This is a genomic window from Qipengyuania benthica (assembly GCF_030717865.1).
GTDB classification, from domain to species: domain Bacteria; phylum Pseudomonadota; class Alphaproteobacteria; order Sphingomonadales; family Sphingomonadaceae; genus Qipengyuania; species Qipengyuania benthica.
Genome location: NZ_JAVAIL010000001.1, coordinates 715072 through 825814 on the forward strand (window position 1 = coordinate 715072; position 110743 = coordinate 825814).

At 65.7% G+C, this 110743-nt stretch carries 110 protein-coding genes, 1 tRNA gene and 1 pseudogene (2 of these 112 running past the window's edge); 60 read left to right on the forward strand and 52 right to left on the reverse strand.

Annotated elements, in window-relative coordinates:
• Both Q9K01_RS03615 and Q9K01_RS03620 read left to right on the forward strand, forming a co-directional pair.
• Nucleotides 1-319 carry the 3' end of a hypothetical protein gene (locus tag Q9K01_RS03615; RefSeq protein WP_305928830.1) on the forward strand. It extends 620 nt beyond the left edge of the window, so 319 of the gene's 939 nt are visible here — the last part of the coding sequence; its start codon lies beyond the left edge, outside the window; its stop codon occupies nucleotides 317-319.
• Nucleotides 320-509: 190 nt separating this feature from the next.
• Nucleotides 510-677 carry a hypothetical protein gene (locus Q9K01_RS03620; RefSeq protein WP_305928831.1) on the forward strand — a complete coding sequence of 56 codons (168 nt, stop codon included), beginning with the start codon at nucleotides 510-512 and terminating at the stop codon, nucleotides 675-677.
• A 42-nt stretch (nucleotides 678-719) separates the two neighbouring features.
• Here the strand turns inward: Q9K01_RS03620 and Q9K01_RS03625 are convergent, their stop codons facing one another.
• Nucleotides 720-854, reverse strand: coding sequence for a hypothetical protein (locus Q9K01_RS03625; protein ID WP_305928832.1), 135 nt, complete (start codon nucleotides 852-854; stop codon nucleotides 720-722).
• A gap of 145 nt (nucleotides 855-999) precedes the next feature.
• Between Q9K01_RS03625 and Q9K01_RS03630 the strand changes: the two genes are divergently transcribed.
• The 4 genes from Q9K01_RS03630 to Q9K01_RS03645 all read left to right on the forward strand — a co-directional run bounded on the left by Q9K01_RS03630 (nucleotide 1000) and on the right by Q9K01_RS03645 (nucleotide 3372).
• A complete protein-coding gene (locus tag Q9K01_RS03630; RefSeq protein ID WP_305928833.1) occupies nucleotides 1000-1566 on the forward strand; it encodes a hypothetical protein in 567 nt (188 codons plus the stop codon).
• Nucleotides 1567-1736: 170 nt separating this feature from the next.
• Complete coding sequence (locus Q9K01_RS03635) at nucleotides 1737-2327, forward strand: fasciclin domain-containing protein (RefSeq protein ID WP_305928834.1); 591 nt, start codon at nucleotides 1737-1739, stop codon at nucleotides 2325-2327.
• A gap of 125 nt (nucleotides 2328-2452) precedes the next feature.
• Nucleotides 2453-2908: a COG3650 family protein gene (locus Q9K01_RS03640; RefSeq protein WP_305928835.1), complete on the forward strand. Its 456-nt coding sequence runs from the start codon at nucleotides 2453-2455 to the stop codon at nucleotides 2906-2908.
• Nucleotides 2909-2928: 20 nt separating this feature from the next.
• Nucleotides 2929-3372, forward strand: a complete 444-nt coding sequence (locus Q9K01_RS03645) for a DUF3429 domain-containing protein (protein ID WP_422785282.1) — start codon at nucleotides 2929-2931, stop codon at nucleotides 3370-3372.
• Here the strand turns inward: Q9K01_RS03645 and Q9K01_RS03650 are convergent.
• Nucleotides 3369-3707, reverse strand: a complete 339-nt coding sequence (locus Q9K01_RS03650; protein WP_305928837.1) for an Mpo1-like protein — start codon at nucleotides 3705-3707, stop codon at nucleotides 3369-3371. The two genes, Q9K01_RS03645 and Q9K01_RS03650, sit on opposite strands and share 4 nt — an antisense overlap.
• Before the next feature lie 149 nt (nucleotides 3708-3856).
• Between Q9K01_RS03650 and Q9K01_RS03655 the strand changes: the two genes are divergently transcribed.
• Together Q9K01_RS03655 and Q9K01_RS03660 are read left to right on the forward strand one after the other, a co-directional pair.
• Complete coding sequence (locus Q9K01_RS03655) at nucleotides 3857-4936, forward strand: PAS domain-containing protein (protein ID WP_305928838.1); 1080 nt, start codon at nucleotides 3857-3859, stop codon at nucleotides 4934-4936.
• A gap of 9 nt (nucleotides 4937-4945) precedes the next feature.
• The gene (locus Q9K01_RS03660) at nucleotides 4946-5344 is read left to right on the forward strand and encodes a response regulator (RefSeq protein WP_305928839.1); all 399 of its coding nucleotides are present in this window, start codon (nucleotides 4946-4948) and stop codon (nucleotides 5342-5344) included.
• Nucleotides 5345-5353: 9 nt separating this feature from the next.
• On the opposite strand, the gene Q9K01_RS03665 is transcribed toward Q9K01_RS03660, so the two are convergent.
• The gene (locus Q9K01_RS03665; protein ID WP_305928840.1) at nucleotides 5354-6781 is read right to left on the reverse strand and encodes a S41 family peptidase; all 1428 of its coding nucleotides are present in this window, start codon (nucleotides 6779-6781) and stop codon (nucleotides 5354-5356) included.
• A gap of 242 nt (nucleotides 6782-7023) precedes the next feature.
• On the opposite strand from Q9K01_RS03665, the gene Q9K01_RS03670 reads away from it, so the two are divergent.
• Nucleotides 7024-7605, forward strand: a complete 582-nt coding sequence (locus Q9K01_RS03670; RefSeq protein WP_305928841.1) for a YbhB/YbcL family Raf kinase inhibitor-like protein — start codon at nucleotides 7024-7026, stop codon at nucleotides 7603-7605.
• Nucleotides 7606-7688: 83 nt separating this feature from the next.
• Nucleotides 7689-7940, forward strand: coding sequence for an SWIB/MDM2 domain-containing protein (locus Q9K01_RS03675; RefSeq protein WP_305928842.1), 252 nt, complete (start codon nucleotides 7689-7691; stop codon nucleotides 7938-7940).
• A 5-nt stretch (nucleotides 7941-7945) separates the two neighbouring features.
• Here the strand turns inward: Q9K01_RS03675 and Q9K01_RS03680 are convergent, their stop codons facing one another.
• The 5 genes and pseudogenes from Q9K01_RS03680 to dapD all read right to left on the reverse strand — a co-directional run bounded on the left by Q9K01_RS03680 (nucleotide 7946) and on the right by dapD (nucleotide 10242).
• A complete protein-coding gene (locus Q9K01_RS03680) occupies nucleotides 7946-8347 on the reverse strand; it encodes a DoxX family protein (RefSeq protein WP_305928843.1) in 402 nt (133 codons plus the stop codon).
• Between the two features lie 190 nt (nucleotides 8348-8537).
• Nucleotides 8538-8650: pseudogene (locus Q9K01_RS15460) on the reverse strand (DUF3008 family protein); the annotation flags it as partial.
• A complete protein-coding gene (locus tag Q9K01_RS03690; RefSeq protein ID WP_305928844.1) occupies nucleotides 8650-8880 on the reverse strand; it encodes a hypervirulence associated TUDOR domain-containing protein in 231 nt (76 codons plus the stop codon). The gene Q9K01_RS03690 and the pseudogene Q9K01_RS15460, both read right to left, overlap by 1 nt.
• A 129-nt stretch (nucleotides 8881-9009) precedes the next feature.
• Nucleotides 9010-9381 (reverse strand): hypothetical protein, encoded by a 372-nt coding sequence (locus tag Q9K01_RS03695; RefSeq protein ID WP_305928845.1) that lies wholly within the window; start codon nucleotides 9379-9381, stop codon nucleotides 9010-9012.
• Nucleotides 9382-9405: 24 nt separating this feature from the next.
• Complete coding sequence (gene dapD, locus Q9K01_RS03700; protein WP_305928846.1) at nucleotides 9406-10242, reverse strand: 2,3,4,5-tetrahydropyridine-2,6-dicarboxylate N-succinyltransferase; 837 nt, start codon at nucleotides 10240-10242, stop codon at nucleotides 9406-9408.
• 286 nt (nucleotides 10243-10528) lie between these two features.
• On the opposite strand from dapD, the gene Q9K01_RS03705 reads away from it, so the two are divergent.
• A complete protein-coding gene (locus Q9K01_RS03705; RefSeq protein ID WP_305928847.1) occupies nucleotides 10529-12805 on the forward strand; it encodes a S8 family peptidase in 2277 nt (758 codons plus the stop codon).
• On the opposite strand, the gene Q9K01_RS03710 is transcribed toward Q9K01_RS03705, so the two are convergent.
• The 5 genes from Q9K01_RS03710 to Q9K01_RS03730 form a co-directional block, all read right to left on the reverse strand.
• The gene (locus tag Q9K01_RS03710; protein ID WP_305928848.1) at nucleotides 12802-13872 is read right to left on the reverse strand and encodes a phosphotransferase family protein; all 1071 of its coding nucleotides are present in this window, start codon (nucleotides 13870-13872) and stop codon (nucleotides 12802-12804) included. The genes Q9K01_RS03705 and Q9K01_RS03710 overlap by 4 nt on opposite strands.
• On the reverse strand, nucleotides 13872-14960 hold the full coding sequence (locus tag Q9K01_RS03715; protein ID WP_305928849.1) for a Zn-dependent alcohol dehydrogenase: 1089 nt from the start codon (nucleotides 14958-14960) through the stop codon (nucleotides 13872-13874). The genes Q9K01_RS03710 and Q9K01_RS03715 overlap by 1 nt, the downstream gene beginning before the upstream one ends.
• Nucleotides 14960-16294: an acyl-CoA dehydrogenase family protein gene (locus tag Q9K01_RS03720; protein WP_305928850.1), complete on the reverse strand. Its 1335-nt coding sequence runs from the start codon at nucleotides 16292-16294 to the stop codon at nucleotides 14960-14962. The genes Q9K01_RS03715 and Q9K01_RS03720 overlap by 1 nt, the downstream gene beginning before the upstream one ends.
• Nucleotides 16295-16379: 85 nt before the next feature.
• The gene (locus tag Q9K01_RS03725; protein ID WP_305928851.1) at nucleotides 16380-17855 is read right to left on the reverse strand and encodes an MFS transporter; all 1476 of its coding nucleotides are present in this window, start codon (nucleotides 17853-17855) and stop codon (nucleotides 16380-16382) included.
• Nucleotides 17852-18733 (reverse strand): SDR family NAD(P)-dependent oxidoreductase, encoded by an 882-nt coding sequence (locus Q9K01_RS03730; RefSeq protein WP_305928852.1) that lies wholly within the window; start codon nucleotides 18731-18733, stop codon nucleotides 17852-17854. Before Q9K01_RS03730 ends, Q9K01_RS03725 begins: the two co-directional genes overlap by 4 nt.
• Before the next feature lie 168 nt (nucleotides 18734-18901).
• On the opposite strand from Q9K01_RS03730, the gene Q9K01_RS03735 reads away from it, so the two are divergent.
• The 3 genes from Q9K01_RS03735 to Q9K01_RS03745 all read left to right on the forward strand — a co-directional run bounded on the left by Q9K01_RS03735 (nucleotide 18902) and on the right by Q9K01_RS03745 (nucleotide 22274).
• Complete coding sequence (locus tag Q9K01_RS03735; protein ID WP_305928853.1) at nucleotides 18902-20080, forward strand: acyl-CoA dehydrogenase family protein; 1179 nt, start codon at nucleotides 18902-18904, stop codon at nucleotides 20078-20080.
• 102 nt (nucleotides 20081-20182) lie between these two features.
• Nucleotides 20183-21322 carry an acyl-CoA dehydrogenase family protein gene (locus Q9K01_RS03740; protein ID WP_305928854.1) on the forward strand — a complete coding sequence of 380 codons (1140 nt, stop codon included), beginning with the start codon at nucleotides 20183-20185 and terminating at the stop codon, nucleotides 21320-21322.
• A 145-nt stretch (nucleotides 21323-21467) separates the two neighbouring features.
• Complete coding sequence (locus tag Q9K01_RS03745; protein WP_305928855.1) at nucleotides 21468-22274, forward strand: SDR family oxidoreductase; 807 nt, start codon at nucleotides 21468-21470, stop codon at nucleotides 22272-22274.
• 1 nt (nucleotide 22275) lies between these two features.
• Here Q9K01_RS03745 and Q9K01_RS03750 read toward each other — a convergent pair whose 3' ends face one another.
• The 4 genes from Q9K01_RS03750 to Q9K01_RS03765 all read right to left on the reverse strand — a co-directional run bounded on the left by Q9K01_RS03750 (nucleotide 22276) and on the right by Q9K01_RS03765 (nucleotide 24872).
• Nucleotides 22276-23055: an EAL domain-containing protein gene (locus tag Q9K01_RS03750; protein ID WP_479692271.1), complete on the reverse strand. Its 780-nt coding sequence runs from the start codon at nucleotides 23053-23055 to the stop codon at nucleotides 22276-22278.
• Nucleotides 23056-23154: 99 nt separating this feature from the next.
• Nucleotides 23155-23838, reverse strand: a complete 684-nt coding sequence (gene gmk / locus Q9K01_RS03755) for a guanylate kinase (protein WP_422785283.1) — start codon at nucleotides 23836-23838, stop codon at nucleotides 23155-23157.
• Nucleotides 23839-23912: 74 nt separating this feature from the next.
• Nucleotides 23913-24329, reverse strand: coding sequence for a hypothetical protein (locus Q9K01_RS03760; RefSeq protein ID WP_305928858.1), 417 nt, complete (start codon nucleotides 24327-24329; stop codon nucleotides 23913-23915).
• 39 nt (nucleotides 24330-24368) lie between these two features.
• The gene (locus tag Q9K01_RS03765; RefSeq protein WP_305928859.1) at nucleotides 24369-24872 is read right to left on the reverse strand and encodes an SspB family protein; all 504 of its coding nucleotides are present in this window, start codon (nucleotides 24870-24872) and stop codon (nucleotides 24369-24371) included.
• Between the two features lie 125 nt (nucleotides 24873-24997).
• Here Q9K01_RS03765 and hisB point away from each other — a divergent pair, with 125 nt between their 5' ends.
• From hisB to pal, 13 genes are all read left to right on the forward strand, one after another.
• On the forward strand, nucleotides 24998-25591 hold the full coding sequence (gene hisB / locus Q9K01_RS03770) for an imidazoleglycerol-phosphate dehydratase HisB (protein ID WP_305928860.1): 594 nt from the start codon (nucleotides 24998-25000) through the stop codon (nucleotides 25589-25591).
• Nucleotides 25584-26210, forward strand: coding sequence for an imidazole glycerol phosphate synthase subunit HisH (hisH, locus tag Q9K01_RS03775; protein WP_305928861.1), 627 nt, complete (start codon nucleotides 25584-25586; stop codon nucleotides 26208-26210). The genes hisB and hisH overlap by 8 nt, the downstream gene beginning before the upstream one ends.
• A gap of 1 nt (nucleotide 26211) precedes the next feature.
• A complete protein-coding gene (gene hisA / locus Q9K01_RS03780) occupies nucleotides 26212-26940 on the forward strand; it encodes a 1-(5-phosphoribosyl)-5-[(5-phosphoribosylamino)methylideneamino]imidazole-4-carboxamide isomerase (protein ID WP_305928862.1) in 729 nt (242 codons plus the stop codon).
• A gap of 124 nt (nucleotides 26941-27064) precedes the next feature.
• Entirely contained in the window at nucleotides 27065-27826 is a 762-nt protein-coding gene (gene hisF, locus Q9K01_RS03785) for an imidazole glycerol phosphate synthase subunit HisF (protein WP_305928863.1), read from the forward strand.
• Between the two features lie 94 nt (nucleotides 27827-27920).
• A complete protein-coding gene (locus Q9K01_RS03790) occupies nucleotides 27921-28088 on the forward strand; it encodes a hypothetical protein (protein WP_305928864.1) in 168 nt (55 codons plus the stop codon).
• 58 nt (nucleotides 28089-28146) lie between these two features.
• Entirely contained in the window at nucleotides 28147-28461 is a 315-nt protein-coding gene (locus Q9K01_RS03795) for a phosphoribosyl-ATP diphosphatase (RefSeq protein ID WP_305929171.1), read from the forward strand.
• Nucleotides 28461-28838 (forward strand): histidine triad nucleotide-binding protein, encoded by a 378-nt coding sequence (locus Q9K01_RS03800; RefSeq protein ID WP_305928865.1) that lies wholly within the window; start codon nucleotides 28461-28463, stop codon nucleotides 28836-28838. Before Q9K01_RS03795 ends, Q9K01_RS03800 begins: the two co-directional genes overlap by 1 nt.
• 121 nt (nucleotides 28839-28959) lie before the next feature.
• On the forward strand, nucleotides 28960-29427 hold the full coding sequence (locus Q9K01_RS03805; RefSeq protein ID WP_305928866.1) for a YbgC/FadM family acyl-CoA thioesterase: 468 nt from the start codon (nucleotides 28960-28962) through the stop codon (nucleotides 29425-29427).
• A complete protein-coding gene (gene tolQ / locus Q9K01_RS03810) occupies nucleotides 29424-30119 on the forward strand; it encodes a protein TolQ (protein ID WP_305928867.1) in 696 nt (231 codons plus the stop codon). The genes Q9K01_RS03805 and tolQ overlap by 4 nt, the downstream gene beginning before the upstream one ends.
• A 1-nt stretch (nucleotide 30120) precedes the next feature.
• A complete protein-coding gene (locus Q9K01_RS03815; RefSeq protein ID WP_305928868.1) occupies nucleotides 30121-30564 on the forward strand; it encodes an ExbD/TolR family protein in 444 nt (147 codons plus the stop codon).
• A gap of 7 nt (nucleotides 30565-30571) precedes the next feature.
• Complete coding sequence (locus Q9K01_RS03820) at nucleotides 30572-31459, forward strand: energy transducer TonB (protein WP_305928869.1); 888 nt, start codon at nucleotides 30572-30574, stop codon at nucleotides 31457-31459.
• A complete protein-coding gene (gene tolB, locus Q9K01_RS03825; RefSeq protein ID WP_305928870.1) occupies nucleotides 31456-32844 on the forward strand; it encodes a Tol-Pal system beta propeller repeat protein TolB in 1389 nt (462 codons plus the stop codon). Before Q9K01_RS03820 ends, tolB begins: the two co-directional genes overlap by 4 nt.
• 61 nt (nucleotides 32845-32905) lie before the next feature.
• Nucleotides 32906-33427, forward strand: coding sequence for a peptidoglycan-associated lipoprotein Pal (pal, locus tag Q9K01_RS03830; protein ID WP_305928871.1), 522 nt, complete (start codon nucleotides 32906-32908; stop codon nucleotides 33425-33427).
• A 73-nt stretch (nucleotides 33428-33500) separates the two neighbouring features.
• On the opposite strand, the gene Q9K01_RS03835 is transcribed toward pal, so the two are convergent.
• Nucleotides 33501-33644, reverse strand: a complete 144-nt coding sequence (locus tag Q9K01_RS03835; RefSeq protein ID WP_305928872.1) for a hypothetical protein — start codon at nucleotides 33642-33644, stop codon at nucleotides 33501-33503.
• Between the two features lie 162 nt (nucleotides 33645-33806).
• On the opposite strand from Q9K01_RS03835, the gene Q9K01_RS03840 reads away from it, so the two are divergent.
• Nucleotides 33807-34340, forward strand: a complete 534-nt coding sequence (locus Q9K01_RS03840; protein WP_305928873.1) for a J domain-containing protein — start codon at nucleotides 33807-33809, stop codon at nucleotides 34338-34340.
• Here the strand turns inward: Q9K01_RS03840 and Q9K01_RS03845 are convergent.
• The 3 genes from Q9K01_RS03845 to hemF form a co-directional block, all read right to left on the reverse strand.
• The gene (locus Q9K01_RS03845; protein WP_305928874.1) at nucleotides 34337-35248 is read right to left on the reverse strand and encodes an ATP-grasp domain-containing protein; all 912 of its coding nucleotides are present in this window, start codon (nucleotides 35246-35248) and stop codon (nucleotides 34337-34339) included. The two genes, Q9K01_RS03840 and Q9K01_RS03845, sit on opposite strands and share 4 nt — an antisense overlap.
• Nucleotides 35248-37332: a RelA/SpoT family protein gene (locus tag Q9K01_RS03850; protein ID WP_305928875.1), complete on the reverse strand. Its 2085-nt coding sequence runs from the start codon at nucleotides 37330-37332 to the stop codon at nucleotides 35248-35250. The genes Q9K01_RS03845 and Q9K01_RS03850 overlap by 1 nt, the downstream gene beginning before the upstream one ends.
• A 63-nt stretch (nucleotides 37333-37395) precedes the next feature.
• The gene (gene hemF / locus Q9K01_RS03855; protein WP_305928876.1) at nucleotides 37396-38253 is read right to left on the reverse strand and encodes an oxygen-dependent coproporphyrinogen oxidase; all 858 of its coding nucleotides are present in this window, start codon (nucleotides 38251-38253) and stop codon (nucleotides 37396-37398) included.
• Between the two features lie 45 nt (nucleotides 38254-38298).
• On the opposite strand from hemF, the gene pdeM reads away from it, so the two are divergent.
• From pdeM to Q9K01_RS03885, 6 genes are all read left to right on the forward strand, one after another.
• Entirely contained in the window at nucleotides 38299-39003 is a 705-nt protein-coding gene (gene pdeM, locus Q9K01_RS03860) for a ligase-associated DNA damage response endonuclease PdeM (RefSeq protein ID WP_305928877.1), read from the forward strand.
• Nucleotides 39004-39139: 136 nt separating this feature from the next.
• The gene (gene infC / locus Q9K01_RS03865; protein WP_305928878.1) at nucleotides 39140-39658 is read left to right on the forward strand and encodes a translation initiation factor IF-3; all 519 of its coding nucleotides are present in this window, start codon (nucleotides 39140-39142) and stop codon (nucleotides 39656-39658) included.
• Nucleotides 39659-39859: 201 nt separating this feature from the next.
• The gene (locus Q9K01_RS03870; RefSeq protein ID WP_305928879.1) at nucleotides 39860-41005 is read left to right on the forward strand and encodes a DUF547 domain-containing protein; all 1146 of its coding nucleotides are present in this window, start codon (nucleotides 39860-39862) and stop codon (nucleotides 41003-41005) included.
• A 172-nt stretch (nucleotides 41006-41177) separates the two neighbouring features.
• Entirely contained in the window at nucleotides 41178-42488 is a 1311-nt protein-coding gene (locus Q9K01_RS03875; protein ID WP_305928880.1) for a cystathionine gamma-synthase family protein, read from the forward strand.
• Between the two features lie 4 nt (nucleotides 42489-42492).
• Entirely contained in the window at nucleotides 42493-42957 is a 465-nt protein-coding gene (locus Q9K01_RS03880; protein ID WP_305928881.1) for a hypothetical protein, read from the forward strand.
• 174 nt (nucleotides 42958-43131) lie between these two features.
• Nucleotides 43132-43299, forward strand: a complete 168-nt coding sequence (locus Q9K01_RS03885) for a hypothetical protein (protein ID WP_305928882.1) — start codon at nucleotides 43132-43134, stop codon at nucleotides 43297-43299.
• 13 nt (nucleotides 43300-43312) lie between these two features.
• On the opposite strand, the gene Q9K01_RS03890 is transcribed toward Q9K01_RS03885, so the two are convergent.
• Nucleotides 43313-44371, reverse strand: coding sequence for a peptidylprolyl isomerase (locus tag Q9K01_RS03890; RefSeq protein ID WP_305928883.1), 1059 nt, complete (start codon nucleotides 44369-44371; stop codon nucleotides 43313-43315).
• A 158-nt stretch (nucleotides 44372-44529) separates the two neighbouring features.
• Between Q9K01_RS03890 and Q9K01_RS03895 the strand changes: the two genes are divergently transcribed.
• A tRNA-Ser gene (locus Q9K01_RS03895) sits at nucleotides 44530-44620 on the forward strand.
• Between the two features lie 351 nt (nucleotides 44621-44971).
• Here Q9K01_RS03895 and Q9K01_RS03900 read toward each other — a convergent pair.
• The 11 genes from Q9K01_RS03900 to Q9K01_RS03950 all read right to left on the reverse strand — a co-directional run bounded on the left by Q9K01_RS03900 (nucleotide 44972) and on the right by Q9K01_RS03950 (nucleotide 56367).
• Nucleotides 44972-46150 carry a carbohydrate porin gene (locus Q9K01_RS03900; RefSeq protein WP_305928884.1) on the reverse strand — a complete coding sequence of 393 codons (1179 nt, stop codon included), beginning with the start codon at nucleotides 46148-46150 and terminating at the stop codon, nucleotides 44972-44974.
• A gap of 316 nt (nucleotides 46151-46466) precedes the next feature.
• The gene (gene hemN, locus Q9K01_RS03905) at nucleotides 46467-47777 is read right to left on the reverse strand and encodes an oxygen-independent coproporphyrinogen III oxidase (protein WP_305928885.1); all 1311 of its coding nucleotides are present in this window, start codon (nucleotides 47775-47777) and stop codon (nucleotides 46467-46469) included.
• 54 nt (nucleotides 47778-47831) lie between these two features.
• Nucleotides 47832-47984 carry a cbb3-type cytochrome oxidase assembly protein CcoS gene (gene ccoS / locus Q9K01_RS03910; RefSeq protein ID WP_305928886.1) on the reverse strand — a complete coding sequence of 51 codons (153 nt, stop codon included), beginning with the start codon at nucleotides 47982-47984 and terminating at the stop codon, nucleotides 47832-47834.
• The gene (locus tag Q9K01_RS03915) at nucleotides 47981-50116 is read right to left on the reverse strand and encodes a heavy metal translocating P-type ATPase (RefSeq protein WP_305928887.1); all 2136 of its coding nucleotides are present in this window, start codon (nucleotides 50114-50116) and stop codon (nucleotides 47981-47983) included. Before Q9K01_RS03915 ends, ccoS begins: the two co-directional genes overlap by 4 nt.
• Nucleotides 50113-50559: a FixH family protein gene (locus tag Q9K01_RS03920; RefSeq protein WP_305928888.1), complete on the reverse strand. Its 447-nt coding sequence runs from the start codon at nucleotides 50557-50559 to the stop codon at nucleotides 50113-50115. The genes Q9K01_RS03915 and Q9K01_RS03920 overlap by 4 nt, the downstream gene beginning before the upstream one ends.
• Nucleotides 50556-52118, reverse strand: coding sequence for a cytochrome c oxidase accessory protein CcoG (gene ccoG, locus Q9K01_RS03925; protein ID WP_305928889.1), 1563 nt, complete (start codon nucleotides 52116-52118; stop codon nucleotides 50556-50558). The genes Q9K01_RS03920 and ccoG overlap by 4 nt, the downstream gene beginning before the upstream one ends.
• Complete coding sequence (gene ccoP, locus Q9K01_RS03930; RefSeq protein WP_305928890.1) at nucleotides 52105-53016, reverse strand: cytochrome-c oxidase, cbb3-type subunit III; 912 nt, start codon at nucleotides 53014-53016, stop codon at nucleotides 52105-52107. Before ccoP ends, ccoG begins: the two co-directional genes overlap by 14 nt.
• Nucleotides 53006-53170, reverse strand: a complete 165-nt coding sequence (locus Q9K01_RS03935; RefSeq protein ID WP_305928891.1) for a cbb3-type cytochrome c oxidase subunit 3 — start codon at nucleotides 53168-53170, stop codon at nucleotides 53006-53008. The genes ccoP and Q9K01_RS03935 overlap by 11 nt, the downstream gene beginning before the upstream one ends.
• A complete protein-coding gene (gene ccoO, locus Q9K01_RS03940; protein ID WP_305928892.1) occupies nucleotides 53167-53973 on the reverse strand; it encodes a cytochrome-c oxidase, cbb3-type subunit II in 807 nt (268 codons plus the stop codon). Before ccoO ends, Q9K01_RS03935 begins: the two co-directional genes overlap by 4 nt.
• An 11-nt stretch (nucleotides 53974-53984) precedes the next feature.
• Nucleotides 53985-55643 (reverse strand): cytochrome-c oxidase, cbb3-type subunit I, encoded by a 1659-nt coding sequence (gene ccoN / locus Q9K01_RS03945; RefSeq protein WP_422785284.1) that lies wholly within the window; start codon nucleotides 55641-55643, stop codon nucleotides 53985-53987.
• 79 nt (nucleotides 55644-55722) lie between these two features.
• On the reverse strand, nucleotides 55723-56367 hold the full coding sequence (locus tag Q9K01_RS03950) for a Crp/Fnr family transcriptional regulator (RefSeq protein ID WP_305928893.1): 645 nt from the start codon (nucleotides 56365-56367) through the stop codon (nucleotides 55723-55725).
• Nucleotides 56368-56586: 219 nt separating this feature from the next.
• Here Q9K01_RS03950 and Q9K01_RS03955 point away from each other — a divergent pair, with 219 nt between their 5' ends.
• Entirely contained in the window at nucleotides 56587-57261 is a 675-nt protein-coding gene (locus tag Q9K01_RS03955) for an OmpW/AlkL family protein (RefSeq protein ID WP_305928894.1), read from the forward strand.
• Between the two features lie 24 nt (nucleotides 57262-57285).
• Here the strand turns inward: Q9K01_RS03955 and Q9K01_RS03960 are convergent, their stop codons facing one another.
• Complete coding sequence (locus Q9K01_RS03960) at nucleotides 57286-57984, reverse strand: Crp/Fnr family transcriptional regulator (protein ID WP_305928895.1); 699 nt, start codon at nucleotides 57982-57984, stop codon at nucleotides 57286-57288.
• A gap of 322 nt (nucleotides 57985-58306) precedes the next feature.
• Between Q9K01_RS03960 and Q9K01_RS03965 the strand changes: the two genes are divergently transcribed.
• From Q9K01_RS03965 to Q9K01_RS03980, 4 genes are all read left to right on the forward strand, one after another.
• Nucleotides 58307-60439, forward strand: coding sequence for a TonB-dependent receptor (locus Q9K01_RS03965; protein ID WP_305928896.1), 2133 nt, complete (start codon nucleotides 58307-58309; stop codon nucleotides 60437-60439).
• A 17-nt stretch (nucleotides 60440-60456) separates the two neighbouring features.
• Nucleotides 60457-61551 (forward strand): PepSY-associated TM helix domain-containing protein, encoded by a 1095-nt coding sequence (locus Q9K01_RS03970; RefSeq protein WP_305928897.1) that lies wholly within the window; start codon nucleotides 60457-60459, stop codon nucleotides 61549-61551.
• Between the two features lie 141 nt (nucleotides 61552-61692).
• On the forward strand, nucleotides 61693-63216 hold the full coding sequence (locus tag Q9K01_RS03975; protein ID WP_305928898.1) for a class I adenylate-forming enzyme family protein: 1524 nt from the start codon (nucleotides 61693-61695) through the stop codon (nucleotides 63214-63216).
• A complete protein-coding gene (locus Q9K01_RS03980) occupies nucleotides 63206-63976 on the forward strand; it encodes a crotonase/enoyl-CoA hydratase family protein (protein ID WP_305928899.1) in 771 nt (256 codons plus the stop codon). Before Q9K01_RS03975 ends, Q9K01_RS03980 begins: the two co-directional genes overlap by 11 nt.
• 53 nt (nucleotides 63977-64029) lie before the next feature.
• Here the strand turns inward: Q9K01_RS03980 and Q9K01_RS03985 are convergent, their stop codons facing one another.
• The 3 genes from Q9K01_RS03985 to trhO form a co-directional block, all read right to left on the reverse strand.
• Nucleotides 64030-64353, reverse strand: coding sequence for a DUF6481 family protein (locus tag Q9K01_RS03985; RefSeq protein WP_305928900.1), 324 nt, complete (start codon nucleotides 64351-64353; stop codon nucleotides 64030-64032).
• 163 nt (nucleotides 64354-64516) lie between these two features.
• Complete coding sequence (locus tag Q9K01_RS03990; protein WP_305929173.1) at nucleotides 64517-65149, reverse strand: glutathione S-transferase; 633 nt, start codon at nucleotides 65147-65149, stop codon at nucleotides 64517-64519.
• Nucleotides 65150-65154: 5 nt separating this feature from the next.
• Nucleotides 65155-66117 carry an oxygen-dependent tRNA uridine(34) hydroxylase TrhO gene (gene trhO / locus Q9K01_RS03995; protein WP_305928901.1) on the reverse strand — a complete coding sequence of 321 codons (963 nt, stop codon included), beginning with the start codon at nucleotides 66115-66117 and terminating at the stop codon, nucleotides 65155-65157.
• A 115-nt stretch (nucleotides 66118-66232) separates the two neighbouring features.
• On the opposite strand from trhO, the gene Q9K01_RS04000 reads away from it, so the two are divergent.
• The 7 genes from Q9K01_RS04000 to Q9K01_RS04030 all read left to right on the forward strand — a co-directional run bounded on the left by Q9K01_RS04000 (nucleotide 66233) and on the right by Q9K01_RS04030 (nucleotide 76340).
• The gene (locus Q9K01_RS04000; RefSeq protein ID WP_305928902.1) at nucleotides 66233-68116 is read left to right on the forward strand and encodes an ABC-F family ATP-binding cassette domain-containing protein; all 1884 of its coding nucleotides are present in this window, start codon (nucleotides 66233-66235) and stop codon (nucleotides 68114-68116) included.
• 281 nt (nucleotides 68117-68397) lie between these two features.
• Nucleotides 68398-69384, forward strand: coding sequence for a calcium/sodium antiporter (locus Q9K01_RS04005; protein ID WP_305928903.1), 987 nt, complete (start codon nucleotides 68398-68400; stop codon nucleotides 69382-69384).
• 48 nt (nucleotides 69385-69432) lie between these two features.
• Entirely contained in the window at nucleotides 69433-70164 is a 732-nt protein-coding gene (locus tag Q9K01_RS04010) for a carbonic anhydrase (protein ID WP_305928904.1), read from the forward strand.
• Nucleotides 70165-70463: 299 nt separating this feature from the next.
• The gene (locus Q9K01_RS04015) at nucleotides 70464-71549 is read left to right on the forward strand and encodes an efflux RND transporter periplasmic adaptor subunit (protein WP_305928905.1); all 1086 of its coding nucleotides are present in this window, start codon (nucleotides 70464-70466) and stop codon (nucleotides 71547-71549) included.
• Nucleotides 71539-74640 carry an efflux RND transporter permease subunit gene (locus tag Q9K01_RS04020; protein WP_305928906.1) on the forward strand — a complete coding sequence of 1034 codons (3102 nt, stop codon included), beginning with the start codon at nucleotides 71539-71541 and terminating at the stop codon, nucleotides 74638-74640. Before Q9K01_RS04015 ends, Q9K01_RS04020 begins: the two co-directional genes overlap by 11 nt.
• Nucleotides 74640-76019 carry an efflux transporter outer membrane subunit gene (locus Q9K01_RS04025; RefSeq protein ID WP_305928907.1) on the forward strand — a complete coding sequence of 460 codons (1380 nt, stop codon included), beginning with the start codon at nucleotides 74640-74642 and terminating at the stop codon, nucleotides 76017-76019. The genes Q9K01_RS04020 and Q9K01_RS04025 overlap by 1 nt, the downstream gene beginning before the upstream one ends.
• 111 nt (nucleotides 76020-76130) lie before the next feature.
• Nucleotides 76131-76340: a hypothetical protein gene (locus Q9K01_RS04030; protein WP_305928908.1), complete on the forward strand. Its 210-nt coding sequence runs from the start codon at nucleotides 76131-76133 to the stop codon at nucleotides 76338-76340.
• 14 nt (nucleotides 76341-76354) lie between these two features.
• On the opposite strand, the gene Q9K01_RS04035 is transcribed toward Q9K01_RS04030, so the two are convergent.
• The 8 genes from Q9K01_RS04035 to crtY all read right to left on the reverse strand — a co-directional run bounded on the left by Q9K01_RS04035 (nucleotide 76355) and on the right by crtY (nucleotide 85912).
• A complete protein-coding gene (locus Q9K01_RS04035; protein ID WP_305929174.1) occupies nucleotides 76355-76801 on the reverse strand; it encodes a YaiI/YqxD family protein in 447 nt (148 codons plus the stop codon).
• A 2-nt stretch (nucleotides 76802-76803) separates the two neighbouring features.
• Nucleotides 76804-78657, reverse strand: coding sequence for a DEAD/DEAH box helicase (locus tag Q9K01_RS04040; protein ID WP_305929175.1), 1854 nt, complete (start codon nucleotides 78655-78657; stop codon nucleotides 76804-76806).
• A 281-nt stretch (nucleotides 78658-78938) separates the two neighbouring features.
• Entirely contained in the window at nucleotides 78939-79574 is a 636-nt protein-coding gene (locus Q9K01_RS04045; protein ID WP_305928909.1) for a glutathione S-transferase family protein, read from the reverse strand.
• A gap of 87 nt (nucleotides 79575-79661) precedes the next feature.
• Nucleotides 79662-81527 (reverse strand): ATP-binding protein, encoded by a 1866-nt coding sequence (locus Q9K01_RS04050; protein ID WP_305928910.1) that lies wholly within the window; start codon nucleotides 81525-81527, stop codon nucleotides 79662-79664.
• Between the two features lie 36 nt (nucleotides 81528-81563).
• Nucleotides 81564-82550, reverse strand: coding sequence for a phytoene/squalene synthase family protein (locus Q9K01_RS04055; protein WP_305928911.1), 987 nt, complete (start codon nucleotides 82548-82550; stop codon nucleotides 81564-81566).
• Between the two features lie 49 nt (nucleotides 82551-82599).
• A complete protein-coding gene (locus Q9K01_RS04060) occupies nucleotides 82600-83181 on the reverse strand; it encodes an LOG family protein (protein ID WP_305928912.1) in 582 nt (193 codons plus the stop codon).
• Nucleotides 83178-84728 (reverse strand): phytoene desaturase, encoded by a 1551-nt coding sequence (locus Q9K01_RS04065; RefSeq protein WP_305928913.1) that lies wholly within the window; start codon nucleotides 84726-84728, stop codon nucleotides 83178-83180. The genes Q9K01_RS04060 and Q9K01_RS04065 overlap by 4 nt, the downstream gene beginning before the upstream one ends.
• Nucleotides 84725-85912 (reverse strand): lycopene beta-cyclase CrtY, encoded by a 1188-nt coding sequence (gene crtY, locus Q9K01_RS04070; protein WP_305928914.1) that lies wholly within the window; start codon nucleotides 85910-85912, stop codon nucleotides 84725-84727. Before crtY ends, Q9K01_RS04065 begins: the two co-directional genes overlap by 4 nt.
• A gap of 124 nt (nucleotides 85913-86036) precedes the next feature.
• On the opposite strand from crtY, the gene Q9K01_RS04075 reads away from it, so the two are divergent.
• Nucleotides 86037-86927: a MipA/OmpV family protein gene (locus tag Q9K01_RS04075; protein ID WP_305928915.1), complete on the forward strand. Its 891-nt coding sequence runs from the start codon at nucleotides 86037-86039 to the stop codon at nucleotides 86925-86927.
• Between the two features lie 59 nt (nucleotides 86928-86986).
• On the opposite strand, the gene Q9K01_RS04080 is transcribed toward Q9K01_RS04075, so the two are convergent.
• The gene (locus Q9K01_RS04080; protein ID WP_305928916.1) at nucleotides 86987-89044 is read right to left on the reverse strand and encodes a S9 family peptidase; all 2058 of its coding nucleotides are present in this window, start codon (nucleotides 89042-89044) and stop codon (nucleotides 86987-86989) included.
• A gap of 131 nt (nucleotides 89045-89175) precedes the next feature.
• On the opposite strand from Q9K01_RS04080, the gene Q9K01_RS04085 reads away from it, so the two are divergent.
• Both Q9K01_RS04085 and Q9K01_RS04090 read left to right on the forward strand, forming a co-directional pair.
• The gene (locus Q9K01_RS04085) at nucleotides 89176-90456 is read left to right on the forward strand and encodes a metal-dependent hydrolase family protein (RefSeq protein WP_305928917.1); all 1281 of its coding nucleotides are present in this window, start codon (nucleotides 89176-89178) and stop codon (nucleotides 90454-90456) included.
• A 163-nt stretch (nucleotides 90457-90619) separates the two neighbouring features.
• Nucleotides 90620-92443 (forward strand): DUF885 domain-containing protein, encoded by a 1824-nt coding sequence (locus Q9K01_RS04090; RefSeq protein WP_305928918.1) that lies wholly within the window; start codon nucleotides 90620-90622, stop codon nucleotides 92441-92443.
• A gap of 46 nt (nucleotides 92444-92489) precedes the next feature.
• Here the strand turns inward: Q9K01_RS04090 and Q9K01_RS04095 are convergent, their stop codons facing one another.
• Both Q9K01_RS04095 and Q9K01_RS04100 read right to left on the reverse strand, forming a co-directional pair.
• Nucleotides 92490-93800, reverse strand: coding sequence for a UDP-glucose dehydrogenase family protein (locus Q9K01_RS04095; RefSeq protein WP_305928919.1), 1311 nt, complete (start codon nucleotides 93798-93800; stop codon nucleotides 92490-92492).
• The gene (locus tag Q9K01_RS04100; RefSeq protein WP_305928920.1) at nucleotides 93797-94603 is read right to left on the reverse strand and encodes a metallophosphoesterase family protein; all 807 of its coding nucleotides are present in this window, start codon (nucleotides 94601-94603) and stop codon (nucleotides 93797-93799) included. The genes Q9K01_RS04095 and Q9K01_RS04100 overlap by 4 nt, the downstream gene beginning before the upstream one ends.
• A gap of 266 nt (nucleotides 94604-94869) precedes the next feature.
• Between Q9K01_RS04100 and Q9K01_RS04105 the strand changes: the two genes are divergently transcribed.
• The 6 genes from Q9K01_RS04105 to Q9K01_RS04130 all read left to right on the forward strand — a co-directional run bounded on the left by Q9K01_RS04105 (nucleotide 94870) and on the right by Q9K01_RS04130 (nucleotide 102335).
• Nucleotides 94870-95637: a TorF family putative porin gene (locus Q9K01_RS04105; RefSeq protein WP_305928921.1), complete on the forward strand. Its 768-nt coding sequence runs from the start codon at nucleotides 94870-94872 to the stop codon at nucleotides 95635-95637.
• 245 nt (nucleotides 95638-95882) lie between these two features.
• On the forward strand, nucleotides 95883-97289 hold the full coding sequence (locus Q9K01_RS04110; RefSeq protein WP_305928922.1) for a glycosyl transferase family protein: 1407 nt from the start codon (nucleotides 95883-95885) through the stop codon (nucleotides 97287-97289).
• A gap of 467 nt (nucleotides 97290-97756) precedes the next feature.
• On the forward strand, nucleotides 97757-98416 hold the full coding sequence (locus tag Q9K01_RS04115) for a hypothetical protein (protein ID WP_305928923.1): 660 nt from the start codon (nucleotides 97757-97759) through the stop codon (nucleotides 98414-98416).
• Between the two features lie 46 nt (nucleotides 98417-98462).
• Nucleotides 98463-99371, forward strand: a complete 909-nt coding sequence (locus tag Q9K01_RS04120) for a sulfite exporter TauE/SafE family protein (RefSeq protein ID WP_305928924.1) — start codon at nucleotides 98463-98465, stop codon at nucleotides 99369-99371.
• Nucleotides 99368-100120 carry a TIGR02186 family protein gene (locus tag Q9K01_RS04125; protein WP_422785285.1) on the forward strand — a complete coding sequence of 251 codons (753 nt, stop codon included), beginning with the start codon at nucleotides 99368-99370 and terminating at the stop codon, nucleotides 100118-100120. Before Q9K01_RS04120 ends, Q9K01_RS04125 begins: the two co-directional genes overlap by 4 nt.
• 610 nt (nucleotides 100121-100730) lie before the next feature.
• Nucleotides 100731-102335, forward strand: a complete 1605-nt coding sequence (locus Q9K01_RS04130) for an ATP-binding protein (protein WP_305929177.1) — start codon at nucleotides 100731-100733, stop codon at nucleotides 102333-102335.
• Between the two features lie 8 nt (nucleotides 102336-102343).
• Here the strand turns inward: Q9K01_RS04130 and Q9K01_RS04135 are convergent, their stop codons facing one another.
• Both Q9K01_RS04135 and Q9K01_RS04140 read right to left on the reverse strand, forming a co-directional pair.
• Entirely contained in the window at nucleotides 102344-103090 is a 747-nt protein-coding gene (locus Q9K01_RS04135) for a 7-carboxy-7-deazaguanine synthase QueE (RefSeq protein ID WP_305928925.1), read from the reverse strand.
• Nucleotides 103091-103313: 223 nt separating this feature from the next.
• Nucleotides 103314-106196: a valine--tRNA ligase gene (locus Q9K01_RS04140; protein ID WP_305928926.1), complete on the reverse strand. Its 2883-nt coding sequence runs from the start codon at nucleotides 106194-106196 to the stop codon at nucleotides 103314-103316.
• Nucleotides 106197-106294: 98 nt separating this feature from the next.
• Between Q9K01_RS04140 and Q9K01_RS04145 the strand changes: the two genes are divergently transcribed.
• Genes Q9K01_RS04145 through Q9K01_RS04160 form a run of 4 tightly spaced genes read left to right on the forward strand, consistent with a single transcriptional unit; the run spans nucleotide 106295 to nucleotide 109865 of the window.
• Nucleotides 106295-107407: an ABC transporter permease gene (locus Q9K01_RS04145; protein WP_305928927.1), complete on the forward strand. Its 1113-nt coding sequence runs from the start codon at nucleotides 106295-106297 to the stop codon at nucleotides 107405-107407.
• Nucleotides 107407-108303, forward strand: coding sequence for an ABC transporter ATP-binding protein (locus Q9K01_RS04150; protein WP_305928928.1), 897 nt, complete (start codon nucleotides 107407-107409; stop codon nucleotides 108301-108303). Before Q9K01_RS04145 ends, Q9K01_RS04150 begins: the two co-directional genes overlap by 1 nt.
• 9 nt (nucleotides 108304-108312) lie before the next feature.
• Nucleotides 108313-109260 (forward strand): MlaD family protein, encoded by a 948-nt coding sequence (locus tag Q9K01_RS04155; protein ID WP_305928929.1) that lies wholly within the window; start codon nucleotides 108313-108315, stop codon nucleotides 109258-109260.
• 8 nt (nucleotides 109261-109268) lie between these two features.
• Nucleotides 109269-109865, forward strand: coding sequence for an ABC-type transport auxiliary lipoprotein family protein (locus tag Q9K01_RS04160; protein WP_305928930.1), 597 nt, complete (start codon nucleotides 109269-109271; stop codon nucleotides 109863-109865).
• Between the two features lies 1 nt (nucleotide 109866).
• Here the strand turns inward: Q9K01_RS04160 and Q9K01_RS04165 are convergent, their stop codons facing one another.
• Nucleotides 109867-110571 (reverse strand): ATP12 family chaperone protein, encoded by a 705-nt coding sequence (locus Q9K01_RS04165; protein WP_305928931.1) that lies wholly within the window; start codon nucleotides 110569-110571, stop codon nucleotides 109867-109869.
• On the reverse strand, nucleotides 110568-110743 hold the 3' portion of the coding sequence (locus Q9K01_RS04170) for a hypothetical protein (protein WP_305928932.1). It continues 133 nt past the right edge of the window; the window shows 176 of its 309 coding nt (coding positions 134-309); its start codon lies off the right edge, out of view; it ends in the stop codon at nucleotides 110568-110570. The genes Q9K01_RS04165 and Q9K01_RS04170 overlap by 4 nt, the downstream gene beginning before the upstream one ends.

Below are 110743 nucleotides of genomic sequence, written 5' to 3' on the forward strand. Positions count from 1 at the left end.
CGGCGCCGCCCCCGATGGCTCGCCGCTCTACGCCGCGCGCTGGTATCGCGAGCCCAGCCAGCAGGAACTGGCGGGTTATCTGTCGGGCGCGCGTGGTCCGGGATGGGGGCTGATCGCCTGCCGCACCGCGCCCGACTGGCGGGTGGAGGATTGCGCGATCCTGGGCGAAAGCCCCGCGCAGTCGAACATCGCCACCGCCGCCAAGGCCGCCGCGTGGCAGTTCCTCGTCCGCCCCCCGCGCGTCGGCGGCGAGTATCAGGTCGGCGCCTGGGTGCGGATCAGGATCACCTATGCGATGGCACCGGGGGCGGGTGGATAGAACGGGCGCGCGCAACCGTGGCGGCAGAAACGATTTTCCTACAGGCGTGATTCTGTGGCTCATGCTGCCGGATGATCTGCTCCCGCCGACCGCGCCGCCCGCTCCCGCCGACCCCTCCCGTCGCCCGAACCCGCCGACCTGCGCGAAACAGCCCCTATCGCGCGGCGGCGCGACCGCCTAGGGAGCGGGCATGGCCGATCTCTATCTCAAGGCGCTGGAATCCGAGCGCAAGGCATTGTGGGCGACGTGCCGGCTCAAGGGCCTGCCGCGCGACTCGATGGAGCGCCGGCGCATCGCGCAGATCGACGAGGATATCGCCGCTCACAAGGCGAAGCAGGCGAAGAAGCAGCCGGGCTGAACGGGCGGGGCGGAAGCAGCGTCGGATGGCAGCCCGCGCGGCTCAGCCGTTCCTCATGTTCTCCAGCCCCTTGATCCCGCCCGGCTTGGTGCTGGGATTGGAGGCGTTCTGCTTGGGCCCCTTGTCGGCCTTGGGCTTGCGCGTCTCGCGGGTCTTCTTCTGTTGGCCCTTGGCCATGGCTCGTTCCAATCGGGCGGGATGCCCAAGCGGGCTCTACGCCGCTTTGAGCGCCCGGTCGCAGAAAATCGCCACAGGAAAGCGTCACGTGCATCACGCCCAATCGCCTGCGGGAACCGGCTGCGGCTTGGATCGCTGAGCTTCGATGAAGCTCGTCGCGCTCCCGCTCGCCCTCGTTCTCGCTACCGCAGCCTGCTCGCCCGATGCGCAGGAGACGACGGTGGTCGAAACCGTGGAGGGCGATGCCGCCGGCTCTGCGGGCCCGGCAGCGACCGTCGAAGCCGGTGCAGGGACGCTCACCCCTGCCGGGCTTGGCGATCTCCGCATCGGCCGGCAGGTTCCCGCAGGCAGCAGCTTCGCCGAGCGCGGCGCGCAGATCCCCGGCACCGATTGTCGCACGGTTTCGTCCCCCGACTATCCCGGGGTTCACGCCATGACCGTGGACGGCGAGGTGCGCCGGATCACGGTGTCGGAGGAGTCGCCGGTGAAGCTGGCCGAAGGGATCGGCGCGGGATCGAGCGAGGCCGAGTTGCGCGCCGCCTTTCCCGGCTTCGTGGAGAGCCCGCACAAATATCTCGCCGCGCCGGGCAAATATCTCACCCAGCCGGGCAGCGACCCGCGGCTCCATTTCGAGATCGACACCGACCGGAAGGTGAGCCTGATCCACGTCGGCGCGCTGCCCGAACTGACCTGGGTCGAAGGCTGTGCATAGGAAATGTGGGCGCTTTTCCGTAGCTTGATATAGGTTGGAATTGGCTCGTCGCCATATTTTCGCCTTTTTCGGAACCGGCCCTGTCTTGAGCCGTAGATGGGCCGAGGGCGCGGGCTATACGCCGCATATCCGGCAGGCCGCGCTACCCTCCGAAAGAAGGAAAAATTTCCATGAACAAGTTCACCATAGCCCTTGCTTCCGCCGCCTCGCTGGCCATCGTCGCCTGCGCGGAAGAGCCCGCCGACACGACCGCGATGGACGAAGCCGCATTGGCCGACCAGACGGTCAATGACGATGCGATGATGGGCGAGACCCGCAACATCGTCGAAGTCGCGCAGAGCAATCCCGATTTCTCGACCCTGGTTTCGGCCGTGACCACCGCCAACCTCGGCGACACGCTTTCGGGCGAAGGTCCCTACACCGTGTTCGCGCCGACCAACGCCGCCTTCGAGAAGATCCCGCAGGCGACCCGCGACGAACTGATGAGCGAAGCCGGTCGGGAAGACCTGACCAATATCCTCACCTATCATGTCGTCGAAGGCGAGACCTCCGCCGCCGCGCTCACCGCGGCGATCGAAGCCGCCGGTGCGGATGGTTACGAACTCACCACCGTCAACGGTGCCACTCTCACTGCGACGATGGATGGCGGCAATGTCATCCTGACCGATGCAGCGGGCAACACCGCCACCGTGACCGCGACCGATGTCGACGCGTCGAACGGCGTCGTCCATGCGATCGACACGGTTCTGATGCCGGCGTAATGGCCGCCTGACAAAGTGATAAACCGCTAGGGGGCGGGTCCTGCCAAGACAGGGCCCGCCTCTTGCGTTTCAGGCGCCACCGGGACATTCGCGAGGGGTATTAAAGCCAGATGCAAGGAACCGTCATGCCGACAGATAGCCGTTCTTTCGCCCCGAAACTCCGGCGCGGGCTCCTTCTCGCGACGCTGCCGCTGCTGCTCGGGGCCTGCCAGAGCGGCGCGGATGCCGAGGGGCAGGTGCAGAGCTACGACGGGATCGCGGCCGACGAGACCATCCACTTCACCGGTACCGAACCTTTCTGGGGCGGCGAAAGCGCGGGCGGGACGCTGACCTACAGCACCCCCGAGAACATCGACGGCCGCACCATTTCGGTCGAGCGTTTCGCCGGCAACAACGGACTGGCGCTGGCGGGCGAACTCGAGGGGGCGGAGTTCGACATGACCGTGACCCCGGGCGAATGCTCGGACGGGATGAGCGACCGGACCTATCCCTTCGTCGCGACGCTGAAGATCGGCGAAGAGACGCGCTTCGGCTGCGCCTGGACCGATCGCCAGCCCTTCGCCGGTAGCGAAGCGCCCTGAGTGCGCGCGGGATGAGAGCGGTGCCCGATCTCCCTCGCTGGCTGGGACTTGCCGGCCTGCTGCCGCAGATCGCTCTGGTCGCCGCGCTCTATGTCGGACCTCCGGAATGGTACGAAGCTGCCGTGCTGCTCGCCTATCTCTACGCGGGGCTGATCTTCGCCTTTCTGGGTGGGACCTGGTGGGGCATCGCCGCCTGCGCACCCGCCGCACAGCGTCGCCGCACGCATGGCTGGGTGTGGATCGCAGCCGTCCTGCCCAGCCTGATCGTGTTCGCCGGGCTGGTCCCGCCGCTGCTGGGTTCGCTGCCGATCGAACCATCGCTGGTCGCGCTGGGCGGGGGCCTGCTGATCAGTCCGGCGGTCGATGCGCGGCTCGGGGCGCTCGCGCCGCGCTGGTGGATGGGCCTGCGGCTGCCGCTGTCGGTCGGGCTGGGCGCGCTGACGATCGGTGCCGCGCTGGCCTAGTCTTGGCGTGCCACCCCCGCACGATCGAGTTCGGGCCGCAACCGCCCGGTCAGCCACAACCACCACATCTTGAAATCCGCCGCCAGGCTCCACAGCGGATAGGTGAAGGTGGCGGGGCGGTTCTTCTCGACCGTGAAATGCGCGATCCAGGCGAAGAAATAGCCCGCCAGCGGAAGCGCCAAGAGCAGCAGCCACCGCCCGCTCAGCAGCGCCGCGATGGCGAGCGCCACCACGAGCGTCGTCCCGATGTAGTGCAGCATTCGCGTCCGCGGCCGGGAATGTTCGCGCAGGTAATAGGGCCAGAATTCGGCGAAGCTAGTATAGAGGCGGGCCATCGCCGGACAATGAGGGGAACCTCGGCGCCGGTCAATCGTCGAACGCGGGACCCATCAACCGAGGGAACAATTCGGTTTCCCGACCGTGATAAACAAATGTTATCTGCAAGCTTCCAACCGATTATCGAGCGCCGGACAGGATTCATCCCGTGAAAGACCACACCGACCCCAGGGCATCGCGCCCGGCGCAGTCCTACACCGCCTTCGACGAGCCCGGCGATCGCATCGGGGTCGAGCACGCCGCGGATGCCTTTCCGGGTTCGCCCGGCATGCTGTTCAAGCAGGCCATGGCGCAGACCCGGATGTCGATCTGCCTCACCGATCCGCATCTCGAGGACAATCCGATCGTGTTCGCCAATCGCGCCTTTCGGGAGCTGACCGGATATGAGGACGACGAGCTGGTCGGTCGCAACTGCCGCTTCCTGCAAGGGCCCAAGACCGATCCGGCGCCGATCGCCGCCATGCGCGAGGCGATCGCCAACGAGGACGTGGTGATCGTCGAACTGCTCAACTACCGCAAGGATGGCTCCACCTTCTGGAACGCGCTCCACCTGGGCCCGATCTACGACGAGACCGGCAAGCTCGCCTATTTCTTCGGCAGCCAGTGGGATGTCACCGATCTGCGGGTGGCGCGGGCGGAGGAGCAGCACGCCCGGATGATGGCGCGCGAGTTGTCGCACCGGATGAAGAACATGTTCGCGGTCATATCGGGCATCGTAAACGTGACGGGGCGGATGCGCGGCGTCCAGCGCGAAGCGGCGGAAATCAACGATCGGATCCAGGCGCTCGGCCGCGCCTATGAAACCACGCTGGACGATGCGGCGAGCGGCACGATCGAGATCGGCAACGCGATCCATGCGATCCTCGACCCCTACGGTCGCAAGGGTGCCCCGCTCGAACTGACGGGCAATGGCGCCCGCGTGCCCTTTTCGGTGGTTTCCATCGTCGGCCTCGTGCTGCACGAACTTGCCGCCAATGCGACCAAATACGGGGCCTGGGTGACCGATGCCGGCTCGGTCCGCGTGGACTGGAATTCGCCCGGTCCCGACGAGACGCTGATTATCGAGTGGTCCGAAAGCGGCGGGCCGCCGATCGATCCCGGTTCCATCGAGTTGGGCACCGGCAGCGCCATCGTCGACCGGATCCTGCGCGCCGCATCGGGCAATATCGAGCGCCGCTGGAACTCCCTCGGCTTCGAGGCGATTGTTACCATACCGCTAGGGGGATAGGACCGGGATTTGAGCGACACACTTACGATCTTGCTCGTCGACGACGAACCGCTGATCCTGATGGATCTCGAGATGGCGGCCGAGGACCGCGGCTTCGAATATGTCAGCGCGCCTTCGGTGGAGCGGGCGCTGGCGCTGATCGAGGGGGGCAACCCCGCGATCGATCTGGCGATCCTGGATTTCACCTTGCTGCACGGCACCGACTGCCTGCCGATCGCGCGCCGGCTCGAGCAACGCGGCATCCCCTACATCGTCCACTCGGGCGATCTCGATCGCAGCGAGGAAGGCCTCGGCGAATTGCGCGCCGTGCTCGTGCCCAAACCCGCGCCCTCCGACAAGGTCATCGGCGCGGCACTGGTCGAGATGCGCAGCGGCGGCGACCACGGTGCGCCGCTCGCCGCTCATTAGGGCATCCGGTCAGAACAGGCCCGGAACCTCGCGCTGCGCCGCGTTGGGACGCTCGGGCTGGAGCAGCACCCGGCGGTCGCCGACACGCTGGAGGCCGCGGTCCTGCCCGCCGGCAATCGCCGTGCAACTGCGACCTGCGAGGTAGTCGAGCGCAACGCTGATCGAGGCTTCGGCCGGATCGCCGAGTTGGTTGAAGATGCCGTCGTTGGCAGCGCAGGTGTTGGGCATCACCGGAGCCAGGCCGCTGAAATACTCGCCCTGATCGGCGGCATTGGTGGTCTTGAAGGCCACCGCCCGCAGACGGTCGTCGCACGCCGAGCGATCGAACGCGAACTGCCCGACCGGCTTGCCGTATGTGTTGGTCCCCACCAGCGCCAGATCGGTTCCGAGATAGGGGATGAAGGAATTGGTCACCAGCTCGCTTGCCGAGGCGGTGCCACCGCGGCCGATCACCGCGACCCTGGTCGCCGCGATTGCCTCCGGCTGCGCCTGGAACAGTTCGGTTTCGTTCTCCGCCGCTTTGGACGGGCGCAGGATGGTCTTGCTGAAGACCTGCCCCTCGCGCCCGCGGGCCATCAGATCGCCGAGCAGTTCGGCGACCGAAACCAGCCCGCCGCCATTGTAGCGCAGATCGAGGATGACCTTGTCGATCCCGGCGCTGCGGAATTGCGCAAAGGCGGTGCGTAGCTGCGGACCGGCGTCTTCGACGATAAAGGTGCGCAGATTGATATAGCCGACCTGTCCGGTCCCATCGGCGAGGATTCGCACACCGTAACGGTCGGAGATCGGATCGAGCGAGAACTCGGTCTTGGCGATGGTCGCGCTGCGCTGCACGCCGCCGACGTCGCGGAAGCCGAGCGTCCGGCTCACCCCGGGATTCGAAGGACCGAGGGCATCGATGACCGCGCCGGGTCCACCTGCGGCCATCAGGCTGGCCACCGTCGCTCCATCGATCGAGAGCAATTCGGTGCCGCGATCGATCCCGACGGGCAGGGCTGGCGCGTTCTCGAAGGATTCCAGGACGAAGACGCGATTGGCGCCGGTATCGTAGCCCAGTCGCACGCCGAAGCCGGCGTTCGACCCGCTGTTGATCAGCTCGTTCTCCTCCTCGATCGAGGTGATGTAGGTGAAGAAGCGATCCTTGTTCTGCGCGCGAGCCGGCGCGACCAGAGCATCGATATAGCTTTGCAGGTCCGTATAAGCGGCCGGATTGACGTTGGAGGCCAGCAGATCGGGAAAGAGATACCATTCGTCGAGCACGTCGCGGACGAATTGCTGGCGATTGGCGAGCGAACACGGATCGCTGGCCGTCCCGCCGCCGCCGGAGCTTCCCGTGCCTCCGCCCGCCGTCGGTGCGGTCGGCGAACTGCCGTCGCCACCGCAGGCGGCGAGCGCGACGGCAAGCGTGGCGGACAGAAGCGTGCGAGCAATCGTCATGGATGCGACTCCGGGAATAGGGCGGCAAGATGCCGTAACGAGGCCAAGGCATCCCGAGGCTGCCGAAACAACTCCCCGAGAGCGAGCGTTAGTGCCAAACAGCGGAGGATCAGGCAAGTTCGCGCTGCCCCAACGGCCGAATTGCAGGATTCCGGGGTAAAAACCGTGCATATTCCCCCACAGGGCATGGTTTCGTGGCAAGAGGACGCCCACACGGAACGGATGAATCGAAGGAATTTCGCATGAGTGGCGCTGCGTGGCTGGATAGCGCAGTCGGTGGTCCCAAGCCCGCCGGCGATCTGGTGATGGCCCGGGTGGGCTCCGAGAAGACGCTCGGTCGCTCCGGGTTTGCGCTCAAGAGCCCGGCATTCGAGCATGGCGGCGAACTGGATCCCAGCTTCACCGCCTGCGAGGAGGCCTCGGTCGCCCCCCCGCTCGAATGGACTGCGCCTCCCCCGGGTTCGCAGGAACTCGTCCTGATCGTCGAGGATGTCGACGGGCCCGAGGGCAAGCCCAATCTACACTGGCTGGTCTGGGGGCTGGCACCACAACGCGGCAAGCTGCTCGAGGGCGAGGCGCCGCCGCGCGTCGGAAAGAACGCGCTGGGCAATTCCGAATGGCTGTTGCCCAATCCGCCGATCGGCGACGAGCACCGCTATGTCTTTCAGCTGTTCGCGCTCGATCTGCCGCTGACCACCATGCCCGGCGCGACGCTCGATCAAATGATCAAGCAGATCGACGGCCATGTCACGGCCTGCGCGCTGCTGACCGGGCGGTTCGAGGGGCATGAGATCGAGGAATGGGATGTCGCTGACGATCTTTGAGCAGGCGATCTTCGAGAAGAATACCCGGAGACCGGCGAGCCGGCCCGGGAATACAAGCAAGACTGACCGAGAAAGGAACTACAATGGCTGGTAAGAACAACGCCCTGCAGAAACCCGTGACGCTGTCGCCGGAGCTGGAGAACGTGGTCGGCAAGGGTCCGATGACCCGCGCTCAGGTGACCTCGAAGGTGTGGGAGCACATCAAGGCGAACGATCTGCAGGATTCCAAGGATCGCCGCATGATCAACCCCGACGACAAGCTCGGCGCCGTGATCGGCAAGGAGCAGATTTCCATGTTCAAGATGACGGGCGCCGTCTCGAAGCACATGAGCTGAACGCACTACCGGCGGCGGAAGGGCCAGTCCAGGACGCCGCCGGTCCACAGCGCCAGCCACACCAATAGCGGCTGCGCGAACATCCGCGGGATGTGATAGGCAAGGCCGAGCCCGCCGTCGCCGCGCGTCATGTCGAGCGCGAAATGATTGATGTTGGCGGGGAAGACCATGACGGCGTAGAGCGCAAGGCCCATCGCGCCCAATCGACGCAGCTTCGCCGACCAAGGCTGCACCAAAGCCGCTGCGCCGAATAGCTCAGCAATTCCGGTCCAGAACACGACCGCATCGGGCAGCCACACCCAGGCCGGCATGATCGTCAGGAACGGCTGCGGCGCGGCAAGGTGCAAGATGCCGGCCGCTGCGTAGCCGACCGCCAGAAACACGCGAAGCGCCCGTCGAGCGTTCATCCTCGGCTATGGAGTAGGCAGCCTTCGCCTGCTGGCAAAATCACCAGAGCGATGCTTGCGAGGTCGGGCGAGGAAATCGGGCCGAAGAGCGCGCTACCGACACTTGCGCAATTCAATCGTCGTCGTCGGCATGTTCCGGGAGTCCGTCGAGATCGGTCGAGGCATAATCCTCCAGCTCGTCCTCCGACATGGAATCATACATCTGCTTGGATGCCCTTGCAGGTCCGAGACCTTGGTGTCGCCGCGCTTGGCGGAGAGGGCGGCGCCGGCGGCGCGTTGCTGTGCTTTGGATTTGGCTGGCATTAGCTGTTCTCCGCTTGAAGTTCGCTGCCAAGCTTGAGGACCTCGTCCCCATCGTCCTGTTTGATCAGATACGCCGGGTTGTCGCTGTCGCCATTCCTGGTGATCTCGCTACCCTTGAGGGTACGGGTAACGTCGCGCTCGAAACGTTCCGCGATCTGCCCGGTCGCGGTTCCGCTGCCCCAGTTCCACCGGACATGCTGCCCGGTCTGAAAGCTGTTGGAATTGCTCATCTCGGATCTCCGCTTGGTGCAGAAGATCAATCGCTTCGGCGCGTCCAAGGTTCCGAAAAGTCCCGAGCCCGTTGTTCGGGGCAAGCGGGCATCGGGTTACGCGGGCGGGGGGTTACGCGGGCGGTGCGATCAGTTTTCGATCGTATCGAGCGGCGTCTCGGGCTCTTCGCCGGGCGATTCCATCTCGGTCACGTCTTCGCCGATGATGGAATCGGTCTGGTTGCCCTCGTCTTCATCCGTGGCGGCTTCGATCGTCCCACTGACTGTGGCTTCTTCCTCGACATCGCCTTGCGTCGCGGCGCCGAAGATCCAGATGGCCGACAGCAGCACGACCGCCGCGAGAGTGCTGACCACCAGCACCCAACGAACCACGCCTTCCTTCGACCCGCCGCTGGCTTCGGTCTCGGAGACATGAACTTCGTTTCCATCATTGTGCATCGGGATACGCTCCTGCTTTCGTCGTTTGCGCGCGTCGGTTTCGTCCAACGCGGGCTGGATCACTCATGTTACCTTTGGCCGCTGGCGTCAATCGCGCAGCAGATCGTTGATCGCGGTCTTCTCGCGCGTCTGGGCGTCGACCGTCTTGACGATCACCGCGCAGGCCAGCGAAGGGCCGCCCTCATGCTCTTTGGGGGCAGCGGGGAGGGTGCCGGGCACCACGACCGAGTACGGCGGCACCGCACCGCGGGTGATCGCGCCGCTCGCACGATCGACGATCTTGGTCGACTGGGTGATGAACACCCCCATGGCGATCACCGAACCCTCGCCGACGATCACGCCCTCGACGATCTCCGAACGCGCTCCGATGAAGCAATTGTCCCCGATGATCGTGGGGTTGGCCTGCATCGGCTCGAGCACGCCGCCGATCCCCGCTCCGGCCGAGATATGGCAGTTCTCGCCGATCTGCGCGCAGGAGCCGATCGAGGCCCAGGTATCGACCATGGTCCCCTTGCCGACATAGGCGCCGATATTGACGAAACTGGGCATCAGCACGCATCCCGGCGCGATATAGGCGCCCTGCCGGGCGATCGCGCCGGGAACCACGCGGAAGCCGGCGGCGGCAAAGCGCGCATCGTCCCAACCGGCGAATTTGCTCGGCACCTTGTCATAGGCCGGATGGCCTGCCGAGCCGCCTGCCATAACCCGGTTCTCGTTGAGGCGGAAGGACAGCAGCACGGCCTTCTTGAGCCATTGATTGACCTGCCAGCCGCCCTGTCCGTCGGGCTGGGCCACGCGCGCTTCGCCGCTGTCGATCAGCGCCAGCGCAGCATCGACCTGTTCGCGCACGGCGCTGCTCTGCGGAGTGATCGCGGCGCGGTCTTCCCAGGCCTGTTCGATGGCGGCGGCGAGTTGCTGGGTCATGGTGGGCCTGTCCTTGATGGATGGAATGTCGGGCGTGCTGTTAGGGGGCAGCGGAGCAAGGGGCAAGCCGCGCTCCGCCATCCTTGCCTTGCGCGCCGGGGCAAGGCCTTATGCCGTCGTTAACCCACCGGCCATGCCTTCGCGCCTAGGTACGATGTGAAAGGGTATGCAGATGTCGAGCGGTCACAAATCTTGCGTTGTTCTTCGCACCGGGGCAGCACTCGCACCGCTCGCCTTGCTGGTCGCATGCGGCGGCGGCGGATCGGGAGGCATATCCAGCACCCCTGTGCCGCAACCGACACCGACCCCTACGCCGACACCAACACCGACACCCACACCCACTCCAACGCCCACCACGAACTACAACACCGAGGAGTTCCGGCTGTCGGACGGCCCGGACCAGCACGGTGCGGTCACCGCCTGGACGCAGGGAACCACCGGGAAGGGCTCGCTCATTGCGATCATCGACACCGGGATCGACCGCGACAGCCCGGAGTTCCTCGGCCGCATCCATCCCGACTCGCGTGACGTAGCCGCCGATCGCGGGTTCGAGGCGGAGGACGATCACGGCACCAACGTCGCGCTGGTCGCGGCGGCGGCGCGCAACGACAGCGGCGTTCTCGGTATTGCCTTCGATGCGGACCTGCTCGTGCTGCGCGCGGATCGGGTTGGGAGCTGTGCGACCGACACGCCCGACGACACCGCATTGGGCTGCAATTTCCTCGACGACGACATCGCCACCGGGATCGACCAAGCGGTGAAGTCGGGCGCTTCGGTGGTCAATCTCAGCCTCGGTGGCGGCAATCCCGGCTCGCGGGTTCTCGCCGCCGTCGCGCGCGCATCCGCAGCGGGCGTGGTGGTGGTGGTCGCGGCGGGCAATTCCGGGGACGGGAGCACCAGCGGAGTCGACCCCGGCCAGCCGACCGACTTCGCGCGCGGTATCCGCGATGCTGGCGGCGACAACGTCATCATCGTCGGTTCGATAGGCGAGGGTTTCCAGCTATCGAGCTTCAGCCAGCGCGCTGGCAGCGAAGCGGACTGGTATCTGACCGCCCGCGGCGAGCGCATCTGCTGCGTCTATGAGAACGGAGAGGTCTTCGTCGGCCAGGATGCGGACGGCAGCTTTCGCCTGCTGTTTTCGGGCACCAGTTTCGCCACCCCGCAGGTGGCGGGGGCGGTGGCGCTGCTCAGACAGGCCTTCCCCAATCTGACGGGCCGCCAAATAGTGGAAATCCTTCTCCAATCGGCGCAGGATCTGGGAACGACCGGGGTCGATGCGACCTATGGCCGCGGCAGTCTCGATATCGCCGCCGCTTTCGCGCCCAGCGGCACGACCACGCTCGCGGGTGGCACCACTATCGTGCGGATCGGGGAGACCGCCGCCGTCGGCTCCGCTGCGATGGGCGACGCCTTCGCGGCGCCGCAGAATCTGCAAGCCGTGCTGCTCGACCAATATCGCCGCGCCTATGGGTTCAACTATGGCACGGGCCTGCGCGGCGCGGTGCCCGACTTCAAGCTGCACGGCGCGCTCCAGCAAGGGCACCAGCATCTGGCGCTGGGGACCGAGCGCCTATCGCTTGCCTTCACCGTCGACGAGCGGCCGTTCGATGCGCAGACCAGCATGGCGCGGCAGCTCAATCTCACCGCCAGCGAGGCCGAAGGCGCGCGGGTGCTGGCGGCCCGCGTGCTGGCGCGGATCGCGCCGGATGTGGAGGTCGGCTTCGCGCTGCGCGAAGGGGCGCAGGGTCTGACCGCGCAATTGCAGGGCTCGTCGCAACCCGCCTTCCTGATCGCGCACGACGCGACCGGCGATACCGGGTTCGCGCGCAGCAGCGACGCCGGCTTTGCGCTGCGGCAGCAGTTCGGGAGCTGGGGCCTCACCGGCAGCGCAGAGACCGGCGAGGCCTGGCTCGGCAATTACCGCGACGGACGCGATATGCTTGGCACCCCGCGCGAACGGCATGCCACCCGCAGCTTCGGCCTGTCCGCCGATCGCAGCTTCGGTCCGCTCGACACCGTGTTCGGCCTCACCTGGCTGCAGGAGGATGCGACCATGCTGGGCAGCTTGCTCGCCGACAGCTTCGGCGCGAACGGCGCGGACACGCTCTTTCTCGACACCTCCACCGCGATCGATCTTCCATCGGGCTGGCAGTTGGGAGCGAGCTATCGTCACGGCTTCACCCGCCCGCGCGAGAGCGGGCTGATCGCAGCGAGCTCGGGATTCCAGAGCAACGCCTGGTCGCTCGACCTGTCGCGCGGCGATCTGTTCGCCAGCGGCGACAGCTTCGGCCTGCGTCTCGCGCAGCCGCTGCGGGTGACCGGTGGCGGGATCGATGTGACGCTACCGGTGAGCTACGATTACGCTGCCCAGACCGCCGGTTTCGGCACCCGCCGCCTGTCGCTCAGCCCCACCGGGCGCGAGACCGTCGGCGAGGTCGGCTGGCGCGGCCCCTTCGCCCATGGCCGGGCCAGCGCCAGCGTCTATTATCGCACCGATCCCGGCCATTACGCCGCCGCCCCCGACGATGCGGGCGTGGCGGTCACCTGGCGCAAGGGGTTCTAGGCGGGCATCCCGGCGCGCAGAGCGAACTCATGCGCGCGCTGGACCAGCGGAACCACGCGTTCGCTCATCTCCTTGGCATGAGCGGATGACGCCGTTCCGTCGATCACGCGCTTCTTGATGCCCTGGATGATGCCCGCGAGCCGGAACAGATTGTAGGCGAAATACCAGTCCATCGGCGGAACCGGGAATCCGGTGCGCGCGACATATCGCTCGACCGCTTCATCCTGCGACGGAATGCCGAGTTCGGCGAGGTCGAGCCCGAGCAGCCCGGCGCGGCCATCGCCCGGATTGTGCCAGTTGAGCATGAGATAGCTGAAATCGGCGATCGGATCGCCCAGCGTCGACAATTCCCAGTCGAGCACCGCGAGCACCCGCGAGGCGTCCTTCTCGAAGATCATGTTGTCGAGCCGGTAGTCGCCATGGACCACGGATGACTGATGCTGCGGCGGGATCGTCTGCGGCAGCCATTCGATCAGCCGGTCCATCTCGGGGATCGTCTCGGTTTCCGACAGTCTGTACTGCTTCGACCAGCGGCCGATCTGGCGCGCGCAATAATCCTCCGACTTCCCGAAGTCGCCCAGGCCGATGGCGTCGGGATCCTTCATGTGAAGGTCCGCCATGGTATCGATCATCGCGTGGTAGATCGCCCGGCGTTCTTCGGGTGTGCTGTCGGGCAGGGCGCCGTTCCAAAGATTTCGCCCATCGGCCAGCCCCATCACGAAGAACATCGAGCCGATGACCTCGGGATCCTCGCACAGCCCGTAGGTCCTCGGCACCGGGAAGCCGGTGGGCCCCAGTGCCGCCATCGCCTTGTACTCGCGATCGACCGCATGGGCGCTGGGTAGCAGCTTGCCGAACGGCTGGCGGCGCAGCACGTAGGAAATGCCCGGCGTGTCGATCCGGTAGGTCGGATTGGACTGGCCGCCCTTGAACTTCGAATATTCGATGGGGCCTTTAAACCCCTCGACATTCGCGGCAAACCATTGGCCAAGCCGGTCCAGATCGAGCCGGTCGTTGTCGGTCACCGCGACGGTGCCGACCATCTCCTTGTCGAAATCGATCGCCATCAGTCGAACACGATCACGCTGCGCGCCGAATGGCCGTTGCGCATGGTGTCGAACCCCTTGTTGATATCCTCGAGCGCAATGCGTTCCGAGATGATCGTGTCGAGATCGAGCAGACCGCGCATGTAGAAATCGACCAGCCGCGGCAGATCGACCGGGAAGTGGTTCATTCCCATGATCGCCCCCTGGAGCTTCTTGCCGCTGAGCAGATCCATCGCCCCCAGCCCGACCTTGCAGTCGAGCGGCATCATCCCGAGGATCGTGGCCATGCCGCCGCGGCGCAGGATTTTCACCGACAGATCGGCGCTCGCCTGGCGGCCGACCGCTTCGATCGCGTGATGGACGCCGCCGCGCGAGATCTTCATGACCTGCTCGACCGCATCGTCCGCCATCGCGTCGATGGTGTGGGTCGCGCCCAGCACCTTGGCCAGCTCGCGCTTCTCGGGGATCGGATCGATCGCGATGACCTGGCCCGCCCCGGCGATCCGCGCCGCGTTGATCGCGGCGAGACCGACCCCGCCGCAGCCGATCACAGCGACCGATTCGCCGGGCACCACCGAGCAGGCGTTGAAGACCGCGCCCGCGCCGGTCGTCACCGCGCAGCCGATCACCGCCGCCCGGTCGAGCGGCATGTCCTTGTCGATGGCGACGCAGGCATGTTCATGGATCAGCATCTGTTCGGCGAAGGCCGACAGATTCAGCATCTGCGCGACCGTCTCGTCGCCGCCGGCACGGGTGATGCGCGGTCCCTGGGTCTGGTCGCGGCGGGTGTCGGCACCCATGCACAGCGCCATCCGGCCGGTGACGCAGAACTCGCAATGGCCGCAGAAGGCCGAGAGGCAGGTGACCACATGGTCGCCCGGCTTGACCGTCTTGACCTCGGAACCGACCGCGCGGACCACGCCCGCCGCCTCGTGGCCCGGGATCGCGGGCATGGGGTGCGGATAGGCGCCGTCGATGAAGTGCAGGTCCGAATGGCACAGCCCGCAGGCCTTCGTGTCGATCAGCACCTCATGCGGCAGCGGATCGGCGAGTTCGACCTCGCCGATCGTGAGCTTGCCGACAGACTCGAGAATTGCAGCCTTGGCCATCAGCGAGTTGCTCCCATGTCGCCAGAGCTCATCCGGTCGTCGTTCCGAGCCGGTCCCTTACCGTCGCGCAGGGCATTAGCGCTGGGACCTTCCTGCGGCGCGTGCTTGGCGAATTCCATCCGCGCGATCGAGCGGGCGTGGACCTCGTCGGGCCCGTCCGCCAGCCGCAGCGTGCGCTGATGGGCGTAGGCGTTGGCGAGCCCGTAGTCGTTCGACACGCCGCCGCCGCCATGCGCCTGGATGGCATCGTCGATGATCTTGAGCGCCATGTTGGGCGCCTGGACCTTGATCATGGCGATTTCCTGCTTGGCGCTCTTGTTGCCGACCTTGTCCATCATGTCGGCGGCCTTGAGGCACAGCAGGCGGGTCATGTCGATGTCGATCCGGGCGCGTGCGACGCGTTCCTCCCAGACCGAATGCTTGTAGATCGGCTTGCCGAAGGCTTCGCGTTCCTGCAGCCGCCGGCACATCTTCTCGAGCGCTTCCTCGGCCACGCCGATGGTGCGCATGCAGTGATGGATGCGGCCCGGCCCGAGGCGGCCCTGCGCGATCTCGAAGCCGCGGCCTTCGCCCAGCAGCATGGCCGAGACGGGGACGCGGACGTCCTTGAGCTCGACCTCCATATGGCCGTGCGGCGCATCGTCATAGCCGAACACCGGCAAATGGCGCAGGATGTTCACGCCCTTGGCGTCGTTGGGCATCAGGATCATCGACTGCTGCGCATGGCGCCCGGCATTGGGATCGGTCTTGCCCATCACGATCGACACCTTGCAGCGCGGATCGCCGAGGCCGGAAGACCACCATTTGCGCCCGTTGATGACGTATTCGTCGCCATCGCGCTCGATCCGGGTTTCGATGTTGGTGGCGTCGGAGGACGCGGTGAAGGGCTCGGTCATCAGGAAGGCGGAGCGGATCTCGCCGTTCATCAGCGGAGTGAGCCAATCTTCCTTCTGCTCGCGCGTGCCGTAGCGGTGGAACACCTCCATATTGCCGGTATCGGGGGCGGAGCAGTTGAAGACCTCGGAGGCAAAGCCGATCCGGCCCATTTCCTCGGCGCACAGCGCATATTCGAGATTGGTCAGGCCGGGGCCTTCGAACTCGTAGCTGTCGTCGACATGATGGTGGCTGTCGTTGCGCGGCGGCATGAACAGGTTCCAGATGCCCTGGTCCTTCGCCTTGGCTTTCAGCTCCTGAACCACGGGGATCACCTTCCAGCGATCGCCCTCGGCATCCTGTTCGCGATAGGTCGGCACCGCCGGGCGGACATGGTTGGCGATGAAATCCCTGACCCTGTCGCGCCAATAGACCTGCCGTTCGGTGGGTTCGAAATCCATATCCGCTATCCTCTCTCGTGAAATTCGTTGCTCGATGAAACTGGCAGAGCGGGCCCGCCGCGCCAAGCGAAAACCGGGTCCGGCGCTAGGGCGGAGTGGCCCCGGCATCGATATCGGCGCGCGCGGCGCTGTCGAGTGCCGCAAGCCTCGCCTCGTGATCTTCGCGGCCGATCGGGAAGCGCGCCAGCCAGAACGCGGCGAACAGCGCCAGCGCAACCGACATCCCCAGATAAAGCAGGATCATGCTGGCAAGAACAGGCTGTTCGACCGTGCCCGGCGCGGAGTTGGTCGGCAATTGCGACAGGCCGATGATCTGGCCGGTCACGAAGATGCCGGCGCCGGTCGCGCATTTCTGAATGAACCAATTGCCCGCATAAAATGAACCCTCGGCCCGCCTGCCGCTGCGCTCCTGGAACGCCTCCACGATCTCGGCAATCATTGAGGAGGCCGAGATCATCATGACGATGCCGAACATATTGGCGAACAGCAGGAAGCCGAAATAGAGCAGCGTGGAGGTCTGCACCGCTGCGAGTGCGCCGGTCGCGCCCGGTTCCGGTGGCGCGCCGACTTCGGGCCAGAGGCCGGCAAGGAACAGCAGAAACGGGGTCGCGATCAAGATCACGCTGACGATCGCTCCGATCGCCGCGGTCCTGGCCTTGCCCCAGCGGCGGTGCATCGGCCCGACAACGAAGAACATCATCACCACCGACAGGAACAGCACCACCGGATATCCGACCAGTTCGACGCTCGACATCTGCCAGACGAAAATGTTGAGATAATTGGTGATCGAGAAGGTCATTCCCTGGCTGACATAGGCCGCCAGACCGCCCAGCGCGAAGATCAGGAAGGCTTTTTCGCGAAAGGCGTCGACGATTTCCGAAAAGGCAGTGCGGATGGTGAAGGGCGGCGGCTTGTGCGCGGGCAGATGCGCCACGAGCTTGTGCTGCCCGATCGCCGAGCCGACCACCGACACGAAGATCAGCAGCGCACCGAAGATGCCGAAGTAGCTGTAACCGCCCGCCTGCAACAGCCCCTCGGAGCCGGGCATGAAGACGGTGTATGCCAGCAGCATCATCACCAGCCCGCCCATCCAGCCGAATAGGTAGCGATAGCGGAACAGCGTCGTGCGCTCGTCGTAATCCTGCGTGATTTCGGGCAGCAGGCTGACCGAAGGCACCTCGCAGGCCGACAGCAGCACGCGCACGGTCACCGCGATCCCGAGCAGTTCCCAGAAACCGGGTGTGCCGTCGATGGTGGGGTTCCACAGCACCGCCCAGGCCAGCGCCAGCGGCAGCGCGGCGGCGTAGAGCCACGGCAGACGGCGCCCCCAGCGGGTGTAGGTCCGGTCCGACAGATTGCCCAGGATCGGATCGACGAAGGCATCCACGACCAGCGCTGCGGCCAGCGCCAGGCTGACCGTCCCGGCATCCATGCCGAGCACCTGATTGTAGAAGATCAGCAGGAAGAAGCTGAAGCCGCTGTCCTTCACCCCGAAGGCGACCGCGCCGAAGCCGTGGATGATCTTGAGCCGCTGCGGGAGCGGGCCGGTGACGAAGCTCATGCCTTGGATTCGCTCACCTGCTTCTCCGCCGCCTCCGCCATCGCGAGCAGCGCGTCGAACATCTTGGGCGCATCCTCGTCCCAGCTCTCGCGCGGGCCGATCGTGATCCCGCCATCGACCAGCAGCGAGGTGCCGTTGACGAAGCCAGCCGCCTCGCTCGCCAGAAAAGCGACCGCCTCGGCGATGTCGGCGGGCTGACCGCCGCGCTTCACCGGCTGGGCATTGCTCGACATCTGCGCCAGAACGCCCTTGGCAATCGCCTTGGCCTCGCCCGAGATTTCGAGCGAAGAGGTGAAGATATCGGTGTTGATGAAGCCCGGCTGCACCGCGTTCACCCGGATCGAATGGCGCGCAAGATCGGCGGCGGCCAGCTTGGTGACATGCAGCACCCCCGCCTTGGCGACGGCATAGGCGGTCGGCGAATAGCCGGGCCCGACCGCGGCGACGCTGGAGACGTTGACGATGCTGGAGCCGCCGGTCCGCGTCGAGGGCCGTCCGATCATGTGCGGCACGGCGTAACGGATCCCCATCGCGACCGAGCGCAGCAGCAGATCCATGGTCGCATCCCAGTCGGCGGGCTCGATCTCGTCGATCGGCGCGCGCGCTCCGCCGGCCCCGGCGTTGTTGAGCAGCGTGTCGATCCCGCCGGTCTCGCTCGCGGCGAAATCCATCAGCGAACGGATCGCCTCGACATCGCAGACGTCGCATTGGCGGAAGCGGATATCGCCCTCGCTTTCGCGCGCCAGTCTTTCGCCGCCTTCGGTGTCGATATCGGCGGCAATGACCACGGCACCCTCGCGGGCAAACAACCGGGCGCTCTCAGCCCCGATGCCCGCTGCGGCGCCCGTCACGACCACGGTTTTTCCCGAGAATCGCACTCTTTTCTCCCACTCTCTCTGGCCGCGCAGCTTAGGGCTGAGGGCGCGCGGGTCAACGCAAACCGGCTGACGCTACGGCATGGCGCTTCATCGTCATTGCCCTTGCGGCGCGGGTGCGAATCGACCTAACGTTAACGTCAAGAGACGAGGCACCGAGAGGAGAGACTGATGTCCGATCTGGAAGGATTCCGCAGCAAGGTCCGCGACTGGCTGGAAGCGAACTGCCCGGCCGAAATGCGCCAACCGGTCCGCGACGAAGGCGACGTCTATTGGGGCGGCCGCAACGCCAGCTTCAAGAGCGATGCGCAGAAGCAGTGGTTCGAGGCCTGCCGCGACAAGGGCTACACCGTCCCCGAATGGCCCAAGGAATACGGCGGCGCCGGTCTTTCGCCGGCGGAGGGCAAGATCCTGCGTCAGGAAATGGCGCGGATCGACGCGCGCCCGCCGCTCTCGAGCTTCGGCATCTGGATGCTCGGGCCGGCGCTGCTCCACTTCGGCACCGAGGGCCAGAAGCAGCGCTTCCTCCGCGAAATCGCGAATGGCGAGATCCGCTGGTGCCAGGGCTATTCGGAACCGGGGTCGGGCTCCGATCTGGTCTCGATGCAGACCTTCGGCGAAGACAAGGGCGATCACTGGGTGGTCAACGGCCAGAAGATCTGGACCTCCTACGCCGACGAAGCCGACTGGATCTTCTGCCTCGTCCGCACCGACAAGGAGAACAAATACCAGGGCATCACCTTCATGCTTTTCGACATGGCGGGCGAAGGGGTGAGCACCAAGCCGATCAAGCTGATCAGCGGCAACAGCCCGTTCTGCGAAACCTTCATGGACGATGTGAAGGTGCCCAAGAGCTATGGCGAGGGCATCCCCGGCTATGTCGGCGAGATCAACCGCGGCTGGGACGTGGCGAAATATCTGCTGGGTCACGAACGCGAAATGATCTCCGCCACCGGCGGCGGCGACCGCGCGTCGTCCCTGGGCGCGGTGAGCAGCCGTCAGGGCGAGTTGGACCCGGTGCTGCGCGCCGAAATGGCGATGTTCGACGTCGATGCGCTGTCCTTCACCGCGATGAGCGAGAAGTTCATGGACGAGTTGAAGGTGGGCAAGGGGCATCCCGCCCAGCCCAACATGCTCAAATACGCCGGGACGGAGCTGAACAAGCGCCGCCACGAGCTGATCATGGCTGCGGGCGGCAGCACCGCACTGGAGTGGGAGAGCGAGGAGACCGCCGGTGGCAAGCCAGCGCGCAGCTGGCTGCGGACCAAGGCCAATTCCATCGAGGGCGGGACCAGCGAAGTGATGCTGAACGTCATTTCCAAACGGATTCTCGACCTTCCGGGAGCTTAACTGCCGTCACCCCAGCGAAAGCTGGGGTCGCGGTCGATACGATCCGAACCCTGCCGAACCAGATCCCGGCTTTGCGCGGGATGACGAGAGAGGAAGAGGCGAATGCCACTTTATCACGACGACGATCAGACCATGCTGGCGGAGAGCGCCAGCCAGTTCATGTCCGAACAGGGCAACACCCAGAAGCAGCTGCGCCACTGGCGCGACCGCGATTGCAAAGACGGTTTCGGCCATGAGCTGTGGAAGCAGTTCGCCGAGATGGGCTTTACCGGCATCCTGGTCGGCGAAGACCACGGCGGGCTCGGGATGGGCCATGTCGAAGCGGGCATCGTGCTCGAGGAAATCGGTCGCAACCTGACCCCGTCGCCCTTCCTCACCAGCTCGGTGCTGGCGGCGACCGCGCTGGCGCATGCGAGCGACGATGCCAAGGGCCGCTGGCTTCCCGGCATGGTCGAAGGCGAGAAGGTCTATGCCATCGCCATCGACGAGGGCGCCAAGCATCGCCCGGAAACGATCCGCACCAAGGCCGAGAAATCGGGCAACGGCTTTAAGATTTCCGGTCAGAAGGACTTCGTGATCCACGGCGCCAGCGCCGACATGATGATCGTCGCCGCGCGCACCTCGGGCGGCGACAGCGACGAGGATGGAATCACGCTGTTCGCGGTCCCGAAGGACGCGAGCGGGATGAGCCACGACGCGGTCCGGCTGGTCGACAGTTCGGTCGCGACCCACACGAAATTCGACGGGGTCGAACTCGACGGCGACGCGGTGATCGGCGAGGTCGATGGTGGACGCGCTGTGCTCGACGCGATGCTCGTAGCCGGACGTGTCGGTGCCGCCGCGGAAGGCGTGGGCGTAGCTCGGGGCGCGATGGACATGACCGTCGACTATCTCAAGCAGCGCAAGCAGTTCGGCAGGCTGATCGGCGAATTCCAGGCGCTCCAGCACCGCGCCAGCCATCTCTATTCCGAGGTCGAAATCGCCCGCGCGGTGGTGATCAAGGCGGCGCAGCTGCTCGACGGCGGCAGCGAGAAGGCCGATTTGATGGCTTCGGTCGCCAAGGCCAAGGTCGCCAAGGTCGCGGGTCTCGCTGTGCGCGAAGGCGTGCAGATGCACGGCGGCATCGGGATGACCGACGAATACGACATCGGCCTCTACATGAAGCGCGACCGGGCGCTGCAGGAGTTTCTGGGCGACCAGTACTACCACGCGGGCCGCGTCGCCGAGATGAGCGGCTACTGATCCTAAGCACCTCCCCTTCAGGGGAGGGGTTGGGGTGGGGGCTGTGCTGCTGCTGCCCCACCCCGTTGCGACTAGGCGCCGCTGCGCGACGCCAAGTCTCACTGCCCCTCCCCTGAAGGAGAGGGGGTTTAGAAGGAGAACACAGATGAACCTCAACGACCTTTTCAGTCTCGAAGGGCGTACCGCGCTCGTCACCGGCGGCAGCCGCGGCATCGGTCGGATGATCGTCGAAGGCTTCCTCGCCGCCGGGATCGACCGGGTCTACATCACCGCGCGCAAGGGCGGAGAGCTGAACGAAACCGCCGAAGAACTGGGCGACAAGGTCGTCCCGATCCAGGGCGACATCTCGACCATGGAAGGGATCGACGAGCTGGTGGCGGAGATTTCCGGTCGCGAAAAGAAGCTCGACATCCTGGTCAACAATGCCGGCGCCGCCTGGGGGAACGACTACCTCGATTTCCCCGAGCAGGGCTGGGACAAGGTGATGAACCTCAACGTCAAGACGCCCTTTTTCCTGACCCAGAAGCTCCACACCCTGCTGACCGCCGCGGCCAGCCATCAACGGCCCGCCAAGGTGATCAACATCGCCAGCGTCGACGGGTTGCGGATCAATCCGTGGGAAACCTATTCCTACCAAGCAAGCAAGGCGGCGCTGATTCATCTCACCCGGCGCATGGCCGCGCGGCTGGTCCAGGATCATGTCTATGTGACGGCGATCGCCCCGGGAGCTTTCCCCTCGGACATGAACAAGGTCGCGCGCGATATGGGCGACGAAAGCGCCAAGGGTATCCCCAACAAGCGCGTCGGCGATGCTCTGGATATGGGCGGCAGCGCCGTTTATCTTGCCAGTCGCGCGGGCGATTACACAGTGGGCGAAACGCTCGCGGTGGATGGCGGGATCGTCAACGCCCACCTGCCGACCCATTTCGCCGATCCAGCCGGCGGGCGCTGAACTAGGCGGCTGCGCTTACCATCCGTTCGTCCGGCATGAGGATCGGGGGTAGGCCCTCGAACCGGGGCCGGGCGAGCAGATAGCCCTGAATGTAGCGCACACCCAGCGTGCGCAACGTCTCGAACTCCTCTGCGGTCTCGATGCCTTCGGCGATCACGCCGATGCCGAGCGAACGCGCCATCCGTACCACCCCGTCGACCACCTTGCGTTGCGGAAGGCATCCATCGAGCCCTCTGATGAGCGCCATGTCGAGCTTGATGTAGTCGGTCTGGAATTTGACCAGTAGGCCGAGCCCGGCATGGCCCGCGCCGAAATCGTCGATCGCCGTGCCGAAGCCGAGTTGCTGGTACGTCTCGATAATGCCGCGGACATGCTCGGTGTCGATCATCTCCTCGTTCTCGGTGAATTCGAAGATCAGCCTTTCGGTCGGGAAGCCGGTGGCCAGCGCAGTCTTGAGCGTCAGCTGGATGCAGGCGAGCGGCGAATAGACCGCATTGGGGAGGAAGTTGATCGACAGGCGTGCACCGGTGTCGCGGATACCCGCAGCCACCGCGCCTTCGATCGCCGCGACCCGGCATTTCTGATCGAAGGCGTAGCGGCTTTCCTCCGAAATGCTCGCCAGTACCTCGGCGGCCGGTTCGCCGTTGATGCCCCGAACGAGCGCTTCATAGACGAAGGGCTTGCCGGTCTCGACATCGACAATGGGCTGGAAGGCCATCGAAATGGCGAATTCGTGCAGTTGCGACCTGCACCCTTGGCATCCACTTTTCACGCGCAGCACTCCTAACGTACCGGCATTATAGCGGAATTATCTAACCTGGGATTAATACTTTGAATTATTTAACAATTATCAGTCATTGCGTGCCTCAGGCGGCGACGGTCACAGCATCAGTTCTCGCACGAAGGGGATCAGACCGGTCTGCCGCTGGCGCTTCATCCGCTCGGCGGCGAGAATTTGGCGCACCTTGGCGAAGCAGGCTTCGACATCGTCGTTGATGACCACATAGTCATAGCCGTCCCAATGGCTGATCTCGGCGCGGGCGCGCTCCATCCGGCTGGCGATCACCTCGGCCGAGTCGGTTCCGCGGCCCGTCAGCCGGCGCTGCAATTCTTCCAGGCTGGGGGGGAGAATGAAGACCCGGACCACATCCTGCTGGTCCTTCTGATAGAGCTGCTGGGTGCCCTGCCAGTCGATGTCGAAGAGGAAGTCCTGCCCGTCCTTGAGCGCCGACCGGATATGGCCCTTGGGCGTGCCATAGCGGTATCCGAAGACGGGTGCCCATTCGTAGAAATCGTCTTCCTCGATCATGACGTCGAATTCGCCATCCGAGACGAAGTGGTAGTGGACGCCTTCGATCTCCCCGGGGCGCGGAGGCCGCGTGGTGACGGAAACCGACAGTTTAATCTCTTCGTCGGCGCCCAGCAGCATCCGCGAAATGGTCGTTTTTCCCGCACCTGAAGGAGAGGACAAGATATACATCAAGCCGCGCCGATGCAGGGCGTCGGACTCTGGGTCCGTATCGATGTGCGGGTGCGAGCCGCTTGCTAGGGGGGGGTGAGCCATGGGGGCTGTTGCCCCATCGCGCCGTGGCAAATCAAGCCCTGTGATGGGAGGTCGACCAGTGCGGCCAGGCAGTCCTAGTCGTAATCGGCCTGCTTCCGGAGCATCCTTTCGCCCGTTCGCCGCGATTTGCGGCGCGACTGGCTGCGATCGAACAGGACCTTGAGTACCAAGCCGGTGCTCACGATCGCAGCGCCGGGAAGCGAACGTGTCGCCACCTTGGTCACGCCATAGGCGGCCATCGTGTGCAGCAGCGATCGGTTTTCCACCGCATCCTTTGCGAACTGGCTGCCGTATTTGCGGCCCAGAACCGCCTTCTCCACCGTAATCCGCGACAAGCGGCCGACGCTGCGGAGCAGGATGTCGTTGATGATGAGATTGGTGGAAGGATTGGTGCTCGGCCCAGGAACGGTATCGCGCTCACCCGAAACCGATTCGACAGCGTCGTCGATCCGGTCGGAGGCCATATCGGTTAGGTGAGTCGGCTTTGCCATGAGAGTCTGCCCCAATGCGGCGCAGACGCGGCTGCGCGATTATTTCTTGCGGCCGAAATCGACCGTGACGACGTTCGAACCGTCGTCGCTTTCCTTAACGATTCCCTCGGCGTCGCGTTCCAGCTCGTCATTGCCGGGGTCGTCCGTCGGGGTGGGCGCCATGTCGGCGACGGTCGCCTGGAACTGCAGCCCGAAGTCCACCGCCGGATCGACGAATTGCGTGATCGCGGCGTAGGGGACCACGAGTTCGGCGGGAATCTGGTTGAAGGACAGGCCGACGCTGAACAGCTCTTCCTCGACCCGCAGATCCCAGAACTTGTTCTGCAGGACTATGGTCATCTCGTCCGGAAACCGTTCGCGCAGCGAGGCCGGGACGGAGACGCCGGGGGCGTGGGTTTTGAAGGTGATGTAGAAGTGATGCGCGCCGGGCAGTTCGCTGCCCGCGTCGACGATTTCGCCCAGCACGCGGCCGACCACGGCGCGCAGCGCCTCCTGGACGATGGCGTCATAGGGGATCAGGCTGTCGGGTGTATCGTCGCTCATGGGGTGCTAGGTGGAACGGCTCCGCCCGCGGGTCAAGCGCCTTGCGCGACTGATCGACGTCGCCGAAGCGTCGGGCCGCGCTCCCCGCTTGCGCCGCACCGCCAAGGCTTCTAGCGCTCGCGGCCATGCGCACAGCCACCATCGAACGCAAGACGACGGAAACCGCCATTCATGTGACGGTCGATCTCGACGGCACCGGAGCTTATGCGGTTGAAACCGGCATCGGCTTTCTCGATCACATGGTCGAACAGTTTTCGCGCCATTCGCTGATCGACGTGACGATGAAGGTCGCGGGCGATCTGCATGTCGATCAGCACCACACCACCGAGGACAGCGCGATCGCGCTGGGTCAGGCGCTGGCGCAGGCGCTGGGCGACAAGGGCGGGATCGCGCGCTACGGCACCGCCTATTCGCCGATGGACGAGACGCTGGCGCGGGTGGCGCTGGATATTTCCGGGCGGCCCTATCTGGTGTGGAAGGCGGGTTTCACCCAGGAAAAACTCGGCGAATGGGACACCGAGCTGATCGAGCACTGGTTCCATTCTGTGGCGCAAGCTGCTGGAATCACGCTACATTGCGAACTGCTCTACGGGCAGAACAACCATCATATCTGCGAGGCGCTGTACAAGGGTTTCGCGCGCGCCATGCGCCAGGCGGTCGAGATCGATCCGCGCAAGGGCGGGGCGGTGCCGAGCACCAAGGGGCAGCTGGGTGGCTGAGATCGTGGCGCTGGTCGATTACGGCGCGGGCAACCTCCATTCGGTCGAGAACGCGCTCAAAGCGGTGGGCGCGCAGGTTCAGGTTACCGCCGATCCCGACGTGCTCCGCGCCGCGGACCGGATCGTCCTGCCGGGTGTGGGATCGTTCAAATCCTGCGCCGAAGGACTGCGGGCGATCGAGGGTGCGGTGGAGGCGATGACCGAGCGGGTGCAAATCGGCGCAGCACCGTTTCTGGGGATCTGCGTCGGCATGCAACTGCTTGCCACCCGTGGGCTGGAACACGGCGCAACCGACGGATTGAATTGGATTTCAGGCGAAGTGCGCCCGATCGAAGCGAGCGACGAGACCGTCAAAATACCGCATATGGGCTGGAACGATGTTGCCATGACCCCGCATGCCCGCAACCAGGATTTGGTCGCGCCGGGCGAGGCCTATTTCCTCCATTCCTACCATTTTCATGCCGACAGCGGCGCCGATGTGGTCGCGATGACCGATCATGGCGGCGGACTGGTCGCCGCGGTTGGGCGCGGCAATATTCTCGGCGTCCAGTTCCACCCCGAAAAGAGCCAGGGCTATGGCCTGGCGCTGCTCGAACGCTTTCTCGACTGGAGACCGTGACGTGATCGTCTTTCCTGCAATCGATCTCAAGGGCGGCGAAGTCGTGCGGCTGGCCGAGGGCGATATGGCCCGTGCAACGGTCTATGGCGACGATCCCGCCGCGCAGGCGCTGCTGTTCGCCAACGCCGGGGCGGAATATCTGCACGTGGTCGATCTCGACGGCAGCTTTGCGGGGCGCGCCGAAAACCGCGAAGCGGTGGAAGCCATCGTCGCGGCGTTTCCGGGCTATGTGCAGCTTGGCGGCGGCATCCGCGACGCGGCGGCGGTCGAGGGCTGGTTCGGGCTCGGCGTGGCGCGGGTGGTGATGGGCTCGGCCGCACTCAAGGACCCCGAATTCGTCAAGGCGATGGCGAAGGAGTGGGAGAACGGCATCGTCGTCGCGGTCGATGCCAAGGACGGCATGGTCGCGACCGAGGGCTGGGCCGAGGTTTCCGACGTGCCGGTGCGCGATCTCGCCCGGCGGTTCGAGGATGCGGGCGTCGCCAGCCTGCTGTTCACCGACATCGGCCGCGACGGGATGCTCAAGGGCTGCAACGTGTCTGCGACGGTCGAACTGGCGCGGAGCGTCGATATTCCGGTGATCGCCAGCGGCGGGGTCAAGGGGCTCGACGACATCCGCATGCTCGCGCTGCACGCCGGCGACGGGATCGAGGGGGTGATCACCGGGCGGGCGCTTTACGAGGGGCGGCTCGACCTAGCGGCGGCTATCCAGATGGCGGAGCGCGGGTGATGCGTCTCCGGTTTCGTCATTGCGAGGAGCCGCAGGCGACGCGGCAATCCAAAGGCGGATCGCTCGACGTACTGGATTGCTTCGCTGCGCTCGCAATGACGAGCCTTGCGCTAAGTTCTCCACGATGACCGTCCGCATCCGCGTCATCCCCTGTCTCGACGTCGCCGAGGGCCGTGTGGTCAAGGGCGTCAATTTCGTCGATCTTAGGGATGCGGGCGATCCGGTCGAGCAGGCGCAGGCCTACGACGCGGCGGGGGCCGACGAGCTGTGTTTTCTCGACATTTCCGCCACCCACGAAGGGCGCGGGACACTGATTGACATCGTCCGTCGCACTGCGGCGGTGTGCTTCATGCCGCTGACCGTGGGCGGCGGAGTGCGCAGCGTCGAGGATGCGCGCGCGTTGCTGCTGGCGGGGGCGGACAAGGTGGCGGTCAATTCCGCCGCGGTCGCACGGCCCGAGCTGGTGGGCGAGATCGCGGCGCGCTTTGGCAGCCAATGCGTCGTCGGCTCGGTCGATGCGCGGCGGACCGAGCCGGGCCGCTGGGAAATCTTCACCCATGGCGGGCGCAAGCCAACCGGGATCGATGCAGTCGAACACGCCGTGCGGCTGGCCGAGCTGGGGGCGGGCGAATTGCTGGTCACGTCGATGGACGGCGACGGCACCAAGCGCGGCTACGATCTCGAGCTGACCCGAACCATCGCCGATGCGGTCGGCGTTCCGGTGATCGCCAGCGGCGGGGTCGGATCGCTCGACCATCTGGTCGAGGGCGTGCGCGAGGGCCATGCCAGCGCGGTGCTGGCAGCCTCGATCTTCCATTTCGGCGAGCATACGATCGCAGAAGCGCACGACGCCTTGCGCGCTGCCGGATTGCCGGCCCGGGGATGATGCAACGCGGCTGAATAGCCACAAGCCGGTATCAAAGCGGGACGCTTTGCAAGATTGATCCCCCGGTGCCGCGCCCCGCGACTATGGCTGCGCCATGTCGAGCCAGGCCATCGCGATCGTATCCCAACTGTCGACCCTTCCCGGGGTGCGCGAAACGGCTGCCGCGCTGAGCGAACCGAGCGCTCTGCTGTTGATCGGGATCTCGCTCGGCGGGATCGCGCTGGGCCGGCTGCTCACCCTGGGCCAACCCGCGCAGGATTGACCCGCCCCATTTGCCCGGCGCATTGACCCGGGACGCGCAGCCTTCCATGACCCGCGCCATGGACACGCTGACCCGCCTCGAAACCACCATCGCGCAGCGCCGCGGTGCCGATCCTTCCTCCAGCTATGTGGCGCAATTGCAGGCCCGCGGAATGCCGGTGATCGCGCGCAAGCTGGGCGAGGAAGCGGTCGAGACGGTGGTCGCCGCCCTGTCCGGCGACGACGAGGAACTGGTCGGCGAAGCGGCGGATCTTCTGTTCCACCTGCTGGTGCTGCTGGGCGAAAAGGATATCGCTCTGGCGCAGGTCCTGGCCGAGCTCGACCGCCGGGAAGGCTTGTCGGGACTGGACGAAAAAGCGAGCAGGAGCGAGTGATGCCGATCGACGCCACCCAACCTTACGACGACGCCAACATCTTCGCAAAAATCCTGGCGGGCGATATCCCCTCGACGAAAGTCTACGAGGACGAGTGGGCCTATGCCTTCGAAGACATCAACCCGCAGGCCGAGATCCACACGCTGGTAATCCCCAAGGGCAAATATGTCAGCTGGGACGACTTTTCCGAGCATGCCGCGCCCGATGAAATCGCCGGCTTCGTCCGCGCGGTGGGCAAGGTGGCGCGCGACAAGGGGCTGGTCGAGCCGGGATACCGGCTGCTGGCCAATGTCGGCGCGCATGGCGGGCAGGAAGTCGCGCATTTCCACGTCCATATCTTCGGCGGCCAGCCCTTGGGCCCCATGATCGCACGTTGATCGCGCGTTGATCGCACGTTGGGTCGCGACCGGGACGCCGATGGCTTTCATCGTCTGCGCTGCCCGCTTCGTCGTTTGCGATTGCTAGGCGAATCCCCCCTGCGCTAGAGCGCGCGGGACTATGAACCCGCCCAGACTTTCTCCCAATCCGCCGGATGGCACGCTCGATGGCGACCGGCACCTCTATGCCGTGCGCGTCTATTACGAGGACACCGACCTGTCGGGGATCACCTACCACGCCAATTATCTGCGCTGGTTCGAGCGTGCGCGTTCCGATCTGCTGCGTCGGCTCGAGATCGATCAGCGCGCGGCGATCGAGGAGGGCGAGGGCGCCTATGCCGTCTCCGAGGTCGGCCTGAAATATCTGCGTCCCGCCAAGCTCGACGACGATGTGCTGATCGAAACCCGCTGCACGCAGATGCGAGCGGCGAGTTGCCGGATGCAGCAGCGCGCCTGGCGCGGCGACGAGCTGCTCGCCGAGGCCGAACTGCGCATCGGCTTCGTCGCCCCCGACGGACGTCCGACCCGCCAGCCTCTCGCCTGGCGCGAAGCCTTTACCCGTTTCATGGAATCACAGGAAACCGCATGAGCTCGCTATCGATCCTTACCGCCGCGCCGACAGGGCTCGATCCGGTCGAACTGTTTCTCCAGGCCGATATCGTCGTCAAGGCGGTGATGGCCGGGCTGCTGCTCGCCAGCGTCTGGACCTGGATGATCATCGTCTCCTTCGCGATGCGGATGGGAAAACTGAACCGCCAGACCCGCGTCTATGACGAGGAATTCTGGCAGGCCGACAGCTTCGACCGCTTCATGTCCGAGCGCGGGCGCAAGGATTTGCCGCCTGCGCGGGTGGCGAATGCGGGCGTGGGCGAATGGCGCCGCTCGACCAAGGACGGGGTCAAGGATCGCGACGGGCTGCGCCAGCGGCTGGCGGGCGCGATGGACAGCCAGGTCGCGGGCGAGGCCGATCTGCTGGCTGAGCGGCTCAACTTTCTCGCCACCGTCGGCTCGGTGGCGCCCTTCGTCGGACTGTTCGGCACCGTCTGGGGGATCATGAACAGCTTCTTCCAGATCGGTGCGGCGGGTTCTTCCTCGTTGGCGGTGGTCGCACCGGGCATTTCCGAGGCGCTGTTCGCCACCGCGATCGGCCTGTTTGCCGCCATCCCTGCGGTGATCGCCTACAACCGCTACAGCCATGCGGTGAACCGCTACGAGACCAGGCTGCAGCGTTTCGCCGACCGGCTGCACGCCAGCTTCAGCCGCCAGCTGGAAAGCCGCTAGCATGGCGATGTCGCTGGGCTCGGGGCAAGGCGGTCGCAGGCGCGGTTCGCGCCGGACGCCGATGGCGGAGATCAACGTCACGCCCTTCGTCGACGTGATGCTGGTGCTGCTGATCATCTTCATGGTCACCGCGCCGCTGCTGACCGCAGGCGTCCCGGTCGATCTGCCCGACAGCCGCGCCAATGCGCTCGACAGCGAACCGCAGGGGGTGACGATCAGCATCGACGAGACGGGCAACGTCTTCATCGACGATGCACCGGTCGCGATCGGCGGCTTCGCCCGGGCGCTGGAAAGCCTGCCGCGCAGCGATGGCGGGCCGGACATCACTCTGCGCGCCGATCGGGGGCTCGATTACGGAAGGGTGATGGCGGTGATGGGCGAACTCAACCGTGCCGGCCTCAATCGCATCTCGCTGGTCACCAACAGTTCATCGGTCGAGCCATAGCGCAGCGATGATGCAAGCGAGTACCTTCCGGCGCGAGGAGCGGATCGGCCTGCTGGTGGCCTTCGCGCTGCATGTGCTGCTGGTGATCGTGTTGCTGGTGCAGCCCAACACGACGCCACAGTTCGAACCGGCCGAGCGGATGACGGTCAATCTGGCGACCGAGATCGGTATGGAAGCGACCGCGCCCGAACCGGTCGCCGAAAGCCGGGCCGCGACGGCGCCGACCCTGTCCGACACGCCGGCCCCCGCCGAGCTCGATACGCCGCCGCTGCCGTCCGAACCCGTTGCGCGACCGGTGGAGCGCATTCAGACTCCTGCGCCTGCGCCAGCCGCGCGTCCGGTCGCTCGGCCGCGCCCTGCGCCGGCTCCTGCTCCCGCTCGCAGCCAACCGCGCGAGCGTCCGCGCGCGCAGCCCTCGGCTGCTCCCGAGCGGCCTCCGGCGCGCGAGACCGCCCGCCCGGCACCGGCCAGACCCGCGAAGGCTTCGGGCGGCTCGCGGCTCGGCGAGAATTTCCTCGAAGGCGCGGGTAGCTCCACCAGCACCAGCGAGACCCGCGTTCCCGCCTCGCAGATCGGCGCGAGCGCCAAAGCCTCGATCATCCAGGCGATCATCAGGCAGATCCGCCCGCACTGGAGCGCGCCGCAGGGTGTGGATGCCGAATTGCTGGTGACGCAGCTGTCGTTCCGGCTCAACCCCGACGGCAGTCTCAATGGTCGTCCCCGCGTGGTTTCGCAGAGCGGGGTGACCGATTCGAACCGACCGCAGCAGGATCTTCATGCCGAACGCGCGATCCGAGCGGTCCAGCTCGCCGCCCCGTTCGACCTTCCGGCTGAATATTACAACGCGTGGCAAACCATTGACGGCGCGCGTTTCGACAGGAATCTGGCACGATGAAACATCTTGGTATCGCTCTCGCTTTCCTCGTCGCGGCTCCGGCTGCGGCGCAACAGACCGATCTCGGCGAACCGCTGCCCGAGGGCGGCGAGGTCGAGATCATCGAGCAGAGCGACGGCGGGCTCAGCTTCACCGTCACCGACGAGAGCGCGTGGGAGAACCTCGGCATCGCGATCCCGGCCTTCGCCACCGATCGCAATGTGCCCACGCCTGCCAACCAGTCGGGCACCGCCGCGCTCGGGCTCGAGCTGGCGCGCGTGGTCACCGCCGATCTGCGCAACAATGGGCTGTTCGAACCGACCGGACCCGATGCTCTGCCGCGTCCGCAATTCGCCAACATCACCTCGCCCGAATGGAACGTCTGGGCCAATCGCGGTGCGGAGATGCTGGTCCAAGGCTATGTCCGCGGACGCAGCGACGGGCGGCTGACGGTGGGCTGCTATCTCTACGACATGGCGCTGCGCGACGAGCTGGTGCGCGAGGGCTGGGTGGTGCAGCCTGCCGACTGGCGCCGCGCCGCGCACAAATGCGCCGACCTGATCTATTCGCGGCTAACCGGCGAGAGCCCGTTCTTCGACAGCCGGATCGCCTATATCGCCGAGACCGGCCCCAAGGACAATCGCACCAAGCGGCTGGCGATCATGGACTCCGACGGCGCCAACCACCGCTTCATCACCACCGGGCGCTCGACCGCGCTGACCCCGCGCTACTCGCCCGATTACCGCCAGCTGGTCTATCTCAGCTATGTCGACGGCAATCCGCGGATCTATGTCTACGACATCGGTACCGGGCAGCAGACGCTGGTGACGCAGAGCGAGAACCCGACTTTCGCGCCGCGCTGGAGCCCCGACGGCCGCTCGATCCTCTATTCCATGGCGGTCAATGGCAACACGGACATCTATCGCGTCGGTGCGCAGGGCGGTCGCAGCGAGCGGCTGACCGACGCGCCGGGGATCGATATCGGCGGCTCCTATTCGCCCGACGGCAGCAAGATCGTGTTCGAGAGCGATCGCTCGGGTAGTCAGCAGATCTACGTGATGGATGCCGACGGCTCGAACCAGCAGCGGCTGTCGTTCTTCGGCGGACGCGCCGCGACACCCGAATGGAGCCCGCGCGGCGACCAGATCGCCTTCACCCACATCACCGGCGATTTCAGGGTTGCGGTAATGAACACCAATGGCCGCAACATGCGCTACCTGACCAACAGCTGGCAGGACGAAGCGCCGACCTGGGCCCCCAATGGCCGCATCGTCCAATTCTTCCGGACCGAGCGCAACACGGGCAGCACGAGCCTGTGGCAGGTCGATCTCACCGGCGAGAACGAGCGCCGCCTGCCGACCCCGGTGGATGCCTCGGACCCCGCGTGGGGACCGATCCTGCCGTGAGATCATTGGTTTATCGGGTCCGGAAAACGAAATTGCACAACAGCTGAAAGGATCGGCTATTATGAATACTCGTCTCGCTGCCTCCATCCTCGCGGTCAGCACGCTCGCCGTGGCTGCCTGCCAGAAAAAACCCCCCGAAGAACTGCCGCCGCCGCCGCAGCAGCAGACCACGGCGCCGACGCCCGCACCCGCGCAGGGCCCCGCCGCCGGGGCGCTGGGCACGCAGGCGCATTTCGCCGATGCGGTGGGCGCGGAGAACACGGTCGTCTATTTCGACACCGATCGCTACAATCTCGACCCCGAGGATTCGACGCGGTTGCAGAACCAGGCGCGCTATTTCAGCCAATATCCCAACCTGACCTTCACGATCGAAGGCCATACCGACGAACGCGGAACGCGCGATTACAACCTCGCGCTGGGCGAACGGCGCGCCAATGCGGCGAAGAACTATCTGGTATCGCTGGGCATTCCCGCCAGCCGCATCCGCACCGTCAGCTACGGCAAGGAACGCCCGGTCGCGCTTGGCTCGAACCCCACGGCCTGGGCGCAGAACCGCCGCGCCGCGAGCGTCGTGATCAACTGATCACGGCCGCTGTGAAGTAAAAGCAGGGCGCTCTCTCTTGCCGGAGGGGGCGCCTGTCGCTTGCTGCCCGAACCTAGCGAGCGATCCCGACCAGCGAAACCAGCGGCGCCGAGCCGCGCTGATCGATCCCACGCGGCGGCGCCTTGTCGCCGACGATTGCGAACAACGCCATCGTCAGGGCGCACAGCGTGGCGGAGAAGGTCAGTTGCTTGCTCATCGGGTCCTCTTCGCGAGCCGTATAGCGGGGCGTGGATGAACGCTTCGTTGCAGTGCAACATTTCGCTTCGCCGGTCGTTGCAGCCCTATGCATCAACCGCCACCGCGCCTAGACTGACGCCAATGATTGCCCGACCAATGACTTATCAAGCACCCCCTCGTCATGGCTAAAGCCCGCCGGTCCAACGATTGGGGGTTCCCGCGCTGGCGCGGCTACGAGGCCGGGCGCGAGGCCGCCACGATTCGGCTGTGCGATCGCCACGGCTGCGAGGAGGCGGGCGATTGCCCCGCGCCCAAGGCCCCCAACAGCCCCGAGCGGTGGTATTTCTGTCAGACCCACGCGGCCGAATACAACCGCAAATGGGACTATTTCGAAGGGCTCGACAAGGCCGAGAAGGCCGCCCGGACCAAGGCCGAGCAGAACGAGAACGCGGGCTATGCCGAGGCGCAGCACTACGGCTGGGCGACCAGCGGCGACGGATCGCGCAGCCCCGACGAATTGCGCGCGCTCGAAGTGCTCGAACTGGAACCCGACGCCGATTTCGCCACCGTGAAGAAGGGCTGGCGCGACAAGGCCAAACAGGTCCATCCGGACGTCAAGCCGGGCGACGCCGAGGCCGCGGCCGAGTTCCAGAAACTGCAGGTCGCCTATGAAGTGCTCAAGGCTGCCGAGGAAAGACGCGAGTGGCGCGGCTAGGCCGCTGAAACCCTGAGACGCCGGGCGATCGCCGCCGCCATCCGCTTCCCCAACTCGCGTCCCTGCTCAGGATAGAGATAGGGTTCGATCAACTCGGCCTCCATCACCGCCAGCCGCCCCTCGGGCAGCCGCACCATGTCGATCCGTGCGTAGAGCAGATCGGTGACGGGCAAGGCCTCCACCACAGCCCGTGCGGTGGCGAGATCAAGGGGGGACGGCGCAAACGCCGCCTCGCTCCCTCCGAACAGCGACTGGATGCGATAGTCGTCCATCGAGGGGGTCTTCCGGACGCCATGGCTGAACGCACCGTCGATGAAGACGAAGGTGAATTCGCCCTCGTCGCGGATCGCCGGTAGGTAGGGCTGGATCATGCAGGGCCGCCCCATGCGCCAGTCGGGGCCGGGCAGGGTATCGCGGCTGAAGCTGTGCTGCCCCAATCCGCCCGCACCGATCCGGCGTTTGATCACTACCCTATCGCTGGCGAAGTGATCCATGGCAGCCGCCAGATCGGCGGTGCCGGCGTCGTCGCGCCACAGCGTCGGGATGATCGCAGCGCCGCGCGCTTCCAGCTCTTGCAGATAGCGCTTGTCGGCGTTCCAGCGCACCGCTGCGGGCGGATTGCAGACCGCGATGCCCTTGGCCGCTAGCGCGTCGAGCCTCGCAATGAATTCTTCCGGATGGTCCTGATAATCCCACGCGGTACCCAGCAGGATCAGCTCGAACCCGTCGAAGCGATCCAGAGGCGCCCGCCAGTCGATCTCCACCAGTTGCAGCCCGGCAGCGGCGAAGGCCGGACGCAATGCCGCGACCTCGAGATCGTGTTCGAAAGCGTCGCCGCGGCGCTCCGCCGCTCCGCCACAAGCAGCGGGCAGTGTCGCGCCGCAGCCGAGAAAGGCGACGCGGGCCATTAGACCCGCTCCGCCTGCGCCACCGCGTCGCTGGCGCGCAGCGCGCTGACGATGCGGTTGAGATGGGCCAGATCCTGGACCTCGAGGTCGATATCGTAACCGGTGAAGGGAGGATCGTTCTGTACCTGATCGAGCGCGCGGACATTGGCGTGGTTCTGCGCGAAGATGCCCGCCGCCTCGGCCAGCGTGCCCGGTCGATCGTAAAGCGTCACCCGCAGGCGCCCCACCGCCCCCGACGCGCGCTTGCCCCATGAAAGGTCGAGCCAGTCGCTATCGATCCCGCTGGCCAGTTCGTGGCATTCGATGGTGTGGACCTCGACCTTCTCGCCGCTCCGCCTTGTGCCCACGATCCGGTCGCCGGGAATCGGATGGCAGCATTCCGCGAAAGTGTAGGCGACCCCGGGGGTCAGCCCGCGGATCGAGATGTGCCTTTTGCCCCATTCGGGGGTCTCGGGAAGCTCTTCGGTGCAGCCCGGGACCAACGCCTCCATGACGTCGCGATCCTCGATCTCTGCGGCCCCGATGGCGTAATAGAGATCGTCCTCCTCCTCCATCTTCAGCCGCTCGAGCGCCTTTTTGAGCGCCTTCTTGCCGACTCGCGCCGGCACCCGGCCGGCGATCTCGTCGAACAGCATCTGGCCGATCTCGGCCACCTCGGCGCGCTCCTTGAGCCGTACCGCGCGGCGGATCGCGGCGCGCGCCTTGCCGGTGACGACGTAGCCGAGCCACGACAATTGCGGTTCGGCGCTGGTGCCCTTGACGATCTCCACCACATCGCCGTTCGCCAGCGGCGTGCGCAGCGGCATGTGCCGTCCGTTGATCTTTGCACCAACCGTCTGCGCGCCCAGATCGGTGTGGACCGCGAAAGCGAAATCGACCGGGGTCGCGCCCTTGGGCAGCTGGAACAGCCCGCCCTTGGGGGTGAAAGCGAAGATGCGATCCTGATAGATCGCCATCCTGGTGTGCTCGAGCAGTTCCTCGGCATCGTGGCTGGCATCGACGATCTCGATCAGATCGCGCAGCCAGCCGACCTGGCCGTCGGGGCGGTTGCCCTGCTTGTATGCCCAGTGCGCGGCAAAGCCGAATTCGTTGAGCCGGTGCATTTCGCGGGTGCGGATCTGCACCTCCACCCGCATCGAATTCTCGTACATCAGCGAGGTGTGCAGCGAACGGTAGCCATTGGTCTTGGGGGTGGAGATATAATCCTTGAACTTGCCCGGCAGGAATTGCCAGGTGCGGTGCAGCACCCCCAGCGCGCGATAGCAGTCGGTCTCGTCATCGGTGAGGACGCGGAACGCCATGATGTCGGTCACCTGTTCGAAGCTGACATGGCGTTCGGCCATCTTGCGCCAGATCGAATAGGGATGTTTCTCGCGCCCGCTTACCTCGACCTGCAGACCGGCTTCGGCCAGCGCCTGCTTCATCGCCAGTGCGATCGCATCGACCTGGCCGCCGTCCTGCTGGCGCAATTGCGTCAGGCGCTTGGCGATGGTGTGGTAGGCTTCCGGCTCGAGCTGCTCGAAGGCGAGCAGCTGCATCTCGCGCATGTATTCGTACATGCCGACCCGCTCGGCCAGCGGCGCATAGATATCCATGGTCTCGCGCGCGATCCGCTGACGCTTGTCGAGCTTCTTGATGAAATGCAGCGTGCGCATGTTGTGCAGCCGGTCGCCCAGCTTGACCAGCAGCACGCGGATATCCTCGCTCATCGCCAGCAGGAACTTGCGCAAATTCTCCGCCGCGCGCTCGTTCTCGGGCATCTGCTCGATCTTGGAAAGCTTGGTCACACCGTCGACCAGCCGCGCGACCTCGGGCCCGAAATTGTCCTCGATATCCTGGATCGTGGCGAGCGTGTCCTCGACCGTGTCGTGGAGCAGCGCGGTGGCGATCGTCTCCTGATCGAGCTTGAGATCGGTCATCAGCCCCGCGACCTCGACGGGATGGCTGAAATAGGGATCGCCCGAGGCGCGTATCTGGGTTCCGTGCTTCTGCACGGTGTAGACATAGGCGCGGTTGAGCATCGCCTCGTCGGCGTCGGGGTCGTATTCCTTGACCCGTTCTACAAGTTCGTACTGGCGCAGCATGCCCATTCAACCTGTGGGCGAACGGGGCGATTTGCAATCAAATATGCGGGGTCAACAGCAGGATCAGGTCCACACCGCCTCGGGTGGCAGGCTCATCAGGATGGCATCGATATTGCCGCCGGTCTTGAGCCCGAACAACGTCCCGCGGTCGTACACCAGGTTGAATTCGGCATAGCGGCCTCGCCATTCGAGCTGGGTGCGCTTGTCGGCATCTGTGTATTCGCTTCCCATCCGTCGGCGGACCAGCCTGGGGAAGACGTCGAGAAAGGCCTCGCCGACGTCCTTGGTGAAGGCGAAATTGCGAGCGAAGGCCGCCTCGTCCGGGCACTCGAGATGATCGTAGAAGATCCCGCCCACCCCGCGATGGACGCCGCGGTGCGGGATGTAGAAATAATCCTCCGCCCACTTCGAAAACCGCTCGTAATAGGTCGGATTGTGCGCGGCGCAGGTCGCGCGCAGCCGCGCGTGGAAATCATCGGTATCCTGCGCATAAGGAATCGGCGGGTTTAGATCGGCCCCGCCCCCGAACCAGGCCTTGCCGGTGACCAGGAAGCGGGTGTTCATATGCACCGCAGGGACGTGCGGGTTGGCCATATGCGCGACCAGGCTGATCCCGGTGGCGCAGAAGCCGGGGTCCTCGGCGGTCGCGCCGTTGATCGTGGCGGCGAATTCCGGTGCGAAATTGCCGCGCACCGTCGAGACGTTGACCCCGACCTTCTCGAACACCTTGCCCTTCATCAGCCCGCGGGTGCCGCCGCCGGGATCGTCATTGCCCTCTTCCTCGCGCAGCCACGGCGCGTAATCGAAAGCGGCGTCCGAACCCGCCTCGCGCTCGATCGCCTCGAACTCCGCGCAGATCGAATCGCGCAATTGCTCGAACCACTGGCGGGCCTGCTCGGTCTGGTCGCTGATGTCGGTCATGCGCAGGGTCTTGCCATCCTCCCGGCGGTGCGGCAATAGCCTGCCATGGTTCCCCTTTCGTTCGCCGGCCAGGAATGGCTCCTGACCAAGGGCCGCGCGCTCTACTGGCCGCGCGAACGCGCGCTGCTGGTCGCCGATCTGCATCTGGAGAAGGGCAGCTTCTTCGCGCGCCACGGCCAGATGGTCCCGCCTTACGACAGCCGCGAGACGCTCGAGCGGGTGGCATTGGCGATCCGCGAAACCGGCGCGCGGCGGGTGATCACGCTGGGCGACAATTTCCACGATTCGGACGGCTCGACCCGGCTCGAACCCTACGCCTGCGGAATGCTCGATGCGCTGACCAGCGCAGTCGATTGGGTGTGGATCACCGGCAATCACGATCCCGACATGGACGCGCGCTGCGGCGGGACGCTGGCCGAGGAGCTCGAGATCGGCGGGATCGTTCTGCGCCACCGCGCGCAGCCGGGCGAGACCCGTCCCGAACTCTCGGGTCATTACCACCCGCGGCTGCATCTCACCGTCCACCGCCGCCACATCCGCCGGCCCTGCGCGGTGGTAAGCAGCAACGACGCGTCCGACGGAACGCCATCGGGGCGGATGATCCTGCCCGCCTTCGGCGCCTATACCGGGGGGATGAATGCCGGCGACCCCGCCATTCTCGAGGCGCTGCAGCCCGCCGAGCGGATCGACGCGGTGGTCCACGCCAGGGACCGCGCAGCGAGCTTCCCGCTATGGCGCAGGGCTGCGTAACCGCCACAGAGCCCGACGAATCTGACCGACACGAACGGAATCCCCTTCCATCGCGGGCGAACAATGCGTATTTGCGCGGCTTGACTACATTCACCATCAAGGAGACAGCCCCATAGCCCGTCCACCACGTCGTTCCATGCAGCCGCCGGTCAAGAGCGGCCCGCGATACGACAATTTCATTCAAGTCCCCAAGGTTCGCGTGATCGATCACGAAGGCGAAAACCTTGGCGTGATGTACACCCGCGAAGCGATGGAGCAGGCCAATGAAATCGGCCTCAATCTCGTCGAAGTGAGTCCCAATGCGGACCCGCCGGTGTGCAAGTTTCTCGATGTCGGCAAGCATCGCTACGAGGCGCAGAAGAAGGCCAACCTCGCACGCAAGACGCAGAAGACCCAGGACATCAAGGAAGTGAAGATGCGTCCCAACATCGACACCCATGATTACGAGGTGAAGATGCGCAACGTCACCAAGTTCATCGAGAACGGCGACAAGGTGAAGATCACCCTGCGATTCCGCGGTCGCGAGATGGCGCATCAGCAATTGGGCATGGATCTGCTCAACCGGGTGCGCGACGATGTCGAGGAAATCGGCAAGGTCGAAGCCTTCCCTCGCCTCGAAGGCCGTCAGATGCTGATGGTGCTCTCGCCGCGCTAACCCTTCCGGCCGGACGCGACGCGCTCCGGCCGACGGGGACCAACGACCGCCGATCCTCGACCAACCCCGCTGTTTCATCGGCGGGCAACATTGCAGTGCCTAAAGGACAGACGTAGCATTGCAAGCAAGGGCGCGGGGAGCGCCGCGACCCGCAAGATCACAGCCCGAGGGGCGATGCGCGGTCCAATGAAAGGGTGCACGATGCGTATCACGATCAAGGCCACCGGCTTCGCAGCGATTCTGGCTGCTGCTGCTCCGACCCTCGCATATTCGCAGGACACCGCCCCCGTCCGCGCGGCACCCGTCGATCAGCGGTTCGACCAGTTCGTCCCGCGCGAGACGACAAGCACGACCAAGCTCGACTACGGCTTCTGGGACGATGCGCTGTCCTTCTTTGTCTTGCGGATGGGGCGCTCGACGCGCGAGGGCGCCAGCCGTCCCGATCCCACGATCGGAACCCGGCGGGTCTACGGCCATGATTCGCGCTACCGGCTGGAAGGCAACCGGGTTCTCTTCGATCTCGTCGATGACGAGGCCTTCACCCCGCTTACCGAATACCGGGCGGATCTCGAGCGGATCGCGACTGAGATAGATATCGCGCAACTGCCGCGCAACGAGCAGCTCGCTTTCTGGCTCAACCTGCACAATGTCGCCATGGTCGAGCAGATCGCCGCCAATTACCCGGTTTCCTCGCCCGGCGAAATCGTGATCGGCGATGCCAGGACACCGCTCGATACCACGCCCTTCATAACCATCCGCGGCGTACCGATGAGCCTGCGCGATATCCGCACCAGGATCGTCTATCCCAACTGGTCGGACCCCAGGGTGTTCTACGGCTTCTTCCGCGGCGATATCGGCGGCCCGTCGATTCGCCGCGAGGCTTTCACCGGACAGAATGTCGCGCAGGAACTCAACGATTCCGCCGATGAATTCGTAAATTCTCTGCGCGGTGTGGAAGCCTACGGCGGTTCGCTGCGCGTATCGGCGCTCTACGAAGAGCTCGCTCCCTTCTACTTCCCGAACTGGAATCGCGATCTGCATGCGCATCTCGCGGTTTATGCCGACGATGAAGTGGCGGAATTGCTTGCTAAATACGACACGATCGAACTCAACCAGTACAATTCGGATGTCGCCGATCTTGCCAAGGGCGAGCGCGAGCCCAGCTACGATTACGTCGAGCAGACCGGCAATCCGACCGGCCTCGCGCTGTCGAGCTCGATCCGCCGCCTGCTGCAGGAACGCGAGCAGAAGATGGAAGAACTCCGCAAGGAGGGCCGCAATTTCCAGATCATCCTGCTGCCCACCGGCGAAACACCCTCAGAAGCGGCGAGCAGCGAAGTCGAATAGCGCATCGGCACTGCACGCCTCCCCGGTTGAATTCTGCCCCGCAAAGGCATAGTTCCCGCGCCAGATTCGGCGTCGGCGGAGAGGCGTTCCTGCGGAGGTTAGGAACGGGTGCCCCCGGCCGCCTCCTGGCTCCCGCCTCCCTGGGAGCAACTCGACAGGAAGGACTGCCGCAATGAGCGACAGCATCATCGATCCCACCACGCCGCGCAAGGCACCCAAACCCGAGGTCACCAAGATCCAGGGCCGACCCTTGAAGCCCTCCACCCTGATGATGGGCCATGGCTACGACCCGGTTCTGTCCGAGGGTAGCCTGAAGCCGCCGATCTTCCTCACCAGCACCTTCGCCTTCGAAAGTGCGGCGGCGGGCAAGCGCCATTTCGAGGGCATCACCGGAAAGCGTCCCGGCGGCGCCGACGGGCTGGTCTATTCGCGCTTCAACGGCCCCAACCAGGAAATCCTCGAGGACCGGCTGGGCATCTGGGACGGCGCAGAGGATGCCTTGAGTTTCTCCAGCGGCATGACCGCGATTACCGTGCTGATGCTCGCCTATGCCAGCCAGAACGACGTCATCGTCCATTCGGGCCCGCTCTACGCAGCGAGCGAAGGCTTCGTCGCCAAGGTGCTGGCCAAGTTCGGGGTGAAATACGTCGATTTCCCCGCGGGCGCGACCCGCGAGCAGATCGACGCAGTGCTCGACAAGGCCAAGGGGATGGCCGCCGAGAGCGGCGGCAAGGTGTGCATGGTCTATCTCGAAAGCCCGGGCAATCCGACCAATGCGCTGGTCGATATCGAGGCGGTGCGCGATGCCCGCGATGCCGCGCTGGGCCCCGACTGCCCGATCGCGATCGACAACACCTTCCTCGGCCCGCTGTGGCAGCGCCCGCTCGATCATGGCGCGGATATCGTGGTCTATTCGCTGACCAAATATGTCGGCGGCCATTCGGACCTCGTCGCGGGCTCGATCGCCGGCGCGCGCAAATGGATGGATCCGGTGCGATCGCTGCGCAACACCATGGGCGGCATCTGCGATCCCAACACCGCCTGGATGCTGTTGCGCTCGCTCGAGACGGTGGAACTGCGGATGCAGCGCGCGGGCGAGAACGCCGCCAAGGTCTGCGAATTTCTCGCCAAGCACCCCAAGGTCGATGGTCTCGGCTATCTCGGGATGATCGAGGATGCCCGCCAGCAGGACATTTACGATCGCCACTGCCTGGGCGCGGGCTCGACCTTCTCGGTGTTCATCAAGGGCGGCGAGGCAGAGTGCTTCCGCTTCCTCGACAATCTCACCATCGCCAAGCTCGCGGTGAGCTTGGGCGGAACCGAGACCCTGGCCAGCCACCCGGCCTCCATGACGCATCTCTCGGTGGCCGAGGGACGTAGGGCCGAACTCGGGATTTCGGACAATCTGGTGCGGATCTCGGTGGGGATCGAGGACGCCGACGATCTGATCGCCGATTTCGAACAGGCGCTCGAGCACGTTTGAAACGATGTTCAGTACCGCCGGGGTGCTTGAACGAAGCTTCACTCCCGTCGAGGAGGGGTACCTCTACTACCCCTCCCGATGGAGCCACGGATATCTGGTGAGACCGGACGAGTACAAGGCACTGATCTACGATTGGCAGCGCGTCGCCGGTTGGAAAGGAATTTTGAGCCTCGTCGGATTTCTGTCCGTAGCGCTGCTTGTGGGCATGGCGATGATTTATTGGCTCGGGCTGGACGAGTGGGCAAACACGGCCCTCAGTCTCGGACTGGCAACCGCCCTGGTTTGCTATCCGATCTGGAAAAGCACTGCTACCAATCGCCTGATCCGCAGCAGAGAGCCGGCTGTTCCGCCGCGATCTTCTAGGGCTGCTGACGATGCGATGGGCAGAGCGCTGGGACGCCCCATGGCGCTGTGGCTGGCATACTTTCGCTTGTCGCATTGGGATGGGCGATTGCCTTTGCAGCGGTGACCCCCCTTTGGGGTATTCCCGCAGCAATCTTTTTTGCGATCCTTGCCTTTTTCAACCTACGCATCGCCGTCCGTGCATTCCGTTCGTAGCCCAAGACGATCGGTTTTCAGGGTTGCGCCGCGACGCTGCCCGCCGGCACTGGTGGCTCGGCGTAGCGGTGTGGGGATGCGCGAGGTGGCCAAGCACGCCCGTCTCGCACCGGAGGGCTGCTGGTTTCAGAGCGGGTTCATGCACCTGCATGTCGGCATCGATCCGGCCGTTACGATCCGCGAGACCCGATACGCGCGGCTGTCTATCGGCGGCCCCGTCGGCAACCGGATCGAGTTGATGCAACGGCTGTAGGCGAGACTGGACCCTATTCTCCGTCCGCCCCCACCCGCCGTACCGGAACGGGGATGTTGCAGATATCCGCGCCGCCCGCGGGCACGATGAAGAAGGGATCGCGCCGGTTGGCGCGCGCCTCGGTATAGCGCGCGAAGCTCTCGCTCTCGGTGGAGAGGTATTCGAAGCGCGGCTGCTCGGCGGCGGGCAGGTCGCTCGCGACGCGGATCGACTGGATCGGGATGCGCTGAGCAGGGTCCTCGTAGAACCCCAGTGCACCCGTGCCGCGCGGCAGGCTGGAGAGATGCTCGATCCCTTCGATGACCCGCCCGACCAGCGCGATGTTGCGGTCGAGATGGCGCGGCGCATGGCCGATCACCGTGTAGAGTTCCGCGCCCGAACCAGTATCGGGCGACATGCCCCGCCCGACGCCGACCATGCCGTAGCAATGGGCGGGCCAGAATGCGTCCGGGTTTGTCGCGAAGGGCCAGCCATCCGAGAAGCCGGTTCTTTGCGCATAGCTGTCCGATTGGTAGCGACCGACGATTGCATATTGATTGTGCACCGGGTCGTATCTTGTGGAGCCGGAATGGGCGGCAATTGCCTTGGAATACCGCTCGCTGAACCCGCGCATCGCTCTGCTCAGACTGGCTCCACCGGGACTTTCGCGCACAACGGTGTATTCGGTTTCATCCATCTCCCGCAGCCCCTCAGGCAACGGCTTCGCCGGACCATCGGCCTCGGGATTGTCGTGATTCGGATCGCCCCACTGGACGACGTAATTGTCCTGCACTCGGTTGACGCTGATCCCGTCGTACCAGCCGGCGCGGGCGAGGGTGCGGATGTTCTCGACCCAGCCCTGCGAGAAGGGTGGCGGCATCAGCTGGAACACGACTTCGCGCGCGCTGCCATCGGCGTCCGGCGCCAGCGTCATCACCAGCAGATCGTCGGGCGCGATCCGCATCCAGTCCTGTGGCGCGGCGGCCGCGACTATCTCGCCCGGCGAGGCCGCAGCTTGGGGCGGCGCCTCCTGTGCGGCGAGCGGCGAGGTAAGCGTGAGGGCGGCGAGCGCGGATACGGCGGTTCGGATCATGGCGCGAAGCTGGCATGGAACGCACCTGCGCACAATCGCCAATGCCGGGACGGGGAGACCGACGGGACCGTTCTTCGTCCACGCCTCCAACCGCCGCGCGCACGCCTTGCGCAAGCCAGCCAAGCCGTCTAGAGGCGCGCCTTCCCAGCCGGGTATGCGGAGCGGTGGCCGAGTGGTCGAAGGCGCACGCCTGGAAAGTGTGTATAGGTCAAAAGCCTATCGTGGGTTCGAATCCCACCCGCTCCGCCAAGACCCTGTTCTCCATTCTTCATCGATGACTAAGCTAAGCCAATGGTTGGATGGCTTTATGAGGTGCTTCGGAAGAATGGCCAACAGCTGCTGCAATTCTTTGGCGAGGACGATGATGATCCGCTCTCGTCGTCGGTCTTGAGCTTCGGCGCCGGTCTGCCGCGATCGATCCGGCTTGGGCGGGATAAGGAATATCCGAGAAGAGGCCCGATAGTTTCCCGACCCGCTTCACCAGTCGCTGCAACCGAAACCTGTTCAGGCTTTCGCCTCTGCAGATCGAGACATCGGCCCCTGCTGCAGTGTCTCAGCAGACCATGGGGCCTTGCGCGAAGCGACCTCGCGACGCCATCTTCAGGGAAGCGTCAATCGGACCCTCAAGGAGAGAGCCAGCGCGTCCTTGGTCCTCGGATCGCCTCCCGGTCGGCGGATGTACTGAATGTCGGGCTGAAGGGTCATGAAGGGGGCGACGAGGTCGGAATACGTCAACTCGAAGCCCACTTCGTCCTCTCCACCGGTTGCGCTGCCCTCGGAGACGAGCAGATGATAATCGCTGGTCAGAAGACCGCGGTTGATGCCGAATGCAAACTGCCCGTCCGGCCTGCCAGCAATAGGAGCCGGCCATAGACCTCCGATCTGCCAGCCTCCGCGGAAAGGGGTGGTCTCTCCATCGGAAAATCCGACGCGGGCAAACAGGTGCAACGGTTCTGCGCGCCCTATCGAGATCGGCTGCTCGACAAGAATGTATCCACCCTGGGCGATCTCACCGTGCCGGTCGTGCTCGCCTTCTGACAGAAGGAAGCGAGGCTGCCGCTTCGTGTACCGCCAGAACCCGGCAGCCAGCTTGCCCGTCCTCGTCCATCCTGCTTCGCCGATCAGGAGCAGGCCGTCCTTCATCCGGACGTCGATGCCGTCGGGATCGCCGAGAACGCCCGCCTTGGCATTGACCGTCGCGGCCTGAACATAGCCGTCCTTGCCGACTGCGACACGCAGGCGAGCAGTCAAAGCCGTCGAAGGAAAGATCGATGGTCCATTAGGGCCGGTCGCGGCCAGCTCCGAACCGATGCCGAACGCAGGCCCAATCAGGAGCGATGCAGCTTCGTTCTGATAAAATTCCGCATTCAAGTCGGCGAGGCCAAGAAGCAGTCGGACCCTTTCCTCCGCGAAGCTCTGCTCAATCCATAATTGGTAGAGCTTGGAGCGATCCTCATCGACTTCGATGTTGTTGATACCCTGGATCGTCCCGGCGAGCTCGTTTGGGCGGCCGCTTCGATTGCTTAGCAGGTGAATGCGAGCGCGTGCTCCCTTCCATCCAGCGAGTTCACTCAGATCGGCGTCGACGGCCACCTCCAGATTGTCCGTTGCGCGGACGCCTTCCTCAAGTCCCCCATCGACGATACCCACCAAGTCGGCAGTGTAGAGGGCGCTGAGATCCAGCCCGGGCACGGCGGGTGCTTCACGCGAGGCGGCTGGGGAGGCGGGAAGCAGCGCTGCAGCGAGCAGCAGGGCACAACACCTGATCTTGTTCTTCACGGAAGTGCTCGGCCTTTGGAGAGGTGATACAGCCAGCTTCCGCAGCGGACCTGACCAAGCCATTATAGAACAACCGAACGCTCCTGCTGTGCGACGCATGGATATCGTCCGCACCAAGGCTTCGGGTGACTGGACGGAGATCTAGAGGAGAGTTTGCACACGGCTAGCGAGCGTAGATACGGACGTGCGCGGCTCTAGCGAGCCGCGGTTTCTCTGCGGCGGCGCGGTGCCGAGCGAACGCACCTGCTGGCAAGAGAGGTCGAACCTACAGCGCTCCGGACGTGTGCGCTGTTTGTTGCAACGGGAGATCCGCAATTCAGACGGCAGAGCTGAAGCGCCGGTTCGACTCGCGCCGATAGGGATCGAAAAGCGCTGCGATGGTTCTCGCATAGGGCAGGCCCTCGGGAGCGATCGCGAGGCGTACGCCATTGAGCGAAGCGAGTTTGCGTTCGAGGAACGGCGCCAGACTGTCGCAGACTTCCGACAGCAGAGCGCGCGAAACATCCGCGCCGCCCGAGCAGAGCAGGCTCTCGATGATCCTTCCGCGCCTCTGGTCCTCGCCGGACCGGGCGATCCCCCGGGCGGCGGCGAGCTGTCCCTGCGTCGCCATCATCCGGTAACGGCCGCTGTTTTTTTCGTTTTGTGCCAGCAATTGCGGGAATGCGCTGATCGCCGAGGCGCCCAGTCCGATCACATTGGGTGCGTCGTCGTCGGTGAATCCCTGGAAGTTGCGATGGAGCGTTCCAGCAAGAGCGGCAGCGGCCAGCGGATCGCCGGCCCGCGCGAAATGGTCGAAACCCACGGGTTCGTAGCCATGCGTGCACAGATGGGTGAAGCCTAGCTGCGCCATTTCGAACCGCTCCGCCTGGTCGGGCATATCGCTGATATCGATAACCCGCTGACGCGGCACGAGATGAGGCACATGCGCATAACCGAACAGGGCAATCCGGTCGGCACCCAGCGCCTGCGTGCGCCGCAGGCTGTCGAGCAGATCCTCGCGCGTCTGGCGGGGTAGCCCGTACATCAGATCGAAGTTCAGCGAGGTGACGCCCGCGGCTCTCAACCATTCGGTGCCTTGCCGGATCAGCTCTTCGGACTGAATCCGTCCGATGGTGGCCTGGCAATGCGGTGCGAAGGTCTGCACTCCGAGGCTGGCACGCTCGATACCAACCTCTTGGATCGTATCGGCCCATCGGCGAGTCATGCTGCGCGGATCGAGTTCGATGGACATGACCGGATCGGCAAGCCCGAAGCGCAGCGCGAGGGTGTCGACCAGCCGCGCGAAATCCGCCGGCGCGATCGCATTGGGGCTCCCCCCGCCAAAGGCCACACGGGCGATCCGGGTGCCCTCAGGCAAAAGCGCCGAGACCGTCTCGATCTCGGTTTGCAAGGCGGATAGGTAGGATTCGACACGGCTCCTTCGCCCTACCGCGCCGGTGTTGCACCCGCAGTAGAAACAGATTGCCTCGCAGAACGGAATGTGGACGTAGAGCGACACGTTTCCCTCTACGCTCTCTAACGCCGTTCGATAGGCGTCGGATTCGATCGCCGCGAATTCGGCCGCGGTCGGAAAGCTGGTATAGCGGGGGACGGGGGTTGCGAGCAGGTCTGGATGGTAGGGCCACATGCCGCCTTTGAAGCGCAAGCACGCAGCCGCGTCATTGCGCTGGATCAATCGGACTCAATCCGGCTCGTCTTCCTCGTCGATCAGCACCCGATTGGCGGCGCCATCGAGATCCTCGAACTGGCCGTCGCGCATCGCCCAGAAGAAGAACGCCAGCCCGGCGGCCCCCATGCCCAGCGCGATCGGGATCAGGAAGGCGAGAATGCTCATGCCTGCGGCACCTTTGCCGCACCGGCCAGCCGCAGCGAATTGCCGACCACGACCAGCGAACTGAGCGACATGGCGACGGCGGCGATCAGCGGCGTGACCAGGCCGGAAATCGCCAGCGGCACGGCCAGAATATTGTAGCCGATCGCAAAGCCGAAATTCTGTCGCACGACCGCCATCGTCCGGCGGGCAACCCTGATCGCCAGCGCTATCGGCATGAGGTTTTCGCCGATGAAGACCGCATCAGCGGCCTGTCGGCTGGCGTCGCTCGCGGTGCCGGGGGCGATCGAGGCATGGGCGGCGGCCAGCGCGGGTCCGTCGTTGAGCCCGTCGCCGACCATCAGCGGGCGGTGACCGGCACGCTTGAGGTCATCGAGCACCGCGAGCTTTTCCGCCGGTTTCATCGCTCCCGAACCCTCGATACCCAATTCGGCGGCGACCCCGGCGACTGCAGCCGGGTCGTCTCCGGATATGATCGCCGAGCGCAGGCCGAGCGACTCGAGAGCCGAGAGGGTGGTCTTGGCATCGGAGCGCGATTGATCCTCGAAGCCGACGATCCGGATGGCTTCGCCGATGCGCAGAGCCACACTCGTCCTCGAAGTCGGGACGGCGGGCCGTTCGAGCGCGACATCGATCTCGCGCCAGCGCCCGGTTACGCCTTCGCCGCCGACCTCGCGCACATCGGACAGCTCCGCCGGCGCGACCCGCATCGCCGTGAGCGATCTGGCGAGACCGAGGCTGAGCGGATGGCGGCTCTGCTGCGCCAGCGCCAGAGCGATGCTCTTCGCCTCTTGGTCGAGGCCGGCGACATCCGCGCGCAGTTCTCCCAGGGTCAGCGTTCCCGTCTTGTCGAACAGCGCAGTATCGACTTCTGCTAGCCGTTCCAGAGCGCTGCCGTCCTTCACCAGCAAACCCTTGCGGATCAAAGCGCCCGAAGCCACCACCTGAGCAGCTGGCACCGCCAGCCCCATCGCGCACGGGCAGGTGATGATCAGCACCGCGATCGCGATCACCAGCGACTGGTGCCATCCGGCCCCTGCGATCATCCAGCCTACGAACGCAATTGCGGCGAGCGAATGCACCGCCGGGGCATAGAGACGCGAGGCACGGTCGGCGATGCGGACGTAGCGGCTGCGCGACTGTCCCGCTTCATCCATCAGTCGGGCGATACCGGCGAGGGCGGTATCGTCGGCCACGGCGGTCACCCGCACCCGGATCGGCTCGAGCAGATTGATTGCCCCGGCAAGGATCGGATCGCCTTCGCAAGCCTGTTCGGGAACGCTTTCCCCGGTGAGCATCGAATTGTCGATCGTGGCGCTCCCGTGTTCGATGATACCGTCGGCGGCCAGAGCTTCGCCCGCAGCCACCAGCATGACCATTCCGGGCTCGAGCCGGTCCGCTGCTATCCGGACGATCGTTCCATCCGGCTGGATCACCCCGGCGCTGCGTCCCATTCGGCCGAGCAGCGCGCCGATGCCCGCCCGGGTCCGATTGCGCATGGTCGCATCGAGCGCCCGACCGGCGAGCAGGAAGAACAGCAGCATCACGGCGCTGTCGAAATATGCGTGCGGTCCCCCTTGGATCGTCTCGTAGATACTCAGCGCGGTGGCCAGCAGCACCCCGATCGAAATCGGCACGTCCATGTTGGTTCGCCGGTAGCGCAGCGCCATCGCCGCCGAGGCGAAGAAGGGCCGGCCGGAATAGGCTACGACGGGCAGGGCGATCAGCGCGGACAGCCAGTGGAACAACTCGCGCGTCACGCCGCTCAGCCCGGACCAGATGCTGACCGACAGCAGCATGATATTCATCATGCCGAAGCCCGCCACCGCCAGAGCGCGGAGCAGCATCTTGGTCTCGCGGTCGTCCTGCGCCAGCGGATTGTCCACCGCCGCTTGCGCTTCGAAGCCGAGCTGGCGCAGGGCGCCGATCAGTGATTTCTCGTCGAGCGAGGGGGAATGGCGGACTGCAACCCGCTTGGCCGAGAAATTCACGCGCGCGGCCTCGATACCCGCTATGTCACCCAGTCCTCGCTCTATCTTGGCGATACATCCGGCGCAGCGCATGCCCGGGACGGTGAAGCGCGTGTCGACAAGCACCGCCCGGTCGAACGAGGCGAGGCTCGCATGTGCATTCATTGGATCCGGCTCTCGCCGACCCAACGCCGGTCCGCGTCTTCGATGATGAGCCGGACGATCCAGCGCCCTTCGGCCACCGGATCTGTCGATACGAAAACTCCCGGTGCCGATGCTCCGAAGGCCAGTCCGGTCTGCTGCGGATCACCCAATGGCCGGCGAAGTAGTGCCGAAACCCTCGCTTCGCTGGGAACGCCCTGCGTAGTGACGAGCACATGACCATCGTCGCCTCGATCGACTGCGGCCGACCATCCGAGAGCTTCCTGCTCGCGCGCCGCATCCAGCCAACCGTTGAACTTCTGGCTCGCAACATAGGAATTCTTCACGACGACGCCGCCGAAACCCTGTGTGGCCAGGCTGGCCATGAACAGGTTGACCGTGACCACCACGCCGAACCACCCCAGCAGGATCGCGGTGAAGTGCCGACCGGTGAACTCTCGTTTCATGACTCGTCTCCCGGGGCCGAGAAGTGCGTCTCGGCAGTGTCGCTCTCGCGCTGCTCGTCGAGCGAAGTGACACGGAAGGCGAACTCCTGCCCTACCGTTCCTTCGGGCACCATGACATAGGCGCGCACGGTCCGGATCTGATCGGCGGGAACGGTGACGGTCTGCCTTGCGGCGGCATCGTCGCGTCGGATGGTATCCGACCACATCACCGCGCCGGACAGCCCCTCGATTCCTATTTCCATGTCTCGCGGGCGGCTTTCCATATTGCGCAGCCGGAGCGTGTAGGAATTGCGGATCGAGCCGTCGCTCATCAACATGAAGGGCGGATTGCGATCGGGCGAAACGGTCAGCTCGGTATGGCTGCGCACCCCGAGCGCAAACAGCAGCGCCAGTCCGATCGAGCCCCAGATGAGGAAATAGGCGATCGTGCGCGGCCGCAGCAGCGCCTTCCAGACCGGTCGCGGCTCCTCGCCTCTGGCCTCGCGTTCGCTGTCCTCCAGCGTGGCGTAGTCGATCAGCCCGCGCGGGCGGCCCACTTCGGCCATCACCTTGTCGCAGGCGTCGATGCACAGCGCGCAGGTGATGCAACCCACCTGCGGCCCTTCGCGGATGTCGATCCCGGTGGGGCAGACCGCCACGCATTGCAGGCAATCGATGCAGTCGCCGAAATGCTCGGGATCCTTGTTCGCCTTCTTGACGCTGCCGCGCGGTTCCCCGCGCCAGTCCTTGTAGGTCACCATCAGCGATTTCTCGTCGAGCATCGCGGTCTGGATGCGCGGCCATGGGCACATGTAGATGCACACCTGCTCGCGCATGAAGCCGCCCAGAGCGAAGGTGGTGAAGGTGAGGATCGCCACGGTGATATAGGCGACCGGCGCGGCCTCCCCGCTGAAGAAATTGCCGAACAGGGTGGGCGCATCGGCGAAATAGAGAATCCACGCACCCCCGGTCAGCAAGCTGATCAGCAGATAGATCGACCATTTGAACCCGCGCCGGGCGATCTTGCCGAGGCTCCACGGCGCGGCGTCGAGCCGGATGCGGGCGTTGCGATCGCCATCGACGAAACGGTCGATATGCTGGAAAAGATCGGTCCAGACGGTTTGCGGGCAGGCGTAGCCGCACCAAGCGCGCCCGACTGCGCTCGTCACCAGGAAGAGGCCGAGCCCGGCCATGATCAGCAGCCCCGCGACGAAATAGAATTCGTGCGGCCAGATTTCGATGCCGAACATGTAGAAGCGGCGGTTGGCGAGATCGATCAGGACGGCCTGATCGGGGGCGTAGGGGCCGCGGTCCCAGCGTATCCACGGAGTGATGTAGTAGATCGCCAGAGTGACGATCATCATGGCCCATTTGAAACGGCGGAAGGGTCCATCGATCCGTTTGTTGTGGACCTGCTTGCTCTTTTCGAACAGCTTGGTCGGCAGGTGCTCGCGCGCCGGCTCGTGCGGCTCGTGGCGCTTGCCCGTTGCGTCGGGGCCGGCGACCGCGCTGGAGACGGGATCGTCTGTTTTGGCGATCCCGTCCTCGACTACGATGTCCTTGTCGTCACGGGGTTTCATCGACTTGCACCACCGGGTTCTCGGCGACCTCCACGAAGTCCTCGCCTCCCCCCAGCGAATGAACATAGGCCGCCAGCATCTTGATGGTGACCGGATCCAGCCTGCCGCCCCAGGCGGGCATCATGCCCATGCGCGGCTGCAGGATCTGTCTGGCGATAGCCTCGCGACTGCTGCCGCGCAGCCATATGGCATCGTTCAGCGCCGGTGCTCCCACCGCGCGCACGCCTTCGCCCTGCATTCCGTGGCATGCCGCGCAATTGTCGGCAAAGAGCTGGGCCCCCACCCGGTTGCCCTGGGCCTTGCCGCTCAGCGACAGCACATGGTCGACGACCGCATCCAGCTGCGCGGGTTCGAACGCCCCCTCGAAAGGCGGCATCACGCTAGTACGGGTCTCCTCGTCATGCGCTTCGCGGATGCCGTGGACCAAGGTGTATTCGATGGCGCGCAGGTCGCCGCCCCACAGCCAGGCATCGTCGTTGAGATTGGGATAGCCGAGTTCCTGGCTGCCCGCGGCGCCCGCGCCATGGCACTGGACGCAATTGACCTTGAAAGCCGCCGCGCCGCCCGCGACCGCCTGCGCCATCAGGGCACTGTCGTCGGGCAGACGCTCGATCGGAATGCGCGAGAGCCGTTCGCGGACCCCGGCCTGCGCCAGTTCGGCGGCGCTCAGCTCCTCGGCGAGTTGGCCGCGGCTGCTCCAACCGAGCACTCCGTCGGTTGCCTTCTCCAGCATCGGCCAGGCCGGGTAGAGGACGACGTAGACCAGGCTCCAGGCGATCGTGGCATAGAAGATCCACAGCCACCAGCGCGGCATCGGAGTGTCGAGCTCCTCGATCCCGTCCCACTCGTGCCCGACGGTTTCGGTGCCGGTCGCTTCGTCGATCCGCTTATTCACCATCGTGATCGTCCTCGAAGATGGAATGGCGCGCCGCATCTACATGACGCCGCGAACCGGGCCGGAACGGCCAGGCGCACAGGGCAATGAACACCGCGAACATGATGATCAGGAAGTGGCTGTCGGCGAAGTGGCGCAATTGCTCGTAGAAGCTCATCGTCCCGTCTCCTCGGCCAGCTCTTCCTGCGCTGCGGCGCTGCTGAAATCGACCAGCGTGCCGAGCATCTGGAGATAGGCGACCAGCGCATCCATCTCGGTCAGCCGATCGGGGTTGCCGTCGAAATCGCGGATATTCGTCTTGGGATAGCGCTCGGCGAGATCCCCAGGATCGACATCGGGGTTGGCCTGCGCGACGATGTCGTTGAGCGCGAGTTCGATGTCCCGGTCGGAATAGGGCACCCCGACGCGGCGCAGCGCCACCAGGGTCGCCGCCGGGTCGTCGATCGCGAGTTCGGTGTCGAGCAGGAAGCCGTATTGCGGCATGACGCTCTCTGGCACCACGCTCTGCGGGTTCTCGAGGTGCTGGACGTGCCACTCGTCCGAATAGCGTCCGCCGACCCGCGCCAGATCGGGCCCGGTACGCTTGGAGCCCCATTGGAACGGATGATCGTACATGCTCTCGGCTGCCAGGCTGTAATGGCCATAGCGTTCGACCTCGTCGCGGAACGGGCGGACCATCTGGCTGTGGCAGGAGTAGCAGCCCTCGCGGATGTAGATGTCGCGCCCCGCCTGCTCGAGTGGAGTATAGGGCCGCATTCCCTCGACTTCCTCGATGGTGTTGTCGACCCAGAACAGCGGCGCGATCTCGACGATACCGCCGATGGCGACAGCGATGAAGGTCCCGACCGCAAGCAGGGTGATGTTGCGCTCGAGCTTCTTGTGCGCCTTGACTGTCGCCGAGACGTCCGGCGGCTCGTTCGCCAGGTCCTTGTCGTCCGGCAGGTTGGATTGGGTGCTCATTGGTTCGGCCTTCAATTCGCGGTGGCGACGAACGGGCGGTCTTGTTCCGCGTCGTAGGCAGCGTCGCTCATCGGCTGCTCCTCACGCAGTTTCCCGGCGAGTGTCATCCAGATGTTGTAGGTCATGACGAGGGCGCCGGTGAGATAGAGCAGCCCGCCGAAAGCGCGCAGAACATACATCTCGAACAGCGCTGCGACCGTGTCCGCGAAGCTGTTCACCAGATAGCCGTCCGGCCCGTACTCGCGCCACATCAGCCCCTGGGTGATCCCGGCCACCCACATGCTTGCGGCGTAGAAGACGATCCCCACCGTTGCGAGCCAGAAGTGCCAGTTGATCATCCGCAGCGAATACATCCGCTCGCGCTTCCACAACCGCGGGACGAGGTAGTAGAGCGCGGCAAAGGTGATCATCCCGTTCCAGCCCAGCGCTCCGGCGTGGACGTGGCCGATCGTCCAGTCGGTGTAGTGGGACAGTGAGTTGACCGCCTTGATGCTTAGCATCGGGCCTTCGAAGGTCGCCATGCCATAGAACGCCAGCGCCATCACCATCATGCGGATGATCGGGTCGGTCCTCACCTTGTCCCACGCGCCGTTGAGCGTCATCAATCCGTTGATCATGCCGCCCCAGCTGGGCATCCACAGCATCACCGAGAACACCATGCCCAGCGTCTGCGCCCAGTCGGGCAGCGCGGTGTAGTGGAGGTGATGCGGGCCGGCCCAGATGTAGAGGAAGATCAGCGACCAGAAATGGATGATCGACAGGCGGTAGGAATAGATCGGTCGCTCGGCCTGCTTGGGCACGAAGTAATACATCATCGCGAGAAAGCCGGCGGTCAGGAAGAAGCCGACCGCGTTGTGGCCGTACCACCATTGGGTGAGGGCATCCTGGACCCCGGCAAAGGCGCTGTAGCTGCGCGATCCGACCAGGCTCACCGGCATCGCCAGATTGTTGACGATATGCAGCATTGCGATCGTGATGATGAAAGCGAGATAGAACCAATTGGCGACGTAGATATGCGGTTCTTTGCGCTTCAGGATCGTGCCGATGAAGACGGCCGCATAGGCCACCCAGACGATCGTCAGCCAGATATCGACATACCATTCCGGCTCGGCATATTCGCGGCTCTGGGTGATCCCGAGCAGATAGCCGCTGGCTGCCAGCACGATGAACATCTGGTAGCCCCAGAACACGAAGCGGGCGAGGCTGGGAAACGCAAGCTGCGCGCGGCAGGTGCGCTGGACGACGTAGAAGCTCGTCGCAATCAGCGCATTGCCGCCGAAAGCGAAGATCACCGCCGAAGTGTGCAGCGGGCGCAAGCGGCCGAAGTTGAAATAGGGCTGGAAATTGAGCTCGGGGAAGGCAAGCTGGAGCGCGATCAGCAGGCCGGCGAGCAATCCTGCCAGCCCCCAGAAGGTCGTCGCCAGGACGCCCCAGCGAACGACGTCGTCATCGTAGCGCGAAGGCCCTTCCGGCATGCGGAAGAAGCCTTGCGCCTTGCCCACCGGATCGAAGCGCGACGCGCTCATCCACATGAGCACGAAAGCGACGGTGGCGACGATCCAGGCGTGCGCCGCAAATCCGCTGTCCACTGCAGTGGCTGCAGCGACGATCGCCAGCACCAACACCGCGAACCACAGGCCTACGCGGCCAAGCGCAGCTTCCACTTGCATGAGTTTCTCCGTCCAATGGAATGGCGTCTATGGCGCGGTGCAGCAGGCTGCATTGATCCATCTCAAATTGGGGAAATATTTAGGCGGCTGACGAAAGGTGGCCGGCGCGCGCCTGCAAACTCGCGTTGTCGCAGAGGTGGACCACCGAGCGCCCCGAAGTTTCGATCAGACCCGCTTCGCGCAATTCCGTCAATTGACGGCTGATCGTCTCGATCGTCAGCCCGAGGCTGTCCGCCATGTCGCGGCGCGACATCGGCAGGTGCAGCAGACAGCCGCCTTCCTGCGGCATTCCGATCCGCCCGGCCATGCTGACGAGGAAGCTCGCCACTCTTTCCTGAGCGGTCTTGCGTCCGAGCGCGATAGATTTCTCGCGGCTGCGAGCCAGCGAGGCGAGCACACGCTCGAGGACTTCGTTCAACAGGCCGGGTTCGCTCCGCGCCAGTCCCAGGAATTCGGCGGCCGCAAAGGCGATCAGCTCGCAATCCTGCAATGCGCACAGGGTATAGGAATGTGCGCCTCGCGCCGGAACGGAAACCAGATCGCCTTCGAAATGAAACGCGACGACCTGCTCGCGACCCCCTGAGGCATGGGCCACGAGCTTGGTCGCGCCTCGCGCCACGAATACGATCTGGTTTTGGTCGCCATCCGCAAGCACGGCCTCTCCCGCTGTTGCTCTGGCATAGCGGCCCATTGCCTGGAGCTGCAGATAGGCTGCATCCGTCATATCCTGCGCAAGTATCGCTTGTGCGAATAACTCGAACAATTCGGGAAAGGTCGTTGTCGACGAAGTCCGATGGCGCTGCATGGGCGACATATGCGGGCCGAAAACCTGCCGGTCATTGATCCCGGTCAATGAACTCTCTGCGGATCGGCGCGATTGAGCGCGCGTCGATGCAAGCGAATGGGCCGCACGGGGCGGCCACTGCATCGCCAGGACAGGAATATGAGAACTTCAGCCTTGGTCGGCGCTTTGATGCTTGGCGCTTCGCTTCTTCCTGCAACGGCCGCCGCCCAGGAGCGCAGCGGTTCCGTGCAGGTCAAGGCGTTCGCCACCGCTGTATTGCCCGACGGCAAAATCAGCGAAGTTGAAACCGATATCGTCGGGCTGCCCGCGGCAACCCAGACCGAAGCAAACGACAATGTCGTGCCGACCGTTGCCATCGAATATTTCCTGAGCGAGAACCTCTCGCTCGAAACGATCTGTTGCCTGACGCAGCACGATGTCGATGCGATCAGCGGCTTGCCAGGCGCCGAACTGGTTGCCGATGCGAAACTGATCCCGGCGACGATCACCGCGAAGTACCATTTCGATCTGGGCGCCGCCAAACCCTACATCGGTGCGGGAGCTGCCTATTTCATCTTCCTGGGCGAGGATCCCGGCGCCGCCACGCTGCCGCTCGGCGTGACCGATTTCGACCTCTCTGACGAGTTCGGGCTGGCGCTTCAGGCTGGCGTCGACGTTCCCCTGAACGATCGCGGTCTCGGCATCAGCCTCGATGCCAAGCGCTATTTCATCGACACAACGGCACGCTGGTTCGTCGGCGACACGGTAGCGATCCAGACCGAACACCAACTCGACCCCTGGGTCGTCAGCGCGGGGCTGGCCTACCGGTTCTAAGCAACCGCAACGGCATCGCGATAGCTAGCGGGTGCGAGCCTCCAGAGCGTCTCGCCGGAGGATCGCGATCTCCCTGCGGCCGAGCACTTCGACCAAGCCTTCGTTCTTCATCCTGGTAAACTGGCGGCTGACGGTCTCGATCGTCAGTCCCAGCACGTCGGCGATCTGCTGGCGGGACAGCGGCAGGGTCAGCATGCGGGGAGCGCCTTCGCCAAAGGGCCCGCAGGCATCGGGAGCCAGGCGATCGGCGGTTTCGAGCAGAAAGCTCGCCAGCTTCTGTTCGGCGTTCATCCGCCCGAGCAACAGCATCCAGCGGCGGGTGCGATCGAGTTCGGTCAGGGTCCGTTCGAGCAATTTGTGCTCCAGCCGCGGGTGTTCGCGAGCAAAGCGGTCGAACTCGCCACGCGGAAATACGCAGACTTGCGTCTTCGTCAGGGCTTCCGCGCCATAGGGCGTGGTCTGCCCGAAAGGCCGACCGAGGAAGTCCGAGGAATACACCAGACCGAGAATCTGCTCCTTCCCATCGGCAGTCTGAGCGGACAGTTTCATCACGCCCTCGACCACATTCGCGACGAGAACGGCATCCTCGCCTTCCCACAGCAGCCGCTCGCCCTGTTCCAGGTGCATGGGGCGGCCGATGTTGTTCAGAAGCCCGATCTCGTCTTCGTCGAGATCGGCGCAGATCGCCCGATTGCGCACCGTACATGCCTGACAGAAATTCATAGGGATCGCATTCGGTTCGGTTGATCTCTCATAGCGAAAAACAGGCGCTGAGGCTCCAGGTTGAAGGGTTTGACGGTGGTTCGGAATGGATCGGAAATGATCCGCTCGACGCGTTTCCAGCTGATGCTCGCTCTTTTCTCGCCCTATGGGCCGAGCGATCGCGCGAAACTGCGACTTCAGGTGCTGCCTAGCATATCAACGCCAGGGCTGGCTACGGGAACGCGCTATCGCTCTCCTTTCCCACCGCAGAACCCCGGCCCAAAACGGTTGCGAATGATTTGCATTAGCTCTAGAGGCGCTCCGACTTGATTCGGGAGCCAAAATGAAACGTGCAGTTCTGCTTCTCGGCGCCGCCAGCGCCTTGGCCATTTCTTCTCATGCATCGGCACAGACCAGCCAGGCTGCGGACGACCCGCAGAACGAAGACGAGACGATCGTCGTTTCAGCGGCCCGAACCCAGCTGCCTGCGAGTGCATTGCCGCTCACGATCGATGTGATCGACCGGGAACAGCTGGCGCGACAGGTGCAGATCTCCGGCTCCACCGTCGATGCCGTATCGGCCCTGCTGCCCTCGTTCTCGCCCACTCGGGAAAAGCTGACGGGTTCGGGCGAAAGCCTGCGCGGGCGCTCGCCGCTCTACGCTATCAACGGCATCCCGCAATCGACGCCGGTGCGAGACGGCTCGCGCGATGGCTACACTATCGATCCCTTCTTCATCGATCGAGTCGAGGTGATCTACGGCTCCAATGCGCTGCAGGGCATCGGCGCGACCGGCGGCGTGGTCAATCAGGTGACGGTCGGCGCCCCGGCAAGCGACGGAATCACCTCGCGAGCACTGGCGCAGGTCACCGCGTCAGATAGCTTCGCCGGCGAAGGGATCGGAGCCAAACTCGGCTCGCTGATCGGCTACCGGGCAGGCGGTTTCGATGCCAGTATTGGTGCCACGGTCGAACGCCGCGGCACATTCTTCGACGGCGCCGGCAACCGCATCGGGGTCGATGGGACTCAGGGCGAGTTGCAGGACAGCGACAGCTGGTCGGTCTTCGCCCGGTTCGGCTACGATTTATCGCCAAGCACACGTCTCGAACTGGTAGCCAACCGCTTCGAATTGGAAGGCAATGCGAATTACGTCCTCGTCCCGGGGGATCGAGCGGCAGGCATTCCAGCCACCAGCGAGCGCGGCGCGACGCCTGGCGATCCGCCCTCCAACACCGCAGAACTGCTTTCCGCGTCGCTGACCGACAGCAATCTGGCGGGTGGTACGTTCATTCTGCAGGCTTTCTACAGCCGGACGGACGACGTGTTCGGTGGCGGGGTGTTCGGTACGTTCCAAGACCCGCGGATCGATCCGTCGAGGACATTGTTCGATCAGTCGGCCAACCAGTCGCGCAAACTGGGCGGCAAGGTCAGCTACGAGCGCGGGGTGCCGGGCTTCGAGGATCTGGTCGTCACCGTCGGTGCCGATGCTCTGTTCGACCGGACCCAGCAGATCTTGGCGCAGACCGACCGGGTCTGGGTCCCCGAGACCGATTTTCGCAGCATCGCCCCGTTCGTGCAGGGCAACCTTTCACTTGCGGGCGATCTGGTGCGCCTGGCGGGCGGGCTGCGCTACGAGAACGTCGAACTTTCCGTCGGCGACTATGAAACGCTCTTCAGCTACGGACCGGTACAGGTGGCGGGCGGCAACCCATCGTTCGAGGATCTGCTGTGGAATGCGGGACTGATCGTCGAGCCTATCGACGGTCTGCGTGCCTATGGCAGCTACGCCGAAGGCTTCACGATCGCCGACGTCGGCCGCATCCTGCGAGGGATAAGCCAGCCCAACGTCGACATCGACGATTTCCTCTCGCTCGAACCGGTCGTCTCGAACAATCGCGAGCTCGGCCTGGAATACGATCGCGGAACGCTCACGGCATCGGCCAGCTATTTCTGGTCGACGAGCGATTTCGGTTCGTTGCTGGTGCTGCGCAACGACGTGTTCGAGGTCGAGCGGCAACCGATCGAGATCGAAGGCTTCGAAACAAGCCTTGCCTGGCGGACGCCGATTTCCGGGCTTTCGTTGAGCGGGGGCTATGCCGCGCTGGAAGGCCGCACCGACGGCGATGGCGACGGCTTAGTCGACGAGGACCTCGACGGCGCGAACATTTCGCCCGACCGGGTCAACCTCGCCGCCGATTATGCTCGCGGGCCGCTCAGCGCCCGCTTGCAGGCGCGCATGTATCTTTCCCGGGAGTTCAACGATGTCGCGACGGCGACCGATTTCGAGGGCTACACGCTGCTGGACGCCTTCGTCGCCTATGAAACCGACATCGGCGAATTCTCGTTGGCTGCCCAGAACCTTACCGATGAGTATTACGTGACCTACGACAGCGACACGGTTCGTGTCACCGATGACAGTCGCTTCTATGCAGGCCGTGGTCGCACGTTCACCCTGGGCTGGCGCGGCACCTTCTGATGCGGGTGGTTTCGCTGATGCATCGTTGGGCGGGTGCCGTTGCGGGCCTCCTCCTAGCGGTGATCGGCCTCTCGGGCGTGGCACTGGTGTGGGAGGAAAGCTGGATCGCCCTGCCTGGTGCGAGCGATGCTCTCGATCGCGATCCCGCTGCCCTCGGGCAGGCGATCGAAGCGGCGCTAGCGCAAGGCGTCTCGCTCAGCCGGATCACTTTCGCCAGCGAGGAGATGGCCTTGCATCAGGCGATCGACCTCGATGGCGGCGGGGCCTATCTGAACCAGGCAGGAGAGGTGGTCGACAGGTGGGAGACCATGTGGGGCCGACCGGAGCTGTGGCTGTTCGACCTGCACCACTATCTGTTCCTGGGCGAAGGCGGAAAGACCGTCACCGGCATTCTCGGTGTGCTGTTGCTGGCATTCACCGTGACCGGCCTGATCCTCTGGTGGCGGACGCGCCGGACGTTCAAATTTCGTCTGTGGCCGGCGCGGATGACCAAAAGCGCTATCGTTCGCCAGCACCGCGATATCGGCACTGTCGCTTCTCCGCTGCTGCTGCTTCTCGCCTTCACCGGCACCATGATGGTCTTCCCGCAAATCTCCAGCTGGATACTCGCCCCGGTCGCAAAGAGCGAGCAAGCGCCTGATATCCCAATCACTGTGAACAGCCCCGATCGCGATACCGATTGGTCTCTTCTGATGGTGAGAGCGCAGGCCGCTTTTCCCGAGGCCGCGCCCCGCCGCCTGATGTTGCCCGGCGATCCCGGTGCTCCGATCGCTCTGCGGCTGAAACAGCCTTTCGAGTGGACACCCAATGGACGAACCTATGTCTATCTCGACCCGGCGAGCGGAGATATCTTTGCCACGGTCGATCCAGCCGAGGGCGATACGGCGTCGGCCATCACCGAGAAGTACTATCCCGTTCACGCCGGCAAGGTCGGCGGGTTCTTCTGGCGTCTTCTGCTAACGGCCGGCGGGCTGGTTCTCGTCCTGCTCGGCTGCCTGGCGACATGGAGCTTCTGGTTCGCAGGGAAGGGGCGCTCGCGGCAGTTCCGGGAGCCCAGCGGCAGGCATGAACACCCTGCCCTGCCGCAGCCGCAAAAGCAGACCGGCAGCTGACGGCTCCAGCCGCTGCGTTGAAGCGGTCATACGGCTTCGAACCTGTGCTCTTGGCCTGCACTCGATCCTCGCTGCTCTTGACTGGCGCAGCCGACCGGTTCCAGCTGCCAACTCACAGGAGTTAGCGGACGGAGGGAGAGTATGGTGCTGACGGTCGATCTTGTAAGACAGGGTGCGATCCGATGGGGCAATAGGACCGCCATGGAATGCGGAGCTGCGAAACTCAGTTTCGGACGGGTCGATCGTCTCGCCAACCGTTTCGCCAATGCGCTGATCGGGCGGGGGCTGGCGCCGCAGGAGGCCGTCGGGCTCCTCGTGGACAACGGCCCGTTTTCCGTTTCCCTCGACTTCGGCTGCCTCAAGGCCCGGGCGATACGGGTGCCGCTCAATTCTCGCCTCTCGCAGGCCGAGCACCGCGCGATGCTGGAACAGACGCGGCCGCGCTTCCTGATCGCGAGCGCCAATCTTCGCGACCGAGCGGAAGCTTTGGCAGAGCATCTGCAGGGAATGGAGGTGCTCTGCCTGGGGGAAGAAGCTGCCGCAGAGCCCGGTTGGATCACGACGGCTGCGGACGGCGATCCGCTGCTCGCGACGCCGCCCGACGATATCGTCCTTGCGCTGTTCACATCCGGGACCACCGGAACGCTCAAGGCGGCGCAACATAGCCAGGCGAGCTATGCGGGGATCTGCACGAACATTCTCGCCAATCTGGTGTCTCCGAACCGCGGCGATGCCATGATTCACGCCGCCTCGCTGATCCATGCAAGCGGCACCTTCGTGCTCCCGTTCTGGCTGCGCGGGGGCCGGTCAATCGTGCTCGAGAAGTTCGACCCGGAGAGCTATCTCGGCGATGCTGCGGAATATGGTGCCACCCACGCCAATGTGGTGCCGACGATGCTCCAGATGCTGCTCGCGCACAGTCGCAGCCAAGATCCGGGGTCCTTGCGCAACGTGATCTACGGCGCCTCGCCCATGCCGCGGCCGGTGATGATGGATGCGCTGGAGCGTTGGGGCCCGATTTTCACGCAATATTACGGCCAGACCGAAGCGCCGCTCGCCCTCGCGGTTCTGTCGCCGCAAGATCACGTCGGGCCCGATGCCCCGCTGTCGGCCTGTGGTCAGGTCTCGGTCGATGTGTCGCTCAAGCTTGTGAACGAGACCGGCGAAGTCGTGGGCGCCGGCGAAGTCGGTGAAATCGCGGTTGCAGGACCGATGGTGCACAAAGGTTATCTCGATGCCCCGCAGCTCGAACGCGAGACAAGGCTTGCGGACGGCTTCCTGCGGACCCGAGACATGGGTCGGTTCGACGAACGCGGCTTTCTGCATCTGGTCGATCGCACCAGCGATATGATCGTCAGCGGAGGCTACAACGTCTATCCCCGCGAAGTGGAGGATGCGCTTCTCGATCATCCCGCCGTAGCGGAATGTGCGGTGGTCGGCGCTCCCGATCCAAAATGGGTCGAGACCGTATGCGCATTCATCGTAGCTGTTCCGGGACGACGCCCGGCGGATCGGGAAGTCAGCGAATGGGTCCGGCAGCGCCTCGCGCCTCACAAGGCTCCGAGGCGGATCGAATGGGTCGAGTCACTGCCCAAGAGCGCGGTCGGCAAGGTTTTGCGGCGCGAACTGCGCGACCGGTTGAGGAGCAACACCGATGACGAATAGCGTACTGATCGAGCGATCGGGCCAGGTGTGGGTGGTGACGATCGACCGACCCGAGCGGCGCAATGCAGTGGACCGTGAAACCGCCGCAGCGCTTGCCGATGCATTCCGCGCCTTCGACGCGGACCCCGAAGCGGCGGTGGCCGTGCTAACTGGAGCTGGGGGCACCTTCTGCGCGGGCGCCGATCTGCAAAGCTTCGCGCAAGGCGAAGGCAACCGGGTGAGTGCACAGGGCGACGGGCCGATGGGGCCCACGCGGCTTGCGCTGACAAAGCCGGTGATCGCAGCCGTGGCGGGTCACGCGGTAGCCGGCGGGCTCGAGTTGGCCTGCTGGTGCGATCTTCGGGTGGTCGAGCAGGACGCCGTCTTGGGGGTGTTCTGTCGCCGCTGGGGCGTGCCGCTGATCGACGGCGGCACGGTGCGCCTGCCCCGGATCGTTGGTCGCAGCCGAGCGCTCGACATGATCCTGACAGGACGACCGGTCGGCGCCGATGAAGCCAAGGAAATGGGCCTCGCCAACCGTGTGGTCCCGACCGGGCGGGCGCGGGAGGAAGCGATCTCGCTTGCGCGGGATATCGCCCGCTTTCCCCAGGCGACCATGCGATCCGATCGGCAGTCGCTTTACCTGGGCGAAGCTCTCGCGCTCGACGATGCGATCGCGACAGAGTTCGAGCTGGGCGTCGGCAATCTCGAAGAGGGGCGCGTCGGCGCCGCCCGCTTCACCTCTGGGCGCGGGCGGTCAGGAGGCTTCGACGACATCTAGCGCCGTGCAATCGTGAGCGGCACTGCAGACTTGCGGCGGCCCGGGGCTCCTTGTCAGCCCTTGCGCTTCTTGCGTGCGGCGTAGCGGGCGTCGCGGGCGGCCTTGCGCTCGGCTTCGGTCGGCTCGGGTTTCTCGCGCTCGGCCTTGGCGGCGGCGCGCTTTTCCTGTTCGATCCGCTGCGCTTCCTCTCGCTGCTGCTTGACCGCTTCGCGCTTGGCAGCGGCCTTGGCATCGCGCGCCTGCTGGCGTTCGATGCGGGCGGCGACTTCGGCTTCGTCGGGCTTGGGCGCGGCTTTCAGCTTTTCCAGCGCGCTCTTCTTGGCGCGGGCCGAGGCGGCTGCCCGGTCCTGAAACCCCGGATCCTTGAAACCCTTCATTAAAATTCGCTCCTGAATGCAGATGGTTGGATCGGCCTGCTCACCCCCGCGCAAGTCGCGCGAAAAAGATGCCTGTCGGGCTCGTCGGCACCGCCCCTAGGACATTTCGCCGGGAATCGCCATAGCTGTGAACAGTGCCGGTGACGGACCCAGCGCCCGGCGCCTAGTGCGCGGGCTCGAACCACACCGGCGGGTCGCCCGGCTTCCATGGCTCGGCTCGCAGCATGATTGCGTTGAACAGGCGGGATGCGAGGTGATCGTCGAGCCATTTGCGCAGGTGATCGAGCGGCTGCGCGTCGAACCAGCCGCGATCGACCGCCACGAATTGCCGCACGAACGGCAGGATCGCGGCATCGCCGAAGCCGCGCGCCGAGCCGCCAAGCTGGCTCTGCGCCGCCAGCCGCCGGTCGAGCCGCTCGAGAAACTCCAATCCTTCGGCGCGATAGGCCAGAGCGTCGGTGCCATCGCGTTCGGCATATTTGTAGCGGTCGAGCGAGCGCTTGAAGGGTCCGTCGCAGGTGGCGATCAGATCATCGTCCGTGCGCGCCAGCCAGTCTTCGGGGTCGTGCCGCTCCAGCGCCCAGCGCATGATGTCGAGGCTCTCGTCGATCACGGTCCCGTCGATCGCCACCAGAACCGGGACGGTGCCCTTGGGCGAGGCTTCGACCAGGCTGGCGGGCTTGTCGCGCAGCCGCACCTCGCGCAATTCGCAGCGCGCTCCGCTCACCGCCAGCGCCAGCCGCGCGCGCATCGCATAGGGACAGCGGCGGAAGCTGTAGAGCACGGGATCGGCCATCTTGCTCACCGGGCCTGCCCGCCGGTGCCGCGCGACCTGGCTTTCCCGGCAGCCGCAGCGGCGAGCTGCGCCTGCCGGCGGCGCTCGCGCAAGGCGCTGCGCTGTTCCTCGCTGCGTTCGCCGTGGCATGCGGTGCAGCTCACGCTTTCCTCGTAGAGCGGTGCGGCACGATCCTGCGCGCTGATCGGGCGACCGCAGGCGGCGCAGGCTTCGTGGCTGCCCGCCGTCAGACCATGACCGATCGCCACCCGCCGATCGAAGACGTAGCACTCGCCCTGCCACAGGCTGTCCGCTGCGGGCACCTGCTCGAGATAGGCGAGGATGCCGCCCTTCAGATGATAGACCTCCTCGACGCCCTCCTGCCTGAGGAAGGCGGTGGATTTCTCGCAGCGAATCCCGCCGGTGCAGAACATGGCGACCTTAGACTGGCGACCCGCACCCAGCAATTCCTCGCGTTTGCCGCGAAACCACGCCGGAAACTCGCGAAAGCTGCGCGTCGCGGGATCGATCGCGCCGTCGAAACTGCCGATCGCCACTTCGTAGTCGTTGCGCGTGTCGATCACGATGGTGTCGGGGTCGGCGATCAGCGTGTTCCAGTCCTGTGGTTCCACATAGGTCCCGGCATTCGCCCGCGGATCGAGCGCAGGCTCGCCCATGGTGACGATCTCGGCTTTGATCCGAACCTTCATCCGCTCGAAGGGCAACGTGTCGGCGCTCGACAGCTTGATGTCGAGTTCGGCGCAATCGGGGAGGGTGCGGATATGGTCGAGCACGAGGGCGATGCCGTCCGGCGCTCCGGCGATGGTGCCGTTGATGCCCTCGGTCGCCAGCAGCAGCGTGCCGCGGACGCCGTTTTCGTCGCAGAGCCGCTGGAGCGAATGGCGCAGCTCTTCGCAGTCTTCGAACCGGGCGAAGCGGTAGAGCGCGGCGACGCAGGTGGGGGAGGGGGCGGGAGCTGAAATTGCCATCCGGCGCGCCATAGCGGCTGGCCGCCGATCCGTCAGTATCGAAACCTGATGGCGCGGCGTAAAGGACGGCAAGCGCTCGCATGACAAGCCGCGCGGGCGTTGCTATCGGGCCGCGATGCTCAATTTGAATGGAATCACGGTCCGCCTCGGCGGCAACGCCGTCCTCGATGGTGCCAGCGCGGCGCTGCCTACCGGCGCGCGTGTCGGCCTCGTCGGGCGCAATGGCGCGGGCAAGTCGACGCTGATGCGGGTGCTCACCGGGCAGATCGAACCGGACGATGGCGAGATCGAGATGCCCAAGAGGGCGCGGTTGGGCTATCTGGCGCAGGAAGCGCCGGGCGGGTCGCAAACCCCCTTCGAGACGGTGCTCGACGCCGATCTGGAGCGCACCCGGCTGCTCGCCGAGGCCGAGGGTTTGACCGATGCCGAGCGGCTGGCGGATATTCACGAGCGACTGAACGCGATCGATGCCCATGCCGCGCCTGCGCGCGCCGCGAAGATCCTGGTCGGGCTGGGGTTCGACGAAGAGATGCAGGCGCGCCCGCTCGACAGTTTCTCGGGCGGCTGGCGGATGCGCGTCGCGCTGGCCGCGCTGCTGTTCTCCGACCCCGACCTGCTGCTGCTCGACGAGCCCTCGAACCACCTCGACCTCGAAGCGACGCTGTGGCTCGAGAGCTTCCTCAAGGCCTATCGCGGCACCATGCTGGTGGTCAGCCACGAGCGCGACCTGCTCAACAATGTGGTCGATCACGTGCTCCATCTCGATCACGGGCAGACCACGCTCTACCAGGGCGGCTACGATGCCTTCGAGCGTCAGCGCAGCGAGCGCATGGCCCAAGCCGAAGCGACGCGCGAGAAGCAGCTGGCGCAGCGCGCCAAGCTGCAGAGCTTCGTCGATCGCTGGGGCGCCAAGGCGCATACCGCGCGCCAGGCGCAGAGCCGGATGAAGGCGCTGGCGCGGATGGAGCCGGTTGCTGCGGCGCTGGAAGATCCCAGCCTGTCGTTCGATTTTCCCAGCCCCAACGAGATGCGCCCGCCGCTGATGGTGATCGAGGGCGCGGCGGTCGGCTACGTCGAGGGGCAGCCGATCCTGCGCGGGCTCGACATGCGGATCGATCCCGACGACCGGATCGCGCTGCTGGGGCGCAACGGCAATGGCAAGACCACGCTGGCGCGGCTGCTCGCGGGCCAGCTCGCGCCGATGGCGGGCGAGATCGTCGCGGGGGGCAAGCTGCGGGTGGGCTATTTCACCCAGTATCAGGTCGAGGAACTCGACGGCAGCGATACCCCGCTGCAGCACATGGCGCGGCTGATGCCCGATGCGCCGCCCAAGATCGTGCGTGCGCAGCTCGGCCGCTTCGGCTTCTCGGGCGAGCGGGCGATGCGCGAGGTCGGCAAGATGTCGGGCGGCGAGCGGGCGCGGTTGGCGCTGGCGCTGGTCACCCGCGATGCGCCGCATATGCTGATCCTCGACGAGCCGACCAACCATCTCGATGTCGATGCGCGCGAGGCGCTGGTGCAGGCGCTGGGCGCCTATGACGGTGCGGTGGTGGTGGTCAGCCACGATCGCCACATGCTCGAGCTGACCGCCGACCGGTTGATGCTGGTCGATGGCGGCACCGCGACCGAATTCGACGGCAGCCTCGAGGATTACACCGATCTCATTCTGGGGCGCGAAGCCAAGAAGAACCGCAAGCCGGTCGATGCGCCGCAAGTCGGGCGCAAGGAAGCGCGCCGCGCCGCCGCCGAGGCACGCGAACGCACGCAGGGCTGGCGCAAGACCGTCCAGGCAGCCGAGGCCGAGATCGCGAAGCTCGAAGCGCGCAAGACCGAGCTCGACCGCGCGATGTTCGACCCCGGTTCGGCCGCGAAGCAGGACGCCGATCGCAGCATGACCGAACTCATGAAACTGCGCGCCGATGCCGTCGCCGGAATCGAGGCGGCCGAGGCGCGCTGGATCGAGGCATCCGAGGCGATCGAGGGGTCCAGGGCCGCCTGACGTCACGACGCTGACCCGGGCGCCGGGCAGAGCGCCCTTGAAATTGGCGTCCAATGCGTCTAGCTATCGCGACGCGGACCGGGCCCCTCTGGCGTGCACTTCGACAGCGCACGTGATGTCGGACCGCATCGGACAACCGATGCACGCAAAGACCCGGGCTCTCATTCCCCGATTTACCGCTGCATCGCCGTTCGATCACCGAAGCCTCTCTTCAGGAGACTTGCGATGACGAGGAATATGCAGAGCTTTCCCATGCCGCACGCGCCGCGTGAGATGCGCGCATGATCGCGACCGTTCTGATGGTGATCGGCGGGCTGGTCCTGCTCGTCGCCGGCGGCGAACTGCTGGTGCGCGGCGCGGTGGCGCTTGCCGAACGGCTGGGCGTGACGCCGCTGGTGATCGGGCTGGTGATCGTCGGCTTCGGCACTTCCATGCCCGAGCTGGTGACCAGCGTCGAAGCGGCGATGGCGGGCTCTCCGGCTATCGCCTGGGGCAATATCGTCGGCTCGAACATCGCCAACACGCTGCTCATCCTGGGAGCCGCCGCAGTGCTCGCGCCGATCGCGATCCGGCAAGGCGCGGCCTTGCGCGATACCGGAGTGGCACTGGTCGCCACGCTGGCGCTGGCAGGCATTGCCTGGGCGGGTTTCTCCGGGCTGGGGCTGGGTCTTGCGCTGCTCGCATCGCTGATCGTCTATGTCGCCTATTGCTATCGCGAGGAGCGGACGCAAGCGCCAGCGGTGGTCCACAACGCGCCCTACGACCGCTCGCTGGCGCTCGAAATGACCGATCCCACGCTGCACCAGCCAGCCAGCCCGGGCTGGGTGCGTCCGATCCTGCTGACTCTGGCCGGCCTGGCCGTGCTGATTGCCGGAGGCCGGTTGCTGGTGAGCGGAGCGATCGACCTCGCGCAGATGGCGGGACTGAGCGAAACGCTGATCGGGCTGACCATCGTCGCGATCGGAACCTCGCTTCCCGAGCTGGTCACTTCGGTGATTGCGGCGCGCAAGGGCGAGGCCGAAGTCGCCTTCGGCAATGTCGTGGGCTCCAACATCTACAATGTGCTCGGAATCGGCGGGGTGACCATGATGGTCGCACCCGATGCCATTCCGGCCGACCTCCTGCCGTTCGATATCGGCATCATGGCGGCGTCCGCAGTCGCGGTGATGGCGCTGGCGTGGTTCTCGGCCGGCGTCACCCGCCTGGCCGGCATCGGACTGCTGCTGGGGTATGCGGGGTTCATGACCCTGCTGGTGACCACGAGCTAACCGGCGGTTTTTGCCCCTTCGACTTTCAAGCAGCCCAAGGAGAAAGACATGACTACCAGACGACAAATCCTCGGCGGCACCGGCGCGCTGGGCGCGGCGGCGCTGGTCGGCGGCGGCTCGAGCCTCGCCGCCGCTCCCGGAACCCCTCTGCCACCCGCCCCGCCGGCGAGCGAACTCACCCCGGCGCAGGCGCTTCAGCTGCTCCGCGAAGGCAATGCGTCCTTCCTGCGCGGCGAACAGCCCAGCGGGATCAGCAATGCGCAGCGGCGGCTCGAACTGGCGCGCGGTCAGGCGCCCTTCGCAGCCTATGTCACCTGTTCGGACAGCCGGGTGCCGCCCGAATTGCTGTTCGGTCGCGGTCTCGGTGAGCTGTTCATCATCCGCAACGCCGGCAACACCGTCGATACGGTGGCGTTGGGGTCGATCGAATACGCCGTCGCCGTGCTGGAAACCCCCTTGGTGGTCGTGATGGGCCATGAAAGCTGCGGCGCGGTGGCGGCCGCCGCCAAGGTGGTCACCGACAATGCGACCTTCCCGGGATCGATCGGGCGGATGGTCGAACCGATCATCCCGGCTGTGCTCATGGCGCAGGACGAAAAAGGCGATCTGGTCGACAATTCGGTCCGCGCCAATGTGCGCCGCGTGGTGCGGCAATTGCGCGAGCAGACCGATCCGATCATGCTCGATCCACAGCGCGAGGGCCGGCTCTGGGTGGTCGGCGCCTATTACAAGCTCGATACCGGCGAGGTGGACTTCTTCGATCTTCCGTCGGTGGGCTGATCGGGCCCGGTCCGGCGGGGGCCGCGCCTGCCGGACCGGGGCTTCGCTGCGCTTAGGGAGCAACGCGGAGAGGCCAGTCCGAACTGCTTGACTCGATTACAGTGACGAACTTTTTCCTCCATAGCGGAAGCAATGCCTGGAAGATTTCACGCCGCCTCAGATAAGTATCTGTACGGAAAAGGCTTTCCGGGTCGCGCTGTTCCCCGCGCCGGACTGGTCCCGCGCTACTGCTCCGTCCCTCCGCAGCGACTAGCCTAATACTGCTTCCTCGTCCGATCCTTGTCCGATAGGTGGCCCGAATGCCGATACTCCTCGCGCGCGTCGCGGCCGTATTTTCCTGCCTCATGATGGTCGCGTGCTCGAATCCCGAGCCCGAACCGGAACGCGATCCTGTCCCGGTGGTGGCGCAGCCGATCCGGATGCTTCCCGAAACGCTCGAGATCGAGGCGATCGGCTCCGCCCGCGCTTCGACCTCGGCCGAAATCTTCCCCGAGACCGCCGGGCGTGTGACCGCGGTGCTGTTCGCCGCCGGGGATTTCGTCCGCGAAGGCGCGCCGCTGTTGCGGCTCGATGCAAGGCAGGAACAGCTCGCGGTCGATGCAGCGCGGGTGCAGGTCCGCGAAGCCGACCAATTGCTGGGGCGCTATCGCCGGATCGAGGACACCGGCGCAATTTCCGAAAGCCAGATCGAGGCGGGCGAAACGGCGCTGGCCTCCGCGCGTGTGGCCTTGCAACAGGCCGAGACCGCGCTGGCCGACCGGGTCGTCCGCGCGCCGTTTTCCGGCCATGTCGGGCTGACCGATATCGACCGCGGCGACCGGGTCAATGATTCGACCCCGATCACCCAGATAGACCAGCGCGGCACGCTTTATGTCGATTTCCCCGCTCCCGAGTCGGTCTTCAACGCGCTGCGACCGGGGCAGGTGGTGCAGGTCACGCCGTTTTCCGATCCGGCTCGTACCATCGACGCCCGGGTAGTAACGACCGACAGCCGCGTCTCGCAGGACAGCCGCGATTTCATCGTCCGCACCGCGATCCCCAATCCCGACGACCAGCTTAGGCCGGGGATGAGCTTCCGCGTGGTTTTCAGCCGCAATGGCGAAACGCGCGCCGCGGTGCCCGAGCAGGCGATCGTCTGGGGCGGGGAGGGCTCGCATCTGTTCGTCGTTCGCGATGGCAAGGCCAGCCGGGTCCCCGTGACGATCACTGCCCGCCGCGAGGGGCTGGTGTTCGTCGATGGGCGCGTGAATGCCAGCGACCGGGTGATCGTCGAAGGCGTCCAGAAGGTCCGCGAGGGGCAGGAGATCAGACTGGTCCAGCCTCGCGGCGCACCGGCGCAGGATGTCCGCATCGCTCCCTCGCAAGCGGCAGCGGATGGAGAATAGAACCGATCTTCCGATGCTGGCGGTCAAGCGGCCGCTGCTGATCGGCGTGCTCAACCTGCTGATCGTGATCGCGGGTATCGCCGCGCTCATGGGGGTGGAGGTGCGCGAGCTGCCCAATGTCGATCGCCCGATCGTCTCGGTGACCGCGAGCCTGCCCGGCGCCGCGCCCGAAACGATGGATTCCGAGGTGACCAGCCTGCTCGAGGATGCAGTCGCTCGGGTATCGGGTGTGCGCCAGATCAGCGCCTCGAGCGAGGAGAACAATTCGCGCATCCGGGTCGAGTTCAACCCCGGCGTCGATCTCGACACCGCTGCATCGGACGTGCGCGAGGCGGTCAGCCGGGTCACGCGCGAACTGCCCGATCGGGTCGAGCAGGTCACCGTGGTCAAGGCCGATCAGGATGCGCAGCCGATCATGACGCTGGCGGTGCTCTCGACCCGCTACGACCAGGCCGAACTGACCCGCATCGTCGAGAACGACATCATCCCCGAACTGCTGACCGCCGAGGGCGTCGCGAGCATCGAGGAATTCGGCACGAGGGCCCGGCAGATGCGCGTGTCGGTGGATCCCGCGCGGCTCAATCGCTTCGGGCTGACCATCGCCGATGTGGCGGAGGCGCTCGAGAGCGCCCCCTACGACGTACCGGTGGGGTCGTTCCGCTCCGATGCGCAGGAACTGGTGGTCCGCGCCGAAGCGAGCGCGATCAGCCCCGAGCTGATCGAGAACGTCATCGTCTCGGGCTCCACCCGCATCGGCGATGTCGCCCGCGCCGGTTTCGCGCCCGCCAACGCCACCAATTTCGTCCGCCTCGACGGGCAGCCGATCATCGGTCTGGGCGTGGTCCGGCAGGCGAGTTCGAACACGATCGAGATATCGAGCGCGATCCGCGACGGGGTCGAGCGCATCAATGAGCGCTTCGACGGGCTCAGCATCGAAGTCGTCTCCGACGATGCGCAATTCATCCGCATTTCGGTGCGCGAGGTGTTGATCACGCTGGGCTTCACCATCGCGGTGGTGATCGGGACCATGCTGGTGTTCTTCCGCGCGCTGCGCCCGACGATCGTGCCGAGCGCGACCATCCCGGTGGCGCTGGTCGGTGTGGTCGCGGCGATCTGGGCGATGGGCTTTTCGGTCAATCTGCTCACGCTGCTGGCGCTGGTGCTCGCCACCGGACTGATCGTCGACGATGCGATTGTGGTGCTGGAGAATGCGCAACGCTTGCAGAACAAGGGGCTGGGCCGCCGCGCCGCCGCGGTGGTCGGCACCAGGCAGGTGTTCTTCGCGGTCGTCGCGACCACTGCGGTGCTGGTCTCGGTGTTCGTGCCCATCGGCTTCCTGCCCTCGGAAGTCGGGCGGCTGTTCCGCGAATTCGGGCTGGTGCTGGCGATCGCGGTGATCATCTCCTCCTTCGTGGCGCTGTCGCTGGTGCCCGCGCTCGCCGCGCGCTTCGACCTCACCAGCGAGAAGCAGGATGCGGGTCGTCTCGCGCGATGGGGCGGCAAGGCGAGCGGCTGGTATTCCGCGCAATTGCGCCGCTGCCTCGATCGCCCGCGGCTGGTCGGGATCGTCTCGGTGGTGCTCGCAGCGCTGGCGGGGACGCTCTATTTCCAGCTCGACAACGAGCTGGTCCCCGACGAGGATCGCGGCGTGATCACCGTCGATGCGACCGGGCCGGACGGGGTCGGGATCGCCTTCATGGATGGCGAACTCGACGAGGTCGAGCGGGTGCTGCAGCCCTATCTCGACAGCGGGGAGATCGAGAGCACCTTCTCGATCGTCGGGCGCTACGATCCCAACCGTGTCCGCGTCACCGCGCAGCTGGCGGATTGGGACGAGCGTGATCGCAGCCAGACGGCGATCGTCGAGGAGCTCAACCCGCCGCTGCAGGAGATCCCCGGCTCGCGTACCAACGCACGCGGGCGCGGAACGCTCAGCTTCGGCGGTGGCGGCGAGGGGATCGAGGTCGCGCTGACCGGGGCGGAATACGCTGAAATCTTCGAATCGGCACAGGCGCTCGCATCCGCGATCGACACGCAATCGACGATTCTCTCCAATGCCGAGATTTCCTACCAGCCGACCCAGCCGCAGCTCTCGGTGCGGGTCGATCGCCAGCGCGCCTCGGACCTCGGAGTCGATCTCGGCGATCTCGCGTTGACGCTGCGCGCGATGGTCGGGGGCGACGATCTGGTCGATCTCAACGTCGGCGATCAGGCGGTCCCGATCTTCCTCACCGCGCAGGCGGTGGCGATCACCAGTCCCAACGACCTGCGCAATCTCTACGTTCGCGGCGCGGGCGATGCGCTGATCCCGCTGTCGAGCGTTACCGTGATCGAAGAGCAGGGGATCGCAGCCGAACTCGACCGCACCGAGCAGCGCCGCGCGATCGAGGTCAGCGCCAACATCGATGCGGGAACCCCATTGCGCGATGCGGTGGTCGAGATCGAACGGCTCGCAGCGGAAACGGTCGCCCCGGGCATAGACATGCTTTTGCAGGGCGATGCCGAGAGTCTCGAGGAGACCTCGAACGATCTGCTGCTGACCTATCTGTTCGCGCTGGTGATCGTGTTCCTGGTGCTGGTGGCGCAGTTCGAAAGCCTTACCAGCGCGCTGGTGGTGCTGTTGACCGTGCCCTTCGCGCTGGCGGCGGCGGTGTTCGCGCTGTTCCTGTCCGGCGTTTCGCTCAATATCTACTCGCAGATCGGGCTGGTGATGCTGATCGGACTGATGGCCAAGAACGGCATTCTGATGGTCGAGTTCGCCGATCAGCTGCGCCATCAGGGGCGCAACGTCCGCGAGGCGGCGGAGGAAGCGGCGGCGATCCGCCTGCGCCCGATCGCGATGACGCTGATTTCGACCGTGCTGGGCGCGGTGCCGCTGATCCTAGCAGGCGGGGCGGGCGCCGAGGCGCGCCAGTCGATCGGCTGGGTGATCTTCGGCGGACTGGGGCTGGCGGGCGTGTTCACGCTGTTCCTGACCCCGGTGATCTATCTGGCGGTCGCGCGGTTCGGCAAGCCGCGCAGCGTCGATCTGGCGCGGCTCCGCGAGGAGATCGACGAGGTCGACGAAGACATGACGATGGCTCCCGCCTGATGCGTCGGCTTGCGTTCCTCGCCGCTCCCGCGTTGCTCGGCGGCTGCGCCACGATCACGCCCGAGCCCGTCGCGCCCGTGGTGATGGCTCCCGCCAGCTATGCGACCGATCTGCCCCAGGCGGGGCTCGACCAAGAGTGGTGGCGCGGCTTCGACGATCCGGTGCTCGATGCACTGATCGAACGCGGGCTCGCCGCCAATCTGGATGTCGAAGCCGCCGCAGACCGGTTGCGCGCCGCCGAAGCGCTGCTGCGCGCCGAACGGTCGGACCGCTTGCCGTCGCTCGACGGGGCGGGCGATGCCGGGCTGGTGCTGGGGTCGGACAATGATGTGCTGACATCGGCCGGGCTGTTCGGCCTGCTCGATCTCGATCTCAACGGTCGGCTGGCGGCTGAAATCCGCGCGGCGGCAGCCGACTACGCCGAGGCCGATTATCTGGTCGCGGACCGGCGCCGGCTGGTCGCCGCGGCGATCGCCAGCCAGTATCTCGAATATCGCCGCAGCGGTGCACAGCTCGAGCTGGTCGACGAATCCACCGATCTGCAGGAGCAGACGCTACGGATCGTCACGCTGCGGTTCGAGGCGGGACTATCCGCCAATCTCGATGTCCGCCGCGCCGCGGCCGATCTGGCGCAGACTCGCGCGCGGCGCGGGCTGATCGCGATCGCGCGCGCCGATGCCGCCAATGCGCTGGCGGTGCTGATCGCCGAGCCGCCGGGGAGCTTCGCGCCGCCGCCGTCGCGCGACGAGACGCCGATCCCCGATTACGGCGCGGGGCCGCCAAGCGGGGTTCCTGCCGACCTGCTCCGCCGCCGGACCGATATCCTCGCCGCCGAGGCGCGGCTGGTGGGCGCCGCCGCCGCGATCGGGATCGAGCGCGCCGATCTGCGCCCGTCGCTGACGATTCCGGGCAGCCTGGTGCTGGGCAATGGCTCGCTGAGCGGGCTGTTCTCCGATTTCCTGCTGACGCTGGGCGCCGCGATCGACCTGCCGCTGTTCGATGGCGGTCGCCGCCGCGCGGAGGTCGACGCGGCGCAGGCACTGGCGGATGCGCGGCTGGCGGAATACCGCAACACCTTCCTCGTCGCGCTGGCCGAGGTGGAGAATGCGCTGGTCGCGATCGAGGCCTACCGCCTGCGAATCGCCGCGCTGACCGAGGCGATCGAGCAGAGCGAGACCGCGCTGTCGCAATCCAACGCACTCTACCGCGAAGGGCTGGCCTCGCTGTTCGACGTGCTGGATGCGCAGCGCCAGCTGATCGCCAGTCGCCAGTCGCTGATCGACAGCGAGGCGGCGCTGTCGAGCTCCTTCGTGGCGTTCCATGCTGCGGTGGGGTCGGAGGGTTACGGCCGTGCCGGGGAACTGCCCGAGGAGGGCTGATTCGATCGACACTCCACAGGCGTAAACAGTCGAAGCGTTTCTCGCGCGACACTGTTGAATATGTCGAACGGGCGATGGACAGGCCGCGCGTACGCTCGCACAGGGCTGCGCATGGCTATCGTCGCAACCATCATGAACAGCGCCACCGGGCGTCCCATCCAGACCATGAGCTTCGGGCGGATGCCCAAGCCCTGGGCGAGCTTCAACCTGGCAAGCGGGGAGCTGGTGACCGCCGAGCGGATCGATGTCGGCAAGCCGGCGCCGGGCAAGTTTGCGGCCCCGATCGATATCTGGGTGACGCCGAAGAAAACCGACGACTGATCAGCGCCGCTTGGTCAGCGCCGGGTCAGCCGGACCAGTACCTGATCCAGCGCCTGCAGGAAGTTCGAGCGGTCGGTCTTGCCGAACGGCGGCGGGCCGCCGAGCTGTTCGCCCCCGGCGCGCAGGTCGGCCATCAGCGCCCGCGTCGCGATCGCCCCGCCGATCGAATCCTGGGTGAAGGGCTTGCCATTGGGCGCGAGCACCGCGGCGCCCGCTTCCAGACAGCGCCCGGCGAGCAAGATGTCCGAGGTCACGACCACGCTGTCGGCACCCGCATGCTCGGCGATCCAGTCGTCCGCGGCATCGAAGCCGTCGCTGACCATCACCCGCTCGATCGACGGATCCTCGGGTATCCGCAGCCAGGCATTGCTGACCACCGTCACCCCGGCGCGGTGGCGCTTGGCCACCTTGTAGATCTCGTCCTTGACCGGGCAGGCGTCGGCATCGACCAGCACGCGCAGACTCACGGATTGCGGTCTTTGTTACCCTTGGGTTTCACCGTAGCGCCGCCGCTGGTCTTCACCGGACCGGTCCGGGAATCATTGGGGCGGGGGCCCTTGTTGCCCTTGTAGCCGCCGCCCTTGGGTCCACCCTTGTAGCCGCCGCCACCACCGCCACCGCCGCCCTTGGGGCCGAAGGAATTGGGCTTCTTGCCGCGATGGTGCGGCTTGGCGGGCTTGCCGCCGGCGGTGCGATGGACGCGCGCGGATTCGCGCGGCGCCTCGGAGGCTTCGATGCGGACGCTGTCTTCCTCGCTCTCGTCCTTGGCGGTGCGGACCAGCGAATCGGCGAAGCGTTCGGAAATGGCGCGCGGGACCTGGAAATAGGTTTCGTTGCCGCCGATCCGGATCGCGCCCACTTCGTTGCGGGTGATATGACCGCGGCGGCACAGCAGGGGCAGGATCCAGCGCGGATCGGCGTTCTGGCTGCGCCCGATGTCCATCTTGAACCAGACCGTATCCTCGAAGCCGGGGCGGTGGCGTTCCTTCTGCGCGGCCTGACGCGCCTCGGGCGTGTTGGGGATCATCTCCTCGGGCTGCGGCATCGCGGCGCGGTGCGCGCGGACCAGCGCCGCGGCGATATCCTCGGGGGAACGCTCGCTCATCAGCCGCTCTGCCAGCTTGCGGTCCTCGTCCTCGAATTCGACCGGCTCGAGCAGCGCGCCGAGCAGCCGCTCGCGATCCTGCGCGCGGATGCTCTCGGGGGTGGGAGCATCGATCCACTGGGCATCGATCTTGGCGCCGCGCAGCATCGATTCCACCCGCTTGCGGCGCGGGTAGGGGACGATGAGCACCGCGGTGCCCTTCTTGCCTGCGCGCCCGGTGCGGCCCGAACGGTGCTGGAGCGTTTCGGCATCGCGCGGGATCTCGACGTGAATCACCAGGCTGACGCTGGGAAGATCGATCCCGCGCGAGGCGACATCGGTGGCGACGCAGACCCGCGCACGACGATCGCGCAGCGCCTGCAGCGCCTGGTTGCGTTCGGATTGGGAATGTTCGCCCGAAAGCGCGACCACGCCGAAGCCGCGTTCCTGCAGCGTGGCGTGGAGACGGCGGACGTTGTCGCGCGTGGCGCAGAACAGGATCGCGGTTTCAGCTTCGTGGAAGCGCAGCAGATTGATCGTCGCCGCCTCGATCTCGGCGGGCGACACGGTCACCGCCTGGAAGGCGATGTCGCCATGGCCACGCTGGTCTCCGGCAGTGGCGATCCGCACCGCATCCTGCTGGTAACGCTTGGCCAGCGTGACGATGGGCTTGGGCATGGTCGCCGAGAACAGCAGCGTGCGGCGACCGGCGGGGGTCGCATCGAGAATCTCCTCGAGATCTTCGCGAAAGCCCATGTCGAGCATCTCGTCGGCCTCGTCGAGCACGGCGGTGTGGAGCTGCGACAGATCGAGCGGGCCGCGCTCGAGATGGTCGCGCAGCCGCCCCGGGGTGCCGACGACGATATGCGCGCCATCGCGCAACGCGCGGCGTTCCTTGGACGCGTCCATCCCGCCGACGCAGGTGGCGATCCGCGCGCCGGTGCCGGCATAGAGCCAGCCGAGTTCGCGGCTGACCTGCAGCGCGAGTTCGCGGGTCGGGGCGATCACCAGCACCAGCGGCAGTTCGGTCGCGGTGTTGAAGCGGTCGAGCAATTGCTCCGCCAGCGCCAGCCCGAAGGCCACAGTCTTGCCCGAACCGGTCTGCGCGGAGACGACGAGATCGCGGCCTGCGGCTTCGGGCGCGAGCACCGCGGCCTGGACTTCGGTGGGTTTTTCATAGCCGCGTTCGGCCAGCGCGGTGGCCAGGACGGGCGGAAGATTGGAAAAGGTCATCATGCTCACGGGGATGGGCCAGGTCGCGGGAGGCGGGCCGGCAGGATTGAGGGGTTTTGCGGCGAAGCGCAGAGGCTTCGGCCAGCGCAGCCATTGCCGCGCGGTCCATCGCCTTGTTCTGGGGGCGGGCCTATACAGCAAAGGGGCCGCTTTGGCTTCAACTGTTTTTGACGACCGGTTGGGGGCAACCGTGGAAGGGCCGGATCGGTCCGATCGGCCGGAAAGGGACACCCAGCCCGACGAGCGGGGCAGGGGTCCGATCACCGCTTGCCGGGCGGTGCTCAGGCGTCCGCGTTTGCCGCCTGCGCTGCGGCGATCAACTCGTTGTCGATGGCTTTGGCGCGGCTGTAGGCCGCGCGCTCGCGCAGCCGGCCCGCATAGGCTTCGAAGGCGGGGTTCGCAGGCAGCGAGCCGAAGGACAGCCCCCAGTCGACCTGCGCGCCGACATAGACATCCGCCGCGGTGAAGCGGGTGCCGCAGACATAATCGCGGTCCGCCAGCCAGTCAGCGAGAACGCCGACCGCCAGCTCGAATTGGCCGTAGCCGACCATCCGCTGCTTGTCCGCGGGGGCTTCCCAGCCCATCGAGCGGTTGGTGATCGCCTGTTCGAGCGGTCCGGCGGCGAAGAACAGCCAGCGATAATAGTCGGCGCGTTCGTCTGCGGCGGGGGCAAGTTCCGCCTCGGGAAAGGCTTCAGCCAAATAGGCGCAGATCGCGGCGCATTCGGTCACGGTCCGGCCTTCGTGGACGATGGCAGGCACCTTGCCCATCGGATTGACCGCGCGATATTCGGGGCCCTTCATTGCGTCGCCATACTCGACCAGGCGCTGTTCGTAGGGCGCGCCGGTCTCCTCGAGCATCCAGCGCGCGATCTGCCCGCGCGACATCGGATTGGTGTAGAAAATCAGTTCGGCCATGCCATCCTCCCGGCGAGTCGCGACATGAGGAACATAGCATGAACCGGCAAGCGGTCCATGCGCATTCGCCATCCGGGCGCGATGGGGCTATTCCGCAGGCTCGACCACCGCCAGCACGGTTTCGACCTGCACCTGCGCGCCTTCGCTGGCGGAGAGCTCGGTCACCCTCCCGTCGAAGGGCGCGGTCAGCGCATGCTCCATCTTCATTGCCTCGAGCACCAGCAGCCGGTCGCCCTTCTTGACCGCATCGCCTTCGGCGACATCGACCGCGATCACCTTGCCCGGCATCGGCGCGACGATGGCGCCGTCACCTGCGGCGGCCGCGCCGGAGCCGCGCGTCGCCAGCCCGAATTCATGCGCCTGACCTTCGTGGAACACCACCACCCGGTCGGCATCGGCAAAGCCGGTGAGCGGTTCGAACGGCGCCTGCCCGGCGGGATCGACCACCTGGCTTTCGCCATCGCGGCTCAGCGCGACCGAGAGCCGCGGAGCGCGGTTGAGGCGGAAGCCGGCGAGCGGATCGCGATAGGCGCCCGCCGAGAGCAACACGAGTTCGGCGGCGGCGGCGCGGACCGAGGGGTCGGGCTCGCCATCGGCGATCAGCGCCTCGCCCTTGCGCTCGATGAACCCGGTGTCGAGCCGCGCGGAGGCGAAATCGTCGTCGCCCAGCGCATTGGCGAGAAAAGCGGCGTTGGTGCGGACCGGCCAGATCTCGACCCCGTCGGCCATCGCCAGCAGCGTGTCGATGGCATCGTCGCGGGTCTCGCCCCAGGCGACCAGCTTGGCGACCATCGGGTCGTAGAAGGGGGAGATCGTGTCGCCCTGTTCGACCCCGGTTTCGATCCGGCCCGCGCGGCCCAGATCGAGATGGTCGAGCCGTCCGGTGCTCGGCAGGAAGCCCCGGGCCGGGTCCTCGGCATAGAGTCGCGCCTCGATCGCATGGCCCTCGATGGAAAGCTCGTCCTGCGCCAGCGGGATCGGTTCGCCGCTCGCCACCCGAAGCTGCCATTCGACCAGATCGACCCCGGTGATCTCCTCGGTCACCGGATGCTCGACCTGCAGCCTTGTGTTCATTTCCATGAAGAAGATGCAATCGGCGCGCAGGCCTTCGCTCGCATCGGCGATGAATTCGATCGTGCCCGCGCCCTCGTAGTCCACCGCCTTCGCGGCGCGGACCGCGGCGGCGCAGATCGCATCGCGGGTCGCTTCGTCCATACCGGGGGCGGGGGCTTCCTCGATCACCTTCTGGTGGCGCCGCTGGAGCGAGCAGTCGCGCTCGAACAGGTGGACGACGTTGCCGTGGCTATCGCCGAACACCTGCACCTCGATATGGCGCGGGCTGGTGATCCACTTCTCGAGCAGGACCTCGTCGTTGGAGAAGCTGGCCTTCGCCTCGCGGCGGCAGCTGTCGAGCAGTTCGGCAAAGGCGGCGGGGTCGTCGACCTTGCGCATCCCCTTGCCGCCGCCGCCCGCGACCGCCTTGATCAGCACCGGGTAGCCGATTGCCTCGGCCTCTCGCGCGAGCCGCTCGACCGACTGGTCCTCGCCCTCATAGCCCGGGGTCACCGGGACCCCGGCGGCGCGCATCAGTTTCTTGGCGGCGTCCTTGAGGCCCATCGCGCTGATGCTGGCGGGCCTGGGGCCGACCCAGATCAGCCCGGCGTCGATCACCGCCTGCGCAAATGCGGCGTTCTCCGACAGGAAGCCGTAGCCCGGGTGGATCGCCTCGGCACCGCTGGCCTTGGCCGCGGCGATGATCGTCTCGCCGCGCAGATAGCTCTCGGCGGCGGGGGAGGGGCCGATATTCACCGCCTCGTCGGCCTGGCGGACGTGCAGCGCGTTCGCATCGGCGTCGGAATGGACCGCGACGGTGGCGATCCCCATCTCGCGCGCGGTGCGGATGATGCGGCAGGCGATTTCGCCGCGATTGGCGATGAGGAGCTTGGTGATCATGCCAGCGCGCTAGCCGCCCCATGACCGCGCATCAAGCTACCAGCCCGCGACGGGGCGAAAGTCGTGCCGCGTCCAGGTGATCGGCACGCTTGGCCCGGCTGGGCGATTGACCAGCGCCTGTCCGAAGCCGCGGATCACGTGCCACAGTTTCTCGTAGCCCGGCACCACCACCCGCCGGTCCCATGCCAATTGCCCCCGATCCAGCACCTTGCGCCCGATCGCGCCGTAGATATTGGCCGCCGAGAGCACCGCCCAGCGCTTGCGGAAGCCCAGCTTCTTCGCGCCCAGCCGCGCCGCCGCCTCGTATGTTTCCATCATCCCGATCAGCCGCGGCATCAGGCTGGCGAGCACGAAGCGGTTGTGCGGCTTGGCGTGTTCGCCGGGAGCGAAATCCTTCTCCGCCAGCCATTCGGCGGGCAGATAGCAGCGCCCGGCCGCGTCGTCCTCGACGATATCGCGTGCGATATTGGCGATCTGGAAGGCGAGCCCGAGATCGCAGGCGCGGTCGAGCGTCTCGCCATCGTCCTCTGGCACGCCCATCAGTCGCGCCATCATGATCCCGACCGCGCCGGCGACATGATAGCAATAGCGCAGCATGTCGCGCTCGTTCTTGGGGGTGAAGCCGCCCGCGTCGAGCGCAAAGCCGGAGATCACGTCGCCCGCCATTTCGGGGGAGAGATTGCATTCGTCCGCCACCAGCCCGAAGCCGTCGAAGGCCGGGTCGGCGGTCGGCTGTTCCTCGAGGGCGCGGCGGGTGAGCACGCGAATGGCCTGGACCCGGTCCTCGGCGCTCTTGGGATTGCCCTGATCGCCTAGCGGGCCACCCATCTCCTGATTGTCGGCGATGTCGTCGCAGCGGCGGCACCAGGCGTAGAGCAGCCATGCGCGCTCGCGGGTGCGGCGGTCGAACAGCTTGGAAGCGGCGGCGAAGCTGTGGGAGCCTTCCTCGATCGCAGCGCGCGCTTGCCGCACCAGCGACGCGCGATTGCGCCCGCCGCCGGCCACTGCGGGGGTGCTGCGCATGTAGCTCGATGGAGCGAGAGGGCGTTGTTTGCTCAAAACCTGGCTCTGGCTAAAGATTGGCGGCGGTCATCTGGAAGATCGGCGTGTGCGGTTGATAGCGTTCCATCCTGTCGAGCAATCCGTCCAACGTCTCGTCGGCGATCATGATCCCCTGATGCGCGGGGCGGATGAAGCCGACCTCGGCCATGTGGCGGTTGAAGGCGAGCAGATGGTCGAAGAAGCCGAAGGCGTTGAGCAGACCGACCGGGTTGTCGTGATAGCCCAGCTGCGCCCAGCTGATCGCTTCCCACAATTCGTCCATTGTCCCCACCCCGCCCGGAATGGTGATGAAACCGTCGGAGAGATCGGTGAAGCGCTGCTTGCGCTCGTGCATTCCCGAGACGGTGTGCAACTGCGTACAATCGTGATTGGCGACCTCGGAACTGGCGAGTGCCTCGGGGATGATCCCGATCACCTCGCCCCCGGCGTCGAGCGCGCCCTTGGCGACCGCGCCCATCAGCCCGAGCCGACCGCCGCCATAGACGACTCCGATCCCGCGCAACGCGAGCCCTTCGCCGACCGCGCGGGCGAGTTCCATGTAGCACGGGTCCTTCGGCGTCGCCGATCCGCAGTAAACGGCAAGTCTCTTCACGCGTGCGTCGCTCCGACCAGATCTTCGATCATCAGCCCGGCGGTCGCCTTGGCGCTGCCGACCACCCCGGGAATGCCCGCACCCGGATGGGTTCCGGCGCCGACGAGGAAGAAATTGCCGATCACGTCGTCGCGGTTGTGACCGCGGAACCAGGCGCTCTGGGTGAGCAGCGGCTCGAGGCTGAAAGCGCTGCCCAGATGCGCGTTGAGATCCTGCGAGAAATCGCGCGGGCTATAATGGAACTTGGTCACGATCCGCTCGTGGATATCGGGAATATCCAGCCGCCTACCGACCTCGTCGAGCACGCGCTTCTCGAGCAGCGGACCGGTTTCTTCCCAGTCGACCGCCAGCTTGCCGGCATGCGCAACCGGGACCAGCGCGTAGAAGGTGCTCTTGCCCTCGGGCGCGACGCTGGGATCGGTCACGCTGGGGTGGTGCAGATAGACCGAGAAATCGGCGGGCAGCACGCCGTGCTTGTAGATGTCGTCGACCAGCCCTTTGTAGCGCGGGCCGAACAGGATCATGTGGTGCGGGATGTGGGGGAAGCTCCCCTCGAGCCCGAAATGGACCACGAACAGGCTGGGCGAGAACTTCTTGCGCGCCAGCTTCTTGGCGTAGCTCGCGCCGCGCCCGTTCCCGCTCAGCAGGTCCTTGTAGCTGTGCATGATGTCGGCATTGCTGGCGACCGCATCGAACCGCTGGCGGAAGCCCGATTTGGTTTCGACTTCGGTCGCCACCGTGCCCAGCGTGTGGACCTGAACCACCGGATCGCCCAGCCGTACGGTTCCGCCCAGCCGCTCGAAATGACGCGCCATCCCGGCGATCAACTGGTTGGTGCCGCCGCGCGCCCACCACACGCCGCCGTCTTTCTCGAGCTTGTGGATCAGCGCGTAGATCGCGCTGGTCTTCATCGGGCTGCCGCCGACCAGCAGCGTGTGGAAGCTGAACGCTTCGCGCAGCTTCTCGTCTTCGATGAAGTGGCTGACCATCGAATAGACGCTGCGCCACGCCTGCTTGCGCGCCAGCGCGGGCGCGGCCTTGAGCATCGATTTGAAATCGAGGAAGGGCACGTGGCCCAGCTTGACGTAGCCCTCCTCGTAGACCTCGGCGGAATATTTGAGGAAGCGCTGGTAGCCCGCGACATCGGTGGGGTTGATCCGCGCGATCTCGTCGAACAATTGCTCTTCGTCGTTGGAATAGTCGAACTGCGTCCCATCGGGCCAGGTCAGCCGGTAGAAGGGCATGACCTTCATCAGATCGACGTCCGCAGCCATGTCGTGCCCCGACAGCGCCCACAATTCGCGCAGGCAGTCGGGATCGGTGATGACGGTCGGCCCGGCGTCGAAGGTGAAGCCCTCGCGCTCGAAGACATAGGCGCGGCCGCCGGGCTTGTCGCGCGATTCGATCACCGTGGTGGCGACCCCCGCGGACTGGAGGCGGATGGCCAGCGCCAGCCCCCCGAAGCCCGCGCCGATCACGCAGGCGGTCCTGCCGGTCGGTGCGCTCTGCACCGGATCGGGGGCGATATCGTGGGGTGTCGCGTTCATTGCTGACGTCCTTGGACGAGCGGCCTGCCTTTGCCAAGCAGCGCGGCGATGGCCCGGGGGATGGAGACGGGCGGCTTGCCCGTCAGGATGCGCAAACCGTCGAGCCGGGTCGAGCGCGCGGCGTAGAAGCGTTCGATCAATGGTTCGGGGAGGCGATAGAAGCGCTCGAAGACCTTGTAGCGCAGCTCGGGTTCGGCGGCCTCGAACAGCATCTTGCCCAGCAGACGGTAGAAGCGGGTGGCACGCCAGTGCTCCTGCGCCCGGCGATCGACGAAGCGCGCCAGGTCCTCGCCCGTGCGATCCGAATTGCGGGCGATGGCGAGCGTGCTGGCGACCGCGATCGGCAGCGTATAGCTGGTCAGCGGGTGAGTGAAGCCGCCGCGCGCGCCGGCCAGCGCCACCCCGGGCACCGCCAGGCTGCGGCGATAGGCGACGAAATCGCCCCCGGTCACGACGGGGAGGACGCCGGTTTCCTCGGATACGGTCTCGCCGCTCCAGCCGTGCGCCGCGCAATAGGCGGCGATCCGCTCAGAAAGCAGCGCCCGGTCGAGCCGGGGTTCGTCGGCATAGTAGGTGTCCTCGACGAAGATATCCTGCGGCCCCAGGGGCAGGACATAGACGAAGCGGTAGGCGCCCGGCTGTTCGACACTCGCGTCCATGATCACCGGCCATATCACTCCGTGCGGACTGTCGCAGCGCAGGTGGCGGCCCATGAACAGCTGCCAGCCGCCGGTTAGATGCGGGGAGGGTACGGCGTTGCGGCAGTCGATCACGCTTGCCGCGCGCAGCTGGCCGCCGCCGGCGAGTTCGACGCCGGTTTCGGACAGCCGCTCGACCCGCGTTCCCGCCATGATCGACTCCTGCGGCAACAGGCGGCGCAGCGTGGCGTCGAAATCTCTGCTGGCGAGCGAGCGGTATTCGCCCGCCAACCGACGTCCGTAGGCAGGAAAGCGGACCCGGTTGCCCTCGGGCCAGACCGTCTGCGGAAAAGACGCCAGCAGCGCGTCGCCCTCGGAATCGAGATCGCCCGCGAACCAGCTCCAGCGGTGATTGCCGCCGAAACTGCCTCCTGTTTCGATCAGCGCGATCCGCTTGTCGGGCCGGGCGCGATGAATGGCGAGGGCGATCAGCCCCCCGGCCAGTCCGCCCCCGACCACGGCGATATCGAGAGGGTGCCCGCTCATTGCCGCTTTGCTCTAGGTAGCAACGCGGAGTTGGGCAATGCGAAGGAATGCAAGGGCCATTGAACGCGCGGGAACATGCAGGCCAGCAGCCCGTTGTGATTTGAAATTCATTTTGAGGGAAATCATGAAAACATTCGCTGCTGGCCTGATGGTCGCCGGAACAGTGCTCACTGCCGCCCCGCTCGCCGCTCAGAGCGCCAGTACGCCCGGCGTTCGCGCCGACGCGGTCGAATTGCCGGAGGACACCGTGTTCGACGGCGACTACCTCACGGTTGGCGTCGGCGTCGGATATAGCGCCAGCTATTCGGGTTCGGACGATTACCGTAGCTTCGTCCTGCCGATCGTCCAGGGGTCGCTGGCGGGGATCGATATCAGTCCGCGCCCGGCGGGGGTCGCGCTCGATTTCATTCCCGATCCCGACGAGGGCGTGGCCTTCTCTCTCGGGCCGGTGATCAAGCTCAACCGCGACCGGGCCGATCTCGACGGCATCAAGGATCCGGTGGTCGAGGCCTATGGCGAGCTGGATACCGCGATCGAGGTCGGCCCCAGCGCCGGGGTCAGTTTTCCGCAACTGCTCAGTCCGTTCGACAGCCTCAGCTTCTCGGTCGATGCCGCATGGGATGTGGCGGGCGCGCATGACGGGATGTCGGTGAGCCCCTCGATCACCTATTTCACCCCGCTGAGCCGCGCGATCGCGGTCTCGCTGTCGCTGAGCACCAAATATATCGACGACGATTATGCCGATTATTATTATTCGGTCCCCGTCACCAACGCCGCGCTACCCGCCGCCGATGTCCTGCCGGGGTTCGAGGCGGATGGCGGGTTCGAAAGCGCGGGCGTCAATGTGCTGTTGGCCTTCGATCTCAACGGGGACGTCACCGATGGCGGGCTCGCGCTGATCGGGCTGGGCGGCTATTCGCGGATGCTCGGCGATGCCAAGGATTCGCCCTTCACCAGCATTCGCGGCGAGGCCGACCAGTTCCTCGGGGCAGTCGGGATCGGCTACACCTTCTGACCTTGTCCGGCCGCGGTTGAACGAAGAAAGGGCGGCTCATCGAGCCGCCCTTTTCCGTGTCAGTCGCTGGTGGCGGATTCCGTGCCGACCGTTCCCGGCGCCAGGATCGGCCGCGGAGCCGGCAGCTCCGCATCGCGGTCGCCGGTCTTGAGATAGGTTTCGAACCAGCGCATCATCCGCAGATTGTAATCGTAGCGCGCCGCCGCCCGATTGTTGCCATGCCCCTCGCCGGGGTAGAGCACCAGCCGCACCGGGGTCTCGGGCTTGCGGACCTTGATCGAGCGATAGAGCTCGTAGCTCTGCGACGGCGAAACCCGCGTATCTTCGGCTCCGTGCATGATTAGCAGCGGGGTCTCGGCCTTGTCGGTGTGGTAGATCGGGCTGACCTCGAGCATCTTCTGCCAGTCGTCCCACGGCCATGCCAGGCTGTGGACGTTGTACATCTCGTAGGGGATGTCGGTGGTGCCGAACTTGCTGATCTGGTTGGATATTCCGACGAACATCACACCTGCAGCGAACTCGTCGCTGAAATAGGTCGAGGCCCAGCCGGTGGCGTAGCCGCCATAGGAACCTCCGGTGATCCCGACGCGCTCGGGATCGGCGATCCCCATCTCGACCAGCGCGCGCTTGGCATCGACCAGGTCGGTGAACTCGGGATCAGTGTAGCGGCCCTGATGCTGTTTGGAAAAGGCGGTGCCATAGCCGGTCGAGCCGCGATAATTGGGCAGGAACACCGCATAGCCCTGACCGGCCGCGACCTGTCCCGGGCCGCTGTAATTGGTGACCCAGCCATTGGAATCATGCGCTTCCGGGCCGCCGTGAACATCGAGGATCAGCGGCGCCCCACCGGCGGGCGCACCGCCGACCGGCTCGATCAGCACGCCTTCGACCGTCTGCCCGTCGCGGGCGGTGTAGGTGACGGTGCGCTGCTGCCCCATGTCGATCTGCGACAGCCAGGGATTGTGCGATGTCCAGCGCTGAAAGCCACCATCGTTCCAGACGAACAACTCGCTCGGGTGACTGGGCGAGGATGCCCGGACCGCGATCCGGCCGCCGTCGGATTCCACCGCGGACAGGATCAGATTGCCGCCGTCGTGCTCCGCCGCGACGCTGCCGTTGGCGTCGTAGATCCGCAGCGCCGATTGCGCGCCCTTGTGGATCACTGCCGCCAACTGCCCGTCGGCGAGCCACTCGGCATCAACTGCTGCCTCGGGCGCGCCCTGATTGAGCGCGCGATATTGGCCGGTGGAGACATCGACGAAATACAACGTGGTCGCGGCGGGATCATTGATATCGACCCCGGCGATCATCGACAGACGGGTGCCGTCGGGTGAAATCTCCACATCGCCGATCTTGCCCGGCGTTTCGACCACCCGGAGCACGGTTCCGGTGGCGAGATCGAGGATGTGCACGCGCTTCGAGGTGTAACTGTCGTCGACCTGTGGGGTGGGTGCGCTCTCGATGATGGCATGGCGCGCATCGGGCGCGATGTCGAAACCGCTGACATAGCCGGGAATGGCGATCGTCTGCGGTTGGGCATCGATGGTATCGCCGATCGCGACGCGGAACAGGCGGTTGAGCCGCGCCTCTTCCTCATAGACGATGGCATCGAAGCCAGCCTCGCTTTGCGCTGTGCGCGCTTTGTCTTCCGCGGCGCTGGCGAGCAGGTGCATATGGCTGCCGTCCGGGCTCCAGGCGTAGCTCCGAACGCCGGCACCGGCGATCTCGGCGAGCTTGCGCTGCGCGCCGCCATCGATCGGAATTCCCCAGACGGCGCGGTCCTCGTCCTCGCGGCTCCAGAGGAAGCTGATCCAGCGCCCGTCCGGCGAGAAGGCGATGTTGCTCACATCCATGTCGGCGGGGAGGAAATCGCGCGCGTTGCCCGGTCCGTAAGCGAGCCTCAACTGCTGTTCCGGTCCGGCGTTTTCCTCGCCCGCAGTCACGTCTGGCAGGCTGACGGTGGTGTAGGCGATCCGGCTACCGTCGGGACCGACTGCGATGGTGCCGACGCTCTCCAGCCGGGCGACGTCTTCGGGCGTCATCGGGCGCGCTGAAGCGGCGGTTGCGACGAGGGCGCTGGAGGCGAGCAGCAGGTTGGCGATTGTCCGGCAGGTCATGGCTGGGCGATCCTCTCTCGATCATGAAAATTGGGATGGAGACCTCATAGCGAGGCAGGCGCGCATGGCAAACTGGCGCTTGTGCGAGAGACGCTCGCGAGGCATCAATCCGCCCAAACGGGAGAATGATCATGCGTTGTACCTATCCGCTGGCGCTGGCCGCCGCACTGCCCATTGCCTTGGCCGCCGCCCCCGCTCTGGCCGACACGACAGTGGTCCATGCCGGCAATGTCATCGCCGATGCCGACAGCCAGCCGACTGGCCCGGCGACGATCACGGTCACCGATGGGCGGATCGTCAGCATCGAGTCGGGCTGGAACCCTGCACCCGCGGGTGCCGAGACGGTCCGGCTCGAGGGCATGACCGTGGTGCCGGGCCTGATCGACCTGCACGTCCATCTGACCGGCGACCCCGGCGGCGATTTCTGGAAGGACGCGGTCGAGCCCGAGGAGTGGGGCGTGGTCGTGGGCGCGAAGAACGCCGCGAAGACGCTGCGCGCGGGCTTCACCACCGTGCGCGAGGCGGGAAGCGCGCAGCACAGCGGCTTCTCGTTGCGGCGCGGGACCGAGGAAGGCATGATCGAGGGGCCGCGGATCGTCGCCGCCGGACCGGCGCTCGCCATCGTCGGCGGGCACGGCGACGTCTCGGGCTTCCGCCCCGAGGTCAACGCGGTGCTCACCTCGGGCTACACCTGCACCGGCGCGGTGGAATGCGCCGAGAAGGTCCGCCGCGCGAGCCAGAACGGTGCGGACGTGATCAAGATCACCGCTACCGGCGGGGTGCTGAGCCAGCAGGGCCGCGGGCTGGAGGCACATTTCTCGGACGCCGAGATGAAGAGCATCGCCGACACCGCTCATTCGCTCGGGCTGCAGGTGATGGCGCATGCGCATGGCGCGCGCGGGATCGAGGCGGCGGCGCGGGCCGGAATCGACAGCATCGAGCATGCGACCTATCTCGACGAGGCTGCGGCGCAGGCGATGAAGGCGAACGGCACCGTGCTGGTGCCGACGCTGATGGCGTTCCAGGGTGTGACCGAGCGGCTGGGGCAGGGGATCTATACCCCGGTGGTCGAGGACAAGATCCGCGCGGTCGCCGAAACCGCCAAGGTGTTCATGGGCCGGGCCTATCGCTGGGGCGTCCCGATCGCCTTCGGGACCGATGCCGGGGTGTTCGACCACGGCCGCAACGCCGAGGAATTCGCGCTGATGGTGGCGCAGGGCATGCCGCACCGCGAAGCCTTCGCCAGCGCCACCACCGTCGCGGCGCAGGTGCTGCAGATGGAAGACGAGATCGGACGGCTCGCGCCCGGCTATTCCGCCGACATGATCGCGATCGCGGGCAATCCGCTCGAGGATGTCACCGTGCTCGAGGACGTCGAGTGGGTGATGGTGCGCGGGCGGATCGCCGAGTAGCCTTCGCAGAATTTGCACCGACGCTGGTCGATTGAAATCGCGTTAGCGGTTTCGTCATTGCGAATTTTGCGCCAGCAAGGCGCGGCAATCCATGGATCGCCGCGTCGCCCAAGTGGGCTCCTCGCGATGACGATTTGAGGACGAATTGAGAGGGGAATCTACTATGCAGACAATCCGCATCGCGCTGCTCGCGAGTGCCGCGCTTTCGCTCGCCGCTTGCACCACCACTGCGCGCGAGGCCGGTCCGCCCGCCATGGAAGCTGCTTCGGCAACGCAGTCGGAACACGACCGGCTGTTCGCGCTGTTCGCGGATGCTGACGAGCGCGAACTCAAGCTCAACCCCATCAGCGCGCTGTTCCGCGGCGACATGCGCTACGCCGACCGGATCGGCGACTTCCTTACCGACGAATACAATGACGCGAGCCGCGTCGATGCGCAGAGCAATCTGGAGCAGTTGCGCGCCATCGACCGCAGCGCGCTCGATGAGACCGACCGGCTGGCCTATGATGTGTTCGCCTACAACCAGCAGCAGGCGCTCAAGGGACTGACCGACGAAATCATTGCGGTCACAGAGGTGCGCCCGGTGAACCATTTCTCGGGCTTCCATACCTTCTACCCGACCTTTGCCAGCGGCCAGAGCGCCGCCCCGTTCAAGACGGTCGAGGATTACGAGAACAATCTCAGTCGGCATAAGAACTACATCGAACTCAACGACCGCGCGATCGCGCTGTTTCGCGACGGGCTCGAGACCGGCGTGCTGGAAACCAGGCTCACGATCGGCAATGTGATCGAACAGCTCGACACGCAGATCGCGATGCCGCTGGAGGATTCGCCCTTCTGGATGCCGGTGAAGAACTTCCCCGACAGCTTTACGGCTGCCGAAAAAGCCCGGCTGACCGAGGACTATCGCGCCGCGACGCAGGACATCTATGCGGCGCACGAGCGGATGCGCGATTTCCTGCGCGACGAATATCTGCCGCGCGCGCGGACGAGCGTGGGGCTGTCGCAGATGAAGGGCGGCGAGGCGCTCTATCGCCAGCTGATCGAGAGCACGACCACGCTGCCGCTCGAACCCGATTACCTGCACGAACTGGGGCTGAGCGAAGTCGCGCGGATCAAGACCGGGCTGGAAGAGATCAAGGCCGAGGTCGGCTTCGAGGGCACGCTCGACGAATTCTTCGACTACGTCCGCACCGATCCGCAATTCAAGCCCGAAAGCCGCGAGGCGCTGACGCAGAGCTATTACGACATCGGCAAGCAGGTCGATGCCAAGATCGACGAGCTGTTCTCGCTGACCCCTGCGGCGCCGCTCGAGATCCGGCCCTACGAAACCTTCCGCGAAGAATTCTCGGCGGGCGGGTCCTATGAATCGGGTGCGCCCGACGGGTCGCGCCCCGGGGTGTTCTATTTCAACGCCTACGACCTGCCCAGCCGGCTGACGACGGGCAATGTCACGCTCTATCTTCACGAGGGTGCGCCGGGGCATCACTTCCAGATCAGCCTCGCACAGGAAAACGAGGCGCTGCCCGCCTTCATGCGCTTCGGCGGCACCACCGCCTTCGTCGAAGGCTGGGCGCTCTATGCCGAGACGCTGGGCGAGGAGATGGGCTTTTTCGAGGATCCCTGGAACCGCTACGGCACGCTGCAGGACGAGCAATTGCGCGCGATGCGGCTGGTGGTCGACACCGGGCTGCATTCCAAGGGCTGGACCCGCGAGCAGGCGATCGACTTCATGCTGGCGAATTCGGGCATGACGCGCACCGAGGTGGTGGCCGAGGTCGAACGCTATATCGCTATTCCGAGCCAGGCGCTGGCCTACAAGGTCGGCGCGCTCAAGATCCAGGAACTGCGCCAGCGGGCCGAGCAGCGGCTGGGCGAGGATTTCGACATCAAGGCCTTCCATGCGCAGGTGCTCGGCACCGGCGGGCTGCCGCTGCCGGTGCTGGAAGCGAAGATCGACCGCTGGATCGCGGCGGGCGGAGGCTGAGTGCGGCGACCCCGCGCTCGTTCGAAAACGGGCGCGGGTCTCGCCGCTAGCTGCGTCCGACGCTCACATATTCGAAGCCGCGCGCGCGGACGTCCGCGGGGCGATAGATGTTGCGCAGATCGACCAGCACGGGGGCCTTGGCGATCTGCTTGACGCGGTCGAGGTCTAGCGCCCGGAACGCGTCCCATTCGGTCACGATGGCGATCGCATCCGCGCCCTCTATGGCGGTGTAGGGATCGTCGCACATGCTCACTTCTGGCATCAACGCCCGGGCGGCTTCCATGCCTTCGGGATCGTAGGCGAACACCGCGGCCCCAGCATCGGTGAGCGTCTGCGCCACGGCGATCGCGGGAGAATCGCGCATGTCGTCCGTGTTCGGCTTGAAGGTCAGCCCGAGCAGCGCGACCCGCTTGCCGCGCGCGGCATCCTTGCCGCCCAACGCATCGAGCACCTTGCGACCCATCGCCCGCTTGCGGCTTTCATTGGCCTCGACAACTGCGGCAACGACCCGCACCGGGGTGTCGTAATCCTCGGCTGTCTTGAGCAGCGCCAGCGTGTCCTTGGGGAAGCAGGAGCCGCCGTAGCCGGGACCGGCATGGAGGAATTTGGAGCCGATGCGATTGTCCATCCCGATCCCGCGACTGACGTCCTGGACATCGGCACCGACGCTTTCGCACAGATCGGCGATCTCGTTGATGAAGGTGATCTTGGTCGCGAGAAAGGCGTTGGCGGCGTATTTGATCAGCTCGCTGGTGCGACGCCCGGTGAACAGGATCGGCGACTCGTTGAGGAACAGCGGCCGATAGACCTCGCGCATGACCTCGCGCCCGAACTCGTCCTGCGCGCCGATGACGATCCGATCGGGACGCTTGAAATCGCCGATCGCCGCGCCTTCGCGCAGGAATTCGGGGTTGGAGACCACGGCGAAGCGATGAGTGGTGCCGCTTTCGGCGAGAATGCGCTCGACTTCGTCGCCGGTGCCGACGGGAACGGTCGACTTGGTCACAACCACCGCATCATTGGACAGGCTCGCGCCGATTTCCTCGGCGACCGCATAGACGAACGACAGGTCGGCGTGCCCGTCGCCGCGGCGGCTGGGGGTGCCCACCGCGATGAAGATCGCTTCGGCGCCGGCGATGCCTTGTGCCAGATCGGTCGTAAACGTCAGTCGTCCCGCCTTGACGTTGCTTTCGACCAGCTTGTCGAGGCCGGGTTCGTAGATCGGCATCACCCCCTCGTGCAGCCGCGCGATCTTCGTCTCGTCCTTGTCGATGCAGACCACTTCATGGCCGAAATCGGCAAAGCAGGCGCCGGAAACCAGCCCGACATAACCCGAGCCGACCATCGCTATCTTCATGAAATACCCCCGGTGTGACGAATGGTGATCGTGCCGTCGGCGTCGACGGCCTGGATATAGCGTCGCTCCGCACCCTCGAGCACCAGCGCCGTCAGAACGCCGGTCCGGAAGGCGCCGGTATCGATCCCGATCCGATGCCCGCGATCCTCGACATCCTCGAAGATGGTGTGACCATGGACGACAACGTGGCTGAGTGGATCGACATGACGCAGGAAGCGCTCGCGGATCCACAACAGATCGTTGCGACTCTGGTCCTCGATCGGCCGCGAGGGATCGACGCCCGCGTGGACGAAGACATAGTCTCCGGCGATCACCATCTCATCCAACGACTGAAGGAAGGCGCGGTCGTCCTGCGGGATCAGCCGCACGAGCTCGTCCTGCAGTTCGCCCAGCGTGAGCGCGTCGAGGTCCTTGCGCGAGATGCCGTAGCTCATGATGGTCTCGCGGCCGCCATGCTTGAGAAAGTGCCGCAGCACGTCCTTGTCCTCGAAGCTGTCGAGAAACATTTCTTCGTGATTGCCGGCGAGGCAGCGCAGCGGGCGGCGGCTCTGCCATTCGCGCGCGGCGGCAATGACGCCGGCGCTCTGCGGGCCGCGATCGACCAGATCCCCCAGCAGGACTACGGTCGAGCGGGAGGCTGGCGACGCACCATCGTGGGTTTCGATCGCCCGGCGCAGCGCATCGAACAGGTCGAGGCGACCATGAACGTCCCCGACGACGTAGTAACGCTCGCCTTCCGGCACCGTCGCAAGCTTGGCCGGCGCGCTGGCCCTGCGGAATATCTGGCGGATGGAGTTGAGCATGGTCGTTCAGATGGCCCCGGAACGGAGCGTTGCAAGCCGCATAGGCGTACCGGCGCTGGCGAGCAACTGTGGGATGCCGATCGCGGTCTTCGCAGTTGCACAAAAACCACGCAAGCGGCCCCGTATCCGTAATAATCGCGGTCGAAACTTGCTTTCGGTGTATGGTTTGTGAAATATGGTTGCGAACACGATCGAGGAACCCGCACGAAAACCTGGGCCCGACGCGTTTGCAGGTGGGACGAAGCGACAACCATCAGGAGTCTGTCATGCTCACGTCCTCGCGCGGCCTCGCCGCATCGCTCGTCTTGGCGAGTTTTACCCTATCCGCTCCTGCCTTCGCGCAGACCGTCCTTCCGGCCGATGAGGTCGAGGAGCAAACCGAAGGCCCGATCACGATCTCGGCCAATGTCGCGCTGACGAGCGAGTACCGCTTCCGCGGCGTCGATCTGTCGGGTGGCGAGATCGCCATCCAGGGCGGCTTCGATCTTGGGACCGAATCCGGGTTCTACGTCGGGACCTGGGCGTCGTCGCTGGATGAAACCACCGTCGGCTTCGGATCGACCGAAGTGGACATCTACGGCGGCTGGAGCGGCGATTTCGCCGAGGGGCTCTCTGCCGATGTCGGCGTGATCGGCTACCTTTATCCGGACGCCGGTCCCGGCGATTTCGACTATGTCGAAGTCTATGGCTCGGTGGGCTTCGCGTTCGGACCCGCCGAAGCGACCGTCGGCGTTGCCTATGCGCCCGAGCAGGACTCGCTGGGCGGGACGGACAATTTCTACATATATACCGATCTCGGGGTGGGCATTCCCGGGACGCCGGTCAGCGTGACCGGTCATCTCGGCTACACCGACGGGTTTCTTACCTTCACCAACGACAGCAAGGCATTCGACTGGTCGATCGGCGCGGAAGCGGAACTCTACGGTCCGCTGTCGATCAGCGCTGCCTATGTCGGTGCCGAGGGCGACATTCCGGTCGGTGCGTATGATTTCGTCGATGACGCTTTCGTGGTGACGCTCAGCGCGAGCTTCTGATCCGGATCCGAACGGGGGCGGACCAGAACGCCGCCCCCTTCGGTCTGGTATTGGGCCACCGGCAGCGTTTCATTCCCTCCGCCCGTTAGCGGAAAACGCCGATCGATCCGGCGATTACCTCCGAATCGGATGAGATTATTTTGCCAGTACTACGCTTTGTAGCGGTTACCTGAGCAATCTATTGCGTTCAAAATCGTTGCAAGTAAACGGACTCCCCCATACACGAATTCCCAGGGGGATAAGTGATGGGGTTACTGTCTCAGCTCGATGCTGCCGAATGGCTTGCGCTGGTCCAGCATGAGCTGTTTCTGTTCGCAACCTTCTTTTTCATTCTCGGTGCGCTGGACGAATTCGCCGTCGATCTGACCTATGGCTGGCTCCGGCTGCGGGGGAAGGCCGCCACCGGGCGCGTCGACGAAGCCGAATTGCGCGCTCGACCGCTTGCGGGGATCGCCGCGATTTTCGTGCCCGCGTGGGACGAGGCGCGTGTCATTCGCCCGATGCTGACCCATTCGCTGCTGGCATGGCCGCAAGCCGAGGTGCGTTTCTTCATCGGATGCTATCGCAACGATCCGGCTACGTTCGACGAGGCCTCGATCGTCGCGCGCAGCGATGCGCGGGTCCATCTGGTGGTTCATGATCGCGATGGGCCGACCAGCAAGGCCGACTGCCTGAACGCGCTTTATGCGGCGCTGGTCGCCGAAGAGGAACGCGCCGGGCGGCGCGCGCGCATGGTCGTTCTCCACGACGCCGAGGACATGGTCGATCCGGCGGCGCTTGCCGCACTCGACATGGCGCTCGATCATGCCGAATTCATCCAGCTTCCGGTGCTTGCGCTGCCGCAACCGCGCTCCCGCTTCATCGGAAGTCATTACTGCGACGAATTTGCCGAAGCCCATGGCAAAGTGATGGTCGTCCGCAGCGGGCTCGGTGCGGGCATTCCGGGCGCCGGGGTGGGGAGCGCGGTGGAGCGCTGCACACTGGCGCGATTGGCCGAACTTACCGGAGGATTGGGCCCTTTTGCAACCACTTCGCTGACCGAGGATTATGAATTCGGGCTCAATGTGGGCTCCATTGGCGGGCGCGACCGGTTCCTGCGTTTGCGAACCCGAGAGGGGAGACTGATCGCAACGCGGGCCTATTTCCCATCGCGCATCGACACAGCCATCCGGCAGAAAACACGCTGGATTCACGGAATCGCCCTGCAGGGCTGGGATCGACTGGGCTGGAACGGCGGATTCCTGCGGACATGGATGAAGCTGCGCGACCGGCAGGGGCCATTCGCCGCATTCCTTTTGGCGCTCGCCTATCTCCTTGTCCTCGGGTCCGGCCTGATCGGCATCGCCGGGTGGTTTGGCTTATTCGTCCCTTTCAAGGCATCGCCCCTGCTTGCGACGATGCTGGCCATCTGTGGCATCGCGGTCGTCTGGCGCGCGCTGATCCGGGCAATTTTTACCGGCCGCGAATTCGGCTGGCGTGAAGGGTTGCTGGCAGTCGTGCGCATACCGGTCTCGAATTGTATCGCGATCATGGCAGGACGCCGCGCATTAATGGCTTACATTGCGACGTTGCGCGGCGCGGAAGCACAATGGGACAAGACGGAGCACCTCGACCATCCCGCATCGCTCATGCGGGAGCACGGCTCGATATGATCGTCCGGCCGACCCTCGGGTCTCTGCCGACATCGCGCTCAATCCGGGGTCAGCCGCTGGCGATCATGCTGTTGGTACTTGCTTGTTGGATAGGCTTGCGCGCCAGCTTCTGGTCAACGCCGAACCCGAGGAGCGATGCTCTGGTGCCGTTCGCCACAGAAGACCAGACATTCCGAACGGAGGGTCGCGGCCCCAGCGGACGAACAGGCTCGCCGGCTTCCCGGCGGGTCCATGCCGCCCACGAAACCGATGGCGTTCCGGGAAAGCGATTATCCAGCAGTGTCCTTCGCGCCGGGGTGCCGCCTCGATTTCCCTTTCCGATGCCGATGCTGAGCGGAGTGCAAATCGAAACCTTGCCTTTCGCAAGGTCTCCTTCCTCCACCCACGGAACGCGCTCCTTGGAACGGTACCAAGAGCCGACGCCCCTTGGCGCTGCCTCTTACTCGCTCTCTCTCAAACCTGCGTCGGTGGGCGATCCGCGGCGCTTCTCGATCGATGGCTGGCTGTTCCTGCGCGAAGGCGGCGTGGCCGACCCGGGTGCGGGGCCGCTCGCCCCGACCTACGGCGAGAGCCAGTTCGGAGCATTGCTGCGCTACGAACTCGGGCCGGGTCGCCGGCTTCTGCCGCAGGCCTATCTGCGCGCGACCGGAGCGATCGATACGCGCGAGGCCGATCTCGCGGCTGGCGTCAGCATCCGACCACTGGCCGCGCTTCCCTTGCGCACGCATACAGAGGTCCGGCTGTCTCGTCTCGGCGAACGGACCGAACTGCGCCCGTCGGCTTTCGTTACGACGGGCATCGACGAGGCGTTGCCGCTGGGCGCCCGGGTTCGCGGTTACGCGCAGGCGGGCTATGTCGGTGGCGAGTTCGCCACTCCCTTCGCCGATGGCAGCCTCGTGGTCGAGCGCGACGCCAAGCGCTTCGCGCGCGGGGCACTCGCCGTCGGCGCCGGAGTATGGGGCGGCGCTCAGGAAGGAGTGGCGCGGCTCGATGCCGGCCCGACCGCCAGCGTAGATTTGCGCATCGGGCAGGGCAGGGTAAAATTGGCCGCAGATTACCGCCTGCGGATCGCGGGCGAGGCGGAACCCTCGTCGGGAGCGGCGCTGACGCTATCGACCTCTTTCTGAGCCGCCGCGACTTACATCGCCGGGCGTGCTGGGATAGGGGCCGCACATGGACGTCTACCTGCCGATCGCGAACCTGTCCGTGAACGGGCTCTGGATCGTTGCGCTCGGCGGCGTGACGGGTCTGCTCTCCGGCCTGTTCGGGGTCGGCGGTGGGTTTCTGACGACGCCCTTGCTGATCTTCTACGGCGTCCCGCCGACCGTCGCCGCCGCCTCGGCCGCGACCCAGGTCACCGGCGCCAGCGTCTCCGGCGTATTCGCGCATTCCAGGCGCAGCGGGGTGGATTACCGTATGGGGGGCGTGATGGTCGCCGGCGGGATGGTCGGAGCGGTGATCGGTTCGCTGCTGTTCCGCTTCCTGCGGGCCATCGGCCAGATCGACGTCGTGATCAGCGCGCTCTACGTGATCCTGCTCGGGTCGATAGGAACGATGATGGCGCGAGAAGCGGTTCGGGCATTGCGCGGCAGATCCTCCGCTTCGGCCGCGAAACGGCGCCGCCACCATCCGTTGGTAACCTCGTTGCCGATGCGCTGGCGGTTCTATCGCTCGGGTCTTTATATATCCCCGCTGGCGCCGCTGATCCTGGGGGTGTTGGTCGGCATCCTCACCATGCTGATGGGGGTGGGCGGCGGCTTCATTCTCGTGCCCGCGATGCTCTATATCCTGGGGATGAGCGCGAATGTCGTGGTCGGCACCAGCCTGTTCAACATTCTGTTCGTCACGATCGCCACCACCATGATGCATTCGCTCACCACGAGGGCGGTCGATATCGTGCTGGTGGGACTGCTGCTGATCGGATCGGTCACCGGCGCGCAGATGGGTACGCAGGTCGCCGCCAAGGTGAAGCCGGAAATCCTTCGCCTGATCCTCGCCTCGATCGTTCTCGCGATCGCCTTGCGCATGTTCTTCGGCCTGTTCGTCCGGCCCGACGAAATCTACACGATCGCGCCGCTGTGAGGGTGCTGCTGCTCCTGCTGTTCGCCCTCATGCTCTCGGGCCAGCGGGATCCCATCCTGGTGCCCGAAGTATCGCAGCACGAGGTGCAGGTGCGGCAGGGCTTCACCGGCACCGAATTGCTGCTGTTCGGCGCGATCATCGATCCGGCCGGACGGGGGGTCGGCGGACAATACGACATCGTCGTCGTGCTCAAGGGTCCACCCGAGCCGATCAGGCTGCGCGAGAAGGCGCGGTTTGCAGGCGTCTGGGTCAATGCCGAGAGCACGGACTTCCGCTCGGTCCCTTCCTTCTTCGCGGTGGCTTCCTCGCGCCCGATCGAGGAGATCGTCGACCAGAAGACCGCCGCGATCTACGAATTCGGTACCGAATATATCCAGCTGTCGCCCACGGGAATCATCGATCCTGAGGAACAGGCCCGTTTTGCCGCGGGCCTGGTCGATCTCAAGACGCGGCAGAACCTCTATCAGGAAATTGTCGGCGGCGTCGAACTGCGCGAAGACGTGCTGTACCAGGCGCGGATCTCGCTGCCCTCGAATGTCAGCACCGGAATCTACACGGCCGAGACCTTTGCCGTGACGGATGGCCGCGTCATCGCTTCGGCGATGGCGGAGGTCGCGGTGCGAAAGGTGGGGTTCGAACGCTTCATAGAGAATTCCGCCAATCATTGGGGCCTTTACTACGGTTTCGCTGCGGTGGTGCTCTCGATCGGGATGGGCTGGGCCGCGAGCCGCTTCTACGCGATGATCTGACAGGATTTTCCGGAGCTTGCGCGCACTCGCATAGCTCGGTCGTTACGACATTTTAACCGTCGGCGCTTAGGCCAAATTATACAACAGCCGCGCGACCGGAAGCTTCATGACCGATATGTCTCATCACAATTTCCGCCCTCCCGACCCGTCCGAAGACGATGGGGCGGAGTGGCCGCAGCGCAACGCGCTGCGCGACCGGATCCGGCGCGGCGGCGCGGCTGCCCCGGTGCACGAGGCGCGGACTGCTGCAACCGCCAGTTCCCCGGCCCCGCAACGCGCCTTGCCTCCGCAGGATTCGTCGCGCCCGCCAGCGCTGCGTCACCCCGCACCGTCTCAGTCGAGCGCGCTGGCCCAATCGAGCGCGCGGGCCCCGGCGGCCGCGCAGAAGCGTGCGATCCTCCCTGAACCCGAACAGCGTCGGGCACCCGTCCACCCGGCATCCGAGCGCAGAAGCGAGACCACCGCGGATCGCGAGGGGCCTCAGCCGCGCCCCGCCCCCCCGGCGACACGGTCCGCAGCGCAGCAGGATGCCCTCCAGGCTGAGCGCCGTGGCGGCGGCAGCAGCAGCAACAGCAGCAACAGCAGCAACAGCGGTAGCGGCGGCGAGGCCGTGGACAATGCCGTACTCCCGATCGGCGAAGTGCTCGAGATCGCGGGTTCGGGATCGCGCATCGCGATCGATCTGCACCGTCTCGGCGAATGCATGCGGGACGAAGACCCGGCGATCGCGATGGCGGGGCAGGTCGGGAGCCAGATCAAGATCCGCGTCGGCGACGGCTGGCTGCTGGCCAACGTCCGCAACCAGAAGCAGGATCGGCAGGTCGTCGGCTCTGTCGTCGCGAACATCGATTTCCTCGGCGAGGGCGCCGAGGAGAAGCTCACCGGCAAGCTCCACAGCTTCAAGCGCGGGGTCACCCGCTATCCGGTGCCGGGGGCGAAGATCTATCCGGCCACGACCCAGGATCTCAGGCAGGTCTATGCCAGCGACGGACGCAGCGCGGTGACGATCGGCAAGGTCTATCCCACCAAGGATATCCGCGCCGGGCTCTATATCGACGCCATGCTGGGCAAGCATTTCGCGCTGCTGGGATCGACCGGCACCGGCAAATCGACCAGCGCCGCGCTGATCCTCCACCGCATCTGCGAAGCGGCGCCCGAAGGCCATATCGTGATGATCGATCCGCATGGCGAGTATGCGGCGGCGTTCCGCAACACCGGGGTGATCCTCGATGTCTCGAACCTGCAGATGCCCTATTGGCTGATGAATTTCGAGGAGCATTGCGAGGTGCTGCTCACCAGCGCCGGGAACGAGCGGCAGGTCGATGCCGACATCCTCGCGCGCTGCCTGCTGCAGGCGCGCGGCAAGAGCAGGCTGGCCGAGCAGATGGGCAAAATCACCGTGGATTCGCCCATCCCCTATCTGCTGTCGGACCTTTCGATGGCGCTGCAGGACGCGATGGGCAAGCTCGACAAGGCGACCAATTCCGCGCCCTATATGCGGATCAAGAACAAGCTGGACGAGCTGAAATCCGATCCGCGCTACCAGTTCATGTTTTCCGGCATGCTGGTGGCCGACACCATGGCGGATTTCATCTGCAAGATCTTTCGCATGCCCGGCGGCGGCAAGCCGATCTCGATCATCGACGTCTCGGGCGTCCCCTCCGACATCACCGCCACGGTGGTCGCGGTGCTCAGCCGGCTGGTGTTCGATTTCGCGATCTGGGGCCGCGAGGAGAAGACCCGCCCGGTGCTGCTGGTCTGCGAGGAAGCGCATCGCTACGTCCCTAACGAGAAGAACGCCGACGGGTCGAGCGTGGGCCGCGTGCTCAGCCGGATTGCCAAGGAGGGCCGCAAATACGGCATCAGCCTGGGCCTGATCACGCAGCGCCCCTCCGATCTTGCCGAGGGGGTGCTCTCGCAATGCGGCACGATCCTGTCGATGCGGCTCAACAACGACCGCGACCAGGCTTTCGTCAAGGCCGCGATGCCCGAGGGCGCGCGCGGGTTTCTCGATGCGATCCCGGCGCTGCGCAACCGCGAATGCATCATCTGCGGCGAGGGCGTCGCGATCCCGATCCGGGTGCGTTTCGACACGCTCGAGGAAAGCAAGCGGCCCGCCTCGGACGATCCCAGCTTCGTCGAATTGTGGAACAGCAGCGGCGGCGAGGAAGATTCGGTCGCGCGGGTGGTCCAGCGCTGGCGCTCGCAAGGTTGAGTTTGGCGCTAGGTCCCCCGGGTATCGCCGAACAGGTGGATATGCAGCCGGTCGCTCATCCGGAAGCCGTGCTCGAGGCATAACGGCACCAGCCAGCGCTCGCGAGTCCGCAGCGTGGCGCTGTCGGTGCCTTCGGGCATCAGGAACACGCGGGCGGGCGGGATCGCATGGGCGCGGACCAGCGCCGCCGCCTCGGCGACGTCCTCGGGCGCCGCGACCACGAATTTGAAACAGGCCCGCGGGTCGCCGGCATAGGCGTGGAGCCGCTCGGGGAGCAGCGCGAGCTCGGCCGGATTGCCGCTGTGCGCCAGCTTGGGACTGACGTTGTACTGATCGATCCGGACATCGAGCCGCGGGGGCGCGCGGGTGGTGCCATTGGTCTCGATCTCGACCGTGATGTCGGGAAGCAGCTCGAGCAGTTCGGCCAGCGCCGCGGCCTGCAGCAGCGGTTCGCCGCCGGTCACCACCAGCCGCTTCTGGCCCTGCTCCGCGATCCGCTGCGCCACTTCGGCGACGGGCAGCGTCAGCTGGTTGGCCCGGCGATCGTAGGTCCGGCCCGATCGGTGCGGGCGCCCGAACTTTTCGGCGGCGCCGGTGAAGTGCCAGGTGTAGGCGGTGTCGCACCAGACGCAGGCGAGATTGCAGCGCGACAGGCGCACGAAGGCGACCGGCATCCCGGCGGAGGGACCTTCGCCCTGCACCGAGGAGAAAATCTCCGGCCCCCCGGTGTCGTCGGTCGCAAGCGTCAGTTTCACACGGCTTTCCAGTAATGTCCCCGGAGGGTGACGGTGGGTGACAGTGGGTGACACCGGTGTCACCCGGATTCTAGAACTAACCCACTGTTACAGAACGGGTTTATCCCGCCAGGGTGACACTTGGCGGGTTTTTTCGGGCGGGACCTCCGCCCGGCGACCAGCCTCGCACCATCCTATGGCAGAAACGCCCGCTGTAGGAAAATCCTCCGCGAGGGCGGAGCGATTATCCCAGCCGCGCCAGCGCCGCCTCCAGCCGCTCGACCTCGGCGCTGTGATGCGCCAGATCGGCGCGCGCCTTCTCGACCGCCTCGGGCTTGGCGCGTTCGACGAAGCTGGCATTGCCCAGCCGGCCTTCGAGCGATTTGGCCTCCTTGCGCGAAGCGGCGAGCGCTTTTTCAAGCCGCGCCTGCTCCGCCGCGATGTCGATCACGCCTTCGAGCGGGATGACGAAAGCGTCCTCGCCCGCCGCGATCTGCATCGCCGGCCCCTCGGGCGCGTCGGCGAAGTGGATCGGGGTCAGCCGTGCGAGACGCTCGATCGCGCCCGCATTGCCCTCGACCACCGTCTTCGCCAGCGCGCCGGGTGCGGGGCAATAGGCTGCCAGCTTGGCGCCCGGCGGGATGCCGAGTTCGTTCTTGGCCGCGCGCACCGCGCCGGTCAGCGCGATCAGCCAGTCGATCTCGGCCTTCGCCTCGGCATCGATCTCGGCTTCGGGCTCGGGCCAGCGCGCGGTGATCAGCGGGTGTTCGGGCCGCTCGCCCTGCTTGCTCCACAGCTCCTCGGTGACGAAGGGCATGAAGGGGTGGAGCATGACGAGGATCTGGTCGAGCGCCCAACCGGCGACGGTCTTGGTCTCGATAGCAAAGTCTCCCTCCCGCTCGCGGGAGGGGTCAGGGGTGGGCGAGGTCTGGTCGTCCCCATCGGGCCCACCCCCGATCCCTCCCGCAGGCGGGAGGGGGGAAAGGACGGGCTTGATCAGCTCCAGATACCAGTCGCAGAACCGGTCCCAGACGAAGTGGTAGATCGTGTTGGCGGCCGCGTCGAAGCGCAGTTCGGCGAGCGCGCGGTCGAGCGCGGCCTTGGTCTCCACCACCTCGCCGACGATCCATTTGTTGACCGCAAGCGTGGCCTCCGGCGCGGCGATCTGCGTGCTCGCGCCGATCCCGTTGGCCTGGCAGAAGCGCGTCGCGTTCCACAGCTTGGTCGCGAAATTGCGGTAGCCCTCGACCCGCTTGTCATCCATCTTGATGTCGCGGCCCTGGCTCTCCATCGCCGCCATGAAGAAGCGCAGCGCATCCGCGCCATAGCGCTCGATCAGCCCCAGCGGATCGACGACATTGCCCTTGGATTTGGACATCTTCTGCCCGTCGGCGGCGCGCACCAGCCCGTGGAGATAGAGCCGCGGCCAGGGGTTCTGACCGGTGAGATGGCGCCCCATCATCATCATCCGCGCATCCCAGAAGAACAGGATGTCGAAGCCCGAGATCAGCAGGTCGTTGGGGTAGTGCTTCTCGACCAGATCGGTTTGCTCGGGCCAGCCGAGCGTCGCGAAGGGCCACAGGGCGCTTGAGAACCAGGTGTCGAGGACATCCTCGTCGCGGGTCAGTTCGAATGCGTCGCCCCGGACTTGATCCGGGGTCCCGCTGGTTTCTTCACCCGCAGCAGATCCCGGATCAAGTCCGGGATGACGCGCGAGGAATTGTTCGCGCGCTTCCTCTTCGGTTTCGGCGACGTAGGCGTTGCCGCTGTCATCGTACCACGCCGGAATCCGGTGTCCCCACCACAGCTGGCGGCTGACGCACCACGGCTGGATGTTCTCCATCCAGTTGAAGAAGGTCTTCTCCCAGCCTTTGGGGACGATCTCGACTTCGCCGCTCTTCACCGCCGCGATCGGCGCCTTGGCGAGCTCGGCGGCGTCGACATACCATTGGTCGGTCAGCCAGGGCTCGATCACCACGCCGCCGCGGTCGCCGAAGGGAGTGGCGATGGTGCGCGGTTCGGAATCGAGGCTCTGCTCCTCGCCATCCTTGGTCTTGACGATATGGGGAATGAGGTAGCCTTCGGCTTTCATCCGCGCGACCACCCGCTCGCGCGCGCCATCGACACCGTCGCGCCGGAAGCGGTGCAGGCCGAGGAATTCCTCCGGCACCAGCCCGTCGGCGGTCTGGCAGACATCGGCCTCGGCATCGAGCATGTTGAGCATGTCGCCCGCTGCGATCCCGGCGCGCTTGCCGACCTCGAAATCGTTGAAATCGTGACCCGGCGTGATCTTCACCGCGCCGCTGCCCAGTTCCGGGTCGGCGTGTTCGTCGGCGACGATGGGAACGCGGCGGCCGGTGATCGGCAGGACGACATGTCTGCCCACCACGCTGGCGTAGCGCTCGTCATTGGGATGCACCGCCACCGCCATATCGGCGAGCATGGTCTCGGGCCTCGTGGTGGCGACGACGATATGGTCCGCGCCGCTATCCAGCGTGACCCCGTCGGCGAGCGGATAGCGGAAGTGCCAGAACTGGCCCTTCACATCCTGCGTCTCGACCTCGAGATCGGAGATCGCGGTCTTGAGCTTGGGGTCCCAGTTCACCAGCCGCTTGTCGCGATAGATCAGCCCGTCGCGGTGCAGATCCACGAAAGTCTTGAGCACGGCTTTCGAGAAATGCTCGTCCATCGTGAACTGTTCTCTGGACCAGTCCATCGAGCAGCCCAGCCGGCGCAGCTGGCGGGTGATGGTGCCGCCGCTTTCTTCCTTCCACTCCCACACCTTGGCGATGAATTCCTCGCGCGAATAATTGGTGCGCTTATCCTGCGCGGCCTCGAGCCGGCGCTCGACCACCATCTGGGTGGCGATCCCGGCGTGATCGGTGCCGACCACCCACAGCGCATCCTTGCCGCGCAGCCGCTCGTAGCGGATCATGATGTCCTGCAGCGTGTTGTCGAGCGCGTGGCCGATATGCAGCGAGCCGGTGACGTTGGGCGGCGGATTGACGATGGTGTAGGGCTCCGCCTCCGGACGATCCGGGCGGAACAGGCCGTTCTCCTCCCAGTGGGAATACCAGCGCGCCTCGATATCGGCGGGATCGAATGTGGTCGGCAGATCGGTGCTCATGGTCCGGCCTTTGCCAGCGGGTCTGCGGCGGTGCAACAATTGCTCGCGCGCAGAGTGCGCCTTGTCGCCCGGACGATTTACCCGCATATGGCCTGCCGATGGACAGCGAAGCCGGATTCACGATCCCCGACGAAGGAGAAGGACCCGGCACGCTGGCGCTGTCCGGGCCGTGGCTGGTGTCGTCGATCGGCGCGATCGAGCCCGAATTGCGGCGCATCGGCGGTCCGGTGGCGCGGATCGATCTGAGCGAGGTCAGCGAGATCGACACCGTCGGCGCCTGGGTCGTCTGCGATCTCGCCGAACGGCTTGACGCCGAAGTGACCGGCGCCAGCGAGCGCGCCACCAGGCTGATCGATGCGGTCTGCGATCTGGGCGAGGGAGCGCCGCTCGCTCCCCCGCGCGACGTGGTGTGGACCCGCATCGCCGCCGGCACCGGAGCCAAGGTCTATGGCGCGCGCGCCGGGATCTACGGCGTGGTCGGCTTTCTCGGGGCGATCCTTTCCGCCGCGGGCACGCTGATCCGCCATCCCTCGCATTTCCGCGGCAAGGCGCTGGTGCGGCAGATGGAACTGGTCGGCGTCGCCGCGCTGCCCATCGTCGGGCTGATGAGCTTCCTGATCGGCATCGTGATCGCGCAGCAGGGCGCGGTGCAGCTGTCGCAATTCGGGGCCGAGACGCTGACGGTCAATCTGGTCGGGCGGATCACCTTACGCGAACTGGGCGTGCTGATGACCGCGATCATGGTCGCGGGGCGATCGGGCTCGGCCTTCGCCGCGCAGATCGGCACCATGCGGCTGACCGAGGAAGTCGATGCCATGCGCACCATCGGGATCTCGCCGATGGAGGCGCTGGTGATCCCGCGCATTCTTGCGGCGATTCTGATGATGCCGCTGCTGGGTTTCTACGCCTCTGTCATGGCGATCGTGGGCGGGGCGACGATCTCCAATTTCGCGCTCGGCATCCCCTTCTTCAACTTCCTCGAGCGGATCCAGGATGTGGTCCCGATCTACGATCTGTGGGTCGGGCTGATCAAGGCACCGGTGTTCGGGCTGATCGTCGGGCTGGCGGGGTGCTATCACGGCATGCAGGTCAAGGGCGATTCCGAGCAGGTGGGCCTGCGCACCACGCTCGCGGTGGTCTCGGCGATCTTCGCGGTGATCGTGCTCGACGCCTTCTTCGCGGTGTTCTTCACCAAGCTGGGATGGGGCTGATGGAGGAGGGCGGCAACCGGCTCGGGCGCCACGAACGCTATCGCGGCGAACATCCCGTGGTGGTCAAGGGGCTGGTCAACCGCTTCGGCGATCATGTCGTCCACGAGAATCTCGACCTCGAAGTCCGGCGCGGCGAGATCCTCGGCGTGGTCGGGGGATCGGGGTCGGGAAAATCGGTGCTGATGCGCTCGATCATAGGGCTGCAGCCTCCGAGCGACGGCGAGGTCGAGGTCTTCGGCCGCTCGCTGACCGATGCCGCACCCGACGAGGTCCTGGGGGTCCGCGACCGCTGGGGTGTCCTGTTCCAGGGCGGGGCGCTGTTCTCGACTCTGACGGTGGGCGAGAATGTCGAGGTGCCGCTCAAGCAGTTCTACCCCGAGATTTCGGACAAATTGCGCAAGCAGATCGCCCGGTACAAGGTGCTGCTCTCGGGTCTGCCCGAGGAAGCGGTCAACCAGTTTCCCTCCGAACTGTCGGGGGGGATGCGCAAGCGCGCGGGCCTCGCGCGGGCGCTGGCGCTCGATCCCGAGCTGTTGTTCCTCGACGAGCCGACCGCCGGGCTCGACCCGATCGGCGCCGCCGCCTTCGACCGGCTGACGCTGGAACTCAAGGAGACGCTGGGGCTGACCGTATTCCTGATCACCCACGATCTCGACACGCTCCACGCGATCTGCGACCGGGTGGCGGTGCTGGCCGACAAGCGGGTGATCGCGGTGGATACGGTGCCCAATTTGATGGCGCTCGATCACGAATGGATTCAGGAATATTTCAACGGTCCGCGCGGGCGGGCGGCGCTCAGTGCGCAGGCGCTGGAGGAATTGCGCAAGCATATGGATATGCCCATCGCCGCGCAGGCCGTCAAAGCGTTGGACAACGCCCCGGATAGGAAGGCATAGGTCAAACCAATGGAAACGCGGGCCAATCATGTCTGGGTGGGGGCGGTTACGCTGCTGCTGCTCGCCGCGCTGGCGCTGGCGATCGTGTGGATTGCGCGGCTCGGCCAGGGCGATCAGGACGAATACGACATCTTCTTCAAGACCTCGGTCGCGGGCCTCGCCACCGGCTCGCAGGTCTCCTTCGCCGGGGTGCCCGTCGGGCAGGTCAGCCAGATCGCGCTGTGGGAGAAGGATCCCGAATTCGTCCGCGTCCGGATCAAGGTGAAGGAAGAGGTTCCGATCCTGGTGGGGACCACCGCGACGATCCAGTCCAGCTTCACCGGGGTCTCGACGATCATGCTCGATGGCGCGCGCAGCGGCCAGCCGCCGATCACCTGCGAAACGACCGCCTGCGTCGAAGGCGTGCCCGTGATCCCGCCCAAGGCGGGCGGGTTCGGCGAGATCCTCGCCAATGCGCCGCTGCTGCTCGAACGGCTGGCGACGCTGACCGAGCGGCTGACCTCGCTGCTCTCGGACGAGAACCAGGGCGAACTGGCGGGCATTCTCGCCAACACCAACCAGATGACCGCCGATCTCGCTCAGGCGACCCCGCAGATCGAACGCACCATGCTCGAGCTGCAGGTGACCTTGCGCGAATCCTCCGAGGCGCTCGACCAGTTCGAGAAGGTCACCGCCACCACCGATCGCCTGATCAACCAGGAAGGCCAGGCGATCTCGCAGGAATTGCGCGAGACGCTGCGTTCCGCGAGCGGCGCGGCCGCCGCGCTCGAACAGACGCTCGAGCAGGCGCGCCCGGTCACCCGCCAGCTCACCGAAAGCACGCTGCCCGCCGCCGAAGCGACGCTGCGCGATCTGCGCGCCACCAGCCAGTCGCTGCGCGATATCACCGAGACGATCCAGGATGAGGGCGCCGGCGCCCTGGTGGGCGGGCCGCCCCTGCCCGATTACGAACCATGAGACACAGCATGACCCGTATACCCAACCGCGCCAGAATCCTCGCCTGCCTCGCACCGGCGCTCGCGCTGGCGGGCTGCGTCAGCTTCGGTCCCGATGCGCCGCCCAGCCTGCTGACGCTGACCTCGAACGCCGTGGCCCCCGCGGGCGTGGGTGCGAGCGGCAATGCCGAGACGGCGCTCGTGCTGACCGAATTCGAGGCGCCCGCGCGGCTCGACGTCAACCGCGTGCCGGTGCAGGTCACCGACAGCGAGATCGCCTATCTCAAGGAAGCGGTCTGGGTGGAGCGGCCCGCGCGGCTGTTCCGCCGCCTGCTGGCCGAGACGATCCGTACGCGCAGCGGGCGCGTGGTGATCGATGGCGACGATCCCGGCGTGCTCGCGGATACGCGGATCACCGGCGTGCTGCGCGAATTCGGCTATGATGCGGCGACCGGCTCGGTGGTGGCGACCTTCGACGCGGTCCGCAAGGGCGAGGGCACTGCGGTGACGACGCGGCGGTTCCAGGCGGTGGTGCCCGGCGTCCCCGCGGAGGCCGCCCCGGTGGGCGCGGCGCTCAATCAGGCAGCCAACGATCTCGCCCTGCAGGTCGCCGAGTGGATCGGCTGAGCTAGCGCCGGTCGGCGGTAGCGGCGCGGGCGAAATCCAGCGCCGCGAAGAATTGCCCGGTGCGCAGATCGCGCGCCGCCTGCGCTTCCTCGTCGATGCCCCAATGCTCGGCCTGCCAGTCCTCTTCGAGGTTGGCGGCACTCCACAGCGCCTGCGCATCGGCATCCTGCCGGAGCACCGAAAGCCCAACGCATAGCGAGGCGGCGAGCGAGGTGAGCGTCTTGAGCGCAGCCAGTTCGAAGGGGCCCAATCCGCCCAGCCGGGCTCGCAGCGTCGCCAGTGTCGCGGGCCGCTGCGGGCGGTGCATCACGCCGCTGACCCGCTCGAGCACCACCTGTTCGCGCGCTTCGAAATCGGCGACCAGCGGTTCCCACATCTGCTGCTGGCGGCGCCAGAAATGCTCGTCGGGATCGGCGCGGTAACACAATGTATCGGTTTCGATATAGGCGAGCAGACCCTCGCGCACGGGCTCCGGGTCGGGCGCGATCACGTCGATCGCATAATCCGCCAGATCGCGATGGACGAAGCGTCTGGGGTCGAGCGTCGCGCCCTGATCGCGCCATTCGGCGGCCAGCAATTCCGCGAGCGCGGAGTTCGGCACCCGCTGCGGCTGCCCGCCCTGCGTCCTGATCGCACGGCCATCGAGCCTGACGGTCCAGCCGTCGGGCTCCTCGGCAATGGCAACTTCGGAATAGAACCGCTTCATTCGTCGCGGCTCTCTTCCCGGTCCTCGTCCTTGCTGACGTCGAGACTTTTCCAGCGCTTCGCCAAGGTGTGCGGCAGGAAGAAGAACCCCAGCGCCCCGCCGACCAGCAGGATGATCCCCAGCAGCGCGGAGCCTTCGATCCGACCTTCCTGGATCAGCAGGCCGAGCATCA

Excerpts from the sequence above, each read along its gene's own strand:
- Q9K01_RS03840 (WP_305928873.1), top strand. The coding sequence starts at position 33,807 with ATGGCTAAAGCCCGCCGGTCCAACGATTGGGGGTTCCCGCGCTGGCGC.
- ccoS (WP_305928886.1), bottom strand. The coding sequence starts at position 47,984 with ATGAGCATTCTCGCCTTCCTGATCCCGATCGCGCTGGGCATGGGGGCC.
- Q9K01_RS03990 (WP_305929173.1), bottom strand. The coding sequence starts at position 65,149 with ATGGCCGATCCCGTGCTCTACAGCTTCCGCCGCTGTCCCTATGCGATG.
- Q9K01_RS03740 (WP_305928854.1), top strand. The coding sequence starts at position 20,183 with ATGCCACTTTATCACGACGACGATCAGACCATGCTGGCGGAGAGCGCC.
- Q9K01_RS03975 (WP_305928898.1), top strand. The coding sequence starts at position 61,693 with ATGGTGCTGACGGTCGATCTTGTAAGACAGGGTGCGATCCGATGGGGC.
- Q9K01_RS04165 (WP_305928931.1), bottom strand. The coding sequence starts at position 110,571 with ATGAAGCGGTTCTATTCCGAAGTTGCCATTGCCGAGGAGCCCGACGGC.
- hisB (WP_305928860.1), top strand. The coding sequence starts at position 24,998 with ATGCGCACAGCCACCATCGAACGCAAGACGACGGAAACCGCCATTCAT.
- Q9K01_RS03875 (WP_305928880.1), top strand. The coding sequence starts at position 41,178 with ATGAGCGACAGCATCATCGATCCCACCACGCCGCGCAAGGCACCCAAA.
- Q9K01_RS04000 (WP_305928902.1), top strand. The coding sequence starts at position 66,233 with ATGCTCAATTTGAATGGAATCACGGTCCGCCTCGGCGGCAACGCCGTC.
- Q9K01_RS04100 (WP_305928920.1), bottom strand. The coding sequence starts at position 94,603 with ATGCTCAACTCCATCCGCCAGATATTCCGCAGGGCCAGCGCGCCGGCC.
- Q9K01_RS03720 (WP_305928850.1), bottom strand. The coding sequence starts at position 16,294 with ATGGATTTCGAACCCACCGAACGGCAGGTCTATTGGCGCGACAGGGTC.
- ccoP (WP_305928890.1), bottom strand. The coding sequence starts at position 53,016 with ATGGTGAATAAGCGGATCGACGAAGCGACCGGCACCGAAACCGTCGGG.
- Q9K01_RS03935 (WP_305928891.1), bottom strand. The coding sequence starts at position 53,170 with ATGAGCTTCTACGAGCAATTGCGCCACTTCGCCGACAGCCACTTCCTG.
- Q9K01_RS03965 (WP_305928896.1), top strand. The coding sequence starts at position 58,307 with ATGAAACGTGCAGTTCTGCTTCTCGGCGCCGCCAGCGCCTTGGCCATT.
- Q9K01_RS04075 (WP_305928915.1), top strand. The coding sequence starts at position 86,037 with ATGAAAACATTCGCTGCTGGCCTGATGGTCGCCGGAACAGTGCTCACT.
- hisF (WP_305928863.1), top strand. The coding sequence starts at position 27,065 with ATGACCGTCCGCATCCGCGTCATCCCCTGTCTCGACGTCGCCGAGGGC.
- Q9K01_RS03640 (WP_305928835.1), top strand. The coding sequence starts at position 2,453 with ATGCCGACAGATAGCCGTTCTTTCGCCCCGAAACTCCGGCGCGGGCTC.
- Q9K01_RS03725 (WP_305928851.1), bottom strand. The coding sequence starts at position 17,855 with ATGAGCTTCGTCACCGGCCCGCTCCCGCAGCGGCTCAAGATCATCCAC.
- Q9K01_RS03665 (WP_305928840.1), bottom strand. The coding sequence starts at position 6,781 with ATGACGATTGCTCGCACGCTTCTGTCCGCCACGCTTGCCGTCGCGCTC.
- Q9K01_RS03710 (WP_305928848.1), bottom strand. The coding sequence starts at position 13,872 with ATGGCGATCGATTTCGACAAGGAGATGGTCGGCACCGTCGCGGTGACC.
- Q9K01_RS03835 (WP_305928872.1), bottom strand. The coding sequence starts at position 33,644 with ATGAGCAAGCAACTGACCTTCTCCGCCACGCTGTGCGCCCTGACGATG.
- gmk (WP_422785283.1), bottom strand. The coding sequence starts at position 23,838 with ATGGCTCACCCCCCCCTAGCAAGCGGCTCGCACCCGCACATCGATACG.
- Q9K01_RS03920 (WP_305928888.1), bottom strand. The coding sequence starts at position 50,559 with ATGAAACGAGAGTTCACCGGTCGGCACTTCACCGCGATCCTGCTGGGG.
- Q9K01_RS04020 (WP_305928906.1), top strand. The coding sequence starts at position 71,539 with ATGGAGAATAGAACCGATCTTCCGATGCTGGCGGTCAAGCGGCCGCTG.
- infC (WP_305928878.1), top strand. The coding sequence starts at position 39,140 with ATGCAGCCGCCGGTCAAGAGCGGCCCGCGATACGACAATTTCATTCAA.
- Q9K01_RS03795 (WP_305929171.1), top strand. The coding sequence starts at position 28,147 with ATGGACACGCTGACCCGCCTCGAAACCACCATCGCGCAGCGCCGCGGT.
- Q9K01_RS04055 (WP_305928911.1), bottom strand. The coding sequence starts at position 82,550 with ATGCGCAGCACCCCCGCAGTGGCCGGCGGCGGGCGCAATCGCGCGTCG.
- Q9K01_RS03620 (WP_305928831.1), top strand. The coding sequence starts at position 510 with ATGGCCGATCTCTATCTCAAGGCGCTGGAATCCGAGCGCAAGGCATTG.
- tolB (WP_305928870.1), top strand. The coding sequence starts at position 31,456 with ATGAAACATCTTGGTATCGCTCTCGCTTTCCTCGTCGCGGCTCCGGCT.
- Q9K01_RS04040 (WP_305929175.1), bottom strand. The coding sequence starts at position 78,657 with ATGACCTTTTCCAATCTTCCGCCCGTCCTGGCCACCGCGCTGGCCGAA.
- Q9K01_RS03735 (WP_305928853.1), top strand. The coding sequence starts at position 18,902 with ATGTCCGATCTGGAAGGATTCCGCAGCAAGGTCCGCGACTGGCTGGAA.
- Q9K01_RS03850 (WP_305928875.1), bottom strand. The coding sequence starts at position 37,332 with ATGCTGCGCCAGTACGAACTTGTAGAACGGGTCAAGGAATACGACCCC.
- Q9K01_RS03870 (WP_305928879.1), top strand. The coding sequence starts at position 39,860 with ATGCGTATCACGATCAAGGCCACCGGCTTCGCAGCGATTCTGGCTGCT.
- Q9K01_RS03815 (WP_305928868.1), top strand. The coding sequence starts at position 30,121 with ATGGCGATGTCGCTGGGCTCGGGGCAAGGCGGTCGCAGGCGCGGTTCG.
- Q9K01_RS04045 (WP_305928909.1), bottom strand. The coding sequence starts at position 79,574 with ATGGCCGAACTGATTTTCTACACCAATCCGATGTCGCGCGGGCAGATC.
- tolQ (WP_305928867.1), top strand. The coding sequence starts at position 29,424 with ATGAGCTCGCTATCGATCCTTACCGCCGCGCCGACAGGGCTCGATCCG.
- ccoN (WP_422785284.1), bottom strand. The coding sequence starts at position 55,643 with ATGCAAGTGGAAGCTGCGCTTGGCCGCGTAGGCCTGTGGTTCGCGGTG.
- Q9K01_RS03880 (WP_305928881.1), top strand. The coding sequence starts at position 42,493 with ATGTTCAGTACCGCCGGGGTGCTTGAACGAAGCTTCACTCCCGTCGAG.
- ccoG (WP_305928889.1), bottom strand. The coding sequence starts at position 52,118 with ATGAAACCCCGTGACGACAAGGACATCGTAGTCGAGGACGGGATCGCC.
- Q9K01_RS03805 (WP_305928866.1), top strand. The coding sequence starts at position 28,960 with ATGAACCCGCCCAGACTTTCTCCCAATCCGCCGGATGGCACGCTCGAT.
- Q9K01_RS03985 (WP_305928900.1), bottom strand. The coding sequence starts at position 64,353 with ATGAAGGGTTTCAAGGATCCGGGGTTTCAGGACCGGGCAGCCGCCTCG.
- Q9K01_RS04120 (WP_305928924.1), top strand. The coding sequence starts at position 98,463 with ATGGACGTCTACCTGCCGATCGCGAACCTGTCCGTGAACGGGCTCTGG.
- hemF (WP_305928876.1), bottom strand. The coding sequence starts at position 38,253 with ATGACCGACATCAGCGACCAGACCGAGCAGGCCCGCCAGTGGTTCGAG.
- Q9K01_RS03650 (WP_305928837.1), bottom strand. The coding sequence starts at position 3,707 with ATGGCCCGCCTCTATACTAGCTTCGCCGAATTCTGGCCCTATTACCTG.
- Q9K01_RS04090 (WP_305928918.1), top strand. The coding sequence starts at position 90,620 with ATGCAGACAATCCGCATCGCGCTGCTCGCGAGTGCCGCGCTTTCGCTC.
- Q9K01_RS03970 (WP_305928897.1), top strand. The coding sequence starts at position 60,457 with ATGCATCGTTGGGCGGGTGCCGTTGCGGGCCTCCTCCTAGCGGTGATC.
- Q9K01_RS04105 (WP_305928921.1), top strand. The coding sequence starts at position 94,870 with ATGCTCACGTCCTCGCGCGGCCTCGCCGCATCGCTCGTCTTGGCGAGT.
- hemN (WP_305928885.1), bottom strand. The coding sequence starts at position 47,777 with ATGTGGCCCTACCATCCAGACCTGCTCGCAACCCCCGTCCCCCGCTAT.
- Q9K01_RS04155 (WP_305928929.1), top strand. The coding sequence starts at position 108,313 with ATGGAAACGCGGGCCAATCATGTCTGGGTGGGGGCGGTTACGCTGCTG.
- Q9K01_RS03845 (WP_305928874.1), bottom strand. The coding sequence starts at position 35,248 with ATGGCCCGCGTCGCCTTTCTCGGCTGCGGCGCGACACTGCCCGCTGCT.
- Q9K01_RS03625 (WP_305928832.1), bottom strand. The coding sequence starts at position 854 with ATGGCCAAGGGCCAACAGAAGAAGACCCGCGAGACGCGCAAGCCCAAG.
- Q9K01_RS03955 (WP_305928894.1), top strand. The coding sequence starts at position 56,587 with ATGAGAACTTCAGCCTTGGTCGGCGCTTTGATGCTTGGCGCTTCGCTT.
- Q9K01_RS03790 (WP_305928864.1), top strand. The coding sequence starts at position 27,921 with ATGTCGAGCCAGGCCATCGCGATCGTATCCCAACTGTCGACCCTTCCC.
- Q9K01_RS03800 (WP_305928865.1), top strand. The coding sequence starts at position 28,461 with ATGCCGATCGACGCCACCCAACCTTACGACGACGCCAACATCTTCGCA.
- crtY (WP_305928914.1), bottom strand. The coding sequence starts at position 85,912 with ATGAGCGGGCACCCTCTCGATATCGCCGTGGTCGGGGGCGGACTGGCC.
- Q9K01_RS03980 (WP_305928899.1), top strand. The coding sequence starts at position 63,206 with ATGACGAATAGCGTACTGATCGAGCGATCGGGCCAGGTGTGGGTGGTG.
- Q9K01_RS03675 (WP_305928842.1), top strand. The coding sequence starts at position 7,689 with ATGGCTGGTAAGAACAACGCCCTGCAGAAACCCGTGACGCTGTCGCCG.
- ccoO (WP_305928892.1), bottom strand. The coding sequence starts at position 53,973 with ATGAGCACCCAATCCAACCTGCCGGACGACAAGGACCTGGCGAACGAG.
- Q9K01_RS04025 (WP_305928907.1), top strand. The coding sequence starts at position 74,640 with ATGCGTCGGCTTGCGTTCCTCGCCGCTCCCGCGTTGCTCGGCGGCTGC.
- Q9K01_RS03715 (WP_305928849.1), bottom strand. The coding sequence starts at position 14,960 with ATGGCCAAGGCTGCAATTCTCGAGTCTGTCGGCAAGCTCACGATCGGC.
- Q9K01_RS04050 (WP_305928910.1), bottom strand. The coding sequence starts at position 81,527 with ATGATCACCAAGCTCCTCATCGCCAATCGCGGCGAAATCGCCTGCCGC.
- Q9K01_RS03630 (WP_305928833.1), top strand. The coding sequence starts at position 1,000 with ATGAAGCTCGTCGCGCTCCCGCTCGCCCTCGTTCTCGCTACCGCAGCC.
- Q9K01_RS03915 (WP_305928887.1), bottom strand. The coding sequence starts at position 50,116 with ATGAATGCACATGCGAGCCTCGCCTCGTTCGACCGGGCGGTGCTTGTC.
- Q9K01_RS04015 (WP_305928905.1), top strand. The coding sequence starts at position 70,464 with ATGCCGATACTCCTCGCGCGCGTCGCGGCCGTATTTTCCTGCCTCATG.
- Q9K01_RS03890 (WP_305928883.1), bottom strand. The coding sequence starts at position 44,371 with ATGATCCGAACCGCCGTATCCGCGCTCGCCGCCCTCACGCTTACCTCG.
- Q9K01_RS03690 (WP_305928844.1), bottom strand. The coding sequence starts at position 8,880 with ATGAGCAATTCCAACAGCTTTCAGACCGGGCAGCATGTCCGGTGGAAC.
- Q9K01_RS04140 (WP_305928926.1), bottom strand. The coding sequence starts at position 106,196 with ATGAGCACCGATCTGCCGACCACATTCGATCCCGCCGATATCGAGGCG.
- Q9K01_RS04150 (WP_305928928.1), top strand. The coding sequence starts at position 107,407 with ATGGAGGAGGGCGGCAACCGGCTCGGGCGCCACGAACGCTATCGCGGC.
- Q9K01_RS04085 (WP_305928917.1), top strand. The coding sequence starts at position 89,176 with ATGCGTTGTACCTATCCGCTGGCGCTGGCCGCCGCACTGCCCATTGCC.
- Q9K01_RS03670 (WP_305928841.1), top strand. The coding sequence starts at position 7,024 with ATGAGTGGCGCTGCGTGGCTGGATAGCGCAGTCGGTGGTCCCAAGCCC.
- Q9K01_RS03680 (WP_305928843.1), bottom strand. The coding sequence starts at position 8,347 with ATGAACGCTCGACGGGCGCTTCGCGTGTTTCTGGCGGTCGGCTACGCA.
- dapD (WP_305928846.1), bottom strand. The coding sequence starts at position 10,242 with ATGACCCAGCAACTCGCCGCCGCCATCGAACAGGCCTGGGAAGACCGC.
- Q9K01_RS04030 (WP_305928908.1), top strand. The coding sequence starts at position 76,131 with ATGGCTATCGTCGCAACCATCATGAACAGCGCCACCGGGCGTCCCATC.
- Q9K01_RS04160 (WP_305928930.1), top strand. The coding sequence starts at position 109,269 with ATGACCCGTATACCCAACCGCGCCAGAATCCTCGCCTGCCTCGCACCG.
- Q9K01_RS04010 (WP_305928904.1), top strand. The coding sequence starts at position 69,433 with ATGACTACCAGACGACAAATCCTCGGCGGCACCGGCGCGCTGGGCGCG.
- Q9K01_RS03635 (WP_305928834.1), top strand. The coding sequence starts at position 1,737 with ATGAACAAGTTCACCATAGCCCTTGCTTCCGCCGCCTCGCTGGCCATC.
- Q9K01_RS03950 (WP_305928893.1), bottom strand. The coding sequence starts at position 56,367 with ATGACGGATGCAGCCTATCTGCAGCTCCAGGCAATGGGCCGCTATGCC.
- Q9K01_RS04065 (WP_305928913.1), bottom strand. The coding sequence starts at position 84,728 with ATGAACGCGACACCCCACGATATCGCCCCCGATCCGGTGCAGAGCGCA.
- Q9K01_RS03745 (WP_305928855.1), top strand. The coding sequence starts at position 21,468 with ATGAACCTCAACGACCTTTTCAGTCTCGAAGGGCGTACCGCGCTCGTC.
- pdeM (WP_305928877.1), top strand. The coding sequence starts at position 38,299 with ATGGTTCCCCTTTCGTTCGCCGGCCAGGAATGGCTCCTGACCAAGGGC.
- trhO (WP_305928901.1), bottom strand. The coding sequence starts at position 66,117 with ATGGCAATTTCAGCTCCCGCCCCCTCCCCCACCTGCGTCGCCGCGCTC.
- Q9K01_RS04005 (WP_305928903.1), top strand. The coding sequence starts at position 68,398 with ATGATCGCGACCGTTCTGATGGTGATCGGCGGGCTGGTCCTGCTCGTC.
- pal (WP_305928871.1), top strand. The coding sequence starts at position 32,906 with ATGAATACTCGTCTCGCTGCCTCCATCCTCGCGGTCAGCACGCTCGCC.
- Q9K01_RS04145 (WP_305928927.1), top strand. The coding sequence starts at position 106,295 with ATGGACAGCGAAGCCGGATTCACGATCCCCGACGAAGGAGAAGGACCC.
- Q9K01_RS03960 (WP_305928895.1), bottom strand. The coding sequence starts at position 57,984 with ATGAATTTCTGTCAGGCATGTACGGTGCGCAATCGGGCGATCTGCGCC.
- Q9K01_RS03820 (WP_305928869.1), top strand. The coding sequence starts at position 30,572 with ATGATGCAAGCGAGTACCTTCCGGCGCGAGGAGCGGATCGGCCTGCTG.
- Q9K01_RS04110 (WP_305928922.1), top strand. The coding sequence starts at position 95,883 with ATGGGGTTACTGTCTCAGCTCGATGCTGCCGAATGGCTTGCGCTGGTC.
- Q9K01_RS04095 (WP_305928919.1), bottom strand. The coding sequence starts at position 93,800 with ATGAAGATAGCGATGGTCGGCTCGGGTTATGTCGGGCTGGTTTCCGGC.
- Q9K01_RS03760 (WP_305928858.1), bottom strand. The coding sequence starts at position 24,329 with ATGGCAAAGCCGACTCACCTAACCGATATGGCCTCCGACCGGATCGAC.
- Q9K01_RS04080 (WP_305928916.1), bottom strand. The coding sequence starts at position 89,044 with ATGACCTGCCGGACAATCGCCAACCTGCTGCTCGCCTCCAGCGCCCTC.
- Q9K01_RS03765 (WP_305928859.1), bottom strand. The coding sequence starts at position 24,872 with ATGAGCGACGATACACCCGACAGCCTGATCCCCTATGACGCCATCGTC.